The following is a 115,343-nucleotide window of genomic DNA, read 5'->3' on the forward strand; positions in this document are numbered from 1 at the left end:
TATTTATTAAGACTGATTTTTTCTTCCGGCATATGTAAATGTAAAACGGATTAGTTATCCAGCACAACTCTTTGTTCATCGGGTGTTTTCTTGAATGCTCTGTTTACCAGATAAACGCCCAGTAAAGTAACAAGTCCACCAATGGTCAGTGTCAGCGTCAGCTTTTTCTCCAAAGATGAAAGCACCTAACAAGACAGCTACAACCGGGTTGATGTATGCATAGATGCTGGCCTGTTCAGTTGGAAGGTTTTGCAATGCATACAGGTAACAGACAAATGCAATGATAGAACCAAAGACAACGAGATAGCCAAGCGATAACCATCCTGCTGTTGGTATTTCAGTAAAGGGCAGAAAGTTTTTATCAAAACTTGAAACAGTTAGCAGTGAAACACCTGCAATCAGCATTTGAAATCCCAACCCAAAGTAGGGATTGAATTGAGCTGCATGTTTCTTGGTATAAAGAGAACCGAATGCCCATGTCCATGTAGCAACTAAAGAAAGTATAATGCCAAAACGAAAATCAGGTTTAAAAAAATCCTGCAGATGATCATAAAAAATAACACAAACACCTGCAAAGCCAAGCATTAAACCGAGAATAGCCATAGCAGGCAATTTGTCTTTCGATGAAAACAAACTGATGATCACAATCCATAATGGAAAAATAGCTCCCATGATTGCACCAAGGCCCGATGAAATATATTTCAAACCCCATGTACTGAGTCCATTGCTGAAAATAAAATTCAACAGTGCTAATACAAGAAGAGGAACAAGGTCTTTCATTTTCGGCCAGCTGCTTCCTTTAATCAAAAAGAAGATCATATAACAGGTGCCGCCAAGCAATTGCCGCATACCCGCCAATTGTAAGGGGGGGATATGTTTCACTCCTTCTTTTGATGCCAGCCAGGTAGTTCCCCATAAAATACAAACAACAGCTAACGCAAAAATTGCTTTTGATCTTTTTCCTTTTTTTCGAATGGTCAAAGGATTAAAGACCGATAAACTTTTGATTGTATCAGCAGAAGATGAAAAGGTTTTATTGAAATAGCGTTTTGACATTGGCCTCATCCTCCATCTCCTTCTCCAAAAGAGAAGGAGCGGTGCTTTAGAATATTTTTAAACGATTGTTCTTCCACATTATCTGTAATTCTTTATTCAACTTTTAATTCCGCAATTAATCAAATTTCTCAAACAAGCTGGCTTTGTGCTGAGCAAAGCCCCCCTTTAGGGACGGGAGGGTCTTTAATGTTTAAAATGTCTCAGCCCTGTTATAACCATTGCCAGGTTATTTTGTTTGCAATATTCAATTGAATCGTTGTCACGGATTGAACCTCCAGGTTGAATGAAAGCAGTAATGCCTGCTGCATGTCCCAGTTGTACACAATCATTAAACGGGAAGAAGGCATCACTTGCCATTACTGCACCGGTCAAATCAAAGTTGAATTGTTTTGCCTTCTCAACAGATTGACGGAGTGAATCAATACGGCTTGTTTGTCCGCAACCTTTACCTACAAGTTGTTTATGTTTAATCAAAGCAATAGCATTGCTCTTTAAATGCTTGCAGATGATATTGGCAAAAACCAGGTCTTCTTTTTCTGCAGCAGTTGTTTCTCTGCCGCCTGCTTCTTTCCAGTCTGTATAATTTCCTTCATCTGTTCCCTGAATCAAAACACCATTGAGTAATGATTTGTATTGCTCTTTGGTGTTGGGTTGTTTTTTTTCAACTGTAATAAAATCCGGTTCTTTTTTGATTTCAATACTGCCAGCGCATCAGCAGCAAAAGAAGGAGCAATCAATACTTCAAAGAAAATTTCATTGATGGCTTCAGCAGTTGCCTTATCAATTTCACCATTGCAAACCAGTACACCACCAAATGCACTTTCAGGATCACCAGATAATGCTGCATCCCAGCTTTCTTTAACTGCAGGGCGTTGTGCCACGCCGCAAACGTTGGTGTGTTTAATAATTCCAAATACGGCCCCCTCTAAATCTCCCCCCGAAGGGGAAACTTTTGGAAACTCTCCGATTAACTGAATGGCTGCATCAACATCAACCAGGTTATTATAGCTTAATTCTTTTCCGTGTAGTTGTGAAAATAATTCATCAAGATTACCATAGAACCTTGCAGACTGATGAGGGTTCTCACCATAGCGCAAAATCTTTTCTTCTTTGTTGAAAGGAGTTTCAATTGCTGACTGATGGAAATAATTGGAGATAGCTGTATCATACGCAGTACACACATCAAATGCTTTGACAGCAAAACTGCGGCGCTGATCAAATGTTGTTTCACCATTTTGTACACGGAGAATTTCTTCCAGCACTGCATATTCTTTTTTGGCAGCAAGCACAACCACATCCTTATGATTTTTTCCGGCTGCACGAATCATGGATGGTCCGCCGATATCAATTTTTCAATAATCAATTTTTCATCTGATGTAGAAGCAACTGTTTCCTCGAAAGGATAAAGATCAACAATCACCATATCCAGTTCGGGAATATTGTATTCCTTCATTTCTTTTTGATGGGTTTCATCATCCCGTTTACCGAGAATTCCACCAAACACTGAAGGATGCAAAGTTTTTACACGGCCTCCCAAAATCGAAGGATAAGTTGTAAGACTTTCAACAGGAATTACAGGTATGCCCAGTTTTTCAATAAACTGCTGTGTGCCGCCTGTTGAATAGATGGTTACGTTTTGTGCATGTAATAACTGTACGAGTGAATCCAGTCCGTCTTTGTAAAATACTGAAATGAGGGCCGATTGAATTTTTTTGTTCATTGGTTTATTGTCGATAAAAATGAAAAATGTGGCGAACGACCGTGAAAGAAGCCGCAAAGGTAGGGTTCTACAAATTCATCACAAAAGCACCCTGTTCACTTGTGCAGAAATAGTTCAAATGAAGTTTTTCACAGTCTTTTTTCCAGAGATTGACCTTCCATTGAGGATTGGAACCATCGAAGACAAGCAACTTACAATCAATCGTTTTGATGAGATCATTGATGTACAGTCGGGGGTTTTTGGAAATGATCACAACATCCGCTTTTATTCTCGCCGAAGCTGAATCGTAATGGTAAGACTGATTGATTAAAACAATTTTCTTCCCATTAACTGTAAAACAATTGCTTTGGGTTGATGGGCTGTAAACAGGTGAGTGATAAGTACGGTGAAATATTCTGGAAGGTTTGAGATGGAAATTGCGGAGAAACCCATCCTGCAATAACACTGCATCACCTTTGAACAGATATTGATTGCCGAGCATGAAATCAACAGCTGTTTGCTGCGACAGGTTATAAACTACCAGTTTCTTTTGCTGCCGGGTTTTGTACAAAGAAAAGCTTTGCAGCATAAAGAACAGTGCAAGAAAGCCGAGACTCCATTTTAACGCCTTTACTTTTTTCTGTAATAGCCAGATGCCTGTTGCCGCAATGAAAGCGTATAATAAAATTGTTTGAAACGGATTATGCTGAATGCCATCTGTTACAGCAAATGAAAAATGATCAACCCATGTAATGAATCCGTTCATCCATTTTAATAAGTAACTGAGTATATAGCCAACAGGAGAAGCGACAATGGGTATAAATGCAACTGCAATCAGCAGTATTTCTCCAAACAAAATTAAACTGCTCAACGGCACAGCCACAAAATTGGTGATGAGAAATAAATTCGGTGCCTGGTGAAAATGATACATGCAAAGCGGTAATGTAAGTATCTGGGCAGATAATGTAACTGCATTCAGCTGCCATGCTTTATCCAGCAGTTTATTCTCAATTGAAAACCAGTGATAGATGGGTTTCATAAACAATACAATACTTAACACTGCTGCATAAGAAAGCTGGAACCCAACATCCCATAAATAAAATGGATTGTAACAGAGCAATACAAAAGCAGAAGCTGCCATGCTGTTATAAATATTTCCTTTTTTGTTGAAGAGATCACCGGCAGCTATAGCGGTGAACATGATCGCTGCTCTTAACACCGAAGCTCCTGCACCGGTAAGTAAACTGAAGATCCATAAGAACGAAAGAACAAGCAAAGGCTTTAGCCATTTGATGCGTCTGTATTTATCTAATGGTTTAAAGATGAGCAGCAGCAGCCAGTAGATCAAACCCAGATGCAAGCCACTGATGGCAATTACATGCACAACACCCGTATTACTGTAAGCCTGCACCAAATCCCTGTCAAGATCATCACGGTAGCCAATGAGTAATGCTTCAGCTACACTTGTTTCCTGTTCACCTTTAATTTGTTTGCGAAGGGTACCAAGGATATATGCTTTTGTACTGTACATCCACGACCAGAAAGCAGATGTTTTCTTTTGATTCAATACAACATATTCTGTTTTCTTCAAGAACAGCTGATGGGTTATGCCGTTGAATAATGCATAACGTTTGTAATCGAAACCACCGGGATTGCCTGCATTCTTAATTTCCTGTAGGGGTTTATTAATGGCAATGATGTTTCCATATTCCAAAGAGGGAGGAATGCTGTCTTTCTGAAAATAGAGAATGATATTGCCTTTTACTTTTTTTGCTTTTCCGTTTTGCTGAACAGAAACAATTTCAGCCAGTGCTTTAAAGGTTTTTTGTTTTTCACTCAAGGGTTCAAGTAAACGCAGCTGAACAACATCGCCGGGTTTATACTGATGACCAACCCATTGCTGCTGATGATTCACCTGGTTGAGCCATGTAAGTAATCTACCGAAACCAATCAATGCCAGCGACATGGCAGTGCCGGGAAGCCAGCTGAAGAAGAATTTCTTTTGCTCATTCGAGAATACATAGAACAGAAGTAAAGGCAATGCTGCTGCAATAAAATAAACTGCAACCATCCAGTGAAGGGAAAAATTCCATCCTGCAATAATGCCTGCTGCAAAAGGAAGCAGAAGCCGGAGGAAGGGGATGTTTTTCCAGATGGGGATCATGGCCAGCAACGTGTTTACTGTAAGATAAAAACTGCTGCTGCAAAATGCAAGGGTGATTTACTCCCCCAGCAAATTTTTCAAAAAAGCAATCTGTCCCAAATGATAAATATTATGCTGAATCAATCCGTTCAGCAAAAAACGGAAATTGTAATCCCTGAAATCAACTTTCTCATCGAGTAAAGAATCGTCTTTCTTTTTTAAAACAGCAATGATCTGCTGATGAAGTGATTCAAATTCAGCCAGTCCGCTTTTCCAGGTATGTTCTTTAGGATCAATCATCCGCCAGTCTGATTCTTCTGAATCAACAAGGTCCTCTTCCAACTTTCTCTGCAAACGGTTCAATGTAAACTGTGCCCAGTTGATCATGTGATACAATATCTCAATGGCTGCATGCGAATTCTTTGGATTGATATACACAACAGCGGGATGAATTTTCTTCAGCATGGGAAGCACGGCTTCACCATACCAGGGCTGACCATTCAATACCTGCTGCAGACTATTGATGATGGCTTGAATTTCTTTGTTCATGTATACAAGTTACAATTTCCTGCCGGTTTAATTGGTGCCATGAAAACAGAATGTACAAGAGAGTGACACAACAGGCGATGCCATAAAATACAATGGCATGCAACAACATTATTAGCCGGCAAGACGGGAAGGGAGTAAGATTTCTTCCTTTCTTACCGACTTACCGGCAAACTATTTCTTAAATAAAAAGCCTCCCGAAAATCAGGAGGCTATCTCAAAAATCTTATAAATCCTATAAATCCCGGTTCAGACAATTTATTTACTCAAGTGCATACTTCTTTCTTTATACAACTGGCGGAAGTATGGATCACGGAGATCTTTAATGAAACGGATGGCTTCACCTGTACTTTTCATTTCAGGCCCCAGCTCTTTATTTACGTTCGGGAATTTATTAAAACTGAATACCGGTTCTTTAATGGCATAACCGGTGAGTTTCTTTTCGTACGTAAAATCAGTCAGCTTCTTTTCGCCCAGCATTACTTTAGTTGCAATGTTCAGGTAAGGAATCTGGTAGGCTTTTGCAATAAACGGTGTTGTACGTGATGCTCTTGGATTGGCTTCAATTACAAACACTTTACCATCTTTAATGGCAAACTGAATGTTGATGAGTCCACGAATCTCCAATGATTGTGCAATACGTTTTGCATAATCTTTCATGGTAGTTACAATCAACGGAGTAAGATTGAACTCTGGTAATACTGCATGACTGTCGCCGCTGTGAATACCTGCGGGTTCAATATGCTCCATCACACCCATTACATGAAAATTCTCACCATCGTAGATCGCATCAATCTCAGCTTCCTGGCAACGCTCAAGGAAATGATCGATCAGAATTTTATTGCCGGGTAAATGTTTGATAAGACTCAATACTGCTTTTTCCAGTTCATCTTCATTCAATACAATCCGCATACGCTGTCCCCCTAATACATAACTGGGACGAACCAGTACAGGATAACCTACTTCCTTTGCCACATCAATGGCATCATCTGAATTGAAAGCTGTGCCATATTTTGGATAAGGAATACCCAGCTCTTTCAGCAAATCACTGAAACGGCCACGGTCTTCAGCAATATCCATACTGTCGAACGATGTACCGATAATGCGGATACCTCTTTCATGTAAACGTTTGGAAAGCTTCAGGGCTGTTTGTCCGCCTAATTGAACAATAACACCGTAAGGTTTTTCCAGCTCAATGATTTCCCAGAGATGTTCCCAGTATACCGGCTCGAAATAAAGTTTATCGGCCATGTCGAAATCGGTACTTACAGTCTCCGGGTTGCAATTCACCATAATGGCTTCAAAGCCGCATTCTTTGATGGCGAGCAGTCCGTGAACACAGCAGTAGTCGAACTCAATACCCTGGCCAATTCGGTTAGGGCCACTGCCGAGAACAATAATTTTTTTACGTTGAGATGGAATGGATTCGTTGTGAAGGATCGTATTTGCCATTGCGCTGCAAATGTACGGCTGTGTGAAAAATTTTGAGGGATTTTTTACCCAAAATTTGGCCGACTTTATTTAACGAACGTCCATTTGCAGCAGGCAGAACCTGAAGAGCAAACTGCAATCAGCTTTATCCTGCTTTTTGATCCTGCATGTGCAAAGAATCAAACAGTTAGGTGAGCAAAATGAAAGAACCGGTTTCTCCCAGCTTATTTTTTGGTAAGGGAATCAATAAAAGGATGAATTTTTTCAAGCATTGCGGCAGCAATTTTTTCATTGATTTTGGGCGAATAATGAAACTTATCAACAAACGTAATTCCCGTTTCATTGCTCAGCATATTGCCAAGAAAGAAAAAATCAGTTCTGTTTGCTGCTTCAGCTTCCAGCTTTGGATAAATGTATTTGTATTGCGGATAATCCAGTTGTGAACAGATGCTGTCTTTTTTCTGATTCGGATAATTGTAATACGGAACAGGCTGTACAAAGAAAAATGACTTTACTCCGTAGGCTTTGGAAATGGTTTCGATAGAGGCAACTGTTGAAATGTAATTCTGGTACATTGAATCGCTGAGCGATGGAATGGAAGATCCCGGAGAATTGGTAAAAACAAAATCCATTGAGTCGGAATAATTCCGGTTGCCTTTGTTGATATCCATTGAAAAAGCCTGAGCCATGCGGTAATAAAGGATCGGTTTTTTAAAGGGTGATGCTTTAGCTGCAATAAAATCATTCAGTCCATCGAAAAACAAAACAAGATCGGGACGTTTGCCGGAGTATAATAAATTGGTAAGCAGCATTAGTTCATTATAGCTGTAATAAGAGGGAATGCTGAAGTTCACCACTTTCACCGGCAGTTTGTAATTCCCTCCTTTGTATTGTTTTACAAAATATGCAGGGATGGTTTCAGCATCGGTTACATTATAACCAAACATGGTAGAGCCTCCCAAAAAATAGATTAGTAATGTATCTGCAGAAGAGCTGTCGGCACTTGTTTCAGGAATTGTTTTTCTGATCAGCCCGTCAATAGTGAGGTATTTGCCATGATAACTTTTTGCAGAATAGCCAACCCATGGCTGGTATTCAAAACCATTTGCTTCAATTGCTTCATCAGCAATTGTTTTATTCATCTCTGCTGAAGAATCAAGACGGGCCAGTTGCTCGATTCTGTAAGAAACAGAGCGGTCGCCTGCAGGTAAAAACTTATTCTTCATGTTATTGATAAACCCTGTAGTTGCAAAAAGCGACCCGCCATTTTTTTGATAGTAAGCAATGCTCAACAGTGATTCCATGATGAAAAAAAGGAAGGCGAATATCAGCAGGAAATAAAACAGTGTTCTTCCAAAGGATCTTTTTGTGGCAGCAGTCTTATTCATATGTTTGAATTGGGTATTACTAAACAGTATTCATATACAACAGCAGGTACAAATGATTACCATGGTTGTTCCAGGTCTTTTTTTGAATACAGATGATTTCTTGTGGTAAACAAGCTGTCTGCCTTATTAATTGAAAGACGAAAGGATGTTTTTCTCAGCAATCTGGCAGCAAGAGCAACCGGGGTAAGAATCAGGAAAAACGAAACAGTGAGCAGAATCCGGCTGTTGATATAACCCAGCACTTTGGCAATCATCATCCAGGTAAGATGAATATACTCGCCTACGGGCCCAATAAGGAAACCGATCAGCACCATGCCAATTGGTACCAGCATCCATTCTTTCCGGAAGAAAAAATACAGAACGGCAAAGCCAATTGCAATGACAGTAAGCGAGGTATGTTTTATTTGCCACTTCATATCAGAACAGTGAATAAATAAAAGGTGCAACTGCGCTGCTTCCTCCAAAAATCAACAATGCGCCAAGCAGCAGCATAAAAATAATAATAGGGGCAAGCCACCATTTTTTCCGTTCTTTTAAGAAGGACCACATGTCTTTCAGAAATTCAATCATAGTATTAAAGTTAGAATGTCTTTTTTAATCTGGTTGCATATTTTTCTTCCAGTCGTCTTTTTCTTTCCATTCAGGCTGATCTTTTTTACTGAAGAGATAGTTTTCAATAATCAGGTAGTCCATTTCCGTACGCATAAAACATTGATAGGCTTCAAGCGGAGTACAAACAACCGGCTCACCTCTTACATTGAAACTGGTGTTCACGAGCACTGAACAACCGGTAAGTTGTTTAAAGGCTGTAAGCAAATCATGAAAAGGTTTGTTGGTTGATGCATGTACCGTTTGAATGCGTGCCGAGTAATCAATATGTGTAATGGCAGGTAAACTGCTTTTCTGGAAATATAATTTCTGATTGATGGTTTGCTGATGATAATTTTCAGGAACTGCATTTTGTAATTCTTTCTTTACCTGTTGCACCAGCAACATGTAGGGCGAAGGCGTTGTCAGGTCGAAATAATTTTTTGCATCATCAGCCAGTACAGCAGGAGCAAAAGGACGGAAGCCTTCCCTGAATTTAATCTTCAGGTTGAGTTTCTTCTGCATTTCAGGATTGCGTGGATCTGCAAGAATACTCCGGTTGCCCAATGCTCTTGGTCCGAATTCCATTCTTCCCTGGAACCAGCCAATGGCATTGCCTTCATTCAATACTCTTGCCACCAATTCATAAAGTGGCTCTCGTTCTTCGTATCGTTTAAATTTTGCTTTGAATGCAGCAGCAGCACTTTTGTATTTCTTCATCACTAAAAGAAGGTCCGAGATAAGCACCTTTCATGTCATCCATTTCAGCAGAAGGCACTCTTTCTTTTTCAAAGTAGATATGATGTGCTGCCAATGCCGCACCAACAGCACCGCCTGCATCACCACTTGCCGGTTGAATAAAAAGTTTATCAAACAGTTGTTCATTCTGCAGTTTGCCATTGGCAACGCAGTTCAATGCCACACCGCCTGACAAGCAAATATTCTTGCAGCCAGTTAATTCTTTTGCATGCTTTGCAAGTTTCAATACAATTTCTTCTGTTACCTGCTGAATGGCCAAGCCCAAGTTGCAATGCTGTTGCTGTAAATCATCCTCCGGTTCTCTTCTTGCAAACCCAAATATCTGTTTGAATGCATCGTCCTTTACCATACGCAGACCAACTGCATAGTTGAAATATTTCTGATCAAGAAACACAGAGCCATCTTCAAAAATGGTTACCAGGTTGTTTTTAATTTTACTGACGAACTCAATTGTTTGTGCGGATGTTGGATCGCCATAAGGAGCCAGCCCCATCAATTTATATTCACCGCTGTTTACTTTAAAACCGAGATAATAAGTGAAGGCAGAGTATAGCAGCCCAACCGAATGCGGAAAATTCAACTGCTTCAGTATTTCAATATTTTTACCGCTGCCTTTGCAGATGGTTGTTGTTGCCCACTCGCCCACACCGTCAATGGTGAGGATGGCTGCTTCATCAAAAGGGGATGGATAAAAAGCAGAAGCTGCATGGCTGAGATGATGCTCAGGGAACAACAGTTTTAATTTCTTTTTATCATAGGCCTGAATCTTTTTTAATTCGTCCCGGATGATTTTTTTCAGAAATAATTTTTCATTGAGCCATACAGGCATCGCCATCATAAAAGAGGCAATTCCTTTTGGTGCAAATGCATAATAGGTTTCAAGTAAACGCTCAAACTTCAGCAGAGGTTTATCATAAAAGACAACCGTTTCGAGATCGTTAATGGAAATGTTTGCTTCTTTCAAACAATAAGCAACAGCTTTTGAAGGGAAGCCGGAATCATGTTTCTTACGGGTGAAGCGTTCTTCCTGTGCAGCGGCAATAATCTCTCCGTCTTTAATGATGGCAGCGGCTGAATCGTGGTAGAAAGCTGAAATGCCCAGAATGTACATAAGTGCAAAATAATTATTTTGAATTAAATCAAAGATGATTTTAGTTAGCAGGAATGGTTAGTCTGCATTTATCTCTTAACAGGGAAATCGGTCAGCTTTTTCGTTAACTGAGTTATTTGATGATAAGCCTTAATTCATCAGTCAACAGATTGGCCACTTTCACAGATCCTTTTTTATTGAAATGAATGAAGTCGTAAAAATAGGCTGTGTTTTTCGGCATCAGTTTCGACAGATCAATCACTGCTGTCTGGTTTTGAAATGAACGCACCACATTGTTATACTCTTCCAGCACCTGTTCCTGCAGCAGGTTGTTTTTGATATTGCCATCAATTGGATAATACTTTGTATCCATTTTCATCCCTGTGGCTGAATCAACATAAGCGCCGTATAAAGAAGGCTGAGTTAATAAGATGGGTTGTATTCCGTTTGTTTTGCAAAGAGTAATAATTTCCTGCAATCTTGTTTGATAACCGGTGAGATAAGTTTTCTGATGCTCCAGTTGCTGCTTTACAAAAGAAGCTGAGAGTGTTGTATCAGGAAGTGTTTTAAAATCAACCTCTTTATGAATTAACCCTTTTTTATAAGCCAGACGGACAGAATAAAATTGAAAGACAGTTGAACCGATTTCTGTTTTAAGAAGAACAGATTTTAAAAACTGGTTCACAGATGTAAAGTGAATTCTGTTGTCATTCATCAAATCGAAGCTTTCAGGTTTTTCTGTTTCCACATCATTGACGCCTGTTAACAGCAGTATATATTTCGGTTTCAGTTTCAATACATATTCTTTCAGTAAATGCAAATGACCAAAGGTTGAATGCCCGTCAATTCCTGCGTTGTTGATCCATAAATTGGGAATAGAATCTTTCAATGACTCACCTAATAAGAAAGGCCATGTTGTACTGTCGCTTAAAAACCTGCATTCAGTAGTGCTGCCGCCAATGGTTATAATTGAGTTGAGTTTGAAAATACTGTCCGTTGGTTCTGGTCCACGAAAACCCAGTGAGTTTCTCGAATAATAAATCTGCTTATCTAGTTGTGAGATCCATTTATTTTCAAACACCGCTTTCTGATTGGCAGGTAATACAAGCTTCCCCTGTTTGGTATAGGTTGCAAAGGGATTGTAAATCCGCAAAACAATGTCGCAGAGCAGTAGCGCCACAACCAAGCCAAACAAAAGTGCTTTGAGATTTTTTCTCATAGAATGAAGTTATCTAAAATAACAATTACCACAGAGGCACGGAAGCACAGAAAAGAAAAAGCATGACTTATGTCATGCTCATTATTTTTATTTTGTTGATGTGGTAGTTCCAAAACCAGGATTTGTACAGTTGCACCGTCCCCTCTCTACAGGAGAGGGGAATGAGGGGTGAGGTCTTTATTCAAACGTACTGTAGTAATACGGGGTCTTCGCTTCAAACTCTGCACTGCAGGTATCCACCATTTTGTATACTCTGGTAATGCCCCAGGCTTTCCGCTTTTCATACAATTCATCTTCGCTTGCATCTTCTTTCATGATGCGGCAAATCTGTTCGTCACCAAAGCCCATGCGTTTTGCTTCACGTAACAATTCTTTGGTGATGCTTTGCATATCATGCTTCATCAACTCCCTTTCCATGTTCACTATATCCTGAATCTGGTAAATAAACCAGCGGTCGATCTTGGTTGCTTCCACAATTGTTTTCACACTCACACCAGCCATCAGTGCATCTTTAATACGGAAGATGCGGTCCCATTTCGGCACTTTGATATATTCAATCAGCTCTTCAGCATGTTTTACACTTTGTCCGTAATAGCCTAAACCAACAGCATTGTTCTCTAAACTCTGACAGGCTTTTTGAATCGCTTCCGTAAAACTTCTGCCAATGCTCATTACCTCACCAACACTCTTCATCTGTAAACCAAGACGGTCATCAGCACCTTTGAATTTATCAAAATTCCAGCGTGGCATTTTAACGATTACATAATCCAGTGCTGGTTCAAAGTAAGCTGAAGTAGTTTGTGTGATCTGGTTTTTCAACTCATCGAGTGTGTAACCAATAGCCAGTTTCGCAGCAATTTTGCAATAGGATAACCTGTTGCCTTACTTGCCAGCGCAGACGAACGGCTTACACGTGGGTTGATCTCAACGGAAATAATTTCTTCTGTTTCAGGATTCATGGCAAACTGTACATTACAACCACCGGCAAAATTGCCGAGGCTACGCATCATTTTAATCGCCATGTTCCGCATGTTCTGAAAAGCGGTATCGCTGAGGGTCATAGCAGGGGCAACGGTAATACTGTCGCCTGTATGCACACCCATGGGATCAAAGTTTTCTACTGTACAAATGATCACCACATTATCATTCTTATCACGAAGCAGTTCAAGTTCAAATTCTTTCCAGCCCAGTAAGGCTTTTTCAACCAGCACCTCATGCATGGGGCTTGCCTGTAAGCCACGTTCCAGTGCACTGTCTAATTCATCTTTATGAAAAACGATGCTGCCACCACTTCCACCTAAGGTAAAAGATGGACGGATCACTAACGGAATACCAATTTCCTGTGCAAATTCTTTTCCTTCAAGGAGTGAGTTGGCAACTCTGCTGGGTGCCACACCAACGCCAATCTTAATCATCAACTGGCGGAATTTCTCCCTGTCTTCAGCAGTGTCAATTGCCTTTACATCCACCCCGATCATGTTCACATTGTACTTTTCCCAAATGCCCATTTCATCAGCCTCTTTACAAAGGTTGAGAGCAGTTTGTCCGCCCATGGTAGGTAACACCGAATCAAGTTGAGGATTTTCTTCCAGTATCTTTTCAATGCTTTCAATTGTGAGGGGCCACAGGTAAACCTTATCTGCCATCATTGGATCAGTCATAATGGTGGCAGGGTTGCTGTTGATCAGGATCACTTCAATTCCTTCTTCACGAAGACTGCGGGCTGCTTGTGAACCAGAGTAATCAAATTCACAGGCCTGGCCAATCACAATTGGGCCGCTGCCTACGATCAGCACACTTTTTATCGAATTATCTTTTGGCATGGGGAGAATTTGGCTGCAAAAGTATTGGATTGAACGGAATGAAGAGACGAAAATTTTACATCAGTTATTCAGATTTTTCAAAGCGGTTTTGTAACGAACGTTAGCAGCTATGTGCGTCTGTATTGGCGACGCTCCGTTTGATAGTTGGAACCCTGTTCAGCTTTTCGCCACAAAGACACAAAATCATGAAGTTCACAAAGAAAGCTTTCTGGCCTTTCAGTCTTCTGGACTTTGCAGCAAATTGTAATTAATTATCACCATCTGTGTATTCCGTGCCTCAGTGACAAACCGTTTCTTTCATCTGCCTTATTTTTGCCGCATGTTGAAACAATTTTTTATCCTTTGTTTTTCTTTTTCCTTTTTCATTCCACTACTGCTCAGCTTTTCCCGGTCAAAAATTATCCAAAGGGCTATTTCCGTAATCCGCAGAACATTCCCATTAAGCTCAATGCGAATTATGGCGAAATGCGTCCCAATCATTTTCACATGGGTCTCGATTTCAGCACGCAACAGCATGAGAATGTTGCGGAAGTGGCTGTAGCTGATGGATATATTTCGAAAGTAAAGATTGAAGCAGGTGGTTTCGGCAATGCCATTTATATCAGTTATCCAAACGGCTACACTTCTCTATATGCTCATTTGAATGCATTTTATCCTGAGTTGCAAAAGTGGGTGATTGAACAGCAATACAAAGCACAGAGTTGGAAGATTGAACTCAATATTCCACCCAATTTATTCCCTGTAAAGAAAGGACAGTTTATTGCTTACAGTGGTAATACCGGAGGATCACAGGGTCCGCATCTTCATTTTGAAATCAGGAGAACAAGTGATGAAGCCTGTTTAAATCCATTACTGTTTGATTTTAATATTTATGATATTACTCCTCCCGATTTGAAACGGTTGGCAATTTATGACCGTAATCAAAGCACTTATGAACAAACACCTAAAACAACCGCATTTGTGAAAGTAGCAGGTGGTTATTCCGTTCCCGGAGGAACGATAACAGTGAACAGCAGCCGTATCAGCTTTGCATTGGTTGCAACCGACCGAACTACAGGTGTGCCCAATCCCAATGGAATTTATGAAGCAGTAACCTATGTTGATGGTGAACCTGTAAGTGGTTTCCAGGTAGATGATATTGATTATTTAGAAACCCGTTACTTAAATGCACATGCAGATTATAAGATTAAGTCAAACGGCGGACCATACTATCAGCATATTACTGCATTACCCGGTGATCGTTTAAAAATGTATCAGAAGTGGAAGGATGATGGAATGGTTGTACTGGAAGATACAGCAACACATCAAATAAAAATAGTAGTGAAAGATGCCGCAGGAAACGCATCCAATCTTCAGTTTAAAATAAAAAGAGCAGCAGTTGTTGCAGCACCCGCCAATTATCAGCACGACAGCAGGTACATGCTTCCCGCACAAATCAACGTGTTTGAAAAGGATGATATTCAACTCACAACAAGTGAAAAGAGTTTGTACGATGCCATCCGCTTTGTATACAATTATAAAACCAGTGCAACGGCTTATTCAAATATTCATGTATTGCATACACCGGCAATTCCTGTACATGATTCCATGCATATTTTAATCAAACCAAACAGAATAATTCCGGCTGAATTACAGAACAGGATCATTATGGTGAAAACAGCCAAAGGAAAAACAGATGTCATGAAAACAACTGTAACCAAAGGCTGGCATGAAGCAAAGTTCAGGGAGTTTGGTGAGGTTCGGCTGGAAGCGGATGCTGTGCCGCCAACCATTGCCATTATGGGAATTAAAGAAGGTGGAACTTTGTCAAATGGTGGAAGAATTACCATTGTAGCCAAGGATAACTGGCACGAGATAAAAAACTTCCGGGCTGAACTGGATGGAGAGTGGTTACGTTTTGTGCAGCGTGGAAATGGATTTACTTACTGGGCCGATGAGCATTGTTCACCAGGAGCACATGAGTTGATGATTCATATTGAAGATGAAGCAGGAAATGTAATGGAGAGAATTATCAGGTTTACAAGAAAATAAAAGATTGGATGTAAAATAGAAACACGGATGACACGGATGTTTGCAGATGATCACAGATCAAATGTGTACTAATCCGTTTCAATCAGCGTCACCAGCGTTTCTATAAAATTATAAGACATGGCAACAGTGAAAAAGCAGCAACGAAAAAGTTCCCTTTAAAAACTATGTTACGAAATTAAAAGCCGGAGATAAAGCACCAGCGTTTAAAGGGGTTGATCAGAATGGAAAGAAAATTGCATCAACTGAGTATAAAGGGAAAAAAATCATTCTTTATTTCTATCCGCAGGATGATACGCTCAGTTGCACCGCACAGGCATGTAACCTGCGGGATAATTTTGCTGAACTGAAAAAACTGGGTTTTGAAATTATTGGTGTAAGTGAAGATACTGTTGTAAAGCATAAAAAATTTGAAACAAAATACAGTTTGCCCTTTCGTTTAATTGCTGATGAAAAGCATGAAATGATCGAAGCTTATGATGTATGGGGAAAGAAACAGTTCATGGGTAAGATTTATGATGGATTGTTGCGTACTACGTTTGTCATTAATGAAAAAGGAATCATTGAGCATATCATTCTCCGGCCCAATACAAAAAGCATACAGCTCAGATACTTGAGCTGCTGAAATAAGCTGTCAGTTATTTCGTTAGTAAAGAGAATCCGTATCATTTCTTTTTACAGTAAACTTTAACCAGCCTGTCAATGCGTAAAATCATTGTTATTTTCTTCTTTATTCTAATCGCATTATTGATGAATGCATGCAGGAAAGGAAGTTCTGATAATAACTGTACAACTGGGTTCTCTGCAACTGTTTCGGTTATTATTCAAACCAATTGCGCATTCAGCAGTGGTTGTCATGGCAGTGGCAGCACAAATACTGGCGGTCCGTTTACAAGTTACAGCCTCATCTTCAGTAAAAAAGATCAAATCAAAGCACAGGTGGAAGCAGGTATTATGCCACAAGGCGGAACTCTGCCTGCAGCTGATAAAACTGCTTTAATCAGCTGGATTAATTGCGGTGCTCCTAATAACTAATTGTTGAATAATTGCCAGTCCCTGTTCAAACATTGAAAATCCCTGTTCAGTCTTTTTGCATCTTTTGCATCTTAACAGTAGGCCTAACTTACTCAAAAAAAGTTATGAAAGGACTTACCCTGACAACCGTACTGTTTTCTTTTGTTTTGATGATGAGCTGCAGTAAATCTGGCTCAGGAACAGGTGGCGGAAACAACGGCGGAGGCACTCCTCCATTTACACCAAATTGCAACGGTGCTGCTACCAGTTTTGCTACTGATGTAAATCCAATTTTCCAAACGGTATGTGCACAGAGCAGTTGTCATAATTCAGGTTCAGTTAACGGGCCTGGTGCTCTTACAGATTTTACGCTGATCAGCGCATCAAAATCATTGATCAGGGCTGCAATCATAAGTGGTGCAATGCCTAAAACAGGTACACTCACTGCTGCACAGAAGAACTCCATCATTTGCTGGATTGATGCGGGCGGCGCCAATAATTAACAGATTAAAAAAAAACCATGTTTAAATAGGGTGCATCTTTACGATGCACTTTTTTTATGCAGATGAACATACGAATCAAAGAAAATTCCTTTCTTGCTTTACTGGCAGCAAAAAAGCTCAAAGCCGACAGAGTAGCCATGGTGATTGGTAAAACCATTCATCTGCATAATACTTCAAGGGAAGTTTTTTTAAATGATCAGCGCTGGCTGAAACATGAACTGGTACATATTGAACAATACAAAAAACATGGGCTGTTGAAGTTTCTTACACTGTATTTGTGGTACAGTATGAAATACGGTTATTATAATAATCCGTTTGAAGTGGAAGCAAGGGAAAAAGAAAAGGAGCTTCCAGACAGAAGCTCCCCGAAAATTTAAAGTGAAAATATTTTACTGCCCCTGCGCTAAACTGTAAGCTTTTTTATCGCCCCACATGTTCAGTAATTCAAAGGAGCAGATCTTAAAGTTGCCGCTCATGCTTACATATAATCCAATAACATCCTGTTGATTCAGCGGATAATCTTCAATACTTTCAAAGCGCACATTATACTGGTTTACAAGATTGGTATACACTGAGCCTGTTGGCCAAACCTGTGTGCCACGGTTGCTGATGTTCACCAGCTTAAATTTAACACCGGCATGTCGCTGACATTTTACTGCAATTTCTGTCGGCTGTTCTTCGCTTTCAATAAAGAGATCCACACCAACAATGGTTTCCTGTTCAACTTCATGCGAAACCATCATTGAATTGAATTCTAATTTCAATGGAGTAGGTGTGCCGGGTTTGTTTGGAATAATTTCTTTTGCACCCAGTTCAGGTTTCTTTCCAAAGTTGCTGATGATGGCTTCTGCAAATTGGGTTGTATTCACTGAGGGAATTGACTTGTCGCCAAAGTCACCTGTATGAACACCACTTTCCAGTGTATACAATAAAGCATTTTCAATGATGTCTGCATTCTCTGTTAATCCAACATGACGCAACATGGCAAATCCGCTCAGCAATAATGCAGTGGGGTTGGCAATATTTTTTCCGGCAATATCCGGTGCTGTACCATGCACTGCTTCAAAAATGGCAATATGATCGCCAATGTTTGCTGAAGGTGCAAAACCTAAACCACCAACCAGGCCTGCACAAAGGTCACTTACAATATCACCCTGCAGATTAGTCAGAACAAGCACATCAAACAGATCAGGTTTAGTAACCAGTTTCATGCAGAGGTCATCTACTATAATATCATCTGCTTTCAGCTCAGGATATTCTTTGGCTACTTCATAAAACACTTCAAGAAATAATCCATCAGTAATTTTCATGATGTTGGCCTTGTGGCCGCAAGTGATTCGTTTTGCTTTTTCCTGTCTTGCCATTTCAAATGCATAGCGGATAACCTGCATACTGCCGGGACGTGTAATAAAACGGCGGCTCAATGCCACATCATGTGTAAGCATATGTTCAATACCGCCATAGGTATCTTCAATATTTTCTCTTACAACCGTAAGATCAATGGGGATGCCAGCTTTGCTGAAAACAGTATCAACACCATGAAGTGTTTTGAAGGCTCTTTTGTTGGCAAATGTGTTCCAGGTTTTTCGTGCAGTTACGTTGATACTTTTTACACCTTTTCCTTTCGGGGTTTCCATTGGGCCTTTAAACAATAAGCCAAGCCGCTCAATTGCTTCTTTGGCTTCGGGGGTCATACCATTATTGAAACCTTTATCAAACACCCACTTGCCCATATCTACAAATTCATACTCAAGGGGAACCTTATTGGCTTTAAAAATATTCAGTACGGCTTCCATTATTTCAGGACCGATGCCATCACCTTTAGCAACTGCAATTTTCATGTGTTATTGTTTTATCCCGATAGCTAACGGGAGCGGCAAAGGTAAGCTTCGGGTGGCTTTGAAAGAAAGGGAACTCAGGCAAAAAGCATTATTTTTTAAACAACCCAATCCACTTCACCAAAATCGAAAAATTCATTTGTATCTGATCCGGTAATAAGTTGTCCCTGTTCGCTTACAGAATTGATTATGGTTTCAAAGCTCCTGCTGCCTTTTTTCAATCTCACCATTTCATTACGTTTATAGAGTTGGCAGTTGTATTGATCATAGAAACCGGCAAACCCATTTTTTTGGAGCTGATCGATTGAAAGCATCAGGTTAGAATGGATGTCCAGTGCCAGTTGTTTGATGTCGGTATCATGCCCGGTTATCTGTTTGATGGATACCGGATTTTGCAACCCTGTAAACTCAGTTTGATTTACATTGATCCCGATTCCAATAATGGCCCATTGCCATTGTGTACCACGAAATACGTTTTCAATAAGGATGCCTCCTGTCTTTCTGTCACGCCAGTAGAGGTCGTTGGGCCATTTAATCTTTGCTTCATCACCGGTTATTTTCTCCAGTTGGTTACGAACAGCAACAGCAGTGGTTGCCAGTAACTGAAAGCCCTGGGTTGCCAATAGAAATGAGGGTTGTACAATGATAGAGAAGCTGAGATTCTCGCCTACTGTGGTTTCCCAAACCTTCCCCCGCTGACCTTTTCCCTTTGTTTGATGATGGGCAAACACCACTTTTCCATGCTGTGCCAGTCCTTCATGAACCAGTGCCATGGCATAGTTGTTGGTGCTGTCCACCGTGTCCAGTTCAATCCAGGAGCTATCTGATTTTTTAAGAGGCAAGGTTGATGAAGATTGTTTAATTTTGGACAAATTAAGAAATGTAAATATGCCGCTGAATAGCGGTAAAACAAAAAACAGATTTTTTCATTAAACAACCCATCGATTGAGCACACTATCTCTGTCAGGTACCAGGAGCAAAGAAACCAAGTCAATTTCCCGCATAAACCGAAACAGCAAGTTATTTAAAACCATCCTGAAAGCTATCCAGGAAAAAAAAGGCGAAAGCATAGTGAGCCTCGATCTTCGTAAGATCCCTGAAGCGGTTGCTGATTTCTTTATCATTTGCGAAGCAAGCAGTACAATCCAGGTAAAAGCAATTGCTGATAACATTGAATACCAGGTGAAAGAGAATTGTGAAGAAGGGCCTTACCGACATGAAGGGATGACTGCCTCGCATTGGGTGCTGGTTGATTATGTGAATGTGGTGGTGCATATCTTCCATTCAGAAACAAGAAAGTTTTACCGCCTGGAAGAAATGTGGAGCGATGCCAACAGTATGGATCATGAATGATGTAAATACCCGTTAAAAGTGTCAGAAAAAAATTAACAGGAACAAAACTGAAACTTTTAGCCACTAATTTGTAATACTATCAGAATTCCTGTGATACAGGAAAAAAAACAACAAGATGAGTTTGAATCAAGGAAACAATCCAGAAAACGGCGGCGACAGAAAAGAACCCCGTAAAGCATTTAAGTTTAATATATATTGGATATACGGTCTCATAGCAGTCGTATTAATCGGCTTTAATATGTACCGTGGTCTTGCACCTGATGCACAGGAAAGCCAACTGCTGACTATAAAACAGATGAGAACTGGATGAGTCCGTTGATCAGCTTACTACTTCCCATTCTTGTATTGATTGGTTTGTGGGTTTTATTGATGCGTAAAATGAACAGCGGTGGTGGTGCAGGCCCTGGCGGCGGAGGAGGGATCTTCAATATTGGTAAATCAAAAGCCCAGTTGTTTGAAAAAGGAACAAGGGTGAATGTAACCTTCCAGGATGTGGCAGGTTTAGATGAAGCTAAAGTGGAAGTAATGGAAATTGTAGATTTCCTGAAACAACCTAAAAAGTATACAGCACTCGGTGGTAAAATTCCAAAAGGTGCGTTGTTAATTGGCCCTCCCGGTACGGGTAAAACGTTGCTTGCAAAAGCAATGGCTGGAGAAGCACAGGTTCCTTTCTTCAGCATTAGCGGATCTGACTTTGTGGAAATGTTTGTTGGGGTTGGGGCAAGCCGTGTAAGAGATTTATTCAAACAGGCGAGAGAGAAAGCCCCCTGTATCATTTTCATTGATGAAATTGATGCCATTGGCCGTGCCCGTGGAAGGAATGCAATTGTAAGTAACGATGAGCGTGAAAATACATTGAACCAGTTGCTGGTTGAGATGGATGGTTTTGGTGGAGATACCGGTATCATCATTCTGGCGGCAACAAACCGTCCTGATGTATTGGATCCTGCCTTGCTACGTCCCGGTCGTTTCGATCGCCAGATCTCTATTGACCGTCCTGATGTAAAAGGCCGTGAACAGATTTTCAAAGTGCATCTGAAACCAATTAAAATTTCTGAAACACTCGATATTCATAAACTTGCCGAACAAACACCAGGATTTGCCGGTGCTGATATTGCCAATGTTTGTAATGAAGCAGCCTTGATTGCAGCAAGAAAAGGAAAACCTGCAGTTGATATGAGTGATTTCCAGGATGCTATTGACCGTGTGATTGGCGGATTGGAGAAAAAGAATAAACTCATCAGCCCTGAAGAAAAAGAGATCATTGCTTATCATGAAGCAGGACACGCAATTTGCGGCTGGTATTTAGAACATGCGTATCCGTTGTTGAAAGTAACCATCGTTCCAAGAGGAACAGCTGCATTGGGATATGCTCAGTACACACCGAAGGAACAGTATCTCTATAATATTGAGCAGTTGAATGATCAGATCTGTATGACACTCGGAGGAAGAGCAAGTGAAGATATTTTCTTTGGTAAAATTTCAACAGGAGCAAGTAATGATCTGCAGCAGATAACGAAGATTGCTTATTCCATGATCACTGTTTACGGAATGAATGATAAGCTGGGTAATATCAGTTATTACGATCCTTCACAGGAGCAGACTTTCACCAAACCATACAGTGAAAAGACTGCTGAGATGATTGACAATGAAGTACGCAAACTCATTGATGAAGCATATATCAGAACAAAAGCATTACTCACTGAGAAAAAAGATGCAGTTGAAAAACTGGCAAAGGAACTACTTGAAAAAGAAGTGTTGTTCCAGAGCGATGTGGAAGCATTGATCGGTAAACGTCCGTTTGAACATAAGAAGTTGCTCGATGAAGATAATGTACCGGCAACACATGCAGCAAACGTTGACAAAGAAGGCCGAGAATTAAATCCTACAACATAATCAGTATATCATGAGTGTTTCTCCCGCAAAGGAAAATATTCTTAAGAAAATAAGACAGGCACTGAGTAATCCGGTGCCTGTTCCTTTTCCCCAAAGTGAAGGTAACAGCAGTGTGTTTCAGCCACCTGTTGATGATATGGCTGTTCAGTTTGCACAGGAGTTTACCAAACTGCAGGGTAAGTTTGTTTTCTGTGCCGATGAAAAAGATATGGCTGAGCAATTACTTCAACTCTCGGCTGCAAATAACTGGAACAAGATCGTTTGCAGGGAAGAAAAATTGAAAAAAGTCTTACAGAAGAATCAGTTTCCTGTTGCATTTTATGATCAGCTTTCCGATTGTGATGTAAGTTTTACCACCTGTGAATTATTAGTGAGCCGCACCGGAACCATGGTGTTGAGTTCAGCCAATGAAAGCGGACGTACAACAAGTGTGTATGCGCCCATCCATGTTTGTATTGCATACAGCAATCAATTGGTATATGATCTGAAAGATGCATTACAGTTGCTACGTGAAAAATATAATGGGCAACTTCCTTCCTTCATCTCCTTTGCAACAGGTCCAAGCCGCACAGCCGATATTGAAAAAACATTGGTAGTAGGTGTGCATGGTCCTAAAGAAGTATTTGTATTCCTGGTTGAGTCAGCTTCCTGAAATTAATAATTTTTTCTCCATCTTCTGCATTGTATCTTTAAGACATGAACGATGCAAACCTATACCTGTTTGTTTACGGAAGTTTAAGAAGCGGATTTCCAAGCCCTGCTTTTCAGTTTATGAGCCCTTACTTTCAACTGGTTGCCAATGGAAAAGTAAAAGGCAAGCTGTATGATCTTGGTGAATACCCTGCGGGCATTCCAACTGCTGAAGAGAAATATATTATAGGCGAATTATACAAAGCAAATTCAGAAGAAGAATTTAACTGGGCCATCAGCCAGCTCGATGATTATGAAGGTGTATATCCGGAAGAAGGAGAAGAACAGCAGTATCAACGGGCTGTAACAACAGTAATTGCAGATGGAAATGAATACACTTCATGGATATACTGGTATAAAGGGGATACAGAAGGAAAACCTTTGATTGAAAGTGGTGATGTGTTTGAGTATGCCAGGCGGAAGAATATTTTATAGATCAGCTTTACTACCTTCTTTATATTTGTTTGATGCAACTCGACCCCGGAAAAAAAATATACTTCCTTTCCGATTTTCATTTGGGCGCTCCCAATTATGAACAGAGTCTTGTCCGTGAAAAAAAGATTGTTCAGTTTCTCGATGAAATAAAAAGTTCAGCAGCAATTATTTTTATTGTTGGTGATCTCTTTGATTTCTGGTACGAATACAGGATGGTTGTTCCAAAAGGTTATGTACGTTTACTGGGCAAGCTGGCAGAGATAACCGATACCGGAATTCCCATTCATTTTTTTGTGGGCAATCATGATATGTGGATGAAAGATTATCTGCAGAAAGAACTGAATATTCCTGTTTATTATGAGCCGAAAGAATTTACATTCAACAATAAGAAGTTTTTAATTGGACATGGTGATGGACTTGGTCCTGGTGATCATGGGTATAAAATGCTGAAGAAGATTTTCCGCAATCCGCTTTGCCAATGGCTGTTTGGAATTCTTCCTCCGTATATGGGTATGGGCCTGGCGAATTATTTAAGCCGAAGAAGCCGTGCACAAACAGGTGCAGTTGAAGAAACATTTCTGGGAGAAGACAATGAATGGCTGATTACTTATTCAAAAGAAGTACTGCAGAAAAAGTTTTATGATTTTTTTGTGTTCGGACACCGCCATCTGCCCATCGATTTTCGTCTTACTGATAATAGCCGCTATATTAATCTCGGCGACTGGATACGATACTTCAGTTATGCATCGTTTGATGGAGAACAGTTAGAACTGAATTATTATAAAAATTGAGAATCCTTCTTTCCATATTATTTCTGATTAGTGCTTTTACTTCATTTGCACAGCAATCTGCTTTTAAGCAGGTGAAAAGCATTGAAGGGGGGGTTATTGATTTTACAGTTGATAATCTTGGTAACTATTTCCTGCTGTCGAAAAACAATCAACTGAAAAAGCTGAATGCACAGGGCGATTCAATTGGTCTGTTCAATGATGTTCGCAGGTATGGAAAGCTGTATTCCATTGATGCAACCAATCCGCTGAAAGTATTACTGTACTACAAGAATTTCTCTACTGTTGTTGTGCTCGACCGTTTTTTAAACATGATCAATACAATTGATCTGCGGAAGCAGAATATTTTCCAGGTAAAGGCAATTGCACAAAGCAGTGATAACAATATCTGGTTATATGATGAACAGAATAACAAACTGAAAAAGATTGGAGATGATGGAAAAGTATTATTTGAAACAGTTGATTTAAGAACTGTTTTTGACGATGTGCCAACACCCACCCAAATTTTTGACCAGGATGGATTTGTTTATCTCTACGACCCTGCAAAAGGTGTTTATGTATTTGATTACTATGGATCGTTTAAAACAAAAATTTCTTACCTCGGTCTTACAGATCTTTCTGTTTTTGGAAAAACAGTGATTGGTCTTGAGAACCAGCAGATGCTGGCCTATACAACCGGAACATTAACGGAGAACAAGCTGCAGCTCCCTGCTATAATTACCGAACGGCAGAAAGCAGTGATACGCCCCGGCCATTTATATGTGCTGCAGAACGGATCGATATTACATTTCTCATTTTAGTATTCGCATCTAAAGCGTTAAGCCATTATTTTTGCGTTATGCCTGATTTTTTTAACAGAATGGTTTTCGATAATCCGCTCAGCAGTTATTTGTGGATCATCCTTATTCTTCTTGCAATGTTTTTACTGAAAGGAATTGTGTCAAGATTCCTCTGCGGATTGCTGTACCGTCTTTTTCCTAAAGCAAAAAAGTATGTAAGCCGTGACCAGTTTATTTCACTGGTACTGATACCTATGGAATGGTTTATTGTAACAGTTGTAATTATTCTTTCGGTACACAAATTGAAATTTCCTGCAGTGCTGGATGTTGAACTTTATAAAATCAGCTCAAAAGATTTGGTGGAAGCAATCGGCAAAGCGGTGTTAGTTATTTTCTTTATTCGCCTGTTGCGGCGGTTCATCGATTTTCTGGGTTTGCTGTTTGAAGCCAAAGCAAATCAAACAGCTGATCAAAGTGATAACCAGCTGGTTGTTTTTTTCGTGATTTCTTTAAAGTTGTGGTACTGATTATTGGCATTTTGATGTTCACAAGATTTGTTTTGAATTTCAATATTTCCAATCTTATTACAGGACTCAGCATTATTACGGCAGCAGTAGCTCTTGCCACCAGAGAGAGCCTGGAAAACCTGATCGCTTCTTTTATCATTTTCTTTGATAAACCTTTTACGATGGGCGACCTGGTGAAAGTGGAAAATATCACCGGTAATGTTGAACGGATTGGATTAAGAAGTACAAGAATCAGAACTGATCAGAAAACATTTATCACCGTTCCCAATAAAAAAATGGTGGACAGTATTCTTGATAATCTTTCACTCCGTTCTCAACGTAAAGCCGAAATAAGACTGGAGCTGAGTGTGCAGACACAGGCTAATCAGCTTTTGCAGTTAACAGATAAAGCAGGGAAATTGCTGGAGCAAAATGAAATCATTCAGCAGGGAAATGTGTTTGTTACAGAAATCGGTTTGAAATCAATTACAGTGCAGGTAGATTATTTCACTGCTGTTATTGAGTTCAACAGTTTCCAGGAAATTAAACAAACCATCAATCTTGAGTTGCTGAATATTCTGAAGACTCTTGAAATTGAGCTGGCAGGAAAGGGATTGAATGATTAGTTAGTTATTTCACTTTCGCAAAAACCTCAGCCAGTTCCTGGTCATACACACCATACTTTCCATATTCTTCCACACGGCCAATTTCTTTACCGTTCTTCATCACCAGAATAGTTGGCGCTTTGGTAACACCTAAGGCTGCACTTAATGAGCCGAGTGTTTGTTTACTCCGGTCTACACCAATAATGGTTAAATGATCAGCTGCAAATTTTACCAGGTCTAGCATTTTCAGCAACTGCGGTAATACTATATGTGAATCTTCGCACCATGTACCAATGAAAACGATTAACTGAATACTGTCTTTAACAGGAGTAAGATTGGCTACACATACTGCATTGGGTTTGTACCAGCTGATATCATTCTTCATCCACGCAAAAGCTGTATCATTTTGTAACTGTTCACGGCTTAAAATTCCCTTCACCGTTTTTAATCCATTTTTTGGATCTTTTGAGACTTCGTATTGAACCTGTGCAAAGGATAGTTGTGTTGCAAGAAATGCAATCACAAGGGTACTTAAGTATTTCATATATATTTTTTTAGCCCTCCCTTTCAGGGGAGGGTTGGGTGGGGTTATAGATCTGCTTTTAAACTTAATAAAAATGATTTAATCTGCTGCAAACTCTGCACCAGCTCAAACCTAACTTCCGCTTCGTCTTTATGTTTCTTCAGGTAATCTTTTGCTGCTTCAATGGTATATTTCTTAAAGCGGAGCAGGAAATAGATCAGGTGCAGTTTTTTTAAATCGGCTACTGTATAAAACCGGTCACCTTTTTTATTCTTTCTTGGTTTGATAACGGTAAACTCTGTTTCCCAGTAACGGAGTGAAGATGGATTTAAGTTGAATAATTCACCCACTTCACCAATACTGTAATATAATTTCTTGTTTAATATTTCATCACTTGGCAGTTCCATCATATCTGCCTCATTCCCCATTTCCTTTAAACTCTTTCTTCCTCTTTTCTGTTTGGGTTTGGGAGGTCTGTTCAAAGGCTTACGTCCACGCTTTGCAGGTGCAGGCTTGGTTGGTTCATCAAACACAAATGATATCTGAGAAGGTGTTGCCAGAATTGTAAGTTTTAGCAAAAATAAGTTATTCGTCAATAGACAGCAGCTCTTAGTCTGTTGCTGATAGTGTTTGTGGATAAAGACAGAAACTGTATTGACTAATAACTACCGGCTCATTACTATCGGCTGTCTTTTTCATCAATCAAAACTCTGGTTGCCTGTTGCAGCAATTTTCAACATACGGTCAAACTGCTCAGGTGTAAGATCATTATAAAAGAAATAGATCGGATCAATGGCATTGCCATTTTTATGTACTTCATAATGCAGATGAGGTCCTGTACTTTTTCCTGTACTTCCCACCCAGCCAATCACTTCACCTCTGCGTACTTTTTGCCCTGATTTTGCTTTCACTCTCACCATGTGTCCGTATAATGTTTCATAGTTGTAGCCATGATTAATCACCACATGATTGCCATAACCGTTGCCTGTATTCCCAGACGTTTCAACCACACCATCAGCTGTTGCATAAATAGGCGTTCCCTGTGGTGCAGCAAAATCAAGACCTGCATGCATCTTGGTTGTTTTATATACAGGATCAATCCTGTAACCAAAACCGGAGGCCATACGGGAAAGATCTTTATTGCTCACAGGTTGAATAGCAGGTGTTGCACTCAGCAATGCTTCTTTGTTTTTTCACCATTGTTTCAATAGCAGAAAACGAAGTTGTTTGCGCATATAACCTGTTGCGTAATGTATTGATCTGTGAAATGATGGTTGTATTCAGTTCATCTTCTGTTAAACTGGCAATGAGTTTTTCCTCTGCCTGTTTCTCAATCATCTTAGCTCTTGCACTGTCGGGTATTGGACTTGCTTCAAAAATAGAACGGTACACCTGGTTATCTCTCTTCTCAATTTCATGCAGTTCACGGTTCATTCTTGTGAGCTCTTCACTGAGAATTGAATAGTTATCTTTTAAACGCTCATTCTGGTTCAGTAATTTTTTTTCGTTGGCAGAAGGGAAGTAACGGTACGATACCTGCATGAACAGAAAACCGGCAACAGACACAGCGGCAAGAAAACTGAAAATCCGCAGCAGTTTTACACGCAGCGGAGTCACCAGTTTTTCATACCGGAGGGTATTGGTATTATAGAAATACTTGATTTTCTTCATATGAACAATCCGGTGTGCATAGGTTTGGCTTACCTTTGACCCCCATTACAGGGTATTCACAAAGATAGGTGGAACACCCTTCAAAAATCAATCCAAATACAGGTTGAATATGATGACAGCAGTAGAAATACGGAAGAAATACTTAGACTTTTTTGCCTCGAAAAAACACCAGATCGTTGCTTCTGCACCGATAGTGGTAAAAAACGATCCTACCTTATTGTTTACCAATGCGGGGATGAACCAGTTCAAAGATTATTTCCTCGGTAACCGTAAACCCGAATATACCCGTGTAGCAGATACGCAAAAATGTTTACGTGTTAGCGGCAAGCATAACGACCTGGAAGAAGTAGGTGTAGATACCTATCACCATACCATGTTTGAAATGCTGGGTAACTGGAGCTTTGGTGATTATTTTAAAAAAGAAGCCATTGCCTGGAGCTGGGAACTGCTGGCTGATGTATATGGAATTCCGAAAGATCGCTTGTACGTAACCGTGTTTGAAGGTGACGGAAAAGAGAATTTACCGAAAGCCGAAGAAGCATGGAATGAGTGGAAAAGATGGATCGCAGAAGACAGGATTTTCTTAGGTAATAAAAAAGATAATTTCTGGGAGATGGGCGATACCGGGCCATGCGGACCCTGCACTGAAATTCATGTGGATTGCAGAACCGATGAAGAAAGAAAAACGGTTGATGGAAAAACACTGGTGAATAATGATCATCCGCAGGTGATTGAAATCTGGAACAATGTATTCATGCAGTTTAACCGTTTGAAAGATGGTTCATTAGAACAGCTTCCTTCCAAACATGTGGATACAGGAATGGGATTTGAGCGTTTGGTTCGTGTAATACAAAACAAAACTTCTAATTACGATACCGATATTTTTACCGGTACCATTGCAGCGGTTGAAAAAATTGTTGGCAAGAAATACATAGCTGGGGATGATAAAGAGAGTATTGCATTCAGGGTGTTAGCGGATCATATCCGTGCTATCAGCTTTACCATTGCTGATGGACAGTTGCCATCAAATACAGGTGCAGGTTATGTGATCAGAAGAATTTTAAGAAGAGCAGTTCGGTATTATAATTCTTATCTCGAGTACAAGCAGCCTTTGCTGCATCAGCTTGTTCCAATACTGGCAACACAATTTGAAGATGTGTTTCCCGAATTAAAAGCACAGGAAAGTTTTGTGCAGAAAGTAGTGAAGGAAGAAGAGCAAAGTTTTCTAAAAACAATTGATTCAGGGATTAAGAGTTTGTTTGCGGGATGGGGTTTTCTAGAGTATTAGATCAAGATGAGGACATAAAAATGACATCTTCATACATTGATATGATATCAAAGTATTCAGGTTTCAGGAAAAACAAAATTGTGAGTGGTGAATTTGCTTTTGAACTAAATGACACATTTGGATTTCCAATTGATCTGACTAATCTAATGGCCAGGGAAATAGGATGGGAAGTGGATATGGAGGGTTTTGAAAAAGAAATGCAGCAGCAGAAACAAAGAAGTCGTGCTGCAACAACTGTTGATACGGAAGATTGGGTGACACTTAATGAGCTATCTTATTATAACGCATCCATGTATACCTCTCCGTTCGAAACAAAATCGAAAGTTGCTAAGTATCGTAAAGTTGTAACAAAGGGGAAAGAGGCTTACCAAATTATTCTTGACAACACACCTTTTTATGCGGAAAGTGGAGGACAGGTAGGTGATTCTGGAACTTTTGATTTTGAGGGTGAAATAATCAGAGTAATTGATACCAAAAGAGAAAATGGATTGGTAATTCATTTTATTGATCAGCTGCCTGTAAATATTTCTGCTGTTGTAAATGCAAGAGTGGATGCGGATCGCAGAAATAAGATCACCGCCCACCACTCAGCAACTCATTTGATGCATGCTGCTTTGCGCAAAGTACTCGGCACACATGTGGCACAGAAAGGAAGTTTGGTGAATGATGAATATTTGCGTTTCGATTTTTCGCATTTTGCAAAAATGACGGATGAAGAAATTGCAGCTGTTGAAAAAATTGTGAATGAAAAGATCAGGGCAAACGTTCCTGTAGTAATTAAAGAGATGAAGAAAGATGAAGCAGTAGCTCTTGGAGCAATGGCTTTGTTTGGTGAAAAATATGGTGATGTGGTACGTGTGGTGATCATGGATGAGAAGTATTCTATTGAGTTATGCGGCGGCACCCATGTTGGAAGCACAGGTGAGTTGGGATTCTTTAAAATAACAGCTGAATCTGCAGTTGCTGCAGGTGTAAGAAGAATAGAAGCCGTATGTGGCGAGGCTGCAGAAACGCTGATCAATAACAGATTTACAGAAATCAGTTCTATCGGCGGCTTATTGAAGAATCCGAAAGACATCAGTAAATCAATTGAAAATCTGCAGGCAGAAAATGCTTCTTTCAAAAAGCATATTGAAGCACTGGAAGCAAGACAACTGGTGATCATCCGTAATGAATTGCTCACGAAAGATGAAATCATCAACAACGTAACTTTTATTGCCGACATTGTTGAAGTGCCCAGTGCAGATGCATTGAAGAAATTATGTTTCGATTTAAAAAATCATCTCAACGATCATGTGTCTGTTCTCTGCAGCAATATTGATGGGAAAGCATTTGTAGCAATTGGAATTTCTGATTCAGTTGTTGCTGCAAAAGGTCTGGATGCAGGCAAGATTATTAAAGAACATGTTGCTCCATTAATTAAAGGTGGTGGCGGCGGACAAAAAAATCTTGCTACTGCGGGTGGAACGGATGTTGGCAACTTGCGGCAGGTGATTGAAAAAGTAAAGAGTTTATTATAAACAGGTCGTCCCGCAAATAACGGGACGATTTTATTTACAGCGTTACAGTTTACTAATATTAACATCAAAACACTCTTTAAAAGTTAAAGGTTTCTAAAATCTGCGAAATAATTCGTAAATAAGAAATAATTCGTACATTAGCTCTGTCAATCAAAAAACTCTATTGTATGAAAAGAATTTCTCTGTACGCATTGGCCTTGGTAGCTGCTACCCAGGTTCTTACCGTTACTGCATCTGCGCAGGATAAAAAAGTAAAAGAAAAAATCGAAAAGAAAGAGCAGATCATCATCCGCAAAAAAGGCGATAGAACTGAAAAAACAACCATCGTTATTGAAGGCGATAAAATAACGGTGAATGGAAAGCCTGTTACTAAAGATGATAAGGATATAATTATCGAACGCTTTGATGGCGATGGTGCCTTTATCATGCGTATGCCAAAGGTTCCCGGCATGAAGAGTTATCCTAAAATGTATCGTTTTGAAGGACCTGAATGGAACCAGGAATTTATGAAGGAATTCAAATTTGATATGAAGGGCGGCGCTTTTCTGGGCGTAATAACTAATGAAAATGATAAAGGTGCAGCTATTGACGAAGTGCAAAAAGAAACAGCAGCTGAAAAAGCAGGCCTGCAAAAAGGCGATATCATTACGAAAGTGGGAGATAAGAAAATCGATGGGCCTGATGACCTGGTTGAAGCTATTACAGCTAAAAAACCAAATGATGAAGTAGAGATAACTTATCTGCGTGATGGGAAAGAAAAGAAAGCAAAAGTAAAACTGGGTGAAAGTAAATTTCCCGGTGAAATGTTTCAGCACCAAATGGAGCTGAAGAATGAATTGTTTAAAGAGAAACAAAGAGTTTTCAAGGACAGGCAATTCGAATTTCAGTACAGAATGCCGCAGGAATTTAAACATTTTGAAGGCGATATGCTGCTCATGCATAACCGTCCGCAACTGGGAGCTACTATACAGGATACGGAAGAAGGAACCGGAGTGAAAGTGCTGGAAGTTGATAAAGATTCTCCTGCTGATAAAGGTGGTTTACAGAAGGACGATGTGATCACTGAAATCAATGGGAAAAAAGTGGAGAATGTGGGTAATGCCCGTGAAGCACTCCGTGAAAAGAACGAAAAAAATATATGGAACCTGAAAGTAACCCGTGGTGGAAACCCTGTAAATATTGAAGTAAAGATCCCGAAGAAATTAAATAAAGCCGATCTGTAAGTTTCGATATTGATCTGATTTAGCCAGTCCCGCTGAAATGCGGGACTTTTTTTGTGCATTTCATCACAGAAGCTTCGGCGTAAAAGGGATATTTTTGCGTTCCATGCCCTGAGCGTAAGTCGAAGGGGCTTGCTTTTTTATCGAGCGAAGTCGAGATAAAGAAGAGTAAAAATAAATTCATGTCAAATTACAGTGATAAATACGAAGCGGTAGTTGGTTTGGAAGTACATGCACAGCTTCTCACCAAAAGCAAATTGTTTTGTGGCGATGAAGCGAGTTTTGGTGCAGAGCCAAACAGGCATATAAGTCCCATCACGCTTGCTCATCCGGGTACTTTACCCAAGATGAATAAGGAAGCAATTGAACTGGCAGTGAGGAATGGGCCTGGCCTGCAACTGTGATATTGAGCAGAAGAATTATTTTGCCCGTAAACATTATTTCTATCCGGATCTGCCAAAAGGCTATCAACTTTCACAACATACCACGCCGATTTGTAAGGGTGGATTTGTAAAAGTAAGATCAGTTGATGGAGAACGGAATATTCAGCTTAACCGGATTCACCTCGAAGAAGATGCAGGCAAGAGTATGCATGATCAGCATGATTTGTATTCAGTTGTTGATTATAACCGTGCAGGTGTTCCGTTGATTGAAATTGTAACAGAACCTGATTTGCATAGTGGCGATGAAGCAGCAGCTTACTTAACAGAGATCCGCAAACTTGTTCGCACATTGAATGTGTGTGATGGAAATATGGACGAAGGAAGCTTGCGCTGCGATGCTAATATTTCCATTCGTTTAAAAGGTGATCCCAAGCTCGGCACAAAAGTGGAGATCAAGAATCTGAACTCAATCCGTTTTTTGAAGAAGGCCGTAGATTATGAAGTGATGCGGATGATTGAAATGAAAGAGAAAGGTGAACAGATTTTTCAGCAAACAAGAGGATTTAATCCGGATGAAGAAACAACGTTTCCTATCCGTACAAAAGAAGATGCAGATGATTACAGGTATATGGTTGATCCAGACCTGCCGCCATTTGTTATTACAGATGAGTTTGTACAAAAAGTAAAAGCTTCTCTTCCTGAAATGTCTGAACAGAAGAAACAGCGTTTTATTCAGCAATACAATTTGCCCGAATATGATGCCGCTTTATTGAGTGAAGAAAAGAGGTGGCTGATTATTTTGAAACAACTGCAACACATACAACGGCATTTAAACAAATTGCTAACTGGCTGCTTGGTCCGGTTAAATCAGTGATGAATGAAGATGGCATTGAAATAAATCAGCTTGCAATCAAACCAAACCAGCTGGCAGAAATTATTCAGTTGGTTGAAGATGGGAAGCTCAGTCATACTATGGCATCCCAAAAATTATTTCCGGCACTCCTGAAACAACCGGGTCAGCCGGCGTTACAATTAGCACAGCAGTTGAACCTGTTGCAGGAAAGGAATGAAGATGCATTGCAGCAGTTGATTGATGAAGTATTGAACAGCATGCCCGATAAAGTAACAGAGTATAAAAAAGGAAAGAAAGGCCTGATCGGTTTGTTTGTTGGTGAAGTAATGAAAAAATCAAAAGGCAAAGCTGATCCTAAAATGCTGAATCAGCTGGTGACCGAAAAATTATCAAATTAAAAAAGAAGAATGAAGAAAACATGGATTGTAGTGGTTGTTGTATTATTTGCAGCAGCCTGCCAGAGTAACGGCAGTAAAAATTTTACTGTAAGTGGCGAAATTAAAAATGCACCTGCAACAGTGGTGTATCTTGAATTGATTGCGTATGACAATATGCCTCCACAGGTAATTGACAGTGTTTCATTGAACAATGGAAAATTTTCATTGAAGGGGAAGGCCGCTGAAGAATCGTTATTGCAGTTACGTTTTCCGCAGATTGAAAAAAGCCCGATGTTCTTTTTGATCAATGATAAATCAAATATTGAACTCACAGCCGACTGGAATGATGTCCGTCAGATCAAATACAAAGGCTCACCTGCTACAGGACGCTTGCAGGAATTTATTGATTCGCTTTCTGCAACACAGCAAAAAATTTATACATTTCAATATGAGCTGCAGAATGTAACACAGGGAGACAGTTTGAAAGCGATTAAACAGGCAGAGATCAACAATATCCTTACAGAGTTTAAAGCGTATCTGAAGAAAACGGCAACAGAAGATAACAGTCCGATGGTAAGTATGTTTGCCGCATCTATTAATGGCGGTGGCGATCCGTTAGAGAATGAAGCGATTTATAATAGTCTTGCTCAGCGTTTTCCCAAGCATGCAGGTATTCAAACCATCGTAAAACAATTCCGTGAAAGCACAACCAATACACAGCAACAACAGCAGCAACCAGCAGGAATTGCTGTTGGCAGTACGGCGCCGGATATTACAATGCCTGATGTAAACGGTAAGAATTTTTCTCTCAGCAGTTTAAAAGGCAAATATGTGCTGGTTGATTTCTGGGCAAGCTGGTGTGGCCCCTGCCGTGCTGAAAACCCAAATTTAGTAGCAGCTTATAATAAGTATAAGGGTAAAAACTTTACCATTCTTGGTGTATCGCTTGATAAAACAAAAGATGCATGGTTACAGGCAATTAAACAAGATGGTTTAATCTGGAACCATATCAGTGATTTAAAATACTGGGAAAGCGGTGCGGTTGCACTTTATGGTTTCAATGGTATTCCTTACAATGTGCTGATCGACCCAAGCGGAAAAATTATTGCAGATAATTTAAGAGGTGGTGAGTTGGAAAGGAAGCTGGCGGAAGTGTTGCAGTAAAATCGTTTCCCTGTTATTGGAAGAAGATTTGAAAAAAAAAGGCTGTCTTATTATAAGACAGCCTTTTTTTATAATTCAAAAACCAATTATTTGGCTAACCTGAATTGATATCCGGTTGAAAGCACTGCCTGAGTATCATCAAGTAGGTCAAGTGAAATTGTGAATGTATTATCGCAGGATGAAAACGTATTGACTCTGCCTGCTGAGCTTCTTACATAAGAAACACCACTAAAACTGGCATTTGTTGCTTGAAGCGGTACGGTAATCGTAAAGGCAGCAGGATTTGACCAATCTAAAAGAATTTTAATATCCGACCACCCATAATCGTACAGATTTTCAATGTAACCTTCAGCTTTTGTAGCACCGGTAGAAACAATATTTTTTACAACTGTTGTATAAGGGCCATAACTGAATGCTCCTGAACCTGAATATTCATTCGTTCTGGTATAATTTCCCAAAAGATTACCGAGAACAACATCGCAATAGCGTTGCATTATAACTTCAAATGAATCTTTACGGTCAACTCCCTTTACACCGGAAAATGTAATTTTTACAGTGTCTTTTCTTCCTGCAGGATATCCGGCAAAAAGCCCCTGTAACCGGAGTGTATCAATTGACGAGCCTCCCTTAATGGTAAGAGTAGCTGGTGAATTGTACTGAACACCACTTACTGCATTACGTGAAGAATACACAAAGTTGATAATCCTGTCCTCGCTTGTAACATTGGTTAATCCAACCGGTATTTTAAAAGCCGGCCCCCCATTGCTTACGAAATAATCTGCACGTAATACTCTGTTGATTGGTACAAACTGAGGAGCAGTAGGTGCTGTAACAATTGAATCCAGATCAACAGAGTAATTATTTTTTTACATGCTGAAAAAAATAATACTAAAACAAAGGCTGCAGCCAGCGTTCGTTTTTTACTCATGTTATTTATAAGATTTTTAATCATTTGATTTTGTTTTTAGGTTTAAGGGTTTTGATCTGCCGGAGTCATCTTTGAGTTGTTATCCAGTTCTCTGGTTGGAATACGCATGAGAAAACCTGCGGCTCCCGGGGCAAGCTGGTAAACAACCGGATTAAAGTTTGGTGCTCCGTGATTACCTGCACCAGTTGGTCTGTTTAAACCTGCACCAGTTCTCTTAATATCAAACAGTGAGAATCCTTCACCCCATAATTCAATACGGCGTTGCAATAAAATTTCACTTACAAGAGCAGCACCGGAGAAAGAAGCAGCACTGTAACCGGGATTACGCAAACCAACCATTGCTTCTAATACAACTCTTGATTCAGCGTCTTTCCCTTGCTTTGCTAAGGCTTCAGCTTCTATCAGGTACATTTCTGATGCACGCATGTACAGGTAATCAGCAGCCCAGCTTCCTACAACAGGCACTGAAAATTTTGTTTGTGTATAGTCTGGTAAAATCGAAGTTCCCGTACCCGGAGTTCTGAAAACTGATTTACGGATATCAGTAGCAGGAATTTTATCATACAGATCTTTTGTGATCTTCTTCTGTCCGCCCAACTGTGCATAACCGAATTGAGTAGCATCAATGTGTGAGAAGAAAGAAGCGAAAATGGTTGCCTTATCAGCCGGAATGAAAGCCCCCCACATCCACTCTGTATTATTAATGCTTGAGAAGCCACTTCTTGAAGTGTATACAGCATTGCTCATTAAGGTATAACCCTGACGTGCATTTTTTGCATAAGTAGCTGCTGTTGTCCAGTCTTCCATAGCCAAAGCGACACGGGCTCTGAAACCTCGTACTACTGTAACGTCAATACGCTCTTTTGATGCCCTTGCTTTACCTGTTAATAAGCTTTCTGCTTTTACAAGATCAGCTACAATCTGAGTATAAACTTCCTGAACTGTACACCTGCCGATTGATTCAGCTGAAACGGTTAATCGTAATGGAACCCCCTTATTACTTTCATTCCCTTTATATGTTTGCTGAAAGTTATTGATCAGGTTAAAGTAAGCCCATGCTCTTAATCCATATGCCTCACCCCGTAAGGTTTCAAGTTCTGCTGTAGCAGTTTGATTAGCTGTATTATCAAGCAATAGAATTGCTCCTTTTAAAATAGCATTGTAATAAAATGACCATACCTGATCAGAACGTGTATTTGTGCCATTAGGCAAAGTCCAGCCGGTATAATTGTAATCAGCATTAAACCAACCATAACCCTGGGTATGAACGACCATATCATTGCCCATAAGATCATTGGCAAGGTCAATGGCTTTTTGCCCGTAGTTATCATGTCCTGTTTGGCCGTTACCACCCCCAAATGCAAATGTTTGCAGGTAGTTACTTGCTGCAGCAGAATTTACTGCCGCAATAGAAGCGTATGCCTGATCTATAGTTATAGCATCAGATGGCTTCGTATCGAGGTACGACTTTTACAACTAACCACAAGCAACGACGCTGCAGTTAATAGCAGAAAGCTGAATAAACGTATTTGTTTCATAATTTCCTGTGTTTTAAATTATAATTTGATTGTTGTTCCAAATGTAATTGTCCGGTACGGCGGGTAACCGGCACCAACATTACCATCAAAACTTTGTTGCGGATCACCACCACTCTTAGCAGTGAAAATATATGCATTATCAATACTCACAAAGAATTGTGCGTCTTTTAAGCGCAGATTCCGTGCAAGTCCTGAACTTAAGTTGTAGCTGAAGGAAACATTTTTAATATTTATATAAGAGGCATCAAACAGAAATCTTGAAGATGCACCATCCTGACCACCTGCATTCTGTAAACGTGGAACATTGGTTACATCTCCTGGCTTTTGCCAACGCTTCTGGATGTCAGTGTGCCATGCAGTACCTGCTGCGCCAGAATGCATGATACTTTGGTAGTTGCCATCATAGAAATGTCCACCATAAGAATAGGTAGTTAAAATGGATAACTGAAAATCCTTATAACGCAAGGAGTTGGTAACGCCACCGTAAATTTTAGGAATGGAAGAAGCACCAACATAATAGAAATCGGCTCTTGTAATATCACTTGTAAGAATACGCTCACCGGTTGGTTTCCCATTTGCGCCTAAAATATCTCTGTAGTAGAGTGATAAACCGGTTGCAGGATCAACGCCGGCAAACTCTCTAAGCCAGAAATCATAAATAGAGCGGCCTTCATTGTACTTTTTATTACCAGTTACAATTCCACCCAGTTCTTTTTGTTTAGGAGGTATTTTTGTCAGCTTGTTTTTGAAATGAGTCGCATTAAAATCAATTTTCCAGTCAAAGTCCTTTTTTTGTATGATGTTATATGCTAATTGTATTTCAATACCATAGTTTTTAGATTCGCCAATATTTTGCCATACATTCGGAAACAAAAACGAAGGCTCTGTTGGTGTTAAAAAAAGCAGATCATCGGATCTTCTGTCAAAATATTCAACCGTACCCTGCAGCCTTCTTTTAAACATTGAGAAATCAACACCATAATTCAATGTCTTATTACCTTCCCATTTCAGGTCTGGGTTAGCAGGCCGTGTTATTGGGGAAAAATTACCAAATCCATCCGCATAATAATAATTGATATATTGATAATATAGGCCAATATTGTCATTTCCTGATTCACCATAACTGGCTTTCAGTTTCAGGTCATTAAGCCAGTCAACATCTTTCATGAAATTCTCCTGCTTGATTCTCCAGCCAATACCTACAGAGTAGAAATTACCCCATCTTACATCGGGCGCAAAACGGGAAGATCCATCAGTCCTAAGCGAGCCGGACAGCAGGTATTTACCATCAAAATCGTAGTTTATGCTGCCAAAATAACTTTCAATTCTATGAAGATCTTCTGAGCTGCTTGGAGGAGCTTCCACTACTGCAGCATTGTTTAATGCTGTTTGACCAGGGTAACTGAATCCGGTTTTTGTAGCTGATAAGAAACTTGTTCTGAATTGATAGTTCTCATGACCAACAAGCGCACGAACATTATGTCTGTCGAATAATTTTTTGTTCCAGGATAATACCTGGTTTCCTGTTAATGAAACATTTTTTTGAGCCGACACAGTTGAGCGTCCTTTCACATTTGATGCATCACCGAATTCACTGTTCTGATAGGTTAATCCATCAACCTGGAAATAGTTCATTCCAAGGGTTGTTTTGAAAGTGAAATCATTCTGGAAACGTATCTCAGCATAGGTATTGATATTGGCGTTTAATCTTTTTTGCTCACGTCTGTCAAGTGCCAGTGAACCAATAAGGTTGGAGTTAGCAGCATAAGGTCGGGCGCCCATTTGAGCAGGTACGCCCCAGTCTAATGCAGGCTTACCATCTGCACCAAGTACAGGAGAACCAGTTGCGTTGTATTGGTAAACCGGGTAGATTGGACCCATTTGACGACTGTAGTAGAAGGGGTTTGAGGTAGCAGTACCACCTGCAAATAACCCTTCTCTTTTATCTGTAGCTCCATCAACTGTAAGTCCCACTTTTAACCAGTTGTTTGCCTCTGTATTTACATCAGCACGGAAGTTGTAACGGTTATAACCTGAGAATTTAGCAATACCCTTTTCATTCAGATAACCACCACTTACCAAATAGTTAGTTTTGTCATTGGCACCTGAAACATTTACGTTCACATTGGTACGTGTTGCGTTCTGAAACAATGCATCAGCCCATGATTCATTCCAGAGCAGTTTTGCATTAGGGTTTAATTTGCCTGTAGTGGCATCAACAAGCTGGTTACCTGGTACATTATAAGCGTTATATACAAGGCCTGAAGAACTTGTCAAAACATTTGATGCACTGGTGCCTGCGGCTGCATATGATTGACCACTGCCAAAAACGTATGAGTTTCTGTAAGATTCCCAAAACAATTCATAATACTCTTTCGCACCAACACGGTCGTATTCAGGAATGCCTCTTGTTGAAATACCATGCCTGATAGAAGCCTGAATTTGCGCAGGTCCTTTCTTACCTTTTTTGGTAGTAATCATTATTACCCCGTTTGCAGCTCTTGATCCATAAAGGTTACTTGCTGCAGCATCTTTCAGCACATCTACTGTTTCAATTTCATCGGAAGCAATGGCTGAAATCGAACCATCATAAGGAATGCCATTTAAAACAATCAGGGGTGATGCAGAAGCATTGATTGATCCAAATCCTCTGATTCTGATATCAGTACCACCGCCTGGGGTACCACCACCATTGGTTGTTGCCAAACCCGGAACAAGACCTTCCAATACCCTGGTAACTGACGTAACCTGTTGTTTTTGGATAGTGGCAGAATTGATTGTACCTGCAGAGCCGGTAAATGTTGATTTTTTTACTGTACCGTAAGGTACACTAACAACAACTTCTGTAAGTTCGTTAACAGCAGAAGTTAAGGCAACGGTAACACTTCCGCTGCCAATATTTACTTCTTTAGCTGTAAAATTCAGTGAAGAAATCACAAGGGTTCTTGAAGATGCAGGTGCATTTAACTCAAACATGCCTTCTGCATTTGTGGTAGTACCGATTGAAGTGCCTTTTACTAATACAGAGGCATTAGCAATAGGAGTTCCATTTTCATCGGTTACCTTACCTGTTACTTTTTTTGATTGAGCCATAAGTGTAAATCCACTTACCAGCAGCACAAACAAAATGCTTACAAGTTTTCTCATACTCGTTTTTTTGGGTTTATTAATGATTAATGTTACCTGTTTTAAACAGGTTTGTTCCATCTAAGGATTGTTGTTAAGGAAAAGAGTTACTGGGTGTAAGCCAATTGGTTAGGAGCAAACAAATATAACAGGTTCTGTTAAATTTTGTTAAGTAAAAGACAGATTTTATGGGCAAATGCTGCTTTGAAGCTGCTTATTTTACGGGTTTTTTGTCTTTTGTACGGGCAGTTGACAAAAGCATGACAGGTAACAGCACAAGATTCGTAATCATTGCCACCAAAAGGGTTAGGGAAGTAAGCCAACCCAATGCCTGCGTACCTCCAAAATCGGAGAAACAGAAAATAACAAAACCAGCAACCAGCACCAACGAAGTATAAATAATGCTGATGCCTGTATGGCGGATGGTTTGCCTTACGGTTTCTTTAATGTCGTAGTTATGGATAGGCAGTTCCTGTTTGTAGTTAATTAAAAACCGGATAGTGACATCAATGGCGATGCCTAATGCCACACTGAAAACCAATACTGTACTTGGTTTCAGGGGAATGCCCACCCAGCCCATTACCCCGGCTGTGATCACCAATGGAACAACATTCGGAATGAGGGAGCAGAACAAAATCCGGAACGAACGGAAGAGGTACAACATGCAAAGGGCAATGAGTAAAAATGCCCACACAATACTTTCTTTCAGCCCGTTGATGATAAATCGGCTGCCTTCTACAAAGGTTACACTGGTGCCCGTAAGTTGAATATTTGCTGAACGGGTTAATCTGGATGAATCAATATCAGCTATAGCAATTGTTTTATTGTTAATTTGATTGGCATAGGTTAGACTATCAAGGTTAAACAAAGAATCAGCTTTGGCCTGTACCTGTACTAATATTTTAGGTAAGCTGTCGCTTCCCACATCGGCCATGTTTACACTGATCCTTGCCCGTTGTTTGCTGCTGTCCATAAAATTTCCCACCAGTTTGGCAAATGTGTTCGTCCTGCTGTTTGCATTTGTATCAGCTTTCATTTGCAGGTAAGGAGCAAGAAAGGCCAGGTCAAATTCATTGGGAATGGTGTACATATTACTGTCGCCATCGTAATAAGCCTGTCTTGCAAATTTCAATCCTTCAGTAAGGGCAATGGCCTTACCCATCTCCGGCCTGTTCTGTAAATAAACTACCAGAGAGTCAATACGGTTGAGGTTGGGGATACTTCTTGTAACACCCTGCTTGCGTTTTGTATCAACCACAATTTCAAGTGGCATTACTCCCGAAAAATGTTTTTCAAAAAATTTCAGATCAACATAGAGTTTATCATTCTTCGGTAAATCATCAACAATATATCCAACTGTTTTTAAGCGAAAGATGCCAACAATAGCAATTGCCATTAAAATTCCTGTAGCAGTGTACGTATATTTTGGATGATTGAACACCCAGTCCTCAATCTTTATGATTGTTCTGTTCAGCCGTTCATTTTCCAGGTAACGGACGTGGCGCTGTTTTGGTGCAGGTAAATAACTCAGCACAATCGGTATAAACAGAAATGAAATTACAAACAATGCCATGATGTTGATACCGGCAACAATTCCAAACTCTCTTAATATCTGGCTTTTAGTAAGTGCAAATACTGCAAAGCCGATGGCCGCAGCAATATTGCAGAAGAGAGTAACGATCCCCATCCGTCCCATCATATTAACAAGCGAAATGTGTTTCTCTCCGCTTTTTTTATACTCTGTATGAAACTTGTTGAGGAAATAAATACAGTTGGGAATTCCTATTACCACCATTAATGGCGGAATCAACGCATTAAGTAAAGTGATTTTAAATCCAAACAATACCATAGTTGCCAAACTGAAGATTACACCCATGATGACTACCACCATGCTGAGCCACATTGCACTAAATGAACGGAAGAAAAGTAACAGAATAAATGCGGAGAGTAAAACCGAACCGAGTAAAAACAGTTTCATTTCAGCAGCAATACGTGTACTCATTTCTGTACGTACCAGCGGTAAGCCGCTGCGGTACATTTCAATGTTGTTATCCTTCCCGAACTTTTCGGTTAACTTCATCAATCCATCAACAGAAGTGTTTCTTCTTTTTGAATTGAGCACATCTTTATTGATGCGCACTGCCATCATGTACACTTTACTGTCAGGATTATAAAGCAGCCCCCTGTAAAACGGGAGGTTTTCAAGCACGAGTCTTGAACTGTCTAACGCAGCCTGTGTTTGAATATTTTCAGGAAAAACAGGAAGTGCTTTTAATTTTTCAGTTGCAGAATCTTTTACAAGGTTAACAGCTGCGCTGATACTGAGGATGTCTTCAACTCCCGGTATTTTTTTAAAGTCTTTTTGTAAGGCAACAAATTTTTGAAAGAAATCTAACTGAAACATGTCTTTCTTTTCAAAACCAATTACCAGCAGGTTTCCGTCTTCGCCGAATTTTTGCTTAAAGGCCTGGTATTCGAGGAACTTTGGATGATCAACCGGGATAGCTTTTGCAAAATCGTAACTCATTTGCACTTTAGAAGCGAAGTAAGTCATCACAGCAGTTGCAAGAAGAACAGCAATTAACAAAGGAAGCCTGTTACGCAACACCCATTTTCCAAGTTGATACCACATGTGTTTCAGATACTTTTAAGATAAGAAAAGCAGCGCAAAGAAACGCCATTCCACCCTAAAAACTCTAAAAAAATGAAGTGTAAATTATTCCTTTCGTTTACCAGCCTGTTTATCTTTTCAATGTCATTTTCTCAGCTAACCCCTGTTGGGCAGTGGCGTGAACATATGGAATACCGTTCGGGTCTTCGGGTAACAGTTTCACCTGAAAAGATTTATGTGGCTTCAAAATTCGGCGCTTATTCTGTGAGTAAGGCTGAAGGGGAAATTGAACGGTTGAACAAAGTAACCGGGCTGCATGATGCAGGTATCCGCAGCATCAAATACAATTCATCGAATAATAAATTACTCATTGCTTATAACAACAGTAATCTCGATGTAGTATATCGAAACGACATTATCAATATTCCCGATATACTCCGCAGCAATGTAGGCGGCGATAAAAATATTTACGATATCAGTTTTGTTAACGACATAGCTTACCTCAGCAGCGGACTTGGAGTAATTGTTGTTGACCTGGCAAAATATGAAATCAGCAGTACGTATTACATGGGAAATAATGGCGGCAATGTAAAAGTGAATGGATTTGCTGCAGATGCCACACGTTTTTTTGCCGCAACAGAAGAAGGATTAAAAGTTGCAAATCAAACTGCGTCTAATTTAAGTGATTACCGTAACTGGACTTTATTAAGCGGAACAAATGGTTTGCCTGCAGGTCCGGCAACACAGGTAATGGTTATACAGGGTAAGGTGATTGTTCAATATTTTACTTCATTATATGTATTAAACGGAAGTATATGGCAATTGCTGTACAATGATGACTGGCGTTGGGAAAATGTGAATGCAAGTGAAGGAAGCATCTTAATCTGCCAGGAAAAAAATGCATGGAATGAACGAAGAGTAATTGTACTGAACACAAATGGAACGGTGAGCACAGTTGTTCAAAACAATAATCAACTCCGTTATCCTTTCCAGGCTGCAAAAAGCGGGAATGAAATCTGGATCGCTGATTTTGAAAAGGGATTGGTGAAAGCTGAAGCAAATTTGTTTGAACGTTATGCAATCAATTCACCTTACGGAAGTGTGGATGGAGAATTGTTTTTCTATAAGAATACATTATATGTTGCAGGCGGAAGTGTAAATGAAGCATGGAATTATCAATATAACGGCACCGGTTTTTTTACATTCAATAATGACGAATGGAAAGATTATAACCGCACCAATCTATCCTGGATGGATACAGTACTGGATATAATCAGCATTGCAGTTGACCCACGCAACAACGCAATCTATGCAGGATCGTTTGGAGGAGGATTGGTGGAGTATGAAAGTGCAACGAAATATAAAATTGATAAGCAGGGTGTGCTGAATGTAACAGTTGGCGATGCCAACAGTTACCGAGTTGGTGGTTTGGCATTTGACGGAGAAAATAATTTATGGATCAGCAATTTTGGAGGCAGTAATAATTTTGTTGTAAAGAAAGCAGATGGTAACTGGAAATCTTTGCGTGTTCCTTTTCTCATCAGCGATAATATGGTTGGGGCTATTTTAATTGATGATGCCAATCAGAAATGGATACAGGTGCCGCAGGGCAATGGATTGCTTTGTTATAATCATGGAACATCTATTGATAACACAGGTGATGACAGGTGGAAATGGTTGCAGACCGGAGTTGGAAACGGTAATCTGCCGGGCAATTTTGTGAATTGTATGGTGAAAGATAAGGATGGTTTCATCTGGCTGGGAACAGATAAAGGCATTGCTATTATACAATGCCCGGGTGAAGTGTTTACAGTAAATGGATGTGAAGCTTATCAACCAATTGTACAGCAGGATAATTTTGCCGGTTATTTATTTGAGAATGAAGAAGTGAAAGCAATGGCTGTTGATGGAGCAAACCGAAAATGGGTGGGTACACATAATGGCGTTTGGCTTATCAGTGCAGATGGAGAAAGAGTAAGTCAACGTTTTACTGTTGATAACAGTCCGTTACTGAGTAATGAAATTATCCGCATTATCATTGATCCAAAAAGCGGGGAAGTATTTTTTTCTACATTCAATGGTATTTGCAGTTACAGAAGTACCGCAACAGAAGCCAGTGAAAATACAGATAAGGTGCTGGTGTTTCCAAGTCCTGTACCTGCAGGATATGAAGGAACAATTGGTATTCGTGGATTGCCTGAAAATTCAATTGTAAAAATTACAGAGCTAAACGGCCGGTTGGTTTATCAAACAAGATCACTTGGTGGCCAGGCTGTATGGAATGGAAGAGATTATAATAATCAGCGGGTATCAAGCGGCGTTTATCTTGTATTGGCAAAAGATCAACTGGGTGCAGAAAAAAAAGTGGGTAAGATTGTGTTCATTAAATAAGTTTCCTTTTGAGTAATGTATTACATACAACAAAGGCAGTGATTCTCCGTACAGTAAAGTATGGCGAAACGAGTTTAATTATTTCTGCATACACCGAGTTGTATGGATTGCAGAGTTATATTGTTCAGGGTGTAAGAACAAGTTCAAAAAAGGGAGCAGGCAAAGCAAATTATTTTCAGCCGGGTTCTATGCTGGAGCTGATCGTGTATCATCATGATCTCAAAAATCTGCAGCGCATCAAAGACTTCAAATGGAGTTACCTCTACGAGCAGCTGTTTGCTGATGTGATTAAAAACAGTGTGCTGTTGTATATGGTTGAACTGCTGCAGAAATGTGTAAAGCAACCGGAGAACAATCCTGACTTGTTTTATTTTATTGAAGATGCATTGATGCAGCTTGATAAATCCGGTGATGCAGTAACAGCCAACTTTCCTCTTTACTTTGCTTTGCACTTAACCAACTTTTTCGGCTTTCAGATAAATACAGAAGAAGCAGATAAATATGACATTCCTGATTTACAGGAAGGAAATTTTGTTTCAACCTATCCGCAACATGTATATTATGTTGATGGAAAAACTGTTGAACTGATCCGTGAGTTATTAAAAGCAATGCAGCCACATGAACTGATTGAAATACCGATGAACTATTTACAAAGAAGGCAGCTGCTTGAAACACTTGAAACCTATTATGCTTTGCATATACCTGAGTTTGGAAAACTAAAAACATTGCCGGTACTGCAGCAAATCATGGAGCCATGATTTTATAACAAGCGTTTTGATTCACTGAAATCTGCACTCAAAATAACTACTCTCGGCTTCTTTCCTTTTTCAAAGCTTCCCAACTGATCGTCCCATTGCAAAGCCTTTGCGCCATTTAATGTGGCCATTTGCAAAGCCTGTTCTTTTGATACAGATGTATGCTTTAGCAATGCTTCCATTTCTTTCGCAATACTTAACTGCCAGTTACTGCTGTAACTGTCGGTCCCTAACACAATCGTACAATTATGTTTCAATAGAAGATCAACTGGTGGAGTGTTGTTTTCAATATACAAATTCGCATTGATGCATAAACAATAGATCAGTTTTAATTCGTTGGCTGCTGCATATTCATTGGCCCAAACAATATCTTCTTCAGGCATATAAGTATTATGAATAAGAAAGATAGTTTGTCTGTTGTTGAAATAAGGAAGATATGAACGGATGCTGCTTTTACCTGTTACAGGAAAAGGGGAGGAATTAATACCAAAGATTTTAAACAGTTTTAAATATTCTCCTCCACCTGTTTTATACAATTCATTTTCGGCAGGGTGCTCCTGGTTATGGATGGAAATGATCTGATCAGCTGTTGCTTCATTGATTAACTGAAATGTTTTTGGTGAAATACTGTAAGGTGCATGTGGTACAAACGATGTGCGGTGTACGGTGTTTGATGTACGAAGTGAGGTTTCTAATTCTTTTGCTACAGTTTGGTAGTGGCTGAAATTCTCATCTGCCTTTGCGTCTGTAAACTCAATACCTCCACAAAATTCTGCCAGCGGATTTTGCTCTTGCTTTTCACCAAAGCAGTATCGGCAGTATTGCCAATATCACCAACGGCAACAATACCATTGTTGAACATTTCTTCTTCCGCTTTTACAATTTCCTGCTGAATCAATTCCTGTTCAAATCCCCGTTTGGTTACAACGGAGCAAAGAAATTCAATCAGTCCGGTATGGGGTGGGATAACATTTTTTAAATGGCTTAACTCTAAATGACAATGTGCATTGATCAGCCCGGGCGAAAGAATGCCTGCGAATTGCTGCACATCATCACCAGCTTCAGCAGTTGAAACAATATCCTGTACTGAACCGTTTTCATCAGTGATTAATACTTTATCTGTATCATAAAGCTTGTATCCATCAAACAATTGATCTGCCCTGAACTTCCTGTATTCCATGCGCTGAATTCTTTTAACTTTGCCGCTCAAATTTAGTACACAAAACTCTCCCTTTAGGGAGTTGGAGGCATAAATGTTAGATAAGTTAGACGCAATAAAAGCAAGATTTGCTGAAATTGGTGTGGCACTCACCAATCCTGAGATTGTAAGTAACAATCAGAAATTTTCTGCTTTGAGTAAAGAATACCGGAGTGTAGAAAAGATTGTGCTTGCAAGAAAAGAATATTTGGAAGTATTGGATGACGTAACCAGTTACAGAGAAGCATTGAATGGCAATGATGCAGAGTTGCGTGAAATGGCCAAAGAAGAACTGCCTTCATTAGAGGAAAAGAAGGAACAGTTGGAAAAACAAATCCGTCAGTTATTGATCCCGAAAGACCCACAGGATGACAAGAATGCAATTCTGGAGATCAGGGCAGGAACGGGTGGCGATGAAGCCAGTTTGTTTGCCGGCGATTTGCTTCGCATGTATACAAGATATTGTGAGCGAAGAGGGTGGAAAACAACCTTAGTTAGTGAAAGTGAAGGAACAGTTGGAGGTTACAAAGAAGTTCAGCTTGAAGTAACTGGTGATGACGTGTACGGCACTTTGAAATTTGAAAGCGGTGTACATCGTGTACAGCGTGTACCTGCAACTGAAACAAGTGGCCGGGTACATACCAGTGCTGCAACAGTTGCAGTAATGCCTGAAGCAGAGGAAGTAGATTTTGAGTTGAGAGAAAGCGATGTAAAAATGGAAACATCACGAAGCGGTGGTGCAGGCGGACAAAATGTAAACAAGGTTGAAACGAAAGTGATGCTTACGCATATACCAACAGGTGTTGTTGTGATTTGTCAAACAGAACGTACACAGTTGGGCAACCGTGAAAAAGCCATGCAAATACTTCGTACACGTTTGTACGAGGAACAGGTGCGGAAACATGAGGAAGAAATTGCCCGTCAACGGAAAAGCCTGGTAAGCACCGGTGACCGGAGCGCCAAGATCAGAACCTATAATTATCCGCAGGGAAGGGTTACTGATCATCGTATCGGACTTACTCTTTATAATTTAGATGCTGTACTCAATGGTGAAATTGATGAGTTGATTGATGCATTGCAGTTTGCTGAAAACACGGAAAAACTTTCTCAACAAAATTAAATTGTTGATGAAAAATTTACACTGATGCAACGCATTTGAGAATTTTTTCAACTACCTTAAGAGTTCAATTTTTTTAACCAAAACCGATTTTATGCTGGAACAATTATTTAACCTTGTTAAAGAACAGGCAGGTGCTGCCATCATCAATAATCCCGATATTCCAAATGAGCGAAATGAAGAGGCGGTTGCAGATGTAACCAATAGTGTGGCCGGTGGATTACAAAATGCCCTGGCTGGTGGCCAGTTTAAGGATGTGCTGAAATTATTAGGTGGCCAGGGAGGCGATTTGCAAAATAATCCAATGGCTAATCAATTATCAGGCAATGCAATCAGCTCATTGATGGACAAGTTTGGTTTAAACCAGGGTCAGGCCGGAAGCATTGTAAGCAACCTGTTGCCGGGTGTTTTACAAAATCTGATCTCTAAAACAAATAATCCAAACGATAACAGTTTTGATTTACAGAGTATTTTCAGTTCGCTTACAGGTGGGAAAACAGGTGGATTGGATCTGCAGGGATTGTTAGGAAAAGTAACACAGGGTGGGGGATTGGATAGGGACGGTGATGGAGATACTGATTTGAATGATGTAATTAATATGGTAAAAGGAGGTGCATCACAACAGCAGCAAAGCGGCGAAGGTGGAATGATGGATCTTGTAAAAGGATTGTTTGGACGATGATGAATTGGCTAATATCTCTTATAAGTAGTTTATTTCCCGATCTGTACAGATCGGGATTTTTTTGCAGTAATAAAACAGATAACTGTCATTTAGGTGCAGTGCGTAATCTTTAGCAACCCCATTTTGCTGTTGGCATGGTTTTGGAAATGTTAGTATGTGCAGTTGTTTGAAAAGAGGCAGAAGGCTTTTAGAAATTTTTAACAACAAGGCAGTAAACTATTCAGAGCGTTTAGCGTCTCAATAGTACAAGTTCTTTAAAGCAGTCAAATTTTCTCATAAGCAGTTAGTTTTGGTTACGGTCTCCCGATTCTTCGGGAGACCCTCTTTTAAAAGCTTCGGGAACGATTGCGTAAGAAGTAGGGAACGTTTGCACAAATATTAACAATTGTGTTACGTTTTAAAATGAAAGAATAGACGAGCTTTGTACTACAAATTCAGATTATAATTTTTTTCTCATAAGCAGTTAGTTTTGGTTTCGACCCCGGTTTCTACCGGGGTTTATCTTTATGGCAAACAGGAGCCAGCCGACAACTGCCCCCATTCCATCTGCAACCATATCCCAAACGTCAAAATCACGCCCGGTCCATAGTTGAACATACTCCATTAAAATACCATAAAAGGTTGAAATAAGAGTTACTGCAAACAGGGCAAGAAGAAATTTTGTTTTAGACCTTTTTTTTGTTTGCAGGTAGTAACCCCACAAAGCAACCAGCGTAAAAAAAAGAATGAAATGAATGACTTTATCAATATGCGTTAACTCAATCTTATTTTCAGTTGGCAGCTTAATAGACGGCATTGCAAGTAATATAAAAACAATGACCGACCAAAGAATGGCCGGCCACTTCGTTCTTAAATATTGTTGAACCTTTTCTTTCATTATGCTACCAATGCTGAATAGGCGGCAGCTGTAAGTAAAGCTTCTACATCTGCAGGATTGTTCACTGTAACTTTTACCATCCAGCCTTCACCATATGGATCACTGTTCACCGCTTCGGGTTTATCGTTCAATGCAGCGTTGATTTCTGTAACAGTTCCAGCAACGGGTAAAAACAAATCGCTCACCGTTTTTACTGCTTCCACCGTTCCGAAAATTTCTTCGGCATTCAATGCCTTACCAACTGTGTTGATATCCACATACACAATATCACCCAACTCCCGCTGAGCAAAATCAGTAATACCAATTGTTGCAATATTGCCTTCTAAGCTGATCCATTCGTGGTCTTTTGTGTAGCGGAGATTTTCGGGAAAATTCATGATATTTTAGTTTGTTTTGAGCGCTGCTAAATTGACTGTTTTCTATGAATCAGAAAAATATAAATTTCTTCTTCAACCGCATTTTGATGATACGGACATCTTCTTTTGGCCGGTTGTACTGATCTCTTGTTCCGTTCGCAATTTTATCCACCACATCCATTCCTTTAATCACTATGCCGAAGATGGTATAATTCTGATCGAGATGCGGGCTACCGCCAATGGTCTTATATACTTCACGGTGGTTGAGCGGAATTTTTCTTCCACCCAGGCGTTTTATTTCCACCTCATTCAATGAGCTGTCTGTATGTTTCTTTCCCTGTACAATATAGAACTGGCAACTGCTGCTGGCCTTCTCGGGGTTATTATCTCTTGCAGCTGCTAAAACACCACGTTTGTGAAAAAGCGATGTATCAAATTCAGCGGGAATCGTATACTTCAACCCGCCACTTCCATATCGTTTTCCTGGTTCAGGTTTCCGGGTATCAGGATCACCTGCCTGGATCATGAAATCTTTAATCACCCGGTGAAAAATAATACTGTCGTAGAATTTCTGTTTCACCAGTTTAATAAAATTGTCCCTGTGTTTGGGCGTTTTATCACTGAGCAAAACCACAATTGTTCCCTTGCCGGTAACAATTTTTACTTTTCTTTTTTTTGCTTCGGCTGATGTAAACAGGCAGATCAAACCAAGAAATAATATGAACCTCTTCATTTAAAGTCCTTTTTGTTCAAAGTAAAGCAAAACATGATCTTTAATAAAATCTTCCTGCTCTTTCATTTCAAGTGCGGGCATTGCTTTGAGTTGTTTGAAATGAGGCCATCCATCAGCATCAAACTGATCAAACTCAAAATAACCGCTTTGGCTAAGCAAAGAACAGACAGCTACATGCATCAGGTCCTGCTTTTGTTCCTTCGTATATTTTTCACGTAATTGTCCATATTCCTGAATTCCGATCAGGAACAGCACAGCCTCCAGATCGGGTTTCTTACCAAAACGCTCAACCAGCTTCTGCTCAAGGTTCATCCACCGTACAAATAAATCATTTGCTGCATCCATAGGGCGCAAAGATAACAGTTAGTGAATAGCCGATAGCCGCAAGTCAATAGCCTTTGGTGAACAGACTCACTACTAACTACTACGGGCTTACGACTTTTTCCCAAGTTCGGCCGCATTTTTGCAAAGGAGGAAATGAAATCCTGACAATAACGTTTATAAATTGATTTTCCCTGTTGAACGGGGGATTGTATTTTCACAACCTAAACCAAGATTACATGTTAAAAACCGCAGAAGACATCAAAATCCTGAATGAGAAAATTCAATATGCCGGTTCTTTTTTAGACAGGTTGCGTACAGAAGTTGGAAAAGTGATCGTTGGACAGCAGCACATGATTGACCGTTTGTTGATTGGCCTCCTGGGCAATGGACATATTTTGCTGGAGGGTGTGCCCGGTCTTGCAAAAACACTTGCTATAAAAACACTGTCACAGGCAGTTAATGCCAAATTCAGCCGTATTCAGTTTACTCCCGATATGTTGCCTGCCGATGTAATCGGCACCATGATTTATAATCAGCAAAAAAACGAGTTTTTCGTAAGGCGTGGTCCCATCTTCGCCAATTTTGTTTTGGCCGATGAAATCAACCGTGCCCCGGCAAAAGTGCAGAGTGCCTTGCTTGAATCAATGCAGGAACGCCAGGTAACCATTGGTGAACACACATATAAACTGGAAGAACCTTTTCTTGTTCTTGCTACTCAAAATCCATTAGAGCAGGAAGGAACCTATCCTTTGCCGGAAGCACAGCAGGATCGTTTTATGCTGAAGGTGGTAATTGATTATCCAAAGAAAGAAGAAGAGCTGATGATTATTCGGCAGAATACACAACAAATAGCAACGCCAACCATTAATCCTGTTGTATCCATGCGTGAAGTAATGGATGCAAGAGATCTGGCACGCACCATTTATATGGATGAAAAAATCGAGAACTATATTCTTGATCTTGTTTTTGCTACCCGTAAACCTGAGCAGGTTGGTTTGAGTAATTTGAAACCCTTGCTTGCTTATGGCGGCTCACCAAGAGCATCAATCAATATGGCGCTGGCATCAAAATCAGTTGCCTTCATTAACAAAAGAGGGTATGTATTACCTGAAGATGTGCGGATGATTGCAGCCGATGTTTTACGTCATCGTATTGGGCTTACCTATGAAGCAGAAGCTGAAAATATTTCTGTGGAAGAAATTATTAAACAGGTGCTGAATACGGTGAAGGTTCCTTAAGCCCTCTAACCCCTAAAGAGGGAATGTACAATATCACTCAAATGCAAAAAATACATTCATCAGATCATAAACATTCAATAGTAAAGCCTCCCTTCAGGGAGGTTTGGAGGGTATGTTAACTACAGAAGAAATATTAAAAAAAGTAAGGGCGCTTGAAATTAAAAGCAAGCGGCTTACCAACCATATGTTCACCGGTGAATATCATTCGGCGTTCAAAGGGCAGGGTATGAGTTATAAGGAGGTAAGAGAATACCAGCCGGGCGATGATATACGTTTTATCGACTGGAATGTGAGTGCACGGTATGCACATCCTTACAGTAAGGTTTTTGAAGAAGAACGGGAGTTGAGTTTGTTTTTACTGATTGATAACAGTGCCAGCATCAGCTTTGGTACTCATCTGCAACGAAAAAAAGATTTAGTGACTGAAATTGCCGCAGTGCTTGCTTTCTCAGCAGTAAACAATAATGATAAGGTTGGCGCTATTTTGTTTGGCGATAAAGTGCAGAAATTTATTGCACCTAAAAAAGCAAAGCAGCATACATTATATATTGTACGAGAGATGCTCAGCAATGATGCAAAGTCAAAGCAAACAAATTATCATGATGCTTTCAGGATGTTTAATAATGTTTGCCCCCGAAGAAGTATTTGTTTTTTGATCAGTGATTTTTTAGGTGCCGGGTATGAAGATGCTTTACGTGTGGCTTCTAAAAAACATGATGTGATCGGCATTAAAATTTATGATCAGTTAGATATGAAACTGCCTGATGCAGGGTTATTGCAGGTGGCTGATGCTGAAACAGGTGAGCAACGGTGGATTGATACATCGAATGCACAGATACGATTTGACTACGAAAAAGATTTTCACAAGCATAATGATTATGTAAAGGATGTGTTCCGGAAAGCCGGTGCCGATCTGCTTCATATGCGTGCAGGGGATGACTATGTAAAAGTGTTACAGAAATTTTTTATTAACAGGAGCAGATGATCAGAAGAGTATTTGTTATATCGGTTGGATGTATGCTGATGGGATTGTTTTCATTTGCCCAGATCACCCCGGTTATTACTTCCGATAAAGAGAAAATATTCATTGGTGAACCTTTTAAGATCACACTTGAACTGAAAGCAATTGACCGCAATGCCGGTGTGCAATGGAAATTCCCAGACAGCATCCCTCACTTCGAGTATGTAAGCTTTGATACTTCAGATATTTTAAAGCGTGTAATAACCATTACCAGTTTTGACAGTGGCTTATGGTCCATTGATAATATTGAAGTTGTTGTTCCATCCAATGTGAATGATAAGGCTGTGCTGTTAAAGTTCCCTTCGAAAGAAATCTTAATTGAATATGATACAACTGGCAGCCAGGTATTGAATGATGTGAAGCCGATCATTGAAGTGAATGCCGGTGAAAAACGGATTGGTTATGCTGTTGCTGCAGCTGCATTGCTCAGTTTACTGCTGCTGATTATTTTATTCAGAAGATGGAAGAAAAAGAAAATTGTTATTGCTGATGAAGACTCCAACTATTCCCCGCTGGAAGATTTTATCAGAACAATTGAAAAACTGAAACAGCAGAGCTGGAACGAGCAATTGGAACAGAAACAAAATTTTTCTGAATTATCGCAGGCTGTAAAACGATATTTTGAGCGAATCCTTCGTCAGCCATTTTCCCGTGTTACAACAGATGAGTTGATGATGGACTTAAAACCGCATTTGCTGACTGAACAATTCCTTTCCATTACTCAAACACTCCGGCTTGCTGATGCTGTTAAGTTTGCAAAATTCACCGCACCAAAAGATGACTGGATGAATGCACTGGCTGGAACAGAAACAGTAATTAAAAAACTGGATATAGAAAGGAAGCCAAATGATTAATGAATGGTATCAACATATCGTCTTTGCATATCCTATTCTGTTATGGCTGTTATTATTATTGCCCATACTGATTGTTTGGTACATCCTGCGTGAAAAAAAATCTTCCTCATCAGTTACCGTTTCTTCTTTAGGTATTTACAGAAAGCAAAGCAGTTCATTGAATGTTATGCGCCATTTGCCCTTTGTTCTGCGCCTGCTTTCATTGGCATTATTGATTGTTGCCATTGCCAGACCTCAAACAAGAAGCAATGAGGAACGGGTGGAAGGCGAAGGAATTGATATTGTTCTTTGCATGGATGTAAGCGGCAGTATGCTGGCAGAAGATTTTAGCCCCAACAGGATGGAGGCCATGAAACAAGTGGCTGCTGATTTTGTGGATGCAAGAAAAACAGACCGGATTGGCCTGGTAATTTTTTCAGGCGAACCGTTTACACAATGTCCTATAACTACTGATCATGCTGCATTAAAAAGCCAAATCTATGCAGTGCGCAGTGGAATTTTACAGGATGGTACAGCAATCGGTTCAGGTTTGGCAACAAGTGTGGAACGATTGAAAAAAAGCAAATCAAAAAGCAAGATCATTATCCTTTTAACAGATGGCGAAAATAATGGTGGCATGATACCACCCAATACCGCCAAGGAAATAGCAAAAGCTTACAATATTAAAGTGTATACTATTGGGATGGGTACCGAAGGTTTTGCCAGCATGCCGCAGCAAACAAGCGCCGGAATAGTGAGGAGCATGGAAAAAGTGAATATTGATGAAAGGTTGCTTACTGAAATTGCAAGAGAAACAGGTGGCAGCTATTTCCGGGCTAAAGACAATGAAAGCCTGTCGAATATTTATACTGAAATTGACAAGCTTGAAAAGTCAAAAATCGAAACCAGCAGCTTTGCCCGTTATGCTGAAGAATTTTATCTGCTGGCGATAGCAGCTGCTGTATTACTGTTGATTGAAGTTTGGTTACGGTATAAGATGTTTCGAAAGTTTCCATAACAGATGTTTTCCTCCTTTCTGTGCCTACGTGGCAATCTATTCCTTTTCTTTGCAATCAATGCAGGCACTCATTTATAAATCAACAGGTAACTGGTATGTTGCAAAAACAGAAAAAGGCGATTTTGTGCGTGCAAGAATTAAAGGAAAATTTAAGATCGACGGCATTACATCTACCAACCCCATTGCTGTAGGCGACATTGTAGAAGTGGAAATGGAAAACGAGCTGGAGCAAACCGCCATGATCATTGAAATTTATGAGCGAAGGAATTACATCAACCGTAAATCGCCCCATCAAAAATATCAACATCATATTGTTGCTGCCAACCTCGATCAAAGCATGCTTTTTGCCACCATGAAAGAACCCAGAACCTCTCAGGGTTTTATTGATCGTTTTGTTATTGCATCAGAAGCATATCATATTCCCAGTGTAATCGTTTTCAACAAGTCGGATGTTTACCGCAAGAAGGAAATGGATATGTATGAAGAGTGGAAGGATATGTATGAAGCGGTTGGTTATAAAGTGTTCCTTATGTCTATGGAAAAAAATGAAGGTGTTGATGCGGTAAAAGAAATGCTGAAGGATAAGATCACATTAGTCAGCGGTCATTCAGGAGTTGGCAAATCAACCTTTATTAATGCAATTATGCCCAATCTTGACTTACGCACAGAAGAGGTTAGCGGCTGGAGCGGAAAAGGGATGCACACTACAACTTTTGCGGAAATGTACGATCTGCCTCCCGATAGTTATCGGGATGGCGGTAAGATCATCGACACACCGGGTGTAAAAGAATTTGGTGTAGTGGATATCAGTAAGCAGGAACTATCGCATTATTTTCCTGAAATGAGAGTATTGATCAACGATTGCCAGTTTAATAATTGCCTGCACCTGGAAGAGCCTAGCTGCGCCATCAAATCGGCAGTTGCAAATGAAACCATTCATCCGTTGCGGTTCATCAGTTATTGCGGCATACTGGCCACGATAGAGGAAAAGAAATATTAATCATCAGACTTCTGATGGATCAGCATCTTTCAACGCATCCACTAATTCGGCAATGGCTGCATTTTCAAAATGTTCACTTTTTTCTTCCAGCGAAGGAAAAACAGAAATTCCGTTGAAAATATTAAATGTGAGAGTAAGGGCAGTTCCTTTGTAAAGAAAGTCCCAGTACAAAGCCTCGAAATCATCCAGCTTCTTGGTGAAGGAGATTTTCAGTTTGTCTGCCAGTAAATCGGCCCAGCGATGAAATTTTTCGTAGCTGGCGTCGTCATCAAGGATCGCCTCGCTATATCCAACATGGTTGCGTAATGTGGGATTCATAGTGGTATTTTTTTGGTGTTATTGATACAGGGTTAGTATCCTGTTATTTTCTTTATTTAGCTATTAAATTTTTTTGCTCTTTTTACTTTTTCACCACTCAAAAGCTTTTCAGCTCCCACATTCTTTCCATTGGTTGGACAGCCTTCCTTAGGTGTACGTTTAAACACGTTGCAACTACTCATCATAAAGGACACCAAAAAGAGTACAAGTGCTGCTTTAATTAATTGTTTCATGTTGTTTTTAGTTTATTCTTTTGGATATAGGACAATGTTTATACCAGATTAGTCTTTTTCAGTTAAAACATCTTTAAACCAGCCCGAATATTTGATATAATTCTCAGCAATCCGGTTAATTTCACCATGAATCAGTTCCTGGCTGATGTCTTTTACTTTTTTGGCCGGAACACCTGCATAGATACTGCCCGCTTCCACAATTGTTCCTTCTAAAACCACTGCACCTGCAGCAACAATTGAATTGCTGTTGATTACTGCATTATCCATTACAATGGCTCCCATTCCTATCAGCACATCATCATGAAGGGTGCATCCGTGTACTATTGCATTATGACCGATGCTTACATTATTACCAACGATTGTTTTCGTTTTCTGGTATGTTGCATGAAGCACTGCTCCATCCTGCACATTCACTTTGTTTCCCAAACGGATACTGTTTACATCGCCCCTTACAACCGCATTGAACCATACGCTGCAATGATCGCCCATTATTACATCTCCTACAATAGTTGCATTGGGAGCGATAAAACAATCGTCACCAAATTGAGGAAAAACGCCTTCTACCGGGAGAATGATGGGCATACGGAATGTGGGTTTGATAGCAGGTAAAGTTCGTTAAGTTTTTTGAGTGTTCATAATTGTTAAAGGCTTTTTTACAGATTTAAATGAAGTTTTTTTAAAATAACCGTGAAAGACAGATTTTATGGTGAGGAAGGCGTTTAAACCTCACGGTAATTTAACGACATTTGCCTCGCATGAATCAACGGGAACTCTTTTTAAAACATGTTGCACAAACTTCGCCAAAACCGCTTGCTTTGGAAATTGTAAAAGCAGAAGGTTGCCGATTGTGGGATGCTGAAGGGAAAGAATACCTCGACCTGATTGCAGGAATCAGCGTTTGTAATGTGGGGCACAGACATCCAAAGGTGGTGAAAGCAATCAAAGCCCAGGTTGATCAGTATATGCACCTGCTGGTGTATGGTGAGTTCGTACAGAGTCCACAGGTGCAGTATGCCAAACTCCTCACCGATTATCTTCCTTCATCCCTGAATGCTGTTTACTTCACCAACTCAGGATCGGAAGCAACAGAAGGAGCCATGAAGCTAGCCAAGAGAGTAACAGGTCGTACAGAGATTGTTGCCTTCAACAACAGTTATCATGGAAGTTCGCAGGGAGCTTTAAGCGTAATGGGTGATGAATACTGGCGAAATGCATTTCGACCCTTATTGCCGGGAGTTTACCACGCCGGGTACAATTCATTGGAAGACCTGCAACTCATTACTTCAAATACAGCCTGCGTTATTGCTGAAACCATACAGGCTGAAGCAGGAGTGAATGCACCTTTGAAAGAATGGATCATTGCTATACGTAACCGTTGTACTGAAACAGGTGCTTTACTGATATTGGATGAAATTCAATGTGGATTCGGACGGAACGGATCACTCTGGGCTTTTGAACAGTTTAGCATTGTGCCAGATATTTTACTGTTGGGGAAAGCCCTTGGCGGAGGAATGCCAGTGGGTGCATTTATTGCAGATAAAGAATTGATGTGGAAGCTGACAGAGAATCCTGTACTTGGACACATCACCACTTTTGGTGGACATCCGGTCAGTTGTGCTGCAGGTATGGCTGCAATGAAAGTTTTGTTTGAAGAGAAATTAGTTGAAACTGTATTTGAAAAAGAAATTTTATTCCGCACTTTATTACATCATCCGAAAATTATTGCCGTTCGTTCAAGAGGGTTAATGATTGCAGTTGAGTTCGACAGCTTTGAAACGAACAAAAAGATCATTGATGCCTGTATTGCACAAGGGGTACTGACCGATTGGTTTTTATTTGCACCGAAATGTATGCGGATAGCTCCGCCGCTAACTATTACAGATGAGGAGATAAGGAAGGCATGTGCCGTAATTCTTGCCTGTTTGGATTAACTGTATCAGATTCTCATTTTATATCTGTTTTCCTTTTATTTTTATGGAAGCCTAACATAATCGCATGAAAAAAAGTACCACTGTATCTCTATGCAACATCCGTTCTTTTATTCTTCTCTTCCTGTATATTAGCTGTACTCAATTCTCATCCGCTCAAACGTCGGTTGTTAAAAATAAGTACCCTTCAACCTTACTGTGGCGTATTTCTGGAAATGGTTTGAGCAAACCATCCTATTTGTACGGTACTATCCATTTAACTGATAAGCGCCTGTTTTATTTCGGCGATTCCCTGTATAAAGCCATTGAACAAACAGAAGGCTTCGCCATTGAAATTAACCCCGATGAGTTGTCAACTCAACTGATACAATCTTTTACAAAAGAAGATAAAAGCGCTTTATTGAAAGATGCTGTTGATAAGGAAAGCTACGACCGGATAGAAAAGAAACTGGAAAAAAAGTATGGCTTTAAAGCCGACCGTTTAACAAAACGGCAGGCTTACCTCGCCAGGAATGAATGGATGAAGGATATGAAGAAGTCTGATGATATGAATACGGTTATGGACGCATGGCTGTATAATATCGCAAGGCAAATGGGAAAATGGACTGGTGGTATAGAAGACCTGAACGATCAGCTGAGCTTAATTGAAAAGGATGAAGCCGATTTTTCCTTTGAGGATTTACTGATCGACAAAAAAATAATGCAGGGGGGACTTAATTACCTGATTGATTTATACCTGTCGCAGGATTTGCAGGCCCTTGATGATTTTTTTAATCATAGCACTGAAAGTAAAAAAGATGAATGGCTGATTAAGCGGAATATTAAGATGGCTCACAGGATGGACAGCCTGCTCAGGTTCAGAACACATTTTTTTGCAATAGGCGCTGCTCATCTGCCCGGCGATTCAGGTGTAATAAAACTCTTACTACAAAAAGGATTTCATGTAGAGCCGGTTTTTTCATCAGCAAAAATTTCACCTGATGATTATAAAGTTGAGGAAGGGAAAATGAAGTGGCAATCATTTATACCAACTGACAGCCTGTATCATGTTTCATTTCCTTCCAAATCGGCTACAATGTTTATTAGCGGAAATGTAGTGAAAATGGAAATGTGTATTGATATTCCCACCGCAACATACTATATCACAGCTGCGGTGCCTAATATGCGGCAGGGCACAAATAAAGAAAAGCTTATAGAAGAAATGCTGCAGGGGTTTACAAAAGGAAGTAAAATTATTGAGCGTAAGAAAATTAGTGAGGATGGACAAACCGGTTTGGAAGTTCTGGTTGAAAAAGAAGGCTTTCTGCGTGTACGTGGATTTATAAAAGGAAACTATGCGTTCATGACTGTAATGGGTCATGAAACTAAAAAAGAAATGCTGAAAGGAGAAATGGCTGCACGCTTCTTTTCTTCCTTTTCCGTAAGTGATAAAGCCCTGCTGATTTCAGATGGCATGAAAACTTTTTCTAATGAAGAATCAGGGTTCAGTATTTTATTGCCAACTACACCTGAGCTAATGCCGAATGAGGCGGTTGAAGAAGGATGGATCTCTAAAACCTATTCTTCTTTTGATACCAAAAGCAACGTGTACTTTATGATGAAAATAAAAAGTACAGGGCCCGGTTATTATCTTAACGGTGATTCCAATTATTTTGATACACAGAGGCAGGGCTGGAAAACAATACTGAAGGAACTGAAAGCAGAAAAATATTTCAACCTTGGTGAGTTCCCTGTGATGCAGTATGATTTTATGATGGAGAAGGGTAAAGAAAAAGCCATGTGCAGATCATTAACCATTAACAGGGGTAACCGTTCATACCTGTTGCTGGCTGTAACTGAAAAGGATGGAGAAATCAATGATGCAATCAAAGTGTTTTTCAATTCATTTCAGTTAATTGATTATAAAAAAGCAAACTGGAGTACACAACAATCTCCTGATGGACATTTTTCAGGTTTTACGCCTGCACCAGTAAAAATTAGTATGAAGAAAGATGAAGATGGGAATGAAACCGGTTTATACAGTTATGTTTCTTATGATTCGCTTTCAGCTGTTTCTTTTGAGTTAACCAAAGTAAGTTACGTTGATTATTACCACGCCGAAACTGACAGCGCCGCATTTTATGATGCTATGTATACGCAGATTGGAACAACCGATTCTGTTTTAAGCAAACGATATACTATGAACGGGAACGATAAATCGCAGGATGTAATAGTGAGATTGAAAGGCAATCAGAATCTCCGCCGTATGCGGTTGGTTCTACATAACGATACGATGTACATTGCGTTTGCTTTGCTTCAACCGAAATTCATTGATCTGCCTGAAGTAAATAAGTATTTTGATGAAATAAGAGTATTAACAGCTCCCACAGGCATTACCATTTTTAAAAAGAAAACAAAAGAGCTCTTACTTGATCTTTCCTCAGGTGATTCTGCCAGGTTTGCAGTTGCTGCAGAACAGATTGATAAGATAAATTTTGGTAAGGAAGATCTTCCCTTTCTGAAAGAAGCGTTGCTGAAACAGTATGATAACGAAACAGAAAAGCATGAGGGTATTTACAATACCATAGCAGATATTATTGCTGATCTGAACGATTCTTCCGTAGTAAGTTTTGTTAAGAAAAAATATTTTTCTCCAACTCTTGATAATGAAGCGCAAAAACTGGCAATGCTGAGGTTGCTGGCATTAACAAAAACAAAGGAAAGCTATACTGTATTAAAAGAGCTGATACTTGCTGAACCTCCTTTAGTGGAATATATGTATCCGCTTCAATCTGTTATTTCAGATTCATTGCAGCTTACCAAAATACTGTTTCCGGAACTGATGGGTTTGAGCAGTGATTCGTTGTTTGCTGATTTTACAGCAGACCTTGCCAATCAATTGCTCGACAGCAGTTATATTACTATCGCCTCTATAAAACCGTTTGAAAAAAATCTTCTTCTTACCTGTGAGTCTATCATTGAAAAGCTGAAGGCTGATCCGGAAACTGATGTATATAGTTATGATGAAAGCCTGCACCTTCTTGGCCGCTTAAATAGTGCTGAAGGGAATAAACTGCTGCAAAAAATAGTTCTTCTGAAACAGAAGATCCTGAACAGGATCATAATCACAGATTTGCTGTTGAATAAGCAGACAGTACCAAAAGAAATCATTGAATTTCAGGCAGCTGATAAAGAGTATCGTTTTTCGTTTTATTACAGGCTGGAGGAAAATGGGCTTACTGCTTTCTTCCCCTCAAAATACAGTACACAAAAATCAATTGCTGAATCGGATGTGTATAATATGGCCAGTGATGAGTATGAAGTGGAAGAGATTGTGTACATCAGGGAGAAGGTAAGTGAGTATGACAAGGAGCAAAAACGTTTTCATCTCTTCAAGGTTAAAGTGGAAGGAAGCTGGTATCTCGGAATTTCAGGCGGATATGAAATGGATTCAAAAATTATTCACATGAAAAAGGGGAAAGATGTTGGTGGTATTTACTGGGAAGAAGAATTTGATATGAAAAAAGTGAATGAACAGTTTGAAGCATATATAAAGGAAAGTGTTGAGGAAGAATAAAGGAATTAAAACTGTATCCGGAAGCTTCCGAAAATCCCAAAGCGCCTGTATTTTTCTGTTGGCATTGGTAACGGTAATAATCGCCATACAAAATCAATTCGCAGCACCCGTAAAATATTATCAACACCGGTACCCAGTTCCATATAGGTTTTTCCATTGAGCGATTGAAACTGGTGACCATTATCAAAAACAGTTCCTACCTGGTTGAATGATTTGTTTGCATTACTTAAACCGCCCCATAAAGTTTTGGCCGTCCAGAACTGGCGGAATTTTAATTTTCTTGTGGGGGCCAGTAAGCGAAATACCCCGTTTCCGAAATTATGTTCAATATTTATTCCTGCATATTCATCACTCAAAAACTCAAAACGATTCATGAGGCTGTAAGCATATTTGTTGTAGTAATACATTTCATTACCCGGATGAATTTCAAGTAAAGGAAAAGGAAGTGTGCCAAAGATCTTTCCACCATAAATGTTGTAATAAATCTCACCGTAGTTGGCAACTTTAAAATAATCATGCACCGAGAAGCTCAATTTATGATACTGATAATTGCTTTTTAAAAAACCCGGAAAGCCTCTTGAGTATTTTATTTCTCCTATTGGATAAGGGCTTCCCAAACTGCTTCTTAAAAAAGTTCCTTCAAGGAAACGTTCCAAATAAGCAAAGCGGATACGGAATCCTATTTCTGCATTATTCAAAGAATCACCAACGCCGCTTTTATAAATACTGTTATCAGGTAGTGAACGAACGGGATCGAATTTCTTCCTGGTGGCCGACACTTCAAATGTAAACCCACTATGGGTTTCTTTCGAAAATTCGATACGTGTCTGTTCTACTTTCATGAATTTGCTGGGCACCTGTTTTTTACGCACCGCCAGTGCAAAGATGTTATCCGTTCCTACTTCATCATAGTAAACCTGTCCGTTATCATAATCGTTGGCATAAGATACATACAGTCTGGTGCGTGGGTTTTTTCGGAAAAGATGTGTGATTTCTGCACGACCCTTAAACTTCTGATCTTTAAAACCATAAGCAAGATAACCACGCAGCCACCATGTTTTGCTGAAGTTTGTACTGGTGCCAATATCAAGTCTTGTTCTGAAACCTTCAATAACATTTGCACTCATTACATTAAACCATGGTCCGTATTCAAAGCTTCCAAATGCTTTATAACCTGTTCCTAAAAAACTTACAATATCACTGTAGCGTTTAAACAAAGGCATGCTCTGTAAAGTATCAATCATATTGTAAATGGCCTTCTCATTCTTTTCTAATTCTTCATGCCTCGATTCTGTCCAGTATGCTTCCGGTTGTTCAGTTGAGCCGGGCATTAAAACAGTTTCTTCGAGTTTTTTATTTTTTCGGAGTGTTTCCCATACAATGCCTGAGTTTACCAGCACATCTTCGTAAGTTGTTGTTTTGCGACCAGTAACTCCAAACTTTTGTTTCCCAATAGCTGATACATCAATAATGAATTTATCCTTTGAAATAAACCAGGTACTGTCATTAATGAGTTTATACTCCTGCACAATGCTCAGCTTATCAACATAATTTACGTTGGCTTCTTTTGATAAGCGCAGGTTCATTTTCTGAATGGCGAAGGTCGTATCATGCACCCAGCAATCAGCTTCAAATGTATTTTCGCCTTTGCGTTTAGGTGTAAACACTAAATGAAAGAAACGTTTACCTGCAACATACTGTGTATCGATTAAGCGGTAACTGTAAAAAGCATCGCCGTTATCACTGATGGGGCTGATGAAACGTTTATCAAAAATGGGGATATAATTATTGTACACATTAATGTTCTGATCCATACCACCCAACAGCTTCTGCACACTTTCGTTTTTTAAACCGGATGTACGGCTGGCTTTTATTTCTTCCCTTCTTTTAAGCGGATCTTTCTGGAAATAATAATCAGAAATTGTTTCGGTCAGGAATACAGGAAGAAAAGGTTTTTCTTCACTGGTGCTGTCAATGGTTTGGTCAATGATAAAACCAAAGGGGCGGAGAGGACGGATATTTTTGAATTTTTCTTTATTGAGTTTATTCAAATCAACTTCTAACTTATTATAAAGTTCATAACCAAAGTTTTCAAAGCGGTAGCGATCGTTAAAAGGCTTCTGTTTCACCACTTTCCGCCAGAGAATCCAGCCCCTGCTGTATTTTGATTTCACCACAACTTCTTTTCCATCACCGCCACGTTCCATATTAATAAGCAGAAAAAGACTGTCACCTGTAAAGGCAGGAATTGCCAGAGAAAGCGATTTATAACCAACATAAGTTACCAGCAGTGAATCACCGTGTCTGTAATCGGGTAAATGAAAAGTAAAACCTCCGGCAGAATCACTCAGTTTTCCAAAACCTGATTTTTTCAGTACTACAGAAGCGAAAGGAATGGCCTCATCAGAATGCGAATCTTTGATAATGCCACTGATCACTTTTGTTTGTGCAAAAGTGACGGTTACAGAGAATAACAGGAAAAAAAATACAAAGACGAACTTCATTCGGTTGGTAATACTTATAATCAAAGTTTAAAATTAGGAAATCCAGCGGTGAGAGGCAGGTTTTGTTTGATGACTATGCTCATTCATTTTACAAGTTTCTGTTAAAAAAGAGCAATACAATTTGGAAAGTAAAGAAATTATGTGTTTACTTTGTATTTCAAAGTGCTTTTATGAACAGCCAAAATCAATCACTCGAAACATTAGCCGATATCAAAAAAATGATGGACCGCAGCAGCCGGTTTATCAGCCTAAGTGGACTCAGTGGAATTGCTGCAGGTTCCTGTGCATTGGTTGGAGCATGGTTTGCAAAGCCTGTAATAGACAGAGGGAAAGGAACTGGTATCAGAAGTATGAGCGAATTAAACAACCCTTATGATACTGTTGGAATTGATATGCTCAGGTCTTTTATGGGAAACCGGTTGTTCCTAATTGCAGGACTAACATTAGCCGCCGCATTAGTGCTGGCATTTCTGTTTACTTATATCCGCAGTTCAAAACAGGGTATCCCAGTATGGGGTGTAATGGCGAAACGGTTGATGTGGAATGTTGCTTTGCCAATGATAGCAGGCGGAATTTTTTTATTGAAATTAATTGAGGCGGGTGTATTTGGTTTAATTGCTCCTGGCTGTTTAATTTTTTATGGAATTGCGTTGGTTAATGGTGCAAAGTATACATTGGGAGAAATCAGGTATTTAGGTTATGCCCTGATCATACTTGGATTGGTCAATTGCTGGTTCCCGGGTTATGGTCTTTATTTTTGGGCAGCTGGTTTTGGTGTACTGCATATTATTTACGGAATTGTGATGTGGAATAAATACGAAAGAAAATCACTGTGAACTGAATTTGTGTAATGAAGAATCCTATTGAACAGTTACAAAAAGTATTCGATAGCCGTGTGCGGCTTGGCATCATGAGTGCGTTGATGGTAAATGATGAAGTGAGCTTTAATGAGCTGAAAGAATTAATCCAGGTCACGGATGGCAACCTTGCATCACATCTCAAGGCACTGGAAGAAAATGGATTCGTTAAAGTAAATAAAGGATTTGTGGGAAGGAAAACCAATACAACATATGGTGTTACAAAAGCCGGTGAAAAAGCATTTCGCCTGCACATTGACGCATTGGAGCAAATGATTAAACAGGTAGGGAAATAATTTTTTTGTCTTTAAACTTTGTAATTCAAAGTACTTTTAAAATAAATAAAAATGGAAGCACAACAAACACAAACATTCTGGCAACGCTATGGTATTTTAATTAAATCAGTGATGGTGGGATTTTTAATTCTCATATTGCTGATACCTACGGCCTTTATTCATGAACTTGTTCGTGAAAGACAGGACCGGCAAAAAGAAGTAATTGCAGAGGTAAGCTCAAAATGGGCTTCGGCACAAACAGTTACAGGTCCTTTTCTGCTGATTCCTTATAATGAAGCACAGAAAGATGATAAAGGAAAAATCGTGTTGATCAAACGTCTTATTCATTATCTGCCTGAGGAGTTGAATGTTGATGGAAAACTGCTGCCCGAAATCAGACACCGCAGTATTTTTAAAATTGTATTGTATAAATCTGATCTTACAATCAAAGGAAAATTTCTACCTGTTAATTTATCTGCGCTTGGTATTGACCCTGCTTCAGTTCAATGGAATGAAGTGCGGATCTGTTTTGGTTTAACTGACAACAGAGGTATTGCCGAACAGCTGCAGTTAAACTGGAATGATTCGGCAACTGCTATGGATCCGGGTATTCCTACCAATACAATTGTTTCTTCAGGTGTAAGTGCGTTACTCAAAAATGGTGCAGCGCTGAAAGATGCCGGACAATCGTTTCAACTTCAGTTAAAGCTAAACGGGTCTGAGCGTTTATATTTTACACCGCTTGGAAAACAAACAAAAGTTCAATTGCAGTCAGAATGGAAAGACCCGGCATTTGACGGAAAGTTTTTACCGGTTCAATCGAATGTAGACGAAAAAGGATTTAAAGCAAACTGGACAATTCTTCATTTTACAAGAGATATTCCGCAGATATGGAATGAGGGAAAACCGGAAGTTAATGAAAGTGCATTTGGTGTTCAGCTCTTACAGGGAGTTGATTCATACAGTAAAACCATGCGGGCTGTAAAATATGCAGTGTTGTTTATTGCCCTTACCTTCTGTTTATACTTTTTTATAGAATTACTGAAGAAAAGAAGTGTACATCCATTACAATATGTTTTGGTGGGACTGGCCCTGTGCATATTCTATACTTTATTGCTTTCTGTTTCTGAATACATTGATTTTAATTTGGCTTATCTCATTGCATCCGCTGCTACAATCGGATTGATTACAGTGTATACACAAAGCATCTTCCGTAATTGGGGAATAGCATCAGCCTTCTTTGTTTTCCTTACTGCATTGTATGGGTTTATTTATATCCTTATTCAGTTACAGGATGGAGCACTGCTGTTTGGAAGTATTGGACTGTTTGTGCTGCTGGCAATTGTGATGTATTATTCACGGAAGATTGATTGGTATGGTTCAGGAAAAACAGTAACAGAATAACATAAACCAAAGAATAAGTATGATTCAGTTGTTGAAAACATTAAGAAGCAGGATGCTGGTTTTATTAACTCATTCAATTGCCCTGCCGGTACTTAAAATTATCCGGAAGAAAAAAGCATTTCCTTACAGTATGGAACAATTAAGTGCACTTCCTTACGAAACTGTAGGAAATGAATTGTGGCAAACGTTGAATGAAAATAGCCTGCACCTGCTTCCTTATTATGAAAAACATGATATCAAGCATGTAGTGCTTAAGTATCCGTTTACTGATGAAGGAGAAGTTTGTCTGCAGTTTTTTATGCTGGCCAATGGGCGTATTTCTTTTCCTGTATTGACAACAGTAATCTATGGTATAATAACAATGCCGGAGTATTACAACTCTTTTAAAACAGCTTACAGGAGAGGAAAACTTGCAGCAGATTTGCAAAATATGGAGTGGTTCTCTATCATGGAACAGCCTTTAAATGTGGTACAGGAGCAAATTAACAGCACGTCCAAATAAAACAACTACATTATGATGAAATCATTTCAATATGCACTGCAGGGGCTCTTGTCAGCAATTAGAAGCGAAGCGAATCTGCGTTTTCATATAGCGGCAGCTGTAATAGTTATTACAACAGGTTTCTGGCTGCAAATAGAAACCGTTGAATGGTGTAATGTTATTCTGTGTATTGGTGCTGTGTTTGGAATGGAACTGATCAATACATCCATTGAGCAGCTTTGCAATCATGTAACTGCAGAAGAACATCCTTCCATTAAGAAGATCAAAGACATTTCAGCAGCAGCCGTGCTTCTTGTCAGTCTTGCAAGTGCTGTTGCAGGGCTGCTGATTTTTTTACCTAAACTCATTGATAAATTTTAATTCATGAAGCGAATTCTTTTATACTCTGTTTCATTTACAATTCTGCTTTTCATCTTCCGTGTATTTTATACAGGAAGCCTCCTGTTCTTTTTTATTCCCTGGAATTTATTTTTAGCATGGCTGCCCTTACTGTTCAGCAGCTTATTGAAAGATGCAAAACTGAATTTCAAAAACGGAACTCTTTTTTGTATGTGGCTTTTATTCTTTCCCAATTCACCTTATCTCATAACCGATCTGTTTCATCTTGAACAGAGAGAAGGCATCCCAATGTATTTTGATCTTGTACTTCTGTTTACAGCTGCATGGAATGGCATTCTGATGGGATTGCTTTCATTAAAGAATATTGAAGACAAACTTTTGAAGATTATTTCTGCAGGGAAGGTGAAACTAATATCTGCCTTTTGCTTTTTTCTATGCGGCTTTGGAATTTATCTCGGCCGTTTTGAACGCTACAACAGCTGGAACATTATTACACAACCATTTGAACTCGCAAAAGATATTGCTGTGCGGTTTGTACAGCCATGGGAATACCCAAGGACATGGGCAGTAACTGTTTTATTTGCTGTGCTGTTGTTGCTGATCTATGAAACACTCAAAAAAATGCCTGCTCATTTCGGTGAGCAGGCATCTGTAAAAGAGTATCATCAAATTTAAAAATCAAGTCCTAATGAAACATGCATGATTGGTTTTTCATTAAAGAAGCCGCTCATGGGCCAGCCAGCATCAAAGCGTACAAAATAACCCAGCAAGGTACTTCTTGCACCAAAGCCATAACTACCTAAGAAAGGACCAATACCAGGAGCTTTTATAACCACAGTAAGCGGACTTCCCGGCTCGCTGTAAGTTATTTCAGGGCGTCCGATCTTGCTGTATTTTCCGTTCCATGCTGTACCAAAATCAAAGAACTGTACAAGCTGGAAGTTTCTTAAGAATGCATTGTTAATTGGTCTGTTGAAAAACGTTGTAAAAGGCGGCAAACGGAGTTCACTGTTAATAACCACAGTATTATTACCGTTGGCAGAATTCTGTAAATAACCACGCATGTTTACAGCCAGTGATTCATATACATAGCTCTGGTCAACTGCGGGGCGGTTACTTGTATTGAAATAACGTTCTTTTGTAACACCATTACGGGTTTTAGTATTTTGCCCAAGCATGAGCCATCCGTCAGTACCGCCTAAGTAATAGATAAATTTATTATTACCCCACGAAACATCAGCAGCACCTCTAACAGCCCAGATAAAGTTGCGGTAGATTTTCAAGTAATGTCTTGCGTCAAAACCAAAGTTGAAAGTAAAGTCGCCACCCGCAGATCTTCCGGGGGGAGAGTAATTTCCACCAAGGCGATTATAGGCTTCAATCCACCCCTTTGCCCTGAATCCATTCCAGATATTGGTAACAGGGTTAATAGTATTATCATGCACAAACTCAAGCCTTCCAATTGCATAATTTTCATCTAATCTTTCCTGCTCAAGTGAAGCAGGGATAAGGTCATCACTCTTTATATTAAATACAGTACGGCGAACACCTCCTGATAAACGGAGACTCTGTACTTCATTGAAAGGGTAAGCAACATTTGCCTGGTAAATATGTACAAGTTCTGTAGCATTGTATCCATTCTCAAAACCAACACTGGCTGCCGAACGGTAATAAGCAAGACCCCAATCAATGCGTTTTCTTAAATTATCAAAACGCAGATAAATTTCATTATCCTGTAAACCATAATTTATTCGGAATGCACCGGTGAATTTATAGTCTTCCATAAATTCAAAAGCAGCAACTCTTGTCATTGCATTTACAGAGTTTGAATTGCTCAGGTTAACAGGTCCGCTTGCGCCAGTGTAAGGACGCAGACGGTTAATCATGAAAACGTTGTTCGAAGCAAGATTCGTTGTAAGGTTATCTACAAAGTATTTTTTCTTGTAAGGAAATACACGCATGCGGTTCAGTACATCATCACGGGTCTGCACTTTTGCACCCATCAGTTTTTCACCAACCTTTGTTGAATCCTGTTTAAACTCTGTTTCAAAGAAATCTGTTGGTTTGGTTTCTGATTTTATGCTGTCCTGTATATCGGTACGCTGCTGTGTATCTTCTCCAATAATTTTATCAAGCCTTGTATTCCGTTTAATATATTCAGTTGGTCTTGCATTTACATTACGTTTACGCAATCCGTTTTCATCTACTTTTAGTTTATACAGAAACTTAAATTCACCCTGGCGGTTTACTTCTGTTACCTGTCCGTTATCGCCTGCAATGCGTGTTTCCAGTACACTGCTCTGGTAATTTGTTAAGGGGAATGTATAGGAGCTGTCGTCTGTTACACGGAATGTGTAAGAAGAATCAGGTTCAGATTTATTCCATGCTTTTAAAGTTGAATCCAATTCTTTGTATTCGGGGTTCCGTAATAATTCATCACCTATTTTATAAATTGTATCAAGCCCGGCAGCTTTTGTGCTGAAGAAACCTGCCCAGCGGTTACCAATACCATTTTCATCACTGATGAAGGTAAAGTGATTGGTATTGTATTGTGATGGATAACGGGCATTTCCGTATTTAATATTACTTAGCTGTGATACCTGTTTGAATTCTGATTTATTCCAGTTATCAATCAGGAAAACGTTATAACGGTTGCGGGGTAAAACTGTATCGCCGGTTATTGCATTGGCCGACGGACGGTTACTGGAAAAAATGATTCCTGTTTTATTGGGGAAAGCTACAAAGCTTGCGTCGAGATCGTCATACACATCATTGGTGATCTGCTCCAGTTTTTGATTGTCGATCTTATAAACATACACATCGCTCTGTCCGCCTTTTACTGCACTCATCACTATTGTATTGGGGTCGAGCATGTACTGCATATCATTCACCTGTTCAAAGGGAAGCTCCACATTCTTCACTGTTTTTAGGCGACGGAAGGCATCATAAACACTCAGCAGTACTTTTCCTTTTTCTGAAACAACCATAGCAATACGTGTTCCTTTAGGGTCCCATGCCAGCAATGGATAGTTAGGATTTGGTTTTTCTTCGAGATTACGAACGCCACTTTTCCATAGCACTTTTTCTGAAATAAAGTTTTCATTCAGGATCACTCTTGTTTGTCCTTTCCTGTATTCAACAACAGCGTAAGTAAAACTTTTTGGATTGGGATTGGCCTGGAAACGGAAGTAATCATTCTTGCCGATTTCTTTCGGCACAGTTAAACGTCCGGTTGGTACATTACGTCTTGCACGAATGTCTTTGTAATACTTATCACGCTGATACACCATGAAATCTTTCAGTACATCTTTTAATTTTTTCTTGGCAATGGTGTTGGTTGCCCGGTTAATATTTTTATAAATACGGCTGAGATATAACATGTAGGTTACATTTTCACGCCGGTACTTTTCTTCAATATAATACCAGAATGCATGCCCGGCCAGATCGGGTTGCTCATAAGCAAACTGGTAAAAACTTTTATAACTGAAACCGATCATTGCACTTTTCAGTTCATTGTCAAGTTTTGTGCTCCAGTTTTCACCGGCATAAGCAATATAACCATCTACCATCCATTTTGGCAAATCGAGTAAAGCCTGGTTCTGGGCAAATTCACCAAGGTCATCACCAAACAGCATGGTTTCAACCAATACTTTGGCGATACCCTGCCTTATCTGGCGACGCAGATCATTGTGATCGCCATTATAATAAACAACCATTTTATTGTTTACCAGCTTGGTTAAGCCACCTGCATTGGGATAATCGAGCCCTATACCAATATTCGATTGTTTAAAATCATTGAAGTTATTGTAGAGAACAATATTCAAACGGCGCTGTATACCAAATTCAGTAAATTCTTCGAGTGAAGGCAGTTCTTCTTCTGCAACCTGTGTTGCAAACTTGGCCAGCTCCAACCCGTTTTGTGTATAGTGAACATTGAAATTGGGGCTTTGGTAAAAACTCCATTTAAACTTGGTGTACTGCACCCTGTTTTTCCCGTACTCCACCATATTAACCTGTGCATTGGCTGAATTGCAAAGGGTGAAAAGAATAAATAATGCTGCTGCGGCAAGTCTTACAAAACCCATCTGTTGAATTCGCATATTTTCGTGTTATATTATTGTAAGTTAACGGAGTTTAACCGTTAACTAAAAGTACAAAATTCAAGTCATGTTCACTGTTAAAGCTTTCACCTTCAGCCCTATTCAGGAAAATACTTATCTGCTGTATAACGAAAAAAGGAAGGCTCTCATTATAGATCCCGGATGTTATTTTGAGGAAGAGCGGGAAATGCTGAGCTCATTTCTTCAACAAAACAATCTGGAACTGCAATTGTTGCTCAATACACACTGTCACCTTGATCATGTTTTTGGCAATAAATGGATTCATGAAACCTTTGGTCTGCTGCTTCATATCCATCAAAAAGAGAAACAGGTGCTGGATTTTGCCCCTGCAAGCGGGTTGATGTGGAATATGCCCTTCGATAATTACAATGCAGAACTGAAGTATATTAAAGAAGGCGAGGAAATTTTACTGGATGATGACAGACTGAAGATTTTATTTGCACCCGGTCATTCGCCCGGCCATATATGTTTTTATTGCAAAGCGCAGGGTTTTATAATTGGGGGTGATGTATTATTCCGTCAAAGTATCGGGCGAACTGATTTGCCCGGCGGAAATCATGAAACACTTATTAAGAACATCAAAACCCAACTTTTTATTTTACCCGATGAAACCATCGTTTACAGCGGCCACGGACCGGCTACAACGATTGGGTATGAAAAAAAGCATAACCCGTTCCTGAGTTAAAAAATATTAACAGCGAACTCCTGCAACGTTTAAATACTGAACATTGTTAATTGAAAAAAGACAGTATGAAATACCTGGTTATTTTATTTGTTGCAGTTATTAGTTTTACAGCCTGCAAAAAGGATTGTAATACAGTTACAATGATTTATGAGCAAACACAATGTGCCGATCCATGGGGTTATGGCCCAACTGACCAGGAAACAAAAAGCAAACTTGGTTTTTTTCTTGATTCCATAGGTGTGGATTATTCGAACCTCAGTTTTGCAAGAATCAATCCCGGACAGGTATGTAATGCATGTTTCTGTAAAAGCGGCGGGGTGTTTACACTGAAAACAACAGAACCATTTGTTGAAACTCTCATTGAGAAAGGGTTTCAAAGAAAGTAATTACCGTATGAATTTATTGAGGTAAGGTATTTTTATCAGCTCCTTTTTTTCTATTCTTAAAACAAAATAAGCGAAGCCGGCAAGTAAGATACTGCCTGTTACAATACTGAACCAAAGGGGTGAATAGAGCCAGGTTACTAAACGATGAGTGAGAACAATCAATGAAACCAGCACCAGGTAAGCAATCATTTTCTTTTTGGCATATGGAACAGGATAATACTTCTGCCCCAGTACATAACTAACGATCATCATAAACAGGTAACAGCTGAAGGTTGCAATTGCTGCACCCCAATAATGAAATTTTGGAATCAGTAAAATATTGAGACCGATCGTAATCAATGCCCCGGCAATGGTTATGGCAGCCCCCATTAAATTTCTGTTGGTGAGTTTATACCAGATGCTGAGGTTATAATAAATGCCAAGGAAAATATTACCCATGGCAAGCAGAAGTACCACATTCATCCCTTCACCCCATGCTTTTGATTTTAACGTAATAATCCATTTCAGCACATCTAAGTAAAGACCAATGAACAGAAACATAAAGCAGCAGGCGATTACAAAAAACTTCATGATACGGGCATAGGTGCGCTGCGCATTTTCCTCTTTTGCGTTGTTGAAGAAAAAAGGTTCGGCTGCCATACGGAAAGCCTGAATCATAATGGTGATGAGTACAGCAATACGATAAATATTTGCAAAAACGCCCAGTTCATGTTTAGCCTGTTCCTTTGGCAAATCAACCACATGCTGATATACCAGGCGGCTGAGCATATCATTGATCATACCACCTAAACCCACAATGATGAGCGGATAGCTGTATTTCATAACTTCTTTCCAAAGCTTGCTGTCGAAACTGAAATGGAGTCCTTTCCATTCTTTCCAAAGCAACAAAAATGTAAACAGACTGCCACATAGATTACCAATGAGGTAATAGCCAATCCCTATTTTTTCGCTGTAAAATGTGGCGATAAAACCATCTGGATTGTTTCTTGTATATGCTGGTAAAAACCCTAAAAACAGAAACACAATGCTGATGTTAACAACAATGCCTGCCACTCTTACAAACGCATATTTCTTTGGCCTGTTTTCCTGGCGCAGCCGGGCAAAGGGTAATGTGGCCAGTGTATCAAAGAACAAAATGCCCAGCATCCATAAAATATATTCAGGGTGTTCGGTCAGGCCTGCGCCATCGGCAATGAATGGCTGCAACAGGTAAAGGGCAATGCTGAAAAGAAGGGTAGTAGCTAAAACAGAAATCGTTAATGTATTATAAAGTGCTTCTTTATCTTTTTCGTTTGAAAAACGGAAGTAGGCGGTTTCAACTCCATAGGTAAAGATGATGTTGAGAAATGGAATGATGGCATAAACTTGTGTGAGATCGGCAGTAACGGCAGGCTGTGCAAAAATAAAGGGCAAAGCCATGTTCATTAAATAACCCAGAAAGCGGCTGGCAATGGTTGGTAAGCCATACCACAAAGTTTGTCCTGCTAATTTTTTTACGTTGCTCAATGGGCGAATTTAAGATTCTTTAAAAATATGCAAACTTATTATCAATAAATATGCAACGACTTTGACTTGTTTTCTATCTTAGTAAGAAAATAACCTGTTTTATGAAAAAGTATATTGTTTTTTTACTCTTTTTTATTGCTGCCGTTTCTTATGTACAGGCACAGAGTTTTGGAGAACTGGAATGGCAGAAGAAAAAAATTCCTGCCGTTGTAATAGAAATTCCGCAAAAGGCTTCAGTAACGGAGGACGCTATCCGCAAAAAATTAACACAGTTGGGCTACAATGCTAAAGAGTCAAAGGGTGCTTACCTCTATAAAGGCATTCGTATTGCTGAAATCAGCAATGAAACATTTGATGTTTTACTGAAAGTTGAGCGAAAGAGCCGGAAAGAAAAGGATGAATGTGTGGTGTATTTTGCCGTTTCAAGAGGGTATGAGAATTACATTAAATCCGAAGATGATGCAGAGGTTACTGCAAATATGAAGAAATACACTTTAAACTTTGTTCCGTGGGCTGAAGCTGCTGCTTTGGAAGAAGAAATCATCGGACAGGAAGACAAAGTGAAATCAGTTGAGAAAAAACTGACTGATTATAACGATGAAAGCGAAAGCCTACAAAAGAAATTAAAGAAAATACAAGAAGACATAGAAGAGAATAAACGGAATATTGAAAAACAAAAAATAGAAGTGGAAAACCAGAAAAAAGCCCTGGATGTTCTCCGTGCAAAACGAAAAAGCTAAATCATTCAGATCCCGGTTAGCAGCCGGGATTTTTTTTGAATTAATAATCAGTTGGTTTAACCTTTTTTCTGGCTTGTTTATGTTCTGCTGTTTTCTTTTTTGATTCAATTCTTTTTTCTTTTGCTGCTTTCGATGGCTTTGTGGCAATCCTTGCTTTTTTTGGTGTAAGCGCAACTGAAATAAGATCATTCATTTTTTCAATTACTTCCAGTTTGTTTCCCTGCTGGCTGCGGTGTACCTGACTTTTTACCAGCAGAAATCCTTCTTTGTTGATACGGTTGGCAAGTTTTTCCAAAAGCAGTTGCTTTTGCCTGTCGGTTACAAGTGCAGACGCAGCAATATTCCAGAAGCCCATCACCATTGTTTCAACCTTGTTTACATTCTGTCCACCGGCACCGCCGCTGCGTGCTGTTTGAAACTCTATTTCACTGCTCACATCTTTTATCATATCTAACCCGAAGCTTTGTATTTTCGGGAATCTAAATTACAACCAATTCACAGATAAATGAGAGCGGTTATACAAAGGGTGGCACATGCATCGGTAAAAGTTGATCAGCAGGTAACAGGTCAAGTTAATAAAGGCTTACTTGTTTTATTGGGTATTGAGGATGCAGATACGGTTGAAGACATTGAATGGCTGAGCAGTAAAATTGTTAACCTGCGCATATTTGATGATGAAGCAGGTGTAATGAATTTGTCAGTAAAAGAAGTTGATGGAAATATTTTACTGGTGAGCCAGTTTACACTGCATGCATCAACCAAAAAAGGGAACAGACCTTCTTATATAAAGGCAAGTAAACCGGATTTTGCAATTCCGATGTATGAGAAAATGATTTTTCAACTGGAGAATGATCTGGGGAAGAAAGTACAAACCGGCATTTTTGGTGCTGATATGAAAGTGGAGTTGCTGAATGACGGACCTGTAACAATTGTGATTGATACAAAGAACAGGGAATGATTTTATTACACGAATAAAAACGAATTACACCAATTATGGCGGAGCTTATATTAAAAGAGGAGTCCTACAAAGTTGTAGGTATTTGTATGAATATTCACAGTGTGCTGGGTATGGGATTAAAGGAAGTAAATTATAAGGATGCTATGGAAATGGATTTTGTGGAAGCCGGTATTCCTTTTGAAAGGGAAAAGAAATTCTCTGTTCGGTATAAGAATAAAGTTCTGTATAATCCATACTATGCAGACTTTCTGGTTTTTGATTCAATGATAGTAGAAGTTAAATCAGTTTCTTCGCTAACAGATGCTCACATGGCACAGGCTTTAAGTTATCTTGCAGTATCAGGTATGAAGCTTGCTTTGTTGATTAACTTCGGTGAACATTCCCTGATCTCGAAAAGAATCGTTTTCTAATATTTTATTCGTGTAATTCGTAAAAATTCGTGTTATTATGACTATCAAACAGGCGCAGATTGAAGTTGATAACTGGATAAAAACCGTAGGTGTACGTTATTTTAACGAACTCACAAACCTGGGTATATTAATGGAAGAGGTAGGCGAACTGTCGAGATTGATGGTACGGAAATATGGTGAGCAATCGTTTAAAGAAACTGATAAAGGGAAAGAAGTAAGTGATGAAATGGCTGATGTACTATGGGTATTGATCTGTCTGGCAAATCAAACAGGAGTTGATCTTACAGAAGCCCTGCAAAAGAACTTTGAAAAGAAAAATATCCGTGATACCAACCGGCACAAGGAAAATGAAAAGCTGAAATAGGTAATAACGTTCGTCAGTTCATCCTTTTAGCCTGTAACTCTTATCTTTGCACACCTTCAAACAAGTGCAACTATGGCGAACGACAAACTCTTTGCAAACATTATTTCTCATGCCAAAGAATATGGCTTTATTTTTCAATCATCTGAAATTTATGATGGCTTAAGTGCTGTGTATGACTATGGTCAGTATGGCAGTCAGCTTAAGAAAAACATCCGTGATTACTGGTGGAGAAGCATGACCCAGCTGAATGAAAATATCGTTGGGATTGATGCCGCCATTTTCATGCATCCCACTACCTGGAAAGCCAGCGGACACGTTGATAATTTCAGCGATCCTATGATCGATAACAAAGACAGCAAAAAAGATATCGTGTTGATCATTTAATTGAAGCTCACGCTGAAACATTAGCTGAAACCGAATCAGCAGCACTGATTGCCAAAATGGAACAATTGCTCGCAGCTGATGATTATTCCGGTATTAAAGCTACTGAGTTTGGCGCAGTATCAAGCGATAACCCCGATGATAATATCGTTTACCTGCGCCCTGAAACCGCACAAGGAATTTTTGTGAACTTTCTAAATGTGCAAAAAACAGGAAGAATGAAGATTCCTTTTGGTATTGCACAGACCGGGAAAGCTTTCAGAAATGAAATTGTTGCCCGCCAGTTTATCTTCCGCATGCGGGAATTTGAACAGATGGAAATGCAATTCTTCGTTCGACCAGGTACTGAGCTGGAATGGTATGCCAAATGGAAAGAAGCAAGAATGAAATGGCACCAGGAACTGGGAATACCCGCAGAAAAATTACGTTTTCACGATCATACCAAACTTGCGCATTACGCCAACGCAGCAGTTGACATAGAATTTGAATTTCCATTTGGATGGAAAGAACTGGAGGGCGTGCATTCAAGAACCGATTATGATCTGAAGCGTCACCAGGAGTTCAGCAAAAGAAGATGCAGTATTTTGATACAGAAATCAATCAAAACTATGTGCCTTTTGTAGTAGAAACTTCGGTTGGACTTGACCGTCTCTTCCTGACAGTTTTAAGCAATGCTTATCACGAAGAACAGGTGCCAACATCAGAAGAAGGAAAAACAGATATAAGAACGGTTTTACGCATTCCGGTAAAACTGGCTCCCATTAAACTGGCTGTTTTCCCACTTACAAAAAAAGATGGATTGCCTGAAATTGCACGTTCCATTATGCAGGAATGTATGCCGCATTTTCAATGTTTTTACGAAGAAAAAGATGCAATTGGTAAGCGTTACCGCCGCCAGGACGCAATTGGCACACCATTTTGTATAACTGTTGATCACCAGACCAAAGAAGATGGTATGGTAACTATACGTAACAGAGATACACTTGTACAGGAGCGTATACCCGTAACGGGGGTTAAAGAATACGTACAAAAATCAGTTGTTTAATTGAACGAAGAAGAGTACTTTGCGCCCCGAAACCAGCCAGTTGCAACCTTTGATCAGCCTGTGAAGTCTTACTTGTATTTATATATTTTATATAAATGCTGTATTTAAATTAACTATTAGAAATGAATTTTACTCAATTGACCCTTGAAATCCATGTTATCCTATTTGCTGGAATCCTGATTCTTGTTAACGTAATCGGTTTTCTGGCTGGACGTAAGCAGGTTAACAGCAAGCAAAGACGCATTCTGGAAATTGAAAATGAAATGCTCGCAGCACACAAAGAGATTCTGCATTACGCAAAAACAAATAAGCAGTTAACAGAAACGCTGGAGAAAGCCAAAATTCCTCTGCCGGTTACCAGGATCGACAGTAACGAAGAAGATGATGACAAAGTCCGTAAAATTCCTTTAGGTAAAATCGGATAAAATATATTCAATAAAAAAAGGAACTTCAACTGAAGTTCCTTTTTTTATTGCACTTAAAGTCTTTACTGTTTTACCAGCTTTTGCATAAATACTTCTTTCCCTGTTTGATCTTTCAGTTCAACAAAGTAAGTGCCTGCCGCAAGCTTGCTGATATCAATTCGTGAATCCTGGTAAGGAGAACGCTGGCTCATCATTACCTTGCCCACACTATTTAATATTCTGATATTTAATTCCCGAACCTGTGCTTTATTTCCCGCAGCAATGATCAAACTGTTGCCGGCATTATTGTACACGCCTTTCACAAATACATCCTGTGATTGCAGGCTTAGCTGAATAATATTTGAATAGCTTGTACGACCATCTTTATCAACTATTTTTAAACGGTAGTAGAATTGACTTCCTGATGTAAGCACATCGTTATCAGTAAACCGGTATGTAGTTGATTGTGATGAAGAGGTCTGCGCATTAACTGTTCCAATTGTTGCAAAATGGCTTTCATTGTCAATTCTGCGTTCAACTTCAAAATAATCCCCGTTGCTTTCTCCTGAAGTTTGCCATTGCAGGTCTGCATCAGGATAACGTTTGATTCCTGTAAAATTGAGCAGTGTTATTGGCAATGACAGGTCTGCAGTAATACCACCACCATTAATCCAGAATTCAGAAAAAGTTCTCACTTTAAATTGTGCGTAGTAACCGTTGTTGAATGGTATTACATCAACATTTGCAGGAAGAATATAGGAATGAGGTCCACTGTTGTCGGCAAGTGTTCCGTTTTCATTGATAACAGTTCCGCTGAATTTTGTTACACCTACTAAGAATGCATCTTTTACTTTGGTGCAGGTGCCGCAACCTGTTGCCTGTATTAAAGCAGTTGCTTCCTGTTCTGTAAAATAGAAACGGACCAGCACACTGTCTGTTGGAGCAATCGTTGGTCTTATCACTATGTTTCTGTCGAGATAATACTGATTTGTATTAAAGCGTATTGCTCCTGTATTGATATATACACTCACATCGGTACTGCCGAGATTTTGACCAAGCGGATTAATTGATGCTACAAGATTTCCTCCACTCATAAAATCAATCCAGCTACTTCCGCTTACTGCTGCATTAATGTTTGATACATTAGTGCCTGTATAGATTGTACCTTTCTCAAAAATGTGAATATCGTCAATACCAACACCTTCTGATTGTGTTAACTCATCGCTTGACAATAAAAACCGGAAACGGATATTGGCTGCATTAGGCACTTCTGTGCTGGAAACATGCCAGCGCTGAATATTTTTATTCCATGATTGGTTAGCTGCAGAGTCGAACCAATTGGTGCCGTTCACTGCTGTTAACCGTTGCCATGTATTTCCATTATCAATGCTGTAATCAAGTGTATGGTAATCGCAATTGCAATCTGCTTCCTGTTGTGAGATATGACTGTAACTGAATACAGGTTGTGTTAAACTGCTCAGGTTAAAGCAGGGTGAATAGAGATAAGAGTTTTCATACTGTTTATAGGTACTGTATAAGCTTGTAAACCACCCATTGTCTGCACTTGCTGATGTATCAAAGCGCTCAAGGTACGGGAAGATGGAAATAACCGGGCTGCTGTAAACAAACTGGTTGTTGACGCTGTCATTAACCGGGTAATTATCTCCTGCCAGCTGAACCCATGTATCTATTTCATATGATCTGAATGTAGAAAAGTTTGCCAGGGTTGGAAATGTATAATCAGTTTCACTGTTTGCATTTAATACCGGAACAGTTCCGGCAACAGGAATGCCATTAAACAGCCTGTAAAAGACAGGTACATTATTAAATGTAGTGGCAGTTGTGTTTTTTAACCTGATTGTAATGGCAGCATTACCGGGAGTACAATTAAATGTATCGGGTGCAACAAGCCTTGTAACCATTACATCATTAGCTGTTGCAACAATCCGGATGTCATCAAACGAAAATCCGTCATCCATGTCAGGATTCTCCTGAAAATATTCCCCGTTATTTGCTGAAGCAAGTCCCTGTTCATCAAAACGGATCTGGAAGCTGGAAGTGATTGGTTGCCCCAGATCATTGATAATGATGGAAGGTTGTTTTATTTCGCCCAAAGCACCCTGGTTGTCGCTCAGATCGTAAACCTGTATCCATGGTAAAGCATCGCTTCCTCTCATCCAGACGCCTGTACCGGGTTGTTTTAACTGCCCGTGATTGCGGAATTTAAAATCAAAACGTAACCCCGGAGTAGCTGCATAACTGCTGAGGTTAATGGTTGCTGTTAATTTATTATCAGATAAAGTGCCATTATAATTTACTGCATCAAGTGTAGCTGATCTGCTTCCTGTTATTGAAACTCCACTGTTAATGAATGTGCGGAAACGGCCATTACTGTTTGATGTTGTAAAATCAAAACGCTCGGCGTTGGTTAATGCAAACAGATTACTGCGATATTCTGCTGTTCCTGTTGTTTCAAATGTTTCAGCGAAAGGAAGTACAACAGGAGGGTTTGCTACATGCCTGATTGTGTAAGTAATCTCATCGTTTGCTGTTTGTGCATCACCCGTTTGCTTTACAAACACCCGAACTGTATAGGTTCCTGCAGCTGAGAAATTTGCTGTTGTGGCAAATGAATAATTAACTGTACCACCTGCAGCAATTACAGCAGATGATGATTCTGTAATTACAGGACCTCCGTTTATTTGATAGGAGATGTCGTAACTGCCGGGAGTAGCAACGTCATCTAAATTTTTGATACGTACTGTTATTTGTTGTGCTGCTGAAAGTTGTGTACTGGTATTTGTTCTGCCATTTAAAGGTGCAATTAACGTATCAAGTTTAAGATCATTATTAAACTCTGTTGCTGTACATGGGGTTCCTAAAGCTGGTGTAACATTTTTTGCAGTTGCACGCATCCCCAAAGAATCAGTCATTCTTGCTCTTACTGTAAACCAATAGCTTTGTGTTTTATCTAAACCGCTTACACGAAAATTAAGTGATGCAGTTGTACCAATTGAAGATAGTTCACCGTTGATTAGTTGCATTACTTCATAATCAGTTGCACTTGTTATGGAGGCCCAGTTAAGATCAGCATAACCTTCACAGGGAACTGTTGCTGTCAATACCGGTTGAGTAAGAATGGTAAAGTTGCCCGGAGTTGTTACAGTTGCACCTCCACCATTTCTGGTAATTCTGATCTTGCCTTTATTTGTGGGTGTGTTTGGAACCGTCCATCTGTAACGATGCTGACTGGCAGCAACATTATTATCAATGAGCGACCAGGTTGCACCATCATCAAGAGAAATCTCAAGTGTAAACGTATTGCTGCTGTTATCAGTTGCATTCCATTTAATAATTTCTTCCTGTCCCGGTGAAAATCGCTCACCACCATATGGATGTTCCAGTTTAATTTCATCCATCAAAAATTCATAGGTTACAAAATATTCAATGGGTCCGTCGGGCACATCAAAGCCATCGAGCTGAATATTAATGGTTGTGCCAGGGTTATTTATTGTTACCTGCTCAATATTGTTAACGTGGTCAGCACCTCTTGTTGCAGCAACATTTACTGAGCCTGGTGCCGGATTTAATATCCACGGCAGGTAGGTGGTTACACCGTCAACAACAGAAAGATCAAGATCATTGACCAATGCAGGGAAAGAGTATGCAGCAGCTTCTTTATCGTGCCAGTACAGCACTACTTTCACCTGTCTTGTTCCTGCAGGTACCGTAATATTTTGAGAATTGTTTCCGCCGGTTGAAAGGGTACCGGTGAAATAATGATTTTGTTCAATCATTTCAACAGCTTTGCGTGAATTGATGAAACCAAATCCCCATGAATAATCGGGACCTGCATTTCCTCTGTCGTCACCGCTGTTGCAAATCACTGCTTTTAATAATGCACTTTTTGGATATGCATTTGCATGAAGTTGTTTATACCGTTCTGTTAATAATGACCACACACCTGTAACAAATGGAGCTGCAAAGCTTGTTCCTGATCCTGTACCGTAAATATTATTATAACTGGTCGATGGAACACTTGTACCACTGGCAATAATTTCTGGTTTAATACGGCCATCCATGACAGGCCCTCTGCTTGTTGCACCCGGAATTCCCTGATTTAAGTTGTCGGATGTTATACTGTAGTTGCCCACAGTTAAAATGTTTTTTCCAGTCTGGTAACCACTTTTAACTGTGCCGAATGAATATGGGAAAGGGGCACAGGTAAAATTGCCATCATTCCCAACTGCAAAAATGTGCTGAAGGAACTGGTTGTTATACATCTGCTGGTCAACGTATTCGCTTAATTCATTATACTCACCATCACCCGGGCAGCCTGCTAAACCATTAAAATAGGAGTTATTGGTTACAGTCATATTGTAATCAGTAAAATAAACATCTGATTTGCTGATTACATAGTCATATGCATCTGTAATTAATTGACTTTTGATTGCAACTCCTCTGTAACGTTCTTCAATGAGTCCATCCCCGCCAATAACACCAGTTACCTGTCTTCCATGATTAAAGAAAGTTGCAAGGGCAGGGTTACGGTTAATCAGGTTTTGAGTATTGTCAAGGTGATATGGATCGGCATTGTCCCCAATGCCAATTGTAATTCCATTACCTGTTAAATTTCTTCCTGCAACTTCAAGGCTTGTAAGATTTGTTAATCCAAACATCCCCCGTTCTCTCTGATTCAATATTTCGTTATTTAAAAAAGAAAGATTGATATAGGCTATAAATGGGAGTTCACTGATTGCAGAAATTCTGCCTGGAGCAACAGAAACCTGCGCTAATCCTTGGTTCAGATAATCTGCTTTTTTAAGTGTTACGCCCAAAAATGCGAGCTGCGATTGTACATCAGTCCATTTTATCCCTGCATGCAACTTAAGATTAATCAATACCGGCAGCTCAGATGTTTTAGTGGAAAGCAGTGTTTTTAATTCCCTGCCAATTTTTGCTGAACCGGGCATATGAATGACAGCTTTAACTCCTGCTTCATAGAATTTCGATAGCATGGGTACCTGCTTCATTCTTACTTGGTACGTATTGTCTGGTAGGTAATAAAGTATTTCTATCCCGAGCGACCTGATCATTTTTTGCTGTGCAGCTGTAATTCTTTGCTCAAATACCAGCATTGTATAAATACTGTTGCCGTATTTCCCTTTTTGCAGTTCTGCATTTACTTCATCTGCCGTCATGTTCCGTTTCACCACAAGGTTTTCTCCTCTTAAGCGGATTGTTCCTGCTGTTTTTTGAGCGGTAACATGCAAAACAGAGAAAAAAAGTAAAAAGGCAATACAGGCATTTTTCATATTAAATGATTGGATCGAAAAAACAATTGGCATAAGTAGTGTGGAGGATGAATATTGGTTTGGTTGCTGGCAATGTTTCATTATGCTTGGATTTACAGGAATTTGGATATTCTCAAAAATAAACATATTTCTCAGAAAAGGAAAGCCTGTGTAAGATTTGAAGCCGAAATAGGTGCAAAGCTTGAAATCAGCTTTCTGTGCTTATCTTTGCAGACAGTGAATTTTGAATTGTTGCAGAAAAAATTTAGTGATGATCCCCGTCTTTTTCAACTGGCGGACAGGCTTTCTTTTGCCCAAAAACAACGGATCTATCTGAAAAATCTGCAGGGTAGCTCATCCCAATTTACAGCAGCTGCAGCATTTAATCATCCATCGCTTGAACAGCTTAATCATCTTTTTATCGTTAATGATGCAGAAGAAGCTGCTTATTTTCATAATTCATTAGAGAGTATTACCAACGAACTCAACTTATTTTATTTCCCCTCATCGTTTAAGCACCCAAAAAATTTTCGACTTCTTAATTCGTCTCATGTAATGTTGCGAACTGAGGCTTTGACGAAATTTTCTATGCCAACTGGTCAACGTGTTGGAGCGATTGTTACTTATCCTGATGCCTTGTTTGAGAAAGTAGTATTGCCAAATAAACTGCAGGGCAATATGCTGCTCATTAAAACAAACGATACATTGGATGTTGACAGTTTAATGAGTTTCCTTGTTGATCTTGGTTTTGATCGAACTGACTTTGTGTACCAACCCGGACAGTTTGCAGTACGTGGTGGTATCCTCGATATCTATTCATTCGGTAATGAAAAGCCATATCGCATTGAATTGTTTGGAAATGATGTAGACAGCATCCGCATTTTTGATCCTGAAACACAATTGAGCGAACGGCGATTGGTACAGGTAAGCATTATCCCCAATGTGGAAACACAATTTGAAAGCGGGGAGAAAGTTTCTTTGTTTGATTTTTTGCCGGAGAATACAATTATATGGATGAAGGATTTTGATATTGTGAAGGAACGGCTGCTGACAATGGAAGAAGATCTGCAACAGTTTCTGTTATTATCACCAACTGAAAAGCAAAGCAACAATGATGATGAAGACAGACTGGGAGAAAACAGATTTGAGTGAAAATGATTTTATCAATGCAGTTGTTGTTGAAGAGCAAATACAAAGAAATCATATTGTAGAATTTGGGTACAAATCTCATTTGACAGAAACAGTTGAACAGGCAAACCGGCTGGAGATATTGTTTAACACCAAACATCAACCGGCATTTAACAGGCAGTTTGAGTTGTTAATTAAAGACCTGAAAACATGGACAGCCAAAGGGTTTGAAACATTCATCTTTGCAGAAAATCCAAAACAGCTGGAAAGGTTACACAGCATCTTTGCTGATTTGAAAGCAGAGATTCAGTTCACACCTATTCCTGTTTCCATTCACGAAGGGTTTATTGATGAAGATTTAAAAATTCTTTGTTATACAGATCATGAAATATTTCAGCGTTATCATAAGTACAAAGTAAAACAGGCTTACAATAAAAGTAAGGCACTTACGATCCGTGCACTGAAAGAATTGCAGCCGGGAGATTATGTAACGCATATCGATCATGGTGTTGGAACATACAGTGGTCTGCAGAAAATTGAAGTAAATGGAAGATTGCAGGAAGCTGTAAGGCTGATTTATAAAGACAGTGATATTTTATATGTCAATATCAACTCACTCCACAAGATTTCAAAATACACAGGTAAAGAGGGAAATGTTCCCAAGATCAATAAGCTTGGAAGTGATGTATGGCAACGGCTGAAGGAAAAAACAAAGATCAAGGTTAAAGAAATTGCTTTTGACCTGATTCGGTTATATGCGCAGCGAAAAGCACAGGAAGGTTTTGCCCATACTCCCGACAGCTATTTACAAACAGAACTGGAAGCTTCGTTCATGTATGAAGATACCCCTGATCAGGGTAAAGCAACAGCTGATGTGAAGAAGGATATGGAATCGCCTGCACCTATGGACCGTTTGGTTTGTGGTGATGTAGGATTTGGTAAAACAGAAATTGCTGTTCGTGCTGCTTTTAAAACTGTATGCGATGGAAAGCAGGCAGCCATTATGGTTCCAACAACCATTCTTGCTTATCAGCATTATAAAACATTCCAGGAACGATTGAAAGACTTCCCTGTTACAGTTGATTATGTAAACCGGTTTAAATCAGCCAAAGAGAAAAAAGAAACCTACAAACGGCTTGAAGAAGGGAAAGTTGATATCATCATCGGTACACATGCACTGCTGGGTAAAGATGTAAAATATAAGGAACTTGGTTTATTGGTAGTAGACGAAGAACAGAAGTTTGGTGTGGGACATAAAGAAAAGATCAAAACATTAAAAACAAATGTTGATTCATTAACACTAACGGCCACACCTATTCCACGTACACTGCAGTTCAGCTTAATGGGAGCAAGGGATCTCAGTATCATCAATACGCCGCCGCCTAACCGTCAGCCCATTCAAACAGAGGTGCAGGTGTTCCAGGAAGATTTTATCCGTGATGCGATTTATTATGAAACAGAACGTGGAGGTCAGGTTTTCTTTATTCATAACCGTATTGCAGGGTTGGCAGAAATGGCTGCAATTATTCAGCGACTTTGTCCTGACCTCAGTATTGGCTTTGCTCATGGACAAATGGAAGGTCATGAACTGGAGGAACGCATCTTCGATTTTATTGATAAACGTTATGATGTACTTGTTTGCACCAACATTGTTGAAAGCGGTGTTGATATTGCCAATGTAAATACAATCATTATCAATAATGCGCATCAGTTTGGGTTAAGTGATCTGCACCAGTTACGTGGAAGAGTAGGACGCAGCAACAAAAAAGCATTCTGTTATTTATTGGCTCCGCCAATGAGTACCTTGCCAAACGATTCGAGAAAACGTTTGCAAACATTAGAACAGCACAGTGAATTGGGAAGCGGTTTCCAGATTGCCATGCGTGATCTGGATATTCGCGGTGCAGGTAATATGCTGGGTGGAGAGCAGAGTGGTTTCATGGCTGAAATTGGTTTTGAAATGTATCAGAAAGTATTGGATGAAGCTATCAGAGAATTAAAGAGAACTAAATTCCGTGATTTGTTTAAAGAAGAAATTCAGCAGCAGGAAAATTTTGTGAAAGATTGCATGATTGATACCGATCAGGAAATACTGATTCCCGATGCTTATGTTGAAAGTATTGCCGAGCGTTTAAGTTTATATACCCGTTTGGATAATTGTGAAAATGAAGAAGACCTGCTTGCTTTTCATACAGAATTAATTGACAGGTTCGGGCCAATACCTTCGCAGGTGGAAGACCTGTTCACAACTGTCCGTTGCCGTAAGCTGGCGGTTGAGCTTGGCTTTGAAAAAATGACTTTGAAAGAGCAAACCCTGCGTTGCTACTTTATCAATAATCCTGATTCTCCTTATTTTGAATCGCCGGTTTTCCAGGGTCTTTTACAGTTTGTGCAAACTTCATTGAATAAAGCACAGCTGAAGCAAACCGGTAAACTGTTCCTCTTAGTGGTTCGGGATATGGACGGCATGGAAGTATTGCTGCGGCTTTTAAAACGCATGCATGCAGCTGTAGTGGAAAACCTCGTTACTGCATAAAGACCTCTCATCGGCACATTTTTCCATTTCGTCGCAAAATGGAAAACTTTCAACTGAATAAATAAGTACTTTGTATACATGAGCAGTAAATGGTATACACGCCGGTGGGTTGTTTTCGGGATGCATGTTTTATTCTGGGCTGTATTCCTTGCCCTGCCTTTTTTACTGCGTCCCGTTGCTGAGAACAACACATCTCATGCAGACGAAAAGCCCTTTGGTATGTATTACCTGCATTTTTTAAAGAACTTTCTCTGGATTGCTCTTTTTTATTTCAATACCTACTTCCTCATACCTGTTTTATTTTATCAAAAAAAATATGGACGTTACATAATTGCATTACTGTCTTCGCTGCTGTTTGTTTGGCTGGCCGATCGTTTTATGTTTGCTTTATTTATAGAAGGGTTTGAATACAAAGTGCGGAATTTCCTTTTCTTTAACCTGCCTGTATTTATTTTCATCATTTTAGCCAGCACTGCATTTCGTACCATTCGTGATAGAATTATTGAAGACAGTGAGAAACAGGAAAAACAAAACGAAAATCTCAAGACAGAACTTTCATTTCTGCGTTCGCAGGTAAGCCCGCATTTCATGTTTAATATTTTAAACAATATGGTGGCGCTGGCAAGAAAGAAATCAGATATACTGGAGCCATCACTTATTAAACTTTCTTCTTTACTGCGTTACATGCTGTATGAAACAGACGAAGACAAAGTATTACTCGATAAAGAAGTAGAGTACCTGCAAAGCTATATTGATCTGCAACGCCTGCGTTTCGGTAAGAATATGCAGATCAACACAGAGTTGCAGCAGACATCTATTGCTTATACCATTGAACCGATGCTGTTGATTCCTTTTGTGGAGAATGCGTTTAAGCATGGTGTTGGTTTAATTGAAAATGCTCAGATCGATATTAATTTGAAAGTGGAAAAAGAACAATTGTTTTTTTCTGTACGGAACAAATACAATGATACAAATACTGATGAACCGAAAGATAAAACCTCGGGCATCGGGTTGGCAAATGTAAAAAGACGTCTAAACTTATTATACCATCAGGATTACTCATTGACGATCGACAAGAAAGATGGATGGTTCACCGTTTCACTTCAATTAAAACTGCATTAATGCTGCGTTGTATTGCAATAGATGATGAAGAGCTGGCGCTCGAATTACTGGAGGACAACATTAAGAAAGTTCCCTTCCTGGAATTGGTGGCAGCATGCAGTAATCCACTGGAAGCATTACGTATTATGCAGCAGGAACAGGTTGATTTGGTGTTTATCGATATACAAATGCCCGGGCTTAATGGCTTACAGTTTATACAAAGTAGTCTGCAGCAATGTATGTTCATCCTTATTACTGCTTACGAAAAGTATGCACTGGAAGGATATAACCTGAATGTAGTTGATTACTTATTAAAACCGGTTGAGCTGAATCGTTTTATACAGGCCTGTAATAAAGCCAATGAGCTGTATCAATTAAAACAGAAACCCAAACAGGAATCTGTACAGCAGGATTACTTTTTTGTAAATGTTGAATACAGCCTGCTTAAAGTAGAGAAAGCCGATATAACCTGGATCGAAGGATTGAAAGATTATATCAAAATCCATCTCAAAAGTTCACCGAAGCCTGTTATTACACGCATGAGTTTAAAAGCTGTTGAAGAGCAATTGCCAACGCAGCAGTTTGTTCGCATTCATAAGTCTTTTATCATAGCTGTTCCTGCCATTACTTCTATCCGCAGAAGCAGTGTATTTATACAGGATATGGAGCTTCCTATCAGCGATAATTTCAGGGAGAAACTCTTCGCCGTTATTGGCCGTGCTGAATAGATTTGTTTTCTTCCGTATTTCGTCGCATCATTTTCCCTTCTCGTCTCATTTGCTTCAGCCACGCCTGTTTGTCAGGCTACTTTTACAATATAAATTATCACACATGAAAAAGTTTATTCTGGCTTTTGTTGCAATTGTTTCCATGCATTTAGCAAAAGCACAAATGCCCGGCTCTGCTAACCAGGCTGCGCCAGCTATTGGTCGTATTTTCGGTAAGTTAGTAGATAGTACAGGTAAAGCTGTTGATGGTGCTTCAATAATAGTACTGCAAAGTAAATACGACAGCTCAACAAAAAAGACGAAGGAGGTATTGCTGAAGGGAACCATCAGTGCAGCGAATGGTGATTTTAATCTTGAAGAGCTGCCAATTTTCGGTCCATTGAAATTAACCGTATCAGCAACAGGATTTGAAGCATATAGTCAAACTGTAACATTTCAACCAAAGATGCCTGCAGGTTCAGCTCTAACGAAGCCAGGAACTGGCGGACAAATGCCCGATATGAGTGCAATGGCTTCAGCTTTTGAAAAAGATTTAGGCAAACTGAGTTTAGCAAAATCTGTAAAAGAATTGTCGGAGGTGATTGTAACGGCAGTGAAGGGACGTTTGAAAATGGATATTGATAAAAAAGTATTCAGTGTAGATCAGAATATTGTAAGTGCAGGTGGTACAGCTGTTGATGTAATGAAGAATGTTCCATCGGTAAATGTAGATATTGATGGAAATGTAACGTTGCGTAATGCATCGCCACAAATTTATATTGATGGCCGCCCAACAACTTTAACGCTGGATCAGATTCCTGCAGATGCAATTGAGAGCGTAGAGATCATTACCAATCCTTCTGCCAAGTATGATGCTTCAGGAGGTAATGCAGGGATCCTTAATATTGTTTTGAAGAAGAATAAAAAGAACGGTTATAATGGCAATGTGAATATGGGCATAGATAAACGTGGTGCTGTTAATGGCGGTGCAAGTCTTAATCTTCGCCAGGACAAGTTCAATCTTTCGCTCAGTGCATTTAGTAACCAGATGAAGAACCGGTCTGTTAGTGCAACTGATATCACCAGTCTTCTTTCAACTCCAAACATATTAGTCAATCAAACGGGTAATACAATAATGAATGGTGGTTTTCTGTTTGGTCGTGCAGGTATTGATTATTTAGCAACGAATCGTTTAACACTTTCGTTATCGGGTATAAGAGTACATGGTGAAATGAATCCCGGTTCTGTATTAAATACTGATAGTTCTTACAGCAATGGCTCATACATCAGTTTCAGCAACCGGACAACATCTACCAAAAGAGAGTTTAATGCTACAGGTGTGCAGGGAGGGTTTAAATATTTATTTCCTAAACAGGGGGAAGAGTTAACAGCTGATTTCAACATCTTTAATGGCCGTAACAGCAATAATCTTAATTACAATACCGGTATCTATACATCGGATGGTGGCGCAAAAACAGGAGCTGTGTTGCAGCAGATTCTTGGAAGCGGTACCAATAAATTCGTAACTCTTCAAACAGATTATGTAAAACCTTTTGGCAAAGCCGGTAAAATTGAAACAGGTGCAAGAATACAGTTACGTACAATGACGAATAACCAGGAAAATTACATGTTCAATAATCTCACAAGTGAATATGTGCTGATCCCGAATGCAACAAGTAATTACAAAAACAAAGACAATGTGTACGCAGCTTATCTTTCAGTGGGCAATCAGATAAACAGCTTCGGGTATAAGATTGGCTTGCGTGCAGAGAGTTCTGATTACACAGGTGAGTTAACAGATACCAAACAAAGCTTCAGCAATAAATATCCGCTGAGCTTATTCCCTTCATTGTTCTTAAGTCAAAAGTTGACTGATAAACAGGAACTGCAGTTTAGTGTAACACGCCGTGTAAACCGTCCGTTCTTTATGCAGGTAATCCCATTTATTGATTCAACCGATCAGTTAAACTGGAGCAGAGGTAATGCAGCTTTAAAGCCTGAGTTTACGAACTCCGCAGAAGTATCGTATTCAAAGAGTTTCAAAGGCGGTAATACCGTTTTGGTTTCGGCTTATTACAAATACACAACTAACTTAATTACCCGTTTCCTTGATACGATCACTTTGGCATCAGGTGAAAAACGTCCGTTGAGTACATATCAGAATGCACAATCAAGCCAATCGTATGGTGTTGAGTTTACCACACAGAACACTGTTACAAAGTGGTGGGATCTGAATTCGAACCTCAACATTTATAATTCAAAAATCAATAGCAATAATATTACCGGCACATCGCAACCTGCCATGTGGAGCTGGTTTGCAAAAGTGAATAACAACTTTAAATTGCCTGGAGATTTTAAGTTGCAGTTATCAGCTACCTACCAATCAAAAACAAATTTGCCTGTCAATCAAAACAGTGGTATGGGTGGTCCGCCAATGGGTGGTGGCGCACAAAGTGCAGCGCAGGGTTATATTAAAGCCAACTATGGTATTGACGCAGCTATTTCAAAAAGCTTCCTCAAGAACAAAGCAGCAACCGTAACCTTTAACGTAAATGATATTTTCAAAACAAGAAAATACGATCAGTACTCGGCGAGTTCATTCTATATTCAAAACAGCTCCCGTTTAAATGATGCACCTATGTTCCGTATAAACTTTGCTTACAAGTTCGGGCAAATGGACATGTCGATCTTTAAACGTAAAAATATTAAAGCGGAAAGCGAAGGATCGCAAGGCGCTATGCAGGGAATGCAGTAGCATAATTGTATGAATGATCAGCCTCATGTATTTGTTACAGGGGGCTTTTTTATGCAGTAAAATTGTGTATTTAGAAATGGGTTTTTAGTCTTACTTTTAAGTGTAACAAAGTTGCTGTTTCCAAAAGCTTTAACCGATTATTTTAAACACATTCTTAAACCTTCATTCATGGAACAAAACTTTGCTCAAACAAGAGAAACCAGGTATGCCAATGTCAGCAGCGATGAACGCACAATGGCTATTCTCTGTCATGTATTATCAATTTTCTTTTCTTTTATTCCGGCACTTGTAATCTATGTAGTAAAAAAAGATGATTCACCTTATGTTGCCGAGCATGCAAAAGAAGCCTTGAATTTTCAGATTTCATTGCTGATTTATTTTGTGATCAGTGGCATACTGGTATTGCTCCTGGTAGGTATTCTTTTGTTGATTGCTTTAGGCATAGGCTCATTAATACTATATATCATTGCATCTATAAAAGCGGCAGATGATATCTTATACCGTTACCCGTTTACAATCCGGTTCATTAAGTAGGCATCGTAGTTTTACGCAGCTTCTGTTAAGCAAAGTATAATAAAAGTTAGTGTTGATACGTTTCATAAGTTATGGCATTGGACTTGTTTTAAGTTCAATGACAAGTTGTATTTTTTACCCTAAACCGTAGCTTATGAAACAAGTTCTACTCCTTGCTTCTTTATTTATTATTATTTCATCCTGTGCCCGGAGAAAAATGGAGGCACGTGTTGATCGTTTCAACATCAGAACAATTGCTATTCTCCCTGCTCAACTTGAAGTAACAGGAAATACTCCAAAAAAACTTAGTGCTGAACAGCTGCAGCAGATCATCCGGCAAAACAAAAAGTTTTTGGATCAGGCTCTGTACATTGATCTGTCGCAGTATGTGGATTCACGCTTACGTCGCTATTCACAGGTACAGTTTCAAAGTGCCGATCGCACAAAAAAATTGCTCGAAGAGAAAGGCATCACCGATTCAGCTTCCTGGGAAATGGACCCGGCAGATCTGGCTAAAATATTAGGTGTTGATGCTGTAGTATCTGCTAAGGTTACTCAAAATCATATCCTCAGCGACGAGGTGGCAATGGGAATTGATGTGATTGGAGGAATTGTAAGACAAACAGTACCTAAGTTACCGCTGCCTTATGGTGCCGCCCGTACCAGTGATATGTATGTAAGCTGTGCTTTAATACGGGGAGGATATTCTGTATGGAGCACCCGGTTTACCAATCATACTGACTGGAATTATCCTTTTCAGAATGCAATTCAACGTGCAACATCTGCTATTGCCTACCGGTTTCCACTTTAATTGCAGGGTAAGCATTACCGCATAAAAAAGGGTCGTTCTGCATTTTGCAGAACGACCCTTTCAATATCATTCAGAAAAATTAGTCCCAGCCTTTTTTTGCTGTTCCTGCTGCGATAGCTGCCAACGCTTTTGCTTCACCCAGTAAAGCGGTCAGTTTGTTGCCTTTGCCATCATCACCTTTTGCGATATATCCGCCTTTGGCTGTACGTTCTACAACTGCATTTAAGATAGGAACATTCTTTTCTTTTGTCTTTACATTATACGCTGTTAATTGCATAGCTTAATGATTTTTTGGGGGTTAGTTAATAATCCCGGCAACCCGGCATAGGCTAAAATTACAGATTTTCCCCTTAGATGACTGAAAATGCTTTCCACAAGTGCACCAGGTTGCCTGAATTTAATAAAAAAGCGGCCATTAAGGCCGCCTAAATTATTGTAAATCAGTGATAAGTCATTTAAACATCAATCTTCGCATATTTTGCATGGCTTTCAATGAATTCCCTTCTTGGGGCTACTTCATCGCCCATCAGCATGCTGAATACCCTGTCGGCTTCAGCTGCACTTTCAATGGTCACCAGTTTTAAGGAGCGGCTACCGGGGTTCATGGTTGTTTCCCAAAGCTGATCAGCGTTCATTTCACCCAAACCTTTATAACGCTGAACATTTACGCTGTCTTCTTTTCCGCCGCCAAACTGAATAGCAAAGGCTTTGCGTTCTTCTTCGGTCCATGCATAGGCCATGTCTTTACCTTTTTACCTGGTAAAGAGGGGGCTGAGCAATATAAAGATAGCCCTGCTCAACAATAGCTGTCATATAACGGAAGAAGAATGTAAGAATCAAAGTGGCAATGTGGCTTCCATCCACATCGGCATCGGTCATGATGATGATCTTGTGGTAACGGAGTTTTGAAATATCCAATGCTTTAGGATCTTCAATGGTTCCCATCTTTACACCAAGGGCTGTAAACATGTTACGGATTTCCTCGTTATCATAGATCTTATGTTCCATTGCCTTTTCTACGTTCAGAATCTTACCACGCAACGGAAGGATAGCCTGGAAGCTTCGGTCACGGCCCTGCTTGGCTGTACCACCTGCTGAATCACCTTCAACTAAATATAATTCGCAACGTTCAGGATCTCTGTCGGAGCAATCAGCCAGTTTACCTGGTAAGCCGCCACCGCTTAATACAGTTTTACGCTGAACCAGTTCACGGGCTTTACGTGCAGCTGCTCTTGCCTGTGCTGCTAAAATAATTTTTTGAACAATATTCTTGGCATCCCTCGGATTTTCTTCCAGGTAAGCTTCTAATGTTTTACCAACAGTTACTTCAACTATGCCGCTTACTTCACTGTTGCCGAGTTTGGTTTTTGTCTGTCCTTCAAACTGTGGTTCAGGAACTTTTACAGAAATGATAGCGCTGAGCCCTTCCCTGAAATCATCACCTTCTACATCCACCTTGGCTTTTTCAAACATGCCTTCTTTCTTTCCGTAAGCAGTAAATACTCTTGTAATAGCACGACGGAAACCGGTTACATGTGTACCACCTTCAATGGTGTTGATATTGTTAACGTAGGAGAAGATATGTTCGCTGTAAGAGTCGTTATAGATCATGGCAACTTCTACTGCTACATTCGATGCTTCATCACGACTGTCCATGTAAATAACCTGTGGTAATAACGGACTGCGTTTGCTGTTACTGTCAATCAGTTCAACAAATTCACTGATACCACCTTCGCTGTAAAAAGTGCTGGTATAAGTTGCACCGCTTTCATCAAGTTCACGTAAATCATTTAAAACGATGCGGATTCCTTTATTCAGAAAAGAAAGTTCACGAAGACGGGCTTCTAAAATTTCTTTTTTATAAACCGATGCCGTAAAGATGGTTGTGTCGGGCCAGAAATGAACTTTTGTTCCTGTTAAGTTACTGCTGCCAATTTCACGAACAGCATATGCTGGGATCCCGGTGTGATATTCCTGTTCAAATATTTTTCCCTCACGCTGAACTGTTACCTGCAATGTTGATGAAAGTGCGTTTACGCAACTTACACCCACACCATGCAAACCACCTGATACTTTGTAAGAGCCTTTATCGAATTTTCCACCGGCATGCAGCACTGTCATTACAACTTCCAATGCCGAACGTTTTTCTTTTGTATGCATGGCAGTAGGAATACCACGGCCATCATCCTGTACGCTGATGCTGTTATCTTCATGAATGTTTACAGTAATGTTTTTACAGTAACCGCCCATGGCTTCATCAATGGAGTTGTCAACCACCTCATAGACGAGGTGATGCAAACCTTTCTCACTGATATCGCCAATATACATGGCGGGTCTTTTACGAACCGCTTCTAAACCTTCTAAAACCTGGATGCTGTCTGCGCCGTAACCTGCATTTTGTTCTGCTGCGCTGAGTGTTTTTTCCTGCAAATCTGTGCTCATATTGTGCTTCTCTGAAATCTGTTTTGTGAGGTAAAAATATATTCGGACAAATGTACGGAAAAGCAGCGGGTTGAAGCGTTTTTAAAGCCTGTTTTTGACCCAAAAAATCCACAATTTTTCAGGTGATTTTCAGGAGGAAATTTTCTTCATTTCAGGAATAATTTTTAGTAAGAAAAATACATATCAGCTTTATTGTATTGAAAATATGACAATAGTCAGGCATTTGGGACTGATCTGTGAAATTTCAATGTCTTAACTTTGTTCTCTTATGCAGCAATTGAACGATATACTCACACTGGCACACAGGCATCCTCTGATGATGCATGAGCTGGACTTGCTGCATGAGGTTGAAAAACAGATCCCCGGCTCTGTGAGTTACAGCATCAGGCGTTACAAAATGCAGCCTCAGTGGAATATGGAAGATGTGGGGATGCTTGCCTATAATTATCAACCGAAATTGCAAAAAGACAGGAGTATTGAACTGAGGTTTTGTATTTCGGGAAATAAATACTGTTCAAACACAGCCTGTAAAAATGGCGTTTGCAGAACACAATCGCAGCGATGCGGAGAGTTTGCAGATACTGTTGACGTTTTCAGCTTCCATTATTCGGCATCTTATCTCAGCCAGTTTGTAAAAGGGAAAACAGTTCAAACAAAGAGCGACCAGATACTTGCATTCAAACAAAAGGAATCCTTTTCAACTGTTGTGAATCTTTGTAACCGAACAAAAGGAATTCTTGAAAATCTGTTGCAGCATAATTACAGCAATGCGCTTGAAAATATTTATGTAAATAGCCAGTTGCAAACGCTGTTACTGTACGGTCTTGAGTGTTTGGTGGAAGAAAAAGCAGAAGAGAGTTTCGCCTGCAAATTTCTTTCTAACGAAGCGGATCGTGATAAGATGAACCTGGCCCGTGAAATTTTACTGCAACGCATAGGTGATCCTATCACCATTAAAGAACTCAGCCGCAAGGTTGGAACCAACGAATGTTACTTAAAGAAAGGATTTAAAGAAATGTTTGGCACAACGGTTTTTGATTTTTATCAAAGTCAGCGTATGGAGCACGCCAAATATTTATTATATGAAAAAGGGCTGAGCGTTACTGAAGTAAGTGCACTGCTCGGCTATTCTTCTATCTCCCATTTTTCTACTGCATTTAAAAAACATACAGGCCTGAAGCCCTGTGAGTTATTGTTTAAACCCTACTAATTCCATTTTCTTTTTCTTAGTGAAGCTTTCCGTTTTGCGTAAATGCTTTTCCTCATTCTGTAAGCGATTAAGATTTCTGTGAAGCAATTTTGCATCTTATAAAAACATAAGATCAATGGAACGGAAATTAAGAACCAAACTGATTATTCTTTTTACACTTATCGCTTCATCCATATTTGCACAACAGGGTATTAAGGACGCAGTAGCAACAACTGATCACCCTATTTCTGTACATACAGCAGTTGATCAGCAGGGTATTAAAGGTGTAGTAACAACAGTTGACGGCAAAGCTGCAGAACACGTAAGTATTTTATTAAAAGAAATCAATAAAGGAGCAATCACTCTCGAAGATGGTTCGTACAGGATTTATAATGTACCGGCAGGTGAGTATACGGTCATCGTATCTTTTGTAGGTCTGCAAACAATTGAGAAAAAAATACAGGTACACGAAAACGAAATACTGAACAGTAATTTTATCCTGAAAGAAAATGCAAAAGAGCTGAATGAAATTGTGATTGCTTATTTCAGAAGCGTAAACGACAGAGTAACGGTGTTTGGTAAATCAGCTATCAAGCCAATGGATTTACCGCAAGCTATTGCAACCGTAGGCGAAGCAGTAATAAAAGATCAGCAGGCGCAACGTTTAAGCGATGTTGTAAAGAATGTAAATGGTGTGTACCTGAGCACAACAAGAGCCAGTACACAGGAAAGTTTTTCTGCACGTGGTTATGGGTTTTCTTCTACCAATATGTTCCGCAACGGTTCAAGGGTAAACAGCGGTGCAATGCCTGAAGTAAGTTCACTGGAAAGTGTGGAAGTACTGAAAGGTGGTGCGGCTATTTTGTATGGTAACGTAGCGCCGGGTGGTGTGTTGAACATGGTAACAAAAAACCGAACTTTGATTTTGGCGGTGAAGTAGGTGTGCGTGCAGGGAGTTTCGATTTGTGGAAACCAACTTTTGACGTGTATGGTCCTATCACCCAAAAAATTGCTTATCGTTTGAACGGTACGTTTGAAACAACAGATAGCTATCGATCAAAGGTTTCTTCTGCACGTTACTATGTAAACCCTTCTTTCCTGTTTAAGCTTGGTGCTAAAACAGAATTGGTTGTGGAAGGTGATTACCTGAAACATGATTTCACACCTGATTTTGGTATTGGTTCATTGAACAACACGATCATCCCGAATGTGCATCGCTCAACATTCATGGGTACCGATTGGCAATATAATATTACACAACAGGCAACTGCTTCTGCAACCGTTAAACATGCGTTCAATAATAACTGGCAGTTAAGCAGTGTGGCTTCGTACCAAAACTTCGATCGTGATTATTACTCGGTAGAACGGATTCAGGCAAAAGCAAACGGCGATTGGGGTCGTCCGCTGGGTCGTGTAGACACAAAAGAAAATTTTTATACAGGCCAGGTGAACCTGAACGGTAAATTCAAAACCGGAAAAATTGAACATACTCTGTTAGCAGGTATTGATGCCGACCGTTATCTTACTGAAACATACAACTACGATGTACAGGGAAAAATCTACGACAGTATCAACATTATTGATCCAAATAAATTTGTACGCCGCACAGATATTCCTGTGGCAAAAAGAACAACATTCGTACAGACACCAGTAAACAGAATAGGTGCTTATGTGCAGGATCTTATCAGCATAACAGAAAAAATCAAAGTTTTGGTTGGTATCCGTTGGTCATTACAGGAGGCTACGCCTTCAATAACTGACACGCTTGCCACAGGCGGACAGTCAAAAACCAAATTGAAAACTGATAAAGCATTTTCTCCACGTGTTGGTTTGGTCTATCGCATGAAGCCAACTGTTTCTTTCTTCGCCAGCTATTCTAATTCCTTTGCTATCAACACGGGATTGGATGTTTACAACAATGTACTACCTCCTTCGATTATTGATCAGTACGAATTAGGAGTGAAAAATATTCTGTTGAAAGGAAAGTTAACTGTTAATGTTACAGCTTATAAAATCATCAACAATAACCTGGCGCAGACTGCACAGTTCGATCGTAACGGAAATCCAAACAGCAACAGTAACCTGAAAGAACTTACCGGCCAAACAACCAGCAATGGTGTGGAGCTTGATATTACAGCTAACCCTCTAAAGGGATTCTCAATTATTGCGGGTTACAGTTATAACGATATGCGTTATACCAATACACCTGATAAAATTGGCAGTTATGTAGAAGGCGATCGTTTGGTAAATACACCGGCGCATACAGCTAATACAAGTGCTTTCTATACTATCAGCAAAGGCAAATTGAATGGATTGAAATTTGGAACATCGCTATTTTATGTGGGTAAGCGTTTTGGAGGCTGGAACAATACAATTGGTCAGGCACAGAATTACTCAAGACTGATTCCTGTAGAAGCATTTACAACCGTTGATATATCTGCAGGCTACAGTATTAAACGTTTTTCTTTACTTGTGAAAGTTTCAAATCTTGCAAACGTTTTAAGTTATTATGTACATGAAAATTACAGCATCAATCCAATTCCTCCACGTCAGTTTGTGGCAACAATTGCTTATAAATTCTGAGCAGGAAAAGTAAATAAATAACGTCTGAAAAGGGGACTCGCTTCACAGCGATCCCTTTTTCACATAACAGGCAAACGGTAAAGAAGATAATTAATTAAAGCAATGGCAAAAGATTCCACACAAAAGAGCACCTGGCAGAAACTAAGAAAACTGTTTAATGATATTCATTTGTGGATAGGCCTCAGCAGCGGGCTGTTTGTAATTGCCATTTGCTTCAGCGGAACAGTGTATGTTTTTAATACAGAACTTACTGAAAAAGCAGCACCGCATTTATATAAAGCAAAACCGGTTGAAGGGAACGAGCGCATTCCGGTTGATACGTTACTGGAAAAAATAAAAACAGTTTCCGGCGGCACAATTACAAGTGTAACCATTCCTGCAGCACTCAACCGTACATACCAGTTCAACGTAAAAACAAAAAGTGACAGTACTGCCAGAGGAGGAGTTACTTATATGGTGAACCCCTATACAGGCGAAATAACCGGTAATTCAAAAGAGAAAAACCGCACAAAAGAATTCATGTCGACAATGTTCAGTCTTCATCGCTGGCTTTTGCTGGATAAAGTGAAGCAGCCTTTGATAAAAGGTGTGGAGAACAGAAAGCTTGGCAGCATGATTAGCGGGTGGGTTACAATCATTTTTACATTGGGTTGTATCACAGGATTGATTATCTGGTTCCCGCAAAAAGTAAAGCATTGGCGCCAGGGTTTAAAAATAAAATGGAATGCAGGATGGAAGCGGGTGAATAATGACCTGCACAATACACTTGCTTTTTATTCACTGATTTTTTTATTGCTGATGGGATTAACCGGGCCTCAATGGTCGTTTGAATGGTACCGCAATGGTATGCAGAAAACATTAGGTACTTATAGACCTGCAGAAAGAGGAAAGGGAGGAGGACGCCGACCGGGTACTGAAGCTGGCGGAAATCGCAGAGAAGGAAAAGCACCGCAGCAAAATGAACAGGCAACAAACGCATCACCAATACCGATTGTTCAATTATCAATTGCTGATTATGTACGTGAAGCAGATAAGTTATTAACTTATAATGGTAACTATGTAATCAACTTACCAGCAAATGCTGAAGCACAAACAATGATCATTAAAACAAAAGTGGGCTTCTTTGCACCGGCTGCCGGCGACAGGATTACAATGGATCAGTACAGTGGAAAAGTACTGAAGCTTGATTTGTTTAAGAGAAAGCCCTTTAATGAAAGAATAGCAGCCTCTATTAAAGCCATACATGTTGGGAATGTATATGGAACCTTTACAAAAATTCTTTACTTCCTTGCCTGCTTAATTGCTACAACTCTGCCAATTACAGGAACACTTATCTGGTATAACAAACTGAAGAAAAAGAGGAAACATAACCGTGTTTCTCTGACAGATGTGGAAACAGAAGCATAATAACCACTAAGTACAGCAAATCTTATTGTAAACCCCAAAGCGATTGACTTTGGGGTTTATTTCTTATGTGTCTTATGATTGCTGTCAGTTACTGATATGATTCATTTCTTCATAGTGTCATTCTACAGTCAAACAAACATCATTTTTAACATGATGACAGTTCTGTGATAATGAAGATGAGTTACTAATACATTTTTGCGTAGAATTTATTTATGCAAAAAATTATTACAGGAATCGCATTGTTCATGAGTTGCTTTACAGCATCTGCGCAGGATACTGTACCGTTAATTGACTCCACTTATTTTAAGTTATTAAACGAAGTGGTGGTAACAGCAACACGTACTGAACGTAAGCTGGGTAATGTAGCTGTTCCTGTAACAATCATTTCTCAAAAACAAATTCAGCAGGCCGGTACATTAAGGCTTCGTGATATTTTACAGGAAACAACCGGTTTATTTATTACCAGCGGCTTTGGTGCAGGTGTGCAAATGCAGGGCTTAAGTGCTGATTATACAATGATCTTAATTGATGGAGAACCATTAGTAGGAAGAACTGCAGGTGTGCTTGATATTAACCGTATAGCTGTAGGAAATATTAAGAAGATTGAAATTGTAAAAGGCCCTTCATCAAGTTTATACGGCTCAGAAGCAATGGCCGGTGTTATTAATATCATTACGGATCACAGCAGAAAAAAGCAACTCAGTGCAGGTCTTCGTTATGGTTTTGGAAATCCTGATCTGGGATGGGCTGCTCCTGTTGGTTCAAAAACATTTAAGCAATCTGATTTTAATATTACTGCCGGTACATATTTTAAAAAGCTGTCAGTAAAATATATGGGGAACGCAATGTATAATGATGCAATTACCTATCGGCCAAATTCACAGGCAAGATTTCCTCAACCTGTTTGGCGGTTTACCAATCAACTGCAACTTGCATACAACTTCAGTTCAGATACAAAACTGAATATGACGGTGCGTAATGCATATGATTATATTAAAAAGGAACTGGCAGTGGCCAATAATGGAGTAATCAGTAATTCATACGGAAGAGAGATCAATAATGACTGGAATATTAATACATCTCTTTCTCACCGCTTCAATAGTAAAGTGAATTCAACCCTGCGTTTATACAGCACCATCTTTGATGGCTCTGAAAAATTAAGCTTTAAAGAAAAACCAGATAGTATTTATTATGATGGATTCCGTCAGCGGTTTTATCGTGCCGAAAATCAAACAGATATCAGCTTTAAAAAGATGAACCTGACAGTTGGCGCAGGTTATATCATTGATGAAGCAAGATCAACCCGCTATGATAACAAGCAGCAATTATAAACAAAACAGAATTGCTTATGGTTTTCTGCAGCATGAGTGGATACCCAATGAAAAAGTTTCTGTGATTGCCGGTTTACGTTATGATGATAACCGTTTGTTTGCAGCTGCATTCAGTCCAAAGTTGGCCGTTCGTTACAGTGTCAGCAAAAGAATAAATATTAATGCATCAATCGGAAGAGGATTTAAAGCTCCCGATTTCCGCCAGCTCTATCTCAACTTTACCAATATTTCTGCCGGCGGTTATTCAGTGTTTGGTTCTATTGATGCAATCAAAGTAATCACTGCATTACAGCAGCGTGGTGAAATAGCAGAGTTGATGAGTGACTTCAGTAAGTTGAGTACACTTACTCCTGAGTACAGTACAGGAATGAATGCAGGTGCAACAATTCTCGCAGCAAAAAATCTGTCCTTTAAAATAAATGCTTTCCGTAATGATATTGACGGGTTGATTGAAGTAAGACAGGTGGCAACAAGAACAAATGGTACACAGATTTACAGTTATATCAATGTAAAAAAAGCATACACACAAGGCGGAGAAGTTGAAGCGAGCTGGTCTCCAATAAAATTCGTAACAGTGAAAGGCGGATACCAGATTTTGTTCACTGCTGATAAGGAAGAATTGAAACGCATAAAAAGCGGTAAGGAATCAGTAAGAGATGCAAGTAATATCAGCCGTACTTTATTACGCAGTGAATATGTTGGTTTGGCCAACAGAAGCAAGCATATGGCTAACCTGAAGCTCACCTATGAAAATGAACAGCAATTTTTTGCCACGGCCCGTGCAGTATATCGCAGCAAATGGGCAGTAAGCAATACAAGCGGCAATACTGTGTATGATGTGAAAGATGAATTTGGAAATGCCTTTGTACTCATCAATGTTTCAGCAGGGAAAGAGTTTAAAAACGGCATACGTCTGCAGGCAGGAATGGATAACATCTTCAATTACCAGGATGCAGGGTATTTACCCAACCTTCCCGGCAGAGTTATGTATGCATCCATCCAATACAATTTTATACGTAAACAATAAACGAAACAATAAATAAAACAAGTAATGAAAACAAAATTCATCCTATCAACAGCAGTTGCAGCAATAATGATTCTGAGTGCATGTAAAAAAGAAAAAACACCTTTACAACAGGCAGACCCGGGTGCTTATAAAGTAGAAGTTAGCGGTAAAATTGTAACTGTGAAGAATCTTCCGGCCGATACAATCGTTACAGTTACTGCACAGGGCCAGCCAATTGGAACCGGTCATTACGGTTTCTTCAGTTTAGAAACCAACCAATGGATTGCCAACAGTGATTCAGCAACAGCAAAATGGGATCTTGCTTTTGCAGGCTCAACTATTCGTGTAAACAATGCTACAAGCGGACCAGGTACTGGTGGTGCTTTTGTTCAGGTTGCCAATTTTGCTGATGTAACAAGCGTATCAGTTGATTCAACTTTTCGTATCGATAATCACCCGGTAAGTTATGCCATTGTGAAGGGTTCAGGCAAAGGATGGTACAATTATGATGGTGTAAATGTATTGCTGACTCCTATTGCAGGCCGTACACTCATCGTCCGCACCGCAAGTGGTAAATATGCAAAAGTGGAGATCCTCAATTTTTATAAAGGTGGGGTTACACTGTCAACAACTGCATCAGATGCTGACAAAACCTATTTACAACGCTATTATACTTTCCGTTATACTTTCCAGTCAAACGGAAGCAAGACTTTCTAATTGTTGATTAAAGTGGTAAAAGGCCTCCAGAATACGGGGGCTTTTTGGTTTTCAATCACCCCCGAACTTTCTTACCTTTGGCCACTTTTATAAAACTAAGACAGGAGAGAATCATGAGTGTGAAGTACAGAGAATTTTCGCAGTTGAATCTGCCCTCCATTGAACAGGAGATTTTAGCCAGGTGGGAAACTGAACAGGCATTTGAAAAAAGTATTGCAGTGCGGGAAGGTGCCCAACCCTTTGTGTTTTTTGAAGGTCCACCCAGCGCCAATGGTATGCCCGGTATTCACCACGTTATTTCCAGAACGCTGAAGGATCTGGTTTGCCGCTACAAAACCATGAAAGGTTTCCAGGTAAAACGCAAGGGCGGATGGGATACTCATGGACTTCCGATTGAACTCGGAGTAGAAAAAGAACTGGGCATCACCAAGGAAGATATTGGTGTGAAGATCTCTGTTGAAGATTACAACAAAAAATGCCGGGAAGCGGTATTGCGTTATAAAGACAAGTGGGATGATATCACCAAAAAAATGGGATACTGGGTCGATTTGAATGATCCCTATATCACTTTCAAGAATGAATATATCGAAACACTCTGGTGGTTGCTGCAACAGTTGTACAAGAAAGGGTTGCTATATGAAAGCGTAAGTATTCAGCCTTATTCACCTGCTGCAGGCACAGGTTTAAGTTCACATGAATTAAATCAGCCCGGAACATACAAGGATGTAAAAGATACTTCTGCTGTTGCTATGTTTAAGGCAGTGAAGAATGAACGCAGCAAGTTTTTGTTTGATGCTGCGTATTCAGCTCCCTCTCCTTTGGAGAGGGCGGGGTGTGAGGTCTATTTCCTTGCATGGACAACAACCCCATGGACATTGCCTTCCAACCTCGGTTTAACTGTTGGTCCGAACATTGACTATGTTCTGGTAAAAACATTCAATCCATATAGCGGTAAACCATGTGCAGTTGTATTAGCGAAAGCGCTACTGCATAAATATTTTCCTGAACATGTGGATGAGTTTGAAGAAGGCGCAGAAATTTATGATGCGGTCAACAACTGGTTCAATCATGGCAGTGATGAATTCCTGGTTGAAAAAAAGGTTGAATTAAAATCAGCATTCGATGCACTGGTGAAGAAAAAACAACTGCCTTATAAAATCGTAGCCACATTCAAAGGAAAAGAAATTGAAGAATGCCGCTATGAACAGTTGCTTCCGTACGAAGCCAATAAAGAAACCGGCGGCGATTCATTCCGTGTTATTCCCGGCGATTTTGTAACTACTGAAGATGGTACAGGTATCGTTCATACTGCTCCTGCTTTTGGTGCAGATGATTACAGGGTAGGGAAGAAATTCGGCATTGGAATTCTCACCATGGTTGATCGGGAAGGAAAGTTTTTGGATGGTATGGGTGAGTTCAGCAACCGTTATGTAAAGAATTATAAAGACGATCCGAGTTATGAAGATGTAAATGTTGACATCTGCGTAAAACTGAAAAAGAAAACAGGGCGTTTAAAGTAGAGAATACGAACACAGTTATCCGCATTGCTGGAGAACTGATAAACCGATTCTGTATTATCCTTTAGATGCATGGTTTATTAAAACAACTGCCATCAAAGACAGGATGGTTGAATTAAATAAAACCATCAACTGGAAGCCAAAGTCAACAGGTGAAGGCCGCTTTGGTAACTGGCTGGAAAATATGGTGGACTGGAATCTCAGCCGTTCACGTTTCTGGGGTACGCCATTGCCTATTTGGAAATGCGGACAAGCTGATCCTGATATTAATTACAAATCAGAGAATACGAACAGAGAGTTTTTTGATGAAAAAAGAACTAGTGAGCCTTTTGACCAGATCTGTATTGGGACAAGAGATGATTTAAAAAATGTCAACTCTACTGGTGGATGGGGATGTAAAGGATTTTTAATTGATTTTGATAGATTAGCAACAGATGTTATAAATAAGGACAACGATTTAGTAAATACTATTAATGAGTACAACAAGTCATTTGACCCCAACAGCTTTAGTTATATTTCTTTTGATCATTTAAGAGAGTTGGTCGAGAAGAATGGATTTACTAAGGAAATATTAATAGATAAATTTAGATTCAGTTTAAAGATAATTGAAAAATACATTACTGAAATTACTGATGCTAATCTTACTGATATTGACTTTCATAAACCGTCTATCGATAAAATTGTTTTTTCAAGAAATGGCTCATTGGATAATATTAATTTATATGTTAGAGTTGATGACTTAATTGATGTTTGGTTTGACAGTGGTGCTATGCCTTATGCACAGTGGGGACTTGATCATGAGAAGGTGAAGAAGGGAGAAAAGTATCCGTTCAAATTACCGGCAGGTGTAAACAATTTTGAAGATCTCTATCCGGCAAGTTTTATTGCAGAAGGTGTCGAGCAAACAAGAGGATGGTTTTATACACTGCATGCTATCTCTTCATTAGTTTATGACAGCGTTGCTTACCAAACTGTAGTGAGTAATGGTTTGGTGCTGGATAAGCACGGCAACAAAATGAGTAAGCGTTTGGGTAATGTGGTTGATCCCTTTGAAACCATTGCAAAGTTTGGAGCTGATGCCACACGCTGGTATCTCATTACCAATGCATCGCCATGGGATAATTTAAAATTTGATATTGAAGGCATCAAAGAAGTACAGCGTAAGTTCTTTGGTACACTTTATAATACTTATCAGTTCTTTGCTTTGTATGCAAACGTGGATGGTTTTGACTTTAAAGAAGCGGCTATTCCTTTGAAAGATCGCCCGGAAATTGACCGCTGGATTTTATCATCACTTCATACACTTATTAAAAAAGTGAATGAAGCAATGGATGATTATGAACCAACACAGGCCGGCCGTTTGATTGAAGAGTTTGTAGATGCACATCTCAGCAACTGGTATGTACGTTTATGCCGCCGCCGTTTCTGGAAAGGAGAGTATGAGCAGGATAAGATCAGTGCTTATCAAACATTGTATGAATGTATTGAAACAGTTTTGCTGTTGATGGCACCAGTATCGCCGTTCTTCAGTGATGCAATATTCAGTGAGTTAAACAAAGTGAGCAACCGCTTCAAAGCTGACTCCATTCATCATGTTGATTTCCCTGTTGCCAATGAAGCAATCATTGATGCAGCATTGGAAGAACGCATGCAGCTGGCGCAGGATGCTTCATCATTAGTACTATCTCTCCGCAAAAAAGTAAATATCAAGGTTCGTCAGCCATTGCAGAAAGTAATGATCCCTGTGTTGAGCACAACCATGAAGGAACAGTTTGAAAAAGTGGAAGATATCATTATGAGCGAAGTGAATGTGAAGGAAATTGAATACCTCACAGCTGATAATTCCTTTATTAAAAAGAAGATCAAGCCCAACTTTGTGGCCCTGGGTAAAAAGATGGGAGCGAAGATGAAAGGGGTGTCGGCGGCACTGGCCCAGTTCACGCAGGAACAAATCAGCCAGTTTGAAAAAGAAACTGTTTATAACCTGTTGATTGAGAATGAAACTGTTCCATTATATTTGACAGATGTAGAAATTGTGAGCGAGGATGTGCCGGGATGGATGGTAACCAATAAGGGAGCAGTTACCGTGGCACTGGACGTAACAGTTACGCCAGAATTGCAGGATGAAGGGAACGCAAGGGAGCTGGTGAACCGGATTCAAAAGATCAGGAAAGAGAGTGGATTTGATCTGACAGACCGTATTGCAGTGCAGGTAAGCGACGAAGAAAAGCTGCGATCTTCCATCACTCAATTTAAATCCTATATTTGCGCCGAAATTTTGGCAGATAATCTCGACCTTGTGCCGCAATTAAAGGATGGCATTGAAGTTGAGATAAATGACATTCTTATAAAAGTACAAGTATCCAAAAAAGGAGGATAGAATGGCAATAAAAAAGAAAGCAGCAAAACCTGCTCCCAAGAAAGTAGCGAAACCTGTTGCTAAAAAAACAGTAAAGGCAGCGAAACCTGCTGCAAAACCTGCCCGCCCATCTGGCGGGAAGCCAGCTCCTAAAAAAGCGGTTGCCAAGCCAGTAGCGAAACCTGCACCTAAGAAAGCAGCAAAACCTGCTCCGAAACCAGCAGCGAAAGCTCCTGAAAAAAAGGTAGCCAAGCCGGTTGTAAAACCAGTGGCAAAAGCACCTGAAGTAAAGAAACATGCGCCCATTGTTGCCAAACCGGCAGCGGCAAGTGCTATTAAGCCAACTGTAAAACAAGCGATTAAAGATTTGAAAAAAGAAGCAAAGAAACCGTTGCCTGCAAAGGAAATTAAACCCATTAAAACCTCGGTTTCAACATCCGTACGTTACCAGCCCGATTTTACGAAATCAGTATTAGATAAGGCTGAAGAAGAAAAACCACAGGGACCAATGATCCGTTACAATGATGCTGACCTGGTTGAATTCAGGGAATTGATTCAGCGTAAACTGGAATCAGCCAAAAAGGAACTGGGTTATCTGCAGGGATTAATTACCCGTAAGGATGAAACAGGTGGCGATGGTGATGACGGCCGTTATATGACCATGGAAGATGGCAGTGTAAGTATGGAAAGAGAGCAACTGAGCCAGATGGCCAGCCGCCAGATCACTTTCATTGATCACCTGGAAAAAGCCATGATGCGTATTGAAAACAAAACCTATGGTATTTGCCGCGTAACAGGAAAGCTTATTGATAAAGCCCGCCTGCGTGCAGTACCCCATGCTACTTTAAGTATGGAAGCCAAGATGGGAATTGTAAGAGGCCCGCAGGTGTCAGGAGAATAAATTACATTTTCTGTAAATAGAAAAATCCCGCTTTAATTGCGGGATTTTTTTGTGTTATTGACAGACTGGTTCAATTCAGTAAAGTTTATGCCATGGAAACACCTGCTATTCCACCGGCAATAAATCCAAAGATGAGAATAATCAGAATCAATAAGATTGAAATTGATATGCCAAGTATTCCGGCTATATAGGCAATGTTTGCTTTTAGCTTATTGCCTTTGCTAAGAAAACCAGGCTGTTCTTTTTCTTTTTTAAATGCAATGATACTTAAGATGAAACCTGTTATACAAAAGGCTAAACCAATAAAGCTGTATAGTCCAATTATAAAGATGGCTGCAATTATAAGTAGACCTGTTAATGAGAAAATTAAACTGAATAACACTAATCGATTTGTACTCTTTTGTGTGTGATCAGAGAATCGCATTATGTGATAAAGAACTCTAAGTTTCATTCTGTCTGCAGTTTTCAACTTATGCCCATTAATTGTTTCTATAGTCTTTAGAAAGCTTTTAAAGGGTTTCTTTTTTTCAATTTTATTGTTTTGTGCTATTGCGGTGTGATTATTATTTATTGACACTGAAACGTTTGAGATGGCCGAAGCAGAAAGATGGAGGAAACAAAATATCAATAAAAGGGCTTTCAATTTATTACAGTTGAGTTAATAATAGAATAGCTATTGTTTTATCAATTTGAAGGTTTTAGAAAACTCTTTACTTGTGATGTTTAAAAAATATATCCCTGTAGCTGCGCTATGCAAAAGATTAAAAACCGAATTACTTGTATTTGATACTGTCCTTTTACTAAGAACCTGACCAATTGAATTGGAAAATGTAATGTTGTATGAATTCTCCTTTTTCAAGTTTTTAATATATACAGATTGTATAAATGGATTGGGATAAACAGAAATTGAGAATATTGAGTCAACCACAACGCTTTCTGTACAAGATGAAAAAACGGTATAGCTCGAGTCTTTTTCCCCGAGAGTTAACCAGAAAACGTTTTTTCCTGATTCTTCAGGAACTTGAAATTTTAAGTTTCCAAAGTTACCAGACCCAATTGTTTCTCCAAGAATATGAATTTGATTTTTACTGTCAATTGAAATACTTGATCCGAATTCATTGTAAAACCAATCTCCATTATGTGCTGGAATATTGCTGCCACCAGTTTTCATCCATTTAAACTGTCCTGAACCGCCTAACGAGTAAATGAAGAAGTCAGTATGCCCTTTTGAAGTATAAATAGTATCGTTAATCTTAAACCCATCAGAATAAGATCCTGTAACATAGATATCATTTGTCTTTGCTACTGCAATATCAGAGATACGGGTTATGCCGGGACCATCAGCTTTATTTATCCAGAGAATATTGCCGGAACTGTCACATTGTAAGATAAAAATGCCCGATTTGTCTGGGGACAAAAAGGTACTGTCTCCGATGGTAATTTCTATTCCATAATAGCCTCCGAAATAATAGCCATTCTCATTGTGTTGGATAGCAGTTATATAAGGAATGCCTTTGCTTTTAAAGTCTTTTTTCCAAATAATATTTCCAGTAGATTTATCCAATTTTGAGATAAAGGCATGATAGGTACCATACGTATTTTCTGCTTCATTTCCTCCAGCTAAAACATTTCCATAATCATCAAACTTTACCCTATATACTCCGATACCTAAGGTTGAAGTAATTTTATCGTACCATTGCACTTCTCCGTCAGGTAATAATTTCACAATGAAACTTCCTTGTCCGTAAATAGTTTTGCCGAATGCTGATGTCTGATCACCATATGAAAACACAGATGCTACAATCGAACCATCATTAAATAAATCTAGTGACGTAATTGGAGCATCCGTTGCATATCCACTTAAAGAATAACTCTGAACCATTTTAGTCCATAGGAGAAGGCCTGTTTTAGAATATTTTTTATAAAACCATTACTTGAAGCACCCTGCTGGTAAGTTCCGGAGATATACATATTACTTGCTTCATCTACAAATACCCGACCTAAGGTTGCGCCATCCACAAATATCGATAAGTTTAGATTTTTTATTGAATCGAACCGTAAGAGAAATCCAGAAAATGTGGCAATTGGTTGATGAGAGATAACTTCGCAGTTAATAGAAAAAGAAGAGTTGTCAAATATTCCGGCGCCTATATTCTGAATGTTTAGAAATGATCCTATTATATAATAGTTATCATGCCTGTCGGTATAGATTGAACCGCTGTAATCAAAAGATTTACTTGCCAGTAATTTTAGACCAGACCATTTTGGCTCTTGTGCGAAAACAGTAAAGGCAAGGTTTAATATGACAAAGATGATTGATAACTTTTTCATTTTATTTTTTCTTTCGTAAGAATAAAAGCCTTGGATCAATAACAACTCCAAGATTATTATGGCTGATTCTGTAATAGACTAACTGGGCTGATATTTGATCAGTATAATAAAATTGGTATTGCAGCATCAGCCATGGCGCATCTTTAAAACGAAAGTTGGTTGCAAGAAAGGGTTCAATAAATTGAACACGGGATACGCTCATATCCTTGAGATAATAATCAAGCGTTTGCTGTTCTGTATAACTTGTATTGATTGCAGAGTGCCCGGTATTGACATATTTAAAACCAAGACTCAGAAAAAAAAGTTTTTTCCCGGATGTAATGATAGTGAAGGCTGAATGAAAAATTTATTGATACTGGCATTGTAAAACCCAGATGAAGTTGTGTTTCCGTTTTGAGTATACCTGTCTGTAATTTTCAGCTTTCCAAAACCATATCCTGCAAAACATTCAAATATGATCGACTTGTTATTTGTAAGCGGGTAGAAAATTCCTGCACCTAATTCAAACTGGTTTCTTTTATAATTCACCATGTCAGTGTAAGTAGAAGAATTATCATTGTATTGAACCTGATCCCTTTCTTTAATGGTACCTGAATAAGATGCCAGTACAGCAAAATGATTGGTGATGGCATAAGCCGATTGAAGATTCAGGTTTAGTTCTGTGTTTTGATCGACAGTAGATTCCAGAGTTGAATAAGTTCCAATTGATACAGTTGCTGCCAGCCTCGATTCATTCTTTTCTTTAAAGCCGGGAGTATTTGGCGCAACAGGCGAATAGGCATAACGAACCTCTGAGCAGGAAGTAAAAAGAAAGAGGAGGCTGATAATACAAAGGGTAAAATTGTTCATAACAATGGGATTTATTGGTGGAATATACTTGTACTAAAGTAAGCCAGTATTCAATCCATTAATGATCAACTATTCGCCTTTAATGCGAATTCAATGCAGTAAATTCGCCTTTAATGCGACTTTTAGGTAATTTTAGAGTCATTGTATCATTAAACGCAACTGATTATGGAGCAGCTTCAAACTAATTTCTTTAAACACCTGTCTCAAAAATTAGCAGCAAACCGAAAAATGTCGGATGAATTGGTTGAATTACTGGGCATCAGTAAAGGGGAGGCCTATAAAAAAATTAATACAAAAAGCCTGTTGACCATTCCTCAGATCAAACTGCTTTGCGATAAATTCCAGGTCAGTTTCACTATTGAAGGAAAGGAAAACAGATCGAGTGCCAATATTAATTTCACACCATTTCATACAGGTAAAATTGAAGTAAAAGATTATATCAGAAGCCTTGAAAAATTCCTCAGCAACATTGCCGCTTCAAATAACGGGAAGTTAAGTTGTGCTACTGATGATGTTCCCATCTTTCACCTGTTTCAATATCCGGAGTTAACTGCTTTTAAACTGCATTTTTGGCAAATGCGGATCATTGACCAGGCTCCTTTTAAATTTAATGTGAATGACTGGAGTCCTTCTATTTTGCAACCGGCGGCAAGACTGCATCAGCTATACCAAACAATCCCCAGTGTTGAAGTATGGACCAAGACAAGTTTACTGAATACACTGGATCAGATAAAATATGCAGCAGAAACAAAAATTATTACAGATAAAAAAGTTGGAAGGCTTATCTGCAACCAATTGCGTTCAGCATTGGCAGAAATAGAAATGTATGCGGTTAACCGAAACAAAATAGCAAAAGGAGATGCGTCTTTCGATTGGTATTTTTATGACATTATCGGCACCATTACTTATTTAGCTGAAATGGGCGAGGAACTGTCAACCTTTATCCGTTTCAATACATTCAATACTATTCAGGAAGAGAATGGCCCTTTATGTAAGGAAGTAAAGCACTGGCTGGAAAACTTAATTAAAGATGCAACAGGATTCAGCGGGCAGGGAAGTGTACAACGAAATAAGTACTTAGCCGCTGCTTACGATCAATGCGATGAAATGGCGGAATTGTTTTAGTTTACCCAATAAAAAATCCATCCACAACAAAAAGCTGTGGATGGATTTCAGTATTATGACGATTTGATCTGATTAATAATCTCTGTTGTAACCGCCGCCGCCGCCGTTGCCACCTTTGTAGCCACCGCCGCCGCCACCTTTGTAGCCGCCACCGCCGCCGCTGCCACCTTTGTAGCCGCCGCCACCGCCACTGCCGCCGCGGAAGCCACCGCCTCCACCGCCGCCGAAGCTGCGTTTTTTGAAGCCACCGTCATCTTTCTTAGGCTGAGCTTCGTTAACTACAATTTTACGTCCCTGAACATCTGTATCGTTCAGTTGTGCAATTGCAGCCTGCGCTTCTTCTGCATTCTCCATTTCTACGAATGCAAAACCTTTGCTACGGCCAGAGAATTTGTCGGTTAAAATTTTGGCAGAACCAACAGTACCAAATTGTTCAAATAATGCAGCCAGGTCTTCGTTCGTCATGGACCAGGACAGATTTCCTACGTAAATGTTCACAAGAAAAAAATTAAAAACTAAAAATAATGAACCAGGTAAGCGACTGAAAACCGTAGGAAACTCATCAGCAAGAAAAGGACCTGAAGGCTCAGAATGCAAAAACTAATTCACATTAACATAGTAAAGATAGGGATTTTGTTGAAAGACGGGTATTCCGGCCCATATTTCAAAAAATATTTTTCAACGGGTGTTATTTCACCTCCTGCATGTCTACCAAACGCTTATAAAAGCCGTTTTTTATAACCAATTCGTCGTGGGTTCCCCTTTCTACAATTTCCCCGCTCTGCAAAACAAGAATTTCATCAGCATGCCTTACAGTTGAAAGTCTGTGTGCAATCACCAAACTGGTACGTTCTTTCATTAAATGATTGATGGCATCCTGTACAAGGCGTTCACTTTCTGTAT

At 39.6% G+C, this 115,343-nt stretch carries 89 protein-coding genes and 13 pseudogenes (2 of these 102 only partly in view); 58 read left to right on the top strand and 44 right to left on the bottom strand.

The window, feature by feature from the left end; genetic code table 11:
- The 12 genes and pseudogenes from rluF to carB all read right to left on the bottom strand — a co-directional run.
- Positions 1 to 32, bottom strand: partial view of a 23S rRNA pseudouridine(2604) synthase RluF gene (rluF, locus tag IPK31_10100; GenBank protein ID MBK8088261.1) — the start only. Its footprint begins 709 nt before the window's first position; 32 of the gene's 741 nt are visible here — the first part of the coding sequence; its start codon is at positions 30 to 32; the stop codon falls past the left edge of the window.
- Between the two features lie 18 nt (positions 33 to 50).
- A pseudogene (locus tag IPK31_10105) lies at positions 51 to 1,056 on the bottom strand (EamA family transporter).
- 183 nt (positions 1,057 to 1,239) lie between these two features.
- A pseudogene (purH, locus tag IPK31_10110) lies at positions 1,240 to 2,776 on the bottom strand (bifunctional phosphoribosylaminoimidazolecarboxamide formyltransferase/IMP cyclohydrolase).
- Between the two features lie 67 nt (positions 2,777 to 2,843).
- Positions 2,844 to 4,928 (bottom strand): ComEC family competence protein, encoded by a 2,085-nt coding sequence (locus IPK31_10115; GenBank protein MBK8088262.1) that lies wholly within the window; start codon positions 4,926 to 4,928, stop codon positions 2,844 to 2,846.
- A gap of 48 nt (positions 4,929 to 4,976) precedes the next feature.
- Positions 4,977 to 5,447: a DinB family protein gene (locus IPK31_10120; GenBank protein MBK8088263.1), complete on the bottom strand. Its 471-nt coding sequence runs from the start codon at positions 5,445 to 5,447 to the stop codon at positions 4,977 to 4,979.
- A gap of 255 nt (positions 5,448 to 5,702) precedes the next feature.
- Positions 5,703 to 6,896, bottom strand: coding sequence for an ATP-grasp domain-containing protein (locus tag IPK31_10125; protein MBK8088264.1), 1,194 nt, complete (start codon positions 6,894 to 6,896; stop codon positions 5,703 to 5,705).
- A 203-nt stretch (positions 6,897 to 7,099) separates the two neighbouring features.
- Positions 7,100 to 8,263, bottom strand: a complete 1,164-nt coding sequence (locus tag IPK31_10130; GenBank protein ID MBK8088265.1) for an SGNH/GDSL hydrolase family protein — start codon at positions 8,261 to 8,263, stop codon at positions 7,100 to 7,102.
- Between the two features lie 56 nt (positions 8,264 to 8,319).
- Complete coding sequence (locus tag IPK31_10135; GenBank protein ID MBK8088266.1) at positions 8,320 to 8,679, bottom strand: hypothetical protein; 360 nt, start codon at positions 8,677 to 8,679, stop codon at positions 8,320 to 8,322.
- A gap of 1 nt (position 8,680) precedes the next feature.
- On the bottom strand, positions 8,681 to 8,833 hold the full coding sequence (locus IPK31_10140; protein MBK8088267.1) for a hypothetical protein: 153 nt from the start codon (positions 8,831 to 8,833) through the stop codon (positions 8,681 to 8,683).
- 24 nt (positions 8,834 to 8,857) lie between these two features.
- Positions 8,858 to 10,721 (bottom strand): annotated as a pseudogene (locus IPK31_10145) (carbamoyltransferase).
- A 112-nt stretch (positions 10,722 to 10,833) separates the two neighbouring features.
- On the bottom strand, positions 10,834 to 11,919 hold the full coding sequence (locus IPK31_10150; protein ID MBK8088268.1) for an SGNH/GDSL hydrolase family protein: 1,086 nt from the start codon (positions 11,917 to 11,919) through the stop codon (positions 10,834 to 10,836).
- Between the two features lie 177 nt (positions 11,920 to 12,096).
- Positions 12,097 to 13,742 (bottom strand): annotated as a pseudogene (carB, locus tag IPK31_10155) (carbamoyl-phosphate synthase large subunit).
- 342 nt (positions 13,743 to 14,084) lie between these two features.
- Here carB and IPK31_10160 point away from each other — a divergent pair.
- The 5 genes and pseudogenes from IPK31_10160 (at position 14,085) to IPK31_10180 (ending at position 17,664) form a co-directional block, all read left to right on the top strand.
- Positions 14,085 to 15,773 carry a M23 family metallopeptidase gene (locus IPK31_10160; protein ID MBK8088269.1) on the top strand — a complete coding sequence of 563 codons (1,689 nt, stop codon included), beginning with the start codon at positions 14,085 to 14,087 and terminating at the stop codon, positions 15,771 to 15,773.
- A 166-nt stretch (positions 15,774 to 15,939) separates the two neighbouring features.
- Positions 15,940 to 16,395 (top strand): annotated as a pseudogene (bcp, locus tag IPK31_10165) (thioredoxin-dependent thiol peroxidase).
- Positions 16,396 to 16,472: 77 nt separating this feature from the next.
- Positions 16,473 to 16,805, top strand: coding sequence for a cytochrome c (locus IPK31_10170; GenBank protein ID MBK8088270.1), 333 nt, complete (start codon positions 16,473 to 16,475; stop codon positions 16,803 to 16,805).
- 104 nt (positions 16,806 to 16,909) lie between these two features.
- Complete coding sequence (locus IPK31_10175; GenBank protein MBK8088271.1) at positions 16,910 to 17,287, top strand: hypothetical protein; 378 nt, start codon at positions 16,910 to 16,912, stop codon at positions 17,285 to 17,287.
- A gap of 62 nt (positions 17,288 to 17,349) precedes the next feature.
- Positions 17,350 to 17,664 carry a DUF4157 domain-containing protein gene (locus tag IPK31_10180; protein MBK8088272.1) on the top strand — a complete coding sequence of 105 codons (315 nt, stop codon included), beginning with the start codon at positions 17,350 to 17,352 and terminating at the stop codon, positions 17,662 to 17,664.
- A 12-nt stretch (positions 17,665 to 17,676) separates the two neighbouring features.
- Here IPK31_10180 and IPK31_10185 read toward each other — a convergent pair whose 3' ends face one another.
- Together IPK31_10185 and IPK31_10190 are read right to left on the bottom strand one after the other, a co-directional pair.
- Positions 17,677 to 19,128, bottom strand: a complete 1,452-nt coding sequence (locus IPK31_10185; GenBank protein MBK8088273.1) for an NADP-dependent isocitrate dehydrogenase — start codon at positions 19,126 to 19,128, stop codon at positions 17,677 to 17,679.
- Between the two features lie 95 nt (positions 19,129 to 19,223).
- On the bottom strand, positions 19,224 to 19,898 hold the full coding sequence (locus IPK31_10190) for a biotin--[acetyl-CoA-carboxylase] ligase (GenBank protein MBK8088274.1): 675 nt from the start codon (positions 19,896 to 19,898) through the stop codon (positions 19,224 to 19,226).
- A 172-nt stretch (positions 19,899 to 20,070) separates the two neighbouring features.
- Between IPK31_10190 and rsfS the strand changes: the two genes are divergently transcribed.
- The 8 genes and pseudogenes from rsfS (at position 20,071) to IPK31_10230 (ending at position 26,198) form a co-directional block, all read left to right on the top strand.
- Positions 20,071 to 20,478: a ribosome silencing factor gene (gene rsfS / locus IPK31_10195; GenBank protein ID MBK8088275.1), complete on the top strand. Its 408-nt coding sequence runs from the start codon at positions 20,071 to 20,073 to the stop codon at positions 20,476 to 20,478.
- Positions 20,479 to 20,593: 115 nt separating this feature from the next.
- Positions 20,594 to 22,374 (top strand): annotated as a pseudogene (gene ftsH / locus IPK31_10200) (ATP-dependent zinc metalloprotease FtsH).
- A gap of 10 nt (positions 22,375 to 22,384) precedes the next feature.
- Complete coding sequence (locus tag IPK31_10205) at positions 22,385 to 23,026, top strand: lactate utilization protein (protein MBK8088276.1); 642 nt, start codon at positions 22,385 to 22,387, stop codon at positions 23,024 to 23,026.
- 44 nt (positions 23,027 to 23,070) lie between these two features.
- Positions 23,071 to 23,499, top strand: coding sequence for a gamma-glutamylcyclotransferase (locus IPK31_10210; GenBank protein ID MBK8088277.1), 429 nt, complete (start codon positions 23,071 to 23,073; stop codon positions 23,497 to 23,499).
- A gap of 32 nt (positions 23,500 to 23,531) precedes the next feature.
- Entirely contained in the window at positions 23,532 to 24,290 is a 759-nt protein-coding gene (locus IPK31_10215) for a UDP-2,3-diacylglucosamine diphosphatase (GenBank protein MBK8088278.1), read from the top strand.
- Positions 24,287 to 25,087 carry a hypothetical protein gene (locus tag IPK31_10220; protein MBK8088279.1) on the top strand — a complete coding sequence of 267 codons (801 nt, stop codon included), beginning with the start codon at positions 24,287 to 24,289 and terminating at the stop codon, positions 25,085 to 25,087. The genes IPK31_10215 and IPK31_10220 overlap by 4 nt, the downstream gene beginning before the upstream one ends.
- A 38-nt stretch (positions 25,088 to 25,125) precedes the next feature.
- Positions 25,126 to 25,593, top strand: a complete 468-nt coding sequence (locus IPK31_10225; protein ID MBK8088280.1) for a hypothetical protein — start codon at positions 25,126 to 25,128, stop codon at positions 25,591 to 25,593.
- Positions 25,584 to 26,198, top strand: coding sequence for a mechanosensitive ion channel (locus IPK31_10230; protein MBK8088281.1), 615 nt, complete (start codon positions 25,584 to 25,586; stop codon positions 26,196 to 26,198). The genes IPK31_10225 and IPK31_10230 overlap by 10 nt, the downstream gene beginning before the upstream one ends.
- A gap of 4 nt (positions 26,199 to 26,202) precedes the next feature.
- Here IPK31_10230 and IPK31_10235 read toward each other — a convergent pair whose 3' ends face one another.
- From IPK31_10235 to IPK31_10245, 3 genes and pseudogenes are all read right to left on the bottom strand, one after another.
- A complete protein-coding gene (locus tag IPK31_10235) occupies positions 26,203 to 26,721 on the bottom strand; it encodes a thioredoxin family protein (GenBank protein ID MBK8088282.1) in 519 nt (172 codons plus the stop codon).
- A 44-nt stretch (positions 26,722 to 26,765) separates the two neighbouring features.
- Positions 26,766 to 27,107 carry a MerR family transcriptional regulator gene (locus tag IPK31_10240; GenBank protein MBK8088283.1) on the bottom strand — a complete coding sequence of 114 codons (342 nt, stop codon included), beginning with the start codon at positions 27,105 to 27,107 and terminating at the stop codon, positions 26,766 to 26,768.
- Positions 27,108 to 27,398: 291 nt separating this feature from the next.
- Positions 27,399 to 28,371: pseudogene (locus IPK31_10245) on the bottom strand (M23 family metallopeptidase).
- 109 nt (positions 28,372 to 28,480) lie between these two features.
- Between IPK31_10245 and alaS the strand changes: the two are divergent.
- From alaS to IPK31_10265, 4 genes and pseudogenes are all read left to right on the top strand, one after another.
- Positions 28,481 to 31,179, top strand: a pseudogene (gene alaS, locus IPK31_10250) (alanine--tRNA ligase).
- Positions 31,180 to 31,346: 167 nt separating this feature from the next.
- The gene (locus tag IPK31_10255) at positions 31,347 to 32,402 is read left to right on the top strand and encodes a PDZ domain-containing protein (GenBank protein MBK8088284.1); all 1,056 of its coding nucleotides are present in this window, start codon (positions 31,347 to 31,349) and stop codon (positions 32,400 to 32,402) included.
- Between the two features lie 179 nt (positions 32,403 to 32,581).
- Positions 32,582 to 34,033 (top strand): annotated as a pseudogene (gene gatB / locus IPK31_10260) (Asp-tRNA(Asn)/Glu-tRNA(Gln) amidotransferase subunit GatB).
- A gap of 270 nt (positions 34,034 to 34,303) precedes the next feature.
- Positions 34,304 to 35,176, top strand: a complete 873-nt coding sequence (locus tag IPK31_10265) for a TlpA family protein disulfide reductase (GenBank protein MBK8088285.1) — start codon at positions 34,304 to 34,306, stop codon at positions 35,174 to 35,176.
- A gap of 86 nt (positions 35,177 to 35,262) precedes the next feature.
- Here the strand turns inward: IPK31_10265 and IPK31_10270 are convergent, their stop codons facing one another.
- From IPK31_10270 to IPK31_10285, 4 genes are all read right to left on the bottom strand, one after another.
- Entirely contained in the window at positions 35,263 to 35,868 is a 606-nt protein-coding gene (locus IPK31_10270) for a hypothetical protein (protein MBK8088286.1), read from the bottom strand.
- Between the two features lie 278 nt (positions 35,869 to 36,146).
- Positions 36,147 to 37,379 (bottom strand): RagB/SusD family nutrient uptake outer membrane protein, encoded by a 1,233-nt coding sequence (locus IPK31_10275; protein ID MBK8088287.1) that lies wholly within the window; start codon positions 37,377 to 37,379, stop codon positions 36,147 to 36,149.
- A gap of 281 nt (positions 37,380 to 37,660) precedes the next feature.
- Positions 37,661 to 40,789 (bottom strand): SusC/RagA family TonB-linked outer membrane protein, encoded by a 3,129-nt coding sequence (locus tag IPK31_10280; GenBank protein MBK8088288.1) that lies wholly within the window; start codon positions 40,787 to 40,789, stop codon positions 37,661 to 37,663.
- 193 nt (positions 40,790 to 40,982) lie between these two features.
- Positions 40,983 to 43,400: an MMPL family transporter gene (locus IPK31_10285; GenBank protein ID MBK8088289.1), complete on the bottom strand. Its 2,418-nt coding sequence runs from the start codon at positions 43,398 to 43,400 to the stop codon at positions 40,983 to 40,985.
- A 72-nt stretch (positions 43,401 to 43,472) separates the two neighbouring features.
- Here IPK31_10285 and IPK31_10290 point away from each other — a divergent pair, with 72 nt between their 5' ends.
- Both IPK31_10290 and recO read left to right on the top strand, forming a co-directional pair.
- On the top strand, positions 43,473 to 45,770 hold the full coding sequence (locus IPK31_10290) for a hypothetical protein (GenBank protein ID MBK8088290.1): 2,298 nt from the start codon (positions 43,473 to 43,475) through the stop codon (positions 45,768 to 45,770).
- Positions 45,771 to 45,778: 8 nt separating this feature from the next.
- Positions 45,779 to 46,528, top strand: coding sequence for a DNA repair protein RecO (recO, locus tag IPK31_10295; protein ID MBK8088291.1), 750 nt, complete (start codon positions 45,779 to 45,781; stop codon positions 46,526 to 46,528).
- A gap of 2 nt (positions 46,529 to 46,530) precedes the next feature.
- On the opposite strand, the gene IPK31_10300 is transcribed toward recO, so the two are convergent.
- Both IPK31_10300 and IPK31_10305 read right to left on the bottom strand, forming a co-directional pair.
- On the bottom strand, positions 46,531 to 47,304 hold the full coding sequence (locus IPK31_10300) for an amidohydrolase family protein (protein ID MBK8088292.1): 774 nt from the start codon (positions 47,302 to 47,304) through the stop codon (positions 46,531 to 46,533).
- A complete protein-coding gene (locus IPK31_10305; protein MBK8088293.1) occupies positions 47,229 to 47,705 on the bottom strand; it encodes an amidohydrolase family protein in 477 nt (158 codons plus the stop codon). The genes IPK31_10300 and IPK31_10305 overlap by 76 nt, the downstream gene beginning before the upstream one ends.
- A 73-nt stretch (positions 47,706 to 47,778) precedes the next feature.
- Here IPK31_10305 and prfA point away from each other — a divergent pair, with 73 nt between their 5' ends.
- Complete coding sequence (prfA, locus tag IPK31_10310) at positions 47,779 to 48,843, top strand: peptide chain release factor 1 (GenBank protein MBK8088294.1); 1,065 nt, start codon at positions 47,779 to 47,781, stop codon at positions 48,841 to 48,843.
- Positions 48,844 to 48,934: 91 nt separating this feature from the next.
- The gene (locus IPK31_10315; protein MBK8088295.1) at positions 48,935 to 49,522 is read left to right on the top strand and encodes a DUF937 domain-containing protein; all 588 of its coding nucleotides are present in this window, start codon (positions 48,935 to 48,937) and stop codon (positions 49,520 to 49,522) included.
- Between the two features lie 463 nt (positions 49,523 to 49,985).
- Here IPK31_10315 and IPK31_10320 read toward each other — a convergent pair whose 3' ends face one another.
- The 4 genes from IPK31_10320 to IPK31_10335 form a co-directional block, all read right to left on the bottom strand.
- Complete coding sequence (locus IPK31_10320; GenBank protein MBK8088296.1) at positions 49,986 to 50,318, bottom strand: VanZ family protein; 333 nt, start codon at positions 50,316 to 50,318, stop codon at positions 49,986 to 49,988.
- 80 nt (positions 50,319 to 50,398) lie between these two features.
- Complete coding sequence (gene gcvH, locus IPK31_10325) at positions 50,399 to 50,776, bottom strand: glycine cleavage system protein GcvH (protein MBK8088297.1); 378 nt, start codon at positions 50,774 to 50,776, stop codon at positions 50,399 to 50,401.
- A gap of 49 nt (positions 50,777 to 50,825) precedes the next feature.
- A complete protein-coding gene (locus tag IPK31_10330) occupies positions 50,826 to 51,488 on the bottom strand; it encodes a peptidylprolyl isomerase (GenBank protein MBK8088298.1) in 663 nt (220 codons plus the stop codon).
- Positions 51,489 to 51,833 (bottom strand): hypothetical protein, encoded by a 345-nt coding sequence (locus IPK31_10335; protein MBK8088299.1) that lies wholly within the window; start codon positions 51,831 to 51,833, stop codon positions 51,489 to 51,491.
- A 215-nt stretch (positions 51,834 to 52,048) separates the two neighbouring features.
- On the opposite strand from IPK31_10335, the gene IPK31_10340 reads away from it, so the two are divergent.
- From IPK31_10340 to rsgA, 5 genes are all read left to right on the top strand, one after another.
- Positions 52,049 to 53,050, top strand: coding sequence for a MoxR family ATPase (locus tag IPK31_10340; GenBank protein ID MBK8088300.1), 1,002 nt, complete (start codon positions 52,049 to 52,051; stop codon positions 53,048 to 53,050).
- Positions 53,051 to 53,162: 112 nt separating this feature from the next.
- On the top strand, positions 53,163 to 54,035 hold the full coding sequence (locus IPK31_10345) for a DUF58 domain-containing protein (protein ID MBK8088301.1): 873 nt from the start codon (positions 53,163 to 53,165) through the stop codon (positions 54,033 to 54,035).
- Positions 54,032 to 54,925, top strand: coding sequence for a hypothetical protein (locus IPK31_10350; GenBank protein ID MBK8088302.1), 894 nt, complete (start codon positions 54,032 to 54,034; stop codon positions 54,923 to 54,925). The genes IPK31_10345 and IPK31_10350 overlap by 4 nt, the downstream gene beginning before the upstream one ends.
- A gap of 16 nt (positions 54,926 to 54,941) precedes the next feature.
- Positions 54,942 to 55,922: a VWA domain-containing protein gene (locus IPK31_10355; GenBank protein MBK8088303.1), complete on the top strand. Its 981-nt coding sequence runs from the start codon at positions 54,942 to 54,944 to the stop codon at positions 55,920 to 55,922.
- Between the two features lie 58 nt (positions 55,923 to 55,980).
- Positions 55,981 to 56,922 carry a ribosome small subunit-dependent GTPase A gene (gene rsgA, locus IPK31_10360; GenBank protein MBK8088304.1) on the top strand — a complete coding sequence of 314 codons (942 nt, stop codon included), beginning with the start codon at positions 55,981 to 55,983 and terminating at the stop codon, positions 56,920 to 56,922.
- Between the two features lie 3 nt (positions 56,923 to 56,925).
- On the opposite strand, the gene IPK31_10365 is transcribed toward rsgA, so the two are convergent.
- Genes IPK31_10365 through IPK31_10375 form a run of 3 tightly spaced genes read right to left on the bottom strand, consistent with a single transcriptional unit; the run spans position 56,926 to position 58,055 of the window.
- On the bottom strand, positions 56,926 to 57,240 hold the full coding sequence (locus tag IPK31_10365; GenBank protein MBK8088305.1) for a hypothetical protein: 315 nt from the start codon (positions 57,238 to 57,240) through the stop codon (positions 56,926 to 56,928).
- Between the two features lie 56 nt (positions 57,241 to 57,296).
- Positions 57,297 to 57,473 carry a hypothetical protein gene (locus IPK31_10370; GenBank protein ID MBK8088306.1) on the bottom strand — a complete coding sequence of 59 codons (177 nt, stop codon included), beginning with the start codon at positions 57,471 to 57,473 and terminating at the stop codon, positions 57,297 to 57,299.
- Between the two features lie 48 nt (positions 57,474 to 57,521).
- Positions 57,522 to 58,055, bottom strand: coding sequence for a gamma carbonic anhydrase family protein (locus IPK31_10375; GenBank protein ID MBK8088307.1), 534 nt, complete (start codon positions 58,053 to 58,055; stop codon positions 57,522 to 57,524).
- A 173-nt stretch (positions 58,056 to 58,228) separates the two neighbouring features.
- Here IPK31_10375 and IPK31_10380 point away from each other — a divergent pair, with 173 nt between their 5' ends.
- Positions 58,229 to 59,404, top strand: coding sequence for an aspartate aminotransferase family protein (locus tag IPK31_10380; protein MBK8088308.1), 1,176 nt, complete (start codon positions 58,229 to 58,231; stop codon positions 59,402 to 59,404).
- A gap of 64 nt (positions 59,405 to 59,468) precedes the next feature.
- Complete coding sequence (locus IPK31_10385) at positions 59,469 to 62,957, top strand: TraB/GumN family protein (protein ID MBK8088309.1); 3,489 nt, start codon at positions 59,469 to 59,471, stop codon at positions 62,955 to 62,957.
- Between the two features lie 5 nt (positions 62,958 to 62,962).
- Here IPK31_10385 and IPK31_10390 read toward each other — a convergent pair whose 3' ends face one another.
- Positions 62,963 to 65,461 (bottom strand): carboxypeptidase-like regulatory domain-containing protein, encoded by a 2,499-nt coding sequence (locus tag IPK31_10390; GenBank protein MBK8088310.1) that lies wholly within the window; start codon positions 65,459 to 65,461, stop codon positions 62,963 to 62,965.
- 170 nt (positions 65,462 to 65,631) lie between these two features.
- Here IPK31_10390 and IPK31_10395 point away from each other — a divergent pair, with 170 nt between their 5' ends.
- Genes IPK31_10395 through IPK31_10420 form a run of 6 tightly spaced genes read left to right on the top strand, consistent with a single transcriptional unit; the run spans position 65,632 to position 69,513 of the window.
- Positions 65,632 to 66,297 carry a hypothetical protein gene (locus tag IPK31_10395; protein ID MBK8088311.1) on the top strand — a complete coding sequence of 222 codons (666 nt, stop codon included), beginning with the start codon at positions 65,632 to 65,634 and terminating at the stop codon, positions 66,295 to 66,297.
- A gap of 14 nt (positions 66,298 to 66,311) precedes the next feature.
- Positions 66,312 to 66,614: a transcriptional regulator gene (locus IPK31_10400; GenBank protein ID MBK8088312.1), complete on the top strand. Its 303-nt coding sequence runs from the start codon at positions 66,312 to 66,314 to the stop codon at positions 66,612 to 66,614.
- Between the two features lie 51 nt (positions 66,615 to 66,665).
- Entirely contained in the window at positions 66,666 to 67,997 is a 1,332-nt protein-coding gene (gene creD / locus IPK31_10405) for a cell envelope integrity protein CreD (protein ID MBK8088313.1), read from the top strand.
- A 19-nt stretch (positions 67,998 to 68,016) separates the two neighbouring features.
- Complete coding sequence (locus tag IPK31_10410; GenBank protein ID MBK8088314.1) at positions 68,017 to 68,499, top strand: hypothetical protein; 483 nt, start codon at positions 68,017 to 68,019, stop codon at positions 68,497 to 68,499.
- 12 nt (positions 68,500 to 68,511) lie between these two features.
- The gene (locus IPK31_10415) at positions 68,512 to 68,859 is read left to right on the top strand and encodes a diacylglycerol kinase family protein (GenBank protein MBK8088315.1); all 348 of its coding nucleotides are present in this window, start codon (positions 68,512 to 68,514) and stop codon (positions 68,857 to 68,859) included.
- A gap of 3 nt (positions 68,860 to 68,862) precedes the next feature.
- A complete protein-coding gene (locus IPK31_10420) occupies positions 68,863 to 69,513 on the top strand; it encodes a DUF1361 domain-containing protein (GenBank protein MBK8088316.1) in 651 nt (216 codons plus the stop codon).
- On the opposite strand, the gene IPK31_10425 is transcribed toward IPK31_10420, so the two are convergent.
- Complete coding sequence (locus IPK31_10425) at positions 69,510 to 72,923, bottom strand: hypothetical protein (GenBank protein MBK8088317.1); 3,414 nt, start codon at positions 72,921 to 72,923, stop codon at positions 69,510 to 69,512. The two genes, IPK31_10420 and IPK31_10425, sit on opposite strands and share 4 nt — an antisense overlap.
- An 82-nt stretch (positions 72,924 to 73,005) precedes the next feature.
- On the opposite strand from IPK31_10425, the gene IPK31_10430 reads away from it, so the two are divergent.
- Positions 73,006 to 73,644, top strand: a complete 639-nt coding sequence (locus tag IPK31_10430; protein ID MBK8088318.1) for an MBL fold metallo-hydrolase — start codon at positions 73,006 to 73,008, stop codon at positions 73,642 to 73,644.
- Between the two features lie 50 nt (positions 73,645 to 73,694).
- On the top strand, positions 73,695 to 74,030 hold the full coding sequence (locus tag IPK31_10435) for a hypothetical protein (GenBank protein ID MBK8088319.1): 336 nt from the start codon (positions 73,695 to 73,697) through the stop codon (positions 74,028 to 74,030).
- Here IPK31_10435 and IPK31_10440 read toward each other — a convergent pair whose 3' ends face one another.
- Positions 74,031 to 75,536, bottom strand: a complete 1,506-nt coding sequence (locus tag IPK31_10440) for a polysaccharide biosynthesis C-terminal domain-containing protein (GenBank protein ID MBK8088320.1) — start codon at positions 75,534 to 75,536, stop codon at positions 74,031 to 74,033. It abuts the gene before it with no gap.
- Between the two features lie 101 nt (positions 75,537 to 75,637).
- Between IPK31_10440 and IPK31_10445 the strand changes: the two genes are divergently transcribed.
- Positions 75,638 to 76,276: a hypothetical protein gene (locus IPK31_10445; GenBank protein MBK8088321.1), complete on the top strand. Its 639-nt coding sequence runs from the start codon at positions 75,638 to 75,640 to the stop codon at positions 76,274 to 76,276.
- 40 nt (positions 76,277 to 76,316) lie between these two features.
- On the opposite strand, the gene arfB is transcribed toward IPK31_10445, so the two are convergent.
- A complete protein-coding gene (gene arfB, locus IPK31_10450; GenBank protein ID MBK8088322.1) occupies positions 76,317 to 76,724 on the bottom strand; it encodes an aminoacyl-tRNA hydrolase in 408 nt (135 codons plus the stop codon).
- A gap of 57 nt (positions 76,725 to 76,781) precedes the next feature.
- On the opposite strand from arfB, the gene IPK31_10455 reads away from it, so the two are divergent.
- From IPK31_10455 to IPK31_10475, 5 genes and pseudogenes are all read left to right on the top strand, one after another.
- Entirely contained in the window at positions 76,782 to 77,234 is a 453-nt protein-coding gene (locus tag IPK31_10455; GenBank protein MBK8088323.1) for a D-tyrosyl-tRNA(Tyr) deacylase, read from the top strand.
- A 35-nt stretch (positions 77,235 to 77,269) separates the two neighbouring features.
- The gene (locus IPK31_10460; protein ID MBK8088324.1) at positions 77,270 to 77,644 is read left to right on the top strand and encodes a GxxExxY protein; all 375 of its coding nucleotides are present in this window, start codon (positions 77,270 to 77,272) and stop codon (positions 77,642 to 77,644) included.
- A 37-nt stretch (positions 77,645 to 77,681) separates the two neighbouring features.
- Positions 77,682 to 78,008, top strand: a complete 327-nt coding sequence (locus IPK31_10465; protein MBK8088325.1) for a nucleotide pyrophosphohydrolase — start codon at positions 77,682 to 77,684, stop codon at positions 78,006 to 78,008.
- Between the two features lie 72 nt (positions 78,009 to 78,080).
- Positions 78,081 to 79,434, top strand: a pseudogene (locus IPK31_10470) (glycine--tRNA ligase).
- Between the two features lie 122 nt (positions 79,435 to 79,556).
- On the top strand, positions 79,557 to 79,859 hold the full coding sequence (locus IPK31_10475) for a hypothetical protein (GenBank protein MBK8088326.1): 303 nt from the start codon (positions 79,557 to 79,559) through the stop codon (positions 79,857 to 79,859).
- A gap of 62 nt (positions 79,860 to 79,921) precedes the next feature.
- Here IPK31_10475 and IPK31_10480 read toward each other — a convergent pair whose 3' ends face one another.
- Entirely contained in the window at positions 79,922 to 85,153 is a 5,232-nt protein-coding gene (locus IPK31_10480) for a S8 family peptidase (GenBank protein MBK8088327.1), read from the bottom strand.
- 216 nt (positions 85,154 to 85,369) lie between these two features.
- On the opposite strand from IPK31_10480, the pseudogene mfd reads away from it, so the two are divergent.
- From mfd to IPK31_10510, 6 genes and pseudogenes are all read left to right on the top strand, one after another.
- Positions 85,370 to 88,796, top strand: a pseudogene (gene mfd / locus IPK31_10485) (transcription-repair coupling factor).
- A 78-nt stretch (positions 88,797 to 88,874) separates the two neighbouring features.
- Positions 88,875 to 89,918: a histidine kinase gene (locus tag IPK31_10490; GenBank protein MBK8088328.1), complete on the top strand. Its 1,044-nt coding sequence runs from the start codon at positions 88,875 to 88,877 to the stop codon at positions 89,916 to 89,918.
- A complete protein-coding gene (locus tag IPK31_10495) occupies positions 89,918 to 90,625 on the top strand; it encodes a response regulator transcription factor (GenBank protein ID MBK8088329.1) in 708 nt (235 codons plus the stop codon). The genes IPK31_10490 and IPK31_10495 overlap by 1 nt, the downstream gene beginning before the upstream one ends.
- Positions 90,626 to 90,728: 103 nt before the next feature.
- Entirely contained in the window at positions 90,729 to 93,359 is a 2,631-nt protein-coding gene (locus IPK31_10500) for a TonB-dependent receptor (GenBank protein ID MBK8088330.1), read from the top strand.
- A gap of 168 nt (positions 93,360 to 93,527) precedes the next feature.
- Positions 93,528 to 93,893 (top strand): DUF4870 domain-containing protein, encoded by a 366-nt coding sequence (locus tag IPK31_10505; GenBank protein MBK8088331.1) that lies wholly within the window; start codon positions 93,528 to 93,530, stop codon positions 93,891 to 93,893.
- 133 nt (positions 93,894 to 94,026) lie between these two features.
- The gene (locus tag IPK31_10510) at positions 94,027 to 94,683 is read left to right on the top strand and encodes a hypothetical protein (protein ID MBK8088332.1); all 657 of its coding nucleotides are present in this window, start codon (positions 94,027 to 94,029) and stop codon (positions 94,681 to 94,683) included.
- 79 nt (positions 94,684 to 94,762) lie between these two features.
- Here the strand turns inward: IPK31_10510 and IPK31_10515 are convergent, their stop codons facing one another.
- Both IPK31_10515 and gyrB read right to left on the bottom strand, forming a co-directional pair.
- Complete coding sequence (locus IPK31_10515) at positions 94,763 to 94,960, bottom strand: hypothetical protein (protein MBK8088333.1); 198 nt, start codon at positions 94,958 to 94,960, stop codon at positions 94,763 to 94,765.
- A gap of 178 nt (positions 94,961 to 95,138) precedes the next feature.
- Positions 95,139 to 97,125, bottom strand: a pseudogene (gene gyrB, locus IPK31_10520) (DNA topoisomerase (ATP-hydrolyzing) subunit B).
- 268 nt (positions 97,126 to 97,393) lie between these two features.
- On the opposite strand from gyrB, the gene IPK31_10525 reads away from it, so the two are divergent.
- From IPK31_10525 to IPK31_10565, 9 genes and pseudogenes are all read left to right on the top strand, one after another.
- Positions 97,394 to 98,335 carry a helix-turn-helix transcriptional regulator gene (locus IPK31_10525; GenBank protein MBK8088334.1) on the top strand — a complete coding sequence of 314 codons (942 nt, stop codon included), beginning with the start codon at positions 97,394 to 97,396 and terminating at the stop codon, positions 98,333 to 98,335.
- 115 nt (positions 98,336 to 98,450) lie between these two features.
- Positions 98,451 to 99,254 carry a TonB-dependent receptor gene (locus IPK31_10530; GenBank protein ID MBK8088335.1) on the top strand — a complete coding sequence of 268 codons (804 nt, stop codon included), beginning with the start codon at positions 98,451 to 98,453 and terminating at the stop codon, positions 99,252 to 99,254.
- 2 nt (positions 99,255 to 99,256) lie between these two features.
- A complete protein-coding gene (locus IPK31_10535; protein MBK8088336.1) occupies positions 99,257 to 100,897 on the top strand; it encodes a TonB-dependent receptor in 1,641 nt (546 codons plus the stop codon).
- Positions 100,898 to 100,999: 102 nt separating this feature from the next.
- Positions 101,000 to 102,304 (top strand): PepSY domain-containing protein, encoded by a 1,305-nt coding sequence (locus IPK31_10540; GenBank protein MBK8088337.1) that lies wholly within the window; start codon positions 101,000 to 101,002, stop codon positions 102,302 to 102,304.
- A gap of 212 nt (positions 102,305 to 102,516) precedes the next feature.
- On the top strand, positions 102,517 to 103,635 hold the full coding sequence (locus tag IPK31_10545) for a TonB-dependent receptor (protein ID MBK8088338.1): 1,119 nt from the start codon (positions 102,517 to 102,519) through the stop codon (positions 103,633 to 103,635).
- On the top strand, positions 103,613 to 104,662 hold the full coding sequence (locus IPK31_10550) for a TonB-dependent receptor (GenBank protein ID MBK8088339.1): 1,050 nt from the start codon (positions 103,613 to 103,615) through the stop codon (positions 104,660 to 104,662). Before IPK31_10545 ends, IPK31_10550 begins: the two co-directional genes overlap by 23 nt.
- Positions 104,663 to 104,686: 24 nt before the next feature.
- Positions 104,687 to 105,358 carry an HmuY family protein gene (locus IPK31_10555; GenBank protein ID MBK8088340.1) on the top strand — a complete coding sequence of 224 codons (672 nt, stop codon included), beginning with the start codon at positions 104,687 to 104,689 and terminating at the stop codon, positions 105,356 to 105,358.
- 113 nt (positions 105,359 to 105,471) lie between these two features.
- Positions 105,472 to 109,255: pseudogene (ileS, locus tag IPK31_10560) on the top strand (isoleucine--tRNA ligase).
- Position 109,256: 1 nt separating this feature from the next.
- A complete protein-coding gene (locus IPK31_10565) occupies positions 109,257 to 110,135 on the top strand; it encodes a TraR/DksA C4-type zinc finger protein (protein ID MBK8088341.1) in 879 nt (292 codons plus the stop codon).
- A gap of 85 nt (positions 110,136 to 110,220) precedes the next feature.
- Here the strand turns inward: IPK31_10565 and IPK31_10570 are convergent, their stop codons facing one another.
- The 5 genes from IPK31_10570 to IPK31_10590 all read right to left on the bottom strand — a co-directional run bounded on the left by IPK31_10570 (position 110,221) and on the right by IPK31_10590 (position 113,315).
- Positions 110,221 to 110,778: a hypothetical protein gene (locus IPK31_10570; protein ID MBK8088342.1), complete on the bottom strand. Its 558-nt coding sequence runs from the start codon at positions 110,776 to 110,778 to the stop codon at positions 110,221 to 110,223.
- 30 nt (positions 110,779 to 110,808) lie between these two features.
- Positions 110,809 to 112,017 carry a T9SS type A sorting domain-containing protein gene (locus IPK31_10575; protein MBK8088343.1) on the bottom strand — a complete coding sequence of 403 codons (1,209 nt, stop codon included), beginning with the start codon at positions 112,015 to 112,017 and terminating at the stop codon, positions 110,809 to 110,811.
- Entirely contained in the window at positions 111,996 to 112,466 is a 471-nt protein-coding gene (locus IPK31_10580) for a hypothetical protein (GenBank protein MBK8088344.1), read from the bottom strand. Before IPK31_10580 ends, IPK31_10575 begins: the two co-directional genes overlap by 22 nt.
- Before the next feature lies 1 nt (position 112,467).
- On the bottom strand, positions 112,468 to 112,668 hold the full coding sequence (locus IPK31_10585) for a hypothetical protein (GenBank protein ID MBK8088345.1): 201 nt from the start codon (positions 112,666 to 112,668) through the stop codon (positions 112,468 to 112,470).
- Between the two features lie 89 nt (positions 112,669 to 112,757).
- Positions 112,758 to 113,315 (bottom strand): hypothetical protein, encoded by a 558-nt coding sequence (locus IPK31_10590; GenBank protein ID MBK8088346.1) that lies wholly within the window; start codon positions 113,313 to 113,315, stop codon positions 112,758 to 112,760.
- A 165-nt stretch (positions 113,316 to 113,480) separates the two neighbouring features.
- Between IPK31_10590 and IPK31_10595 the strand changes: the two genes are divergently transcribed.
- Complete coding sequence (locus IPK31_10595; protein MBK8088347.1) at positions 113,481 to 114,440, top strand: hypothetical protein; 960 nt, start codon at positions 113,481 to 113,483, stop codon at positions 114,438 to 114,440.
- 72 nt (positions 114,441 to 114,512) lie between these two features.
- Here IPK31_10595 and IPK31_10600 read toward each other — a convergent pair whose 3' ends face one another.
- Both IPK31_10600 and IPK31_10605 read right to left on the bottom strand, forming a co-directional pair.
- Positions 114,513 to 114,938, bottom strand: coding sequence for an RNA-binding protein (locus IPK31_10600; protein ID MBK8088348.1), 426 nt, complete (start codon positions 114,936 to 114,938; stop codon positions 114,513 to 114,515).
- A gap of 190 nt (positions 114,939 to 115,128) precedes the next feature.
- Positions 115,129 to 115,343, bottom strand: partial view of an ABC transporter ATP-binding protein gene (locus IPK31_10605; protein ID MBK8088349.1) — the end only. It continues 1,609 nt past the right edge of the window; 215 of the gene's 1,824 nt are visible here — the last part of the coding sequence; its start codon lies beyond the right edge, outside the window; it ends in the stop codon at positions 115,129 to 115,131.

This window comes from Chitinophagaceae bacterium, assembly GCA_016713085.1.
GTDB lineage: Bacteria > Bacteroidota > Bacteroidia > Chitinophagales > Chitinophagaceae > Lacibacter.

Excerpts from the sequence above, each read along its gene's own strand:
- IPK31_10120 (MBK8088263.1), bottom strand. The coding sequence starts at position 5,447 with ATGAACAAAGAAATTCAAGCCATCATCAATAGTCTGCAGCAGGTATTG.
- IPK31_10125 (MBK8088264.1), bottom strand. The coding sequence starts at position 6,896 with ATGGCAAATACGATCCTTCACAACGAATCCATTCCATCTCAACGTAAA.
- IPK31_10130 (MBK8088265.1), bottom strand. The coding sequence starts at position 8,263 with ATGAATAAGACTGCTGCCACAAAAAGATCCTTTGGAAGAACACTGTTT.
- IPK31_10135 (MBK8088266.1), bottom strand. The coding sequence starts at position 8,679 with ATGAAGTGGCAAATAAAACATACCTCGCTTACTGTCATTGCAATTGGC.
- IPK31_10140 (MBK8088267.1), bottom strand. The coding sequence starts at position 8,833 with ATGATTGAATTTCTGAAAGACATGTGGTCCTTCTTAAAAGAACGGAAA.
- IPK31_10150 (MBK8088268.1), bottom strand. The coding sequence starts at position 11,919 with ATGAGAAAAAATCTCAAAGCACTTTTGTTTGGCTTGGTTGTGGCGCTA.
- IPK31_10170 (MBK8088270.1), top strand. The coding sequence starts at position 16,473 with ATGCGTAAAATCATTGTTATTTTCTTCTTTATTCTAATCGCATTATTG.
- IPK31_10175 (MBK8088271.1), top strand. The coding sequence starts at position 16,910 with ATGAAAGGACTTACCCTGACAACCGTACTGTTTTCTTTTGTTTTGATG.
- IPK31_10180 (MBK8088272.1), top strand. The coding sequence starts at position 17,350 with ATGAACATACGAATCAAAGAAAATTCCTTTCTTGCTTTACTGGCAGCA.
- IPK31_10185 (MBK8088273.1), bottom strand. The coding sequence starts at position 19,128 with ATGAAAATTGCAGTTGCTAAAGGTGATGGCATCGGTCCTGAAATAATG.
- IPK31_10190 (MBK8088274.1), bottom strand. The coding sequence starts at position 19,898 with ATGGCACTGGTTCATGAAGGACTGGCACAGCATGGAAAAGTGGTGTTT.
- IPK31_10205 (MBK8088276.1), top strand. The coding sequence starts at position 22,385 with ATGAGTGTTTCTCCCGCAAAGGAAAATATTCTTAAGAAAATAAGACAG.
- IPK31_10210 (MBK8088277.1), top strand. The coding sequence starts at position 23,071 with ATGAACGATGCAAACCTATACCTGTTTGTTTACGGAAGTTTAAGAAGC.
- IPK31_10215 (MBK8088278.1), top strand. The coding sequence starts at position 23,532 with ATGCAACTCGACCCCGGAAAAAAAATATACTTCCTTTCCGATTTTCAT.
- IPK31_10225 (MBK8088280.1), top strand. The coding sequence starts at position 25,126 with ATGCCTGATTTTTTTAACAGAATGGTTTTCGATAATCCGCTCAGCAGT.
- IPK31_10235 (MBK8088282.1), bottom strand. The coding sequence starts at position 26,721 with ATGAAATACTTAAGTACCCTTGTGATTGCATTTCTTGCAACACAACTA.
- IPK31_10240 (MBK8088283.1), bottom strand. The coding sequence starts at position 27,107 with ATGGAACTGCCAAGTGATGAAATATTAAACAAGAAATTATATTACAGT.
- IPK31_10255 (MBK8088284.1), top strand. The coding sequence starts at position 31,347 with ATGAAAAGAATTTCTCTGTACGCATTGGCCTTGGTAGCTGCTACCCAG.
- IPK31_10265 (MBK8088285.1), top strand. The coding sequence starts at position 34,304 with ATGTTCTTTTTGATCAATGATAAATCAAATATTGAACTCACAGCCGAC.
- IPK31_10275 (MBK8088287.1), bottom strand. The coding sequence starts at position 37,379 with ATGGTCGTTCATACCCAGGGTTATGGTTGGTTTAATGCTGATTACAAT.
- IPK31_10280 (MBK8088288.1), bottom strand. The coding sequence starts at position 40,789 with ATGAGAAAACTTGTAAGCATTTTGTTTGTGCTGCTGGTAAGTGGATTT.
- IPK31_10285 (MBK8088289.1), bottom strand. The coding sequence starts at position 43,400 with ATGTGGTATCAACTTGGAAAATGGGTGTTGCGTAACAGGCTTCCTTTG.
- IPK31_10290 (MBK8088290.1), top strand. The coding sequence starts at position 43,473 with ATGAAGTGTAAATTATTCCTTTCGTTTACCAGCCTGTTTATCTTTTCA.
- IPK31_10305 (MBK8088293.1), bottom strand. The coding sequence starts at position 47,705 with ATGGAATACAGGAAGTTCAGGGCAGATCAATTGTTTGATGGATACAAG.
- prfA (MBK8088294.1), top strand. The coding sequence starts at position 47,779 with ATGTTAGATAAGTTAGACGCAATAAAAGCAAGATTTGCTGAAATTGGT.
- IPK31_10315 (MBK8088295.1), top strand. The coding sequence starts at position 48,935 with ATGCTGGAACAATTATTTAACCTTGTTAAAGAACAGGCAGGTGCTGCC.
- IPK31_10320 (MBK8088296.1), bottom strand. The coding sequence starts at position 50,318 with ATGCCGTCTATTAAGCTGCCAACTGAAAATAAGATTGAGTTAACGCAT.
- gcvH (MBK8088297.1), bottom strand. The coding sequence starts at position 50,776 with ATGAATTTTCCCGAAAATCTCCGCTACACAAAAGACCACGAATGGATC.
- IPK31_10330 (MBK8088298.1), bottom strand. The coding sequence starts at position 51,488 with ATGAAGAGGTTCATATTATTTCTTGGTTTGATCTGCCTGTTTACATCA.
- IPK31_10335 (MBK8088299.1), bottom strand. The coding sequence starts at position 51,833 with ATGGATGCAGCAAATGATTTATTTGTACGGTGGATGAACCTTGAGCAG.
- IPK31_10340 (MBK8088300.1), top strand. The coding sequence starts at position 52,049 with ATGTTAAAAACCGCAGAAGACATCAAAATCCTGAATGAGAAAATTCAA.
- IPK31_10345 (MBK8088301.1), top strand. The coding sequence starts at position 53,163 with ATGTTAACTACAGAAGAAATATTAAAAAAAGTAAGGGCGCTTGAAATT.
- IPK31_10350 (MBK8088302.1), top strand. The coding sequence starts at position 54,032 with ATGATCAGAAGAGTATTTGTTATATCGGTTGGATGTATGCTGATGGGA.
- rsgA (MBK8088304.1), top strand. The coding sequence starts at position 55,981 with ATGCAGGCACTCATTTATAAATCAACAGGTAACTGGTATGTTGCAAAA.
- IPK31_10365 (MBK8088305.1), bottom strand. The coding sequence starts at position 57,240 with ATGAATCCCACATTACGCAACCATGTTGGATATAGCGAGGCGATCCTT.
- IPK31_10370 (MBK8088306.1), bottom strand. The coding sequence starts at position 57,473 with ATGAAACAATTAATTAAAGCAGCACTTGTACTCTTTTTGGTGTCCTTT.
- IPK31_10375 (MBK8088307.1), bottom strand. The coding sequence starts at position 58,055 with ATGCCCATCATTCTCCCGGTAGAAGGCGTTTTTCCTCAATTTGGTGAC.
- IPK31_10380 (MBK8088308.1), top strand. The coding sequence starts at position 58,229 with ATGAATCAACGGGAACTCTTTTTAAAACATGTTGCACAAACTTCGCCA.
- IPK31_10385 (MBK8088309.1), top strand. The coding sequence starts at position 59,469 with ATGAAAAAAAGTACCACTGTATCTCTATGCAACATCCGTTCTTTTATT.
- IPK31_10390 (MBK8088310.1), bottom strand. The coding sequence starts at position 65,461 with ATGAAGTTCGTCTTTGTATTTTTTTTCCTGTTATTCTCTGTAACCGTC.
- IPK31_10395 (MBK8088311.1), top strand. The coding sequence starts at position 65,632 with ATGAACAGCCAAAATCAATCACTCGAAACATTAGCCGATATCAAAAAA.
- IPK31_10400 (MBK8088312.1), top strand. The coding sequence starts at position 66,312 with ATGAAGAATCCTATTGAACAGTTACAAAAAGTATTCGATAGCCGTGTG.
- creD (MBK8088313.1), top strand. The coding sequence starts at position 66,666 with ATGGAAGCACAACAAACACAAACATTCTGGCAACGCTATGGTATTTTA.
- IPK31_10410 (MBK8088314.1), top strand. The coding sequence starts at position 68,017 with ATGATTCAGTTGTTGAAAACATTAAGAAGCAGGATGCTGGTTTTATTA.
- IPK31_10415 (MBK8088315.1), top strand. The coding sequence starts at position 68,512 with ATGATGAAATCATTTCAATATGCACTGCAGGGGCTCTTGTCAGCAATT.
- IPK31_10420 (MBK8088316.1), top strand. The coding sequence starts at position 68,863 with ATGAAGCGAATTCTTTTATACTCTGTTTCATTTACAATTCTGCTTTTC.
- IPK31_10425 (MBK8088317.1), bottom strand. The coding sequence starts at position 72,923 with ATGGGTTTTGTAAGACTTGCCGCAGCAGCATTATTTATTCTTTTCACC.
- IPK31_10430 (MBK8088318.1), top strand. The coding sequence starts at position 73,006 with ATGTTCACTGTTAAAGCTTTCACCTTCAGCCCTATTCAGGAAAATACT.
- IPK31_10445 (MBK8088321.1), top strand. The coding sequence starts at position 75,638 with ATGAAAAAGTATATTGTTTTTTTACTCTTTTTTATTGCTGCCGTTTCT.
- arfB (MBK8088322.1), bottom strand. The coding sequence starts at position 76,724 with ATGATAAAAGATGTGAGCAGTGAAATAGAGTTTCAAACAGCACGCAGC.
- IPK31_10455 (MBK8088323.1), top strand. The coding sequence starts at position 76,782 with ATGAGAGCGGTTATACAAAGGGTGGCACATGCATCGGTAAAAGTTGAT.
- IPK31_10460 (MBK8088324.1), top strand. The coding sequence starts at position 77,270 with ATGGCGGAGCTTATATTAAAAGAGGAGTCCTACAAAGTTGTAGGTATT.
- IPK31_10465 (MBK8088325.1), top strand. The coding sequence starts at position 77,682 with ATGACTATCAAACAGGCGCAGATTGAAGTTGATAACTGGATAAAAACC.
- IPK31_10475 (MBK8088326.1), top strand. The coding sequence starts at position 79,557 with ATGAATTTTACTCAATTGACCCTTGAAATCCATGTTATCCTATTTGCT.
- IPK31_10480 (MBK8088327.1), bottom strand. The coding sequence starts at position 85,153 with ATGAAAAATGCCTGTATTGCCTTTTTACTTTTTTTCTCTGTTTTGCAT.
- IPK31_10490 (MBK8088328.1), top strand. The coding sequence starts at position 88,875 with ATGAGCAGTAAATGGTATACACGCCGGTGGGTTGTTTTCGGGATGCAT.
- IPK31_10495 (MBK8088329.1), top strand. The coding sequence starts at position 89,918 with ATGCTGCGTTGTATTGCAATAGATGATGAAGAGCTGGCGCTCGAATTA.
- IPK31_10500 (MBK8088330.1), top strand. The coding sequence starts at position 90,729 with ATGAAAAAGTTTATTCTGGCTTTTGTTGCAATTGTTTCCATGCATTTA.
- IPK31_10505 (MBK8088331.1), top strand. The coding sequence starts at position 93,528 with ATGGAACAAAACTTTGCTCAAACAAGAGAAACCAGGTATGCCAATGTC.
- IPK31_10510 (MBK8088332.1), top strand. The coding sequence starts at position 94,027 with ATGAAACAAGTTCTACTCCTTGCTTCTTTATTTATTATTATTTCATCC.
- IPK31_10515 (MBK8088333.1), bottom strand. The coding sequence starts at position 94,960 with ATGCAATTAACAGCGTATAATGTAAAGACAAAAGAAAAGAATGTTCCT.
- IPK31_10525 (MBK8088334.1), top strand. The coding sequence starts at position 97,394 with ATGCAGCAATTGAACGATATACTCACACTGGCACACAGGCATCCTCTG.
- IPK31_10530 (MBK8088335.1), top strand. The coding sequence starts at position 98,451 with ATGGAACGGAAATTAAGAACCAAACTGATTATTCTTTTTACACTTATC.
- IPK31_10540 (MBK8088337.1), top strand. The coding sequence starts at position 101,000 with ATGGCAAAAGATTCCACACAAAAGAGCACCTGGCAGAAACTAAGAAAA.
- IPK31_10545 (MBK8088338.1), top strand. The coding sequence starts at position 102,517 with ATGCAAAAAATTATTACAGGAATCGCATTGTTCATGAGTTGCTTTACA.
- IPK31_10550 (MBK8088339.1), top strand. The coding sequence starts at position 103,613 with ATGATAACAAGCAGCAATTATAAACAAAACAGAATTGCTTATGGTTTT.
- IPK31_10555 (MBK8088340.1), top strand. The coding sequence starts at position 104,687 with ATGAAAACAAAATTCATCCTATCAACAGCAGTTGCAGCAATAATGATT.
- IPK31_10565 (MBK8088341.1), top strand. The coding sequence starts at position 109,257 with ATGGCAATAAAAAAGAAAGCAGCAAAACCTGCTCCCAAGAAAGTAGCG.
- IPK31_10575 (MBK8088343.1), bottom strand. The coding sequence starts at position 112,017 with ATGGTTCAGAGTTATTCTTTAAGTGGATATGCAACGGATGCTCCAATT.
- IPK31_10580 (MBK8088344.1), bottom strand. The coding sequence starts at position 112,466 with ATGAAAAAGTTATCAATCATCTTTGTCATATTAAACCTTGCCTTTACT.
- IPK31_10585 (MBK8088345.1), bottom strand. The coding sequence starts at position 112,668 with ATGAGCGTATCCCGTGTTCAATTTATTGAACCCTTTCTTGCAACCAAC.
- IPK31_10590 (MBK8088346.1), bottom strand. The coding sequence starts at position 113,315 with ATGAACAATTTTACCCTTTGTATTATCAGCCTCCTCTTTCTTTTTACT.
- IPK31_10595 (MBK8088347.1), top strand. The coding sequence starts at position 113,481 with ATGGAGCAGCTTCAAACTAATTTCTTTAAACACCTGTCTCAAAAATTA.